Origin of the sequence: Paenibacillus sp. FSL P2-0136, assembly GCF_037975325.1 — a bacterium.
GTDB lineage: Bacteria > Bacillota > Bacilli > Paenibacillales > Paenibacillaceae > Paenibacillus_AQ > Paenibacillus_AQ silagei.
Window position 1 is genome coordinate 3,401,139 of record NZ_CP150244.1, and the last position, 115,343, is coordinate 3,516,481.

The 115,343-nt window shown below is 53.3% G+C and carries 86 protein-coding genes and 1 pseudogene (2 of these 87 cut by a window edge); 72 read left to right on the forward strand and 15 right to left on the reverse strand.

All coding sequences use genetic code 11. The features are described 5' to 3' along the window. The 7 genes from NYE26_RS14235 to NYE26_RS14265 form a co-directional block, all read left to right on the forward strand. Positions 1–1,382, forward strand: the 3' portion of a protein-coding gene (locus NYE26_RS14235) for a hypothetical protein (RefSeq protein ID WP_339256701.1). The gene continues 721 nt to the left of window position 1, outside the view; the window shows 1,382 of its 2,103 coding nt (coding positions 722–2,103); its start codon lies off the left edge, out of view; it ends in the stop codon at positions 1,380–1,382. A 91-nt stretch (positions 1,383–1,473) separates the two neighbouring features. Continuing rightward, entirely contained in the window at positions 1,474–2,406 is a 933-nt protein-coding gene (locus NYE26_RS14240; RefSeq protein ID WP_081751282.1) for a sugar ABC transporter permease, read from the forward strand. Between the two features lie 5 nt (positions 2,407–2,411). Beyond that, positions 2,412–3,296 (forward strand): carbohydrate ABC transporter permease, encoded by an 885-nt coding sequence (locus NYE26_RS14245; protein ID WP_339256704.1) that lies wholly within the window; start codon positions 2,412–2,414, stop codon positions 3,294–3,296. A gap of 139 nt (positions 3,297–3,435) precedes the next feature. Beyond that, positions 3,436–4,863, forward strand: a complete 1,428-nt coding sequence (locus tag NYE26_RS14250; RefSeq protein ID WP_339256706.1) for a hypothetical protein — start codon at positions 3,436–3,438, stop codon at positions 4,861–4,863. A gap of 79 nt (positions 4,864–4,942) precedes the next feature. After that, complete coding sequence (locus NYE26_RS14255; RefSeq protein ID WP_339256708.1) at positions 4,943–7,399, forward strand: alpha-L-rhamnosidase N-terminal domain-containing protein; 2,457 nt, start codon at positions 4,943–4,945, stop codon at positions 7,397–7,399. Between the two features lie 672 nt (positions 7,400–8,071). Beyond that, positions 8,072–9,067, forward strand: coding sequence for a hypothetical protein (locus NYE26_RS14260; protein WP_339256710.1), 996 nt, complete (start codon positions 8,072–8,074; stop codon positions 9,065–9,067). A gap of 272 nt (positions 9,068–9,339) precedes the next feature. Beyond that, positions 9,340–10,275, forward strand: coding sequence for a hypothetical protein (locus NYE26_RS14265; protein ID WP_339256712.1), 936 nt, complete (start codon positions 9,340–9,342; stop codon positions 10,273–10,275). Between the two features lie 153 nt (positions 10,276–10,428). On the opposite strand, the pseudogene NYE26_RS14270 reads toward NYE26_RS14265, so the two are convergent. The 3 genes and pseudogenes from NYE26_RS14270 to NYE26_RS14280 all read right to left on the reverse strand — a co-directional run. After that, a pseudogene (locus NYE26_RS14270) lies at positions 10,429–10,644 on the reverse strand (class I SAM-dependent methyltransferase); the annotation flags it as partial. Between the two features lie 20 nt (positions 10,645–10,664). Continuing rightward, positions 10,665–12,404 carry a sensor histidine kinase gene (locus NYE26_RS14275; protein WP_339256714.1) on the reverse strand — a complete coding sequence of 580 codons (1,740 nt, stop codon included), beginning with the start codon at positions 12,402–12,404 and terminating at the stop codon, positions 10,665–10,667. A 19-nt stretch (positions 12,405–12,423) separates the two neighbouring features. Further along, positions 12,424–13,668 (reverse strand): response regulator, encoded by a 1,245-nt coding sequence (locus tag NYE26_RS14280; RefSeq protein WP_339256715.1) that lies wholly within the window; start codon positions 13,666–13,668, stop codon positions 12,424–12,426. Between the two features lie 227 nt (positions 13,669–13,895). Between NYE26_RS14280 and NYE26_RS14285 the strand changes: the two genes are divergently transcribed. From NYE26_RS14285 to NYE26_RS14310, 6 genes are all read left to right on the forward strand, one after another. Then, positions 13,896–16,070 (forward strand): alpha-amylase family protein, encoded by a 2,175-nt coding sequence (locus tag NYE26_RS14285; RefSeq protein ID WP_339256717.1) that lies wholly within the window; start codon positions 13,896–13,898, stop codon positions 16,068–16,070. Between the two features lie 67 nt (positions 16,071–16,137). Next, a complete protein-coding gene (locus NYE26_RS14290; protein ID WP_339256719.1) occupies positions 16,138–18,303 on the forward strand; it encodes a GH92 family glycosyl hydrolase in 2,166 nt (721 codons plus the stop codon). Positions 18,304–18,516: 213 nt separating this feature from the next. Continuing rightward, the gene (locus NYE26_RS14295; RefSeq protein ID WP_339256721.1) at positions 18,517–19,623 is read left to right on the forward strand and encodes a hypothetical protein; all 1,107 of its coding nucleotides are present in this window, start codon (positions 18,517–18,519) and stop codon (positions 19,621–19,623) included. Between the two features lie 25 nt (positions 19,624–19,648). Next, on the forward strand, positions 19,649–24,607 hold the full coding sequence (locus tag NYE26_RS14300; protein WP_339256723.1) for an S-layer homology domain-containing protein: 4,959 nt from the start codon (positions 19,649–19,651) through the stop codon (positions 24,605–24,607). A 185-nt stretch (positions 24,608–24,792) separates the two neighbouring features. After that, entirely contained in the window at positions 24,793–25,167 is a 375-nt protein-coding gene (locus NYE26_RS14305; RefSeq protein WP_209870719.1) for a BlaI/MecI/CopY family transcriptional regulator, read from the forward strand. Continuing rightward, on the forward strand, positions 25,149–26,606 hold the full coding sequence (locus NYE26_RS14310; protein WP_339256726.1) for a M56 family metallopeptidase: 1,458 nt from the start codon (positions 25,149–25,151) through the stop codon (positions 26,604–26,606). The genes NYE26_RS14305 and NYE26_RS14310 overlap by 19 nt, the downstream gene beginning before the upstream one ends. Positions 26,607–26,695: 89 nt before the next feature. On the opposite strand, the gene NYE26_RS14315 is transcribed toward NYE26_RS14310, so the two are convergent. After that, entirely contained in the window at positions 26,696–27,844 is a 1,149-nt protein-coding gene (locus tag NYE26_RS14315) for an epoxide hydrolase family protein (RefSeq protein ID WP_339256728.1), read from the reverse strand. Between the two features lie 202 nt (positions 27,845–28,046). Between NYE26_RS14315 and NYE26_RS14320 the strand changes: the two genes are divergently transcribed. From NYE26_RS14320 to NYE26_RS14340, 5 genes are all read left to right on the forward strand, one after another. Next, the gene (locus NYE26_RS14320; protein WP_339256730.1) at positions 28,047–28,535 is read left to right on the forward strand and encodes a class I SAM-dependent methyltransferase; all 489 of its coding nucleotides are present in this window, start codon (positions 28,047–28,049) and stop codon (positions 28,533–28,535) included. Positions 28,536–28,966: 431 nt separating this feature from the next. Next, entirely contained in the window at positions 28,967–30,205 is a 1,239-nt protein-coding gene (locus NYE26_RS14325) for an FprA family A-type flavoprotein (protein ID WP_036726124.1), read from the forward strand. A gap of 16 nt (positions 30,206–30,221) precedes the next feature. Beyond that, positions 30,222–31,433 (forward strand): FAD-dependent oxidoreductase, encoded by a 1,212-nt coding sequence (locus tag NYE26_RS14330; RefSeq protein ID WP_339256732.1) that lies wholly within the window; start codon positions 30,222–30,224, stop codon positions 31,431–31,433. 31 nt (positions 31,434–31,464) lie between these two features. Further along, complete coding sequence (rd, locus tag NYE26_RS14335) at positions 31,465–31,647, forward strand: rubredoxin (protein WP_076075525.1); 183 nt, start codon at positions 31,465–31,467, stop codon at positions 31,645–31,647. Between the two features lie 40 nt (positions 31,648–31,687). After that, positions 31,688–32,398 (forward strand): Crp/Fnr family transcriptional regulator, encoded by a 711-nt coding sequence (locus NYE26_RS14340; protein WP_339256734.1) that lies wholly within the window; start codon positions 31,688–31,690, stop codon positions 32,396–32,398. Between the two features lie 50 nt (positions 32,399–32,448). Here NYE26_RS14340 and NYE26_RS14345 read toward each other — a convergent pair whose 3' ends face one another. Together NYE26_RS14345 and NYE26_RS14350 are read right to left on the reverse strand one after the other, a co-directional pair. Continuing rightward, positions 32,449–33,720, reverse strand: a complete 1,272-nt coding sequence (locus NYE26_RS14345; RefSeq protein ID WP_339256736.1) for a hypothetical protein — start codon at positions 33,718–33,720, stop codon at positions 32,449–32,451. Between the two features lie 20 nt (positions 33,721–33,740). Next, entirely contained in the window at positions 33,741–34,241 is a 501-nt protein-coding gene (locus tag NYE26_RS14350; protein WP_339256738.1) for a TetR/AcrR family transcriptional regulator, read from the reverse strand. 222 nt (positions 34,242–34,463) lie between these two features. Here NYE26_RS14350 and NYE26_RS14355 point away from each other — a divergent pair, with 222 nt between their 5' ends. From NYE26_RS14355 to NYE26_RS14390, 8 genes are all read left to right on the forward strand, one after another. Next, the gene (locus NYE26_RS14355; protein WP_339256740.1) at positions 34,464–35,153 is read left to right on the forward strand and encodes a response regulator transcription factor; all 690 of its coding nucleotides are present in this window, start codon (positions 34,464–34,466) and stop codon (positions 35,151–35,153) included. After that, a complete protein-coding gene (locus NYE26_RS14360; RefSeq protein WP_339256742.1) occupies positions 35,150–36,268 on the forward strand; it encodes a HAMP domain-containing sensor histidine kinase in 1,119 nt (372 codons plus the stop codon). Before NYE26_RS14355 ends, NYE26_RS14360 begins: the two co-directional genes overlap by 4 nt. 33 nt (positions 36,269–36,301) lie before the next feature. After that, positions 36,302–38,632: an ABC transporter permease gene (locus NYE26_RS14365; RefSeq protein WP_339256744.1), complete on the forward strand. Its 2,331-nt coding sequence runs from the start codon at positions 36,302–36,304 to the stop codon at positions 38,630–38,632. A 3-nt stretch (positions 38,633–38,635) separates the two neighbouring features. After that, the gene (locus NYE26_RS14370; protein ID WP_339256746.1) at positions 38,636–39,394 is read left to right on the forward strand and encodes an ABC transporter ATP-binding protein; all 759 of its coding nucleotides are present in this window, start codon (positions 38,636–38,638) and stop codon (positions 39,392–39,394) included. A gap of 119 nt (positions 39,395–39,513) precedes the next feature. Continuing rightward, complete coding sequence (locus tag NYE26_RS14375; RefSeq protein WP_339256748.1) at positions 39,514–40,605, forward strand: PRK06851 family protein; 1,092 nt, start codon at positions 39,514–39,516, stop codon at positions 40,603–40,605. Positions 40,606–40,806: 201 nt separating this feature from the next. Then, positions 40,807–41,253 (forward strand): endonuclease/exonuclease/phosphatase family protein, encoded by a 447-nt coding sequence (locus tag NYE26_RS14380; protein WP_339256750.1) that lies wholly within the window; start codon positions 40,807–40,809, stop codon positions 41,251–41,253. 14 nt (positions 41,254–41,267) lie between these two features. Beyond that, positions 41,268–41,576, forward strand: coding sequence for an endonuclease/exonuclease/phosphatase family protein (locus tag NYE26_RS14385; protein ID WP_339257481.1), 309 nt, complete (start codon positions 41,268–41,270; stop codon positions 41,574–41,576). A gap of 256 nt (positions 41,577–41,832) precedes the next feature. Continuing rightward, positions 41,833–42,735, forward strand: coding sequence for a glycerophosphodiester phosphodiesterase (locus NYE26_RS14390; RefSeq protein WP_339256752.1), 903 nt, complete (start codon positions 41,833–41,835; stop codon positions 42,733–42,735). A gap of 169 nt (positions 42,736–42,904) precedes the next feature. Here the strand turns inward: NYE26_RS14390 and NYE26_RS14395 are convergent, their stop codons facing one another. Continuing rightward, positions 42,905–44,083 carry a serine hydrolase domain-containing protein gene (locus NYE26_RS14395; protein ID WP_339256754.1) on the reverse strand — a complete coding sequence of 393 codons (1,179 nt, stop codon included), beginning with the start codon at positions 44,081–44,083 and terminating at the stop codon, positions 42,905–42,907. Between the two features lie 209 nt (positions 44,084–44,292). Between NYE26_RS14395 and NYE26_RS14400 the strand changes: the two genes are divergently transcribed. Further along, entirely contained in the window at positions 44,293–47,817 is a 3,525-nt protein-coding gene (locus tag NYE26_RS14400; protein WP_339256756.1) for a glycosyl hydrolase 53 family protein, read from the forward strand. 78 nt (positions 47,818–47,895) lie between these two features. Further along, positions 47,896–48,171, forward strand: a complete 276-nt coding sequence (locus tag NYE26_RS14405) for a hypothetical protein (protein WP_339256758.1) — start codon at positions 47,896–47,898, stop codon at positions 48,169–48,171. A 128-nt stretch (positions 48,172–48,299) separates the two neighbouring features. Here NYE26_RS14405 and NYE26_RS14410 read toward each other — a convergent pair whose 3' ends face one another. Beyond that, entirely contained in the window at positions 48,300–49,262 is a 963-nt protein-coding gene (locus NYE26_RS14410; protein ID WP_339256760.1) for an HTH domain-containing protein, read from the reverse strand. 97 nt (positions 49,263–49,359) lie between these two features. Here NYE26_RS14410 and NYE26_RS14415 point away from each other — a divergent pair, with 97 nt between their 5' ends. Next, on the forward strand, positions 49,360–49,845 hold the full coding sequence (locus tag NYE26_RS14415) for a GyrI-like domain-containing protein (RefSeq protein ID WP_339256762.1): 486 nt from the start codon (positions 49,360–49,362) through the stop codon (positions 49,843–49,845). Positions 49,846–49,869: 24 nt separating this feature from the next. Beyond that, entirely contained in the window at positions 49,870–50,334 is a 465-nt protein-coding gene (locus NYE26_RS14420) for a phage tail protein (protein ID WP_339256764.1), read from the forward strand. A gap of 124 nt (positions 50,335–50,458) precedes the next feature. On the opposite strand, the gene NYE26_RS14425 is transcribed toward NYE26_RS14420, so the two are convergent. Together NYE26_RS14425 and NYE26_RS14430 are read right to left on the reverse strand one after the other, a co-directional pair. Next, positions 50,459–51,709 carry an MFS transporter gene (locus NYE26_RS14425; protein WP_143803563.1) on the reverse strand — a complete coding sequence of 417 codons (1,251 nt, stop codon included), beginning with the start codon at positions 51,707–51,709 and terminating at the stop codon, positions 50,459–50,461. After that, positions 51,706–52,542, reverse strand: a complete 837-nt coding sequence (locus NYE26_RS14430; protein WP_339256767.1) for a helix-turn-helix domain-containing protein — start codon at positions 52,540–52,542, stop codon at positions 51,706–51,708. Before NYE26_RS14430 ends, NYE26_RS14425 begins: the two co-directional genes overlap by 4 nt. A gap of 242 nt (positions 52,543–52,784) precedes the next feature. Here NYE26_RS14430 and NYE26_RS14435 point away from each other — a divergent pair, with 242 nt between their 5' ends. Beyond that, positions 52,785–53,408, forward strand: a complete 624-nt coding sequence (locus tag NYE26_RS14435; RefSeq protein WP_339256769.1) for a lysozyme inhibitor LprI family protein — start codon at positions 52,785–52,787, stop codon at positions 53,406–53,408. Positions 53,409–53,841: 433 nt separating this feature from the next. Here the strand turns inward: NYE26_RS14435 and NYE26_RS14440 are convergent, their stop codons facing one another. After that, positions 53,842–54,741 (reverse strand): DUF1835 domain-containing protein, encoded by a 900-nt coding sequence (locus tag NYE26_RS14440; protein WP_339256771.1) that lies wholly within the window; start codon positions 54,739–54,741, stop codon positions 53,842–53,844. A 260-nt stretch (positions 54,742–55,001) separates the two neighbouring features. Here NYE26_RS14440 and NYE26_RS14445 point away from each other — a divergent pair, with 260 nt between their 5' ends. The 4 genes from NYE26_RS14445 to NYE26_RS14460 all read left to right on the forward strand — a co-directional run bounded on the left by NYE26_RS14445 (position 55,002) and on the right by NYE26_RS14460 (position 65,786). Continuing rightward, positions 55,002–61,397, forward strand: a complete 6,396-nt coding sequence (locus NYE26_RS14445; RefSeq protein ID WP_339256772.1) for a GDSL-type esterase/lipase family protein — start codon at positions 55,002–55,004, stop codon at positions 61,395–61,397. A 747-nt stretch (positions 61,398–62,144) separates the two neighbouring features. Continuing rightward, positions 62,145–63,416 carry a BNR-4 repeat-containing protein gene (locus NYE26_RS14450; RefSeq protein ID WP_339256774.1) on the forward strand — a complete coding sequence of 424 codons (1,272 nt, stop codon included), beginning with the start codon at positions 62,145–62,147 and terminating at the stop codon, positions 63,414–63,416. A 206-nt stretch (positions 63,417–63,622) separates the two neighbouring features. Continuing rightward, positions 63,623–64,396 carry an ABC transporter ATP-binding protein gene (locus NYE26_RS14455; RefSeq protein ID WP_339256776.1) on the forward strand — a complete coding sequence of 258 codons (774 nt, stop codon included), beginning with the start codon at positions 63,623–63,625 and terminating at the stop codon, positions 64,394–64,396. A gap of 133 nt (positions 64,397–64,529) precedes the next feature. Continuing rightward, the gene (locus NYE26_RS14460; protein WP_339256778.1) at positions 64,530–65,786 is read left to right on the forward strand and encodes a peptidase G2 autoproteolytic cleavage domain-containing protein; all 1,257 of its coding nucleotides are present in this window, start codon (positions 64,530–64,532) and stop codon (positions 65,784–65,786) included. A gap of 87 nt (positions 65,787–65,873) precedes the next feature. Here NYE26_RS14460 and NYE26_RS14465 read toward each other — a convergent pair whose 3' ends face one another. After that, positions 65,874–67,172, reverse strand: coding sequence for an alpha-glucosidase/alpha-galactosidase (locus tag NYE26_RS14465; protein ID WP_339256780.1), 1,299 nt, complete (start codon positions 67,170–67,172; stop codon positions 65,874–65,876). 181 nt (positions 67,173–67,353) lie between these two features. Here NYE26_RS14465 and NYE26_RS14470 point away from each other — a divergent pair, with 181 nt between their 5' ends. The 14 genes from NYE26_RS14470 (at position 67,354) to NYE26_RS14535 (ending at position 87,279) form a co-directional block, all read left to right on the forward strand. Next, the gene (locus NYE26_RS14470; RefSeq protein ID WP_339256781.1) at positions 67,354–68,217 is read left to right on the forward strand and encodes an AraC family transcriptional regulator; all 864 of its coding nucleotides are present in this window, start codon (positions 67,354–67,356) and stop codon (positions 68,215–68,217) included. Between the two features lie 28 nt (positions 68,218–68,245). Continuing rightward, positions 68,246–69,001: an AIR synthase related protein gene (locus NYE26_RS14475; RefSeq protein ID WP_339256782.1), complete on the forward strand. Its 756-nt coding sequence runs from the start codon at positions 68,246–68,248 to the stop codon at positions 68,999–69,001. 792 nt (positions 69,002–69,793) lie between these two features. After that, a complete protein-coding gene (locus NYE26_RS14480; RefSeq protein WP_339256783.1) occupies positions 69,794–70,765 on the forward strand; it encodes an NAD(P)/FAD-dependent oxidoreductase in 972 nt (323 codons plus the stop codon). 74 nt (positions 70,766–70,839) lie between these two features. Next, positions 70,840–72,264, forward strand: coding sequence for a spore germination protein (locus NYE26_RS14485; RefSeq protein WP_339256784.1), 1,425 nt, complete (start codon positions 70,840–70,842; stop codon positions 72,262–72,264). A 34-nt stretch (positions 72,265–72,298) separates the two neighbouring features. Further along, complete coding sequence (locus NYE26_RS14490; protein WP_339256786.1) at positions 72,299–73,402, forward strand: endospore germination permease; 1,104 nt, start codon at positions 72,299–72,301, stop codon at positions 73,400–73,402. An 18-nt stretch (positions 73,403–73,420) separates the two neighbouring features. After that, positions 73,421–74,599 (forward strand): Ger(x)C family spore germination protein, encoded by a 1,179-nt coding sequence (locus NYE26_RS14495; protein WP_339256788.1) that lies wholly within the window; start codon positions 73,421–73,423, stop codon positions 74,597–74,599. A gap of 47 nt (positions 74,600–74,646) precedes the next feature. Next, on the forward strand, positions 74,647–74,865 hold the full coding sequence (locus tag NYE26_RS14500) for a hypothetical protein (RefSeq protein ID WP_339256790.1): 219 nt from the start codon (positions 74,647–74,649) through the stop codon (positions 74,863–74,865). Between the two features lie 136 nt (positions 74,866–75,001). Next, positions 75,002–75,952 carry an ABC transporter permease subunit gene (locus NYE26_RS14505; RefSeq protein ID WP_339256792.1) on the forward strand — a complete coding sequence of 317 codons (951 nt, stop codon included), beginning with the start codon at positions 75,002–75,004 and terminating at the stop codon, positions 75,950–75,952. Then, on the forward strand, positions 75,946–76,851 hold the full coding sequence (locus NYE26_RS14510; protein WP_209870812.1) for a carbohydrate ABC transporter permease: 906 nt from the start codon (positions 75,946–75,948) through the stop codon (positions 76,849–76,851). Before NYE26_RS14505 ends, NYE26_RS14510 begins: the two co-directional genes overlap by 7 nt. Before the next feature lie 97 nt (positions 76,852–76,948). Then, positions 76,949–78,571, forward strand: coding sequence for an extracellular solute-binding protein (locus NYE26_RS14515; protein ID WP_051478145.1), 1,623 nt, complete (start codon positions 76,949–76,951; stop codon positions 78,569–78,571). Between the two features lie 103 nt (positions 78,572–78,674). Continuing rightward, positions 78,675–80,144 carry a response regulator gene (locus tag NYE26_RS14520; protein WP_339256795.1) on the forward strand — a complete coding sequence of 490 codons (1,470 nt, stop codon included), beginning with the start codon at positions 78,675–78,677 and terminating at the stop codon, positions 80,142–80,144. Continuing rightward, positions 80,141–81,964, forward strand: a complete 1,824-nt coding sequence (locus NYE26_RS14525) for a sensor histidine kinase (protein ID WP_339256797.1) — start codon at positions 80,141–80,143, stop codon at positions 81,962–81,964. Before NYE26_RS14520 ends, NYE26_RS14525 begins: the two co-directional genes overlap by 4 nt. A gap of 459 nt (positions 81,965–82,423) precedes the next feature. Next, positions 82,424–85,546 carry a family 43 glycosylhydrolase gene (locus NYE26_RS14530; RefSeq protein ID WP_339256798.1) on the forward strand — a complete coding sequence of 1,041 codons (3,123 nt, stop codon included), beginning with the start codon at positions 82,424–82,426 and terminating at the stop codon, positions 85,544–85,546. A gap of 20 nt (positions 85,547–85,566) precedes the next feature. Continuing rightward, a complete protein-coding gene (locus NYE26_RS14535) occupies positions 85,567–87,279 on the forward strand; it encodes a hypothetical protein (RefSeq protein WP_339256800.1) in 1,713 nt (570 codons plus the stop codon). A gap of 183 nt (positions 87,280–87,462) precedes the next feature. On the opposite strand, the gene NYE26_RS14540 is transcribed toward NYE26_RS14535, so the two are convergent. The 3 genes from NYE26_RS14540 to NYE26_RS14550 all read right to left on the reverse strand — a co-directional run bounded on the left by NYE26_RS14540 (position 87,463) and on the right by NYE26_RS14550 (position 90,400). Beyond that, a complete protein-coding gene (locus tag NYE26_RS14540) occupies positions 87,463–88,605 on the reverse strand; it encodes a choline esterase (protein WP_339257483.1) in 1,143 nt (380 codons plus the stop codon). 18 nt (positions 88,606–88,623) lie between these two features. Further along, complete coding sequence (locus NYE26_RS14545; RefSeq protein WP_339256802.1) at positions 88,624–89,283, reverse strand: TetR/AcrR family transcriptional regulator; 660 nt, start codon at positions 89,281–89,283, stop codon at positions 88,624–88,626. Positions 89,284–89,422: 139 nt separating this feature from the next. Continuing rightward, a complete protein-coding gene (locus tag NYE26_RS14550; RefSeq protein ID WP_339256804.1) occupies positions 89,423–90,400 on the reverse strand; it encodes a biotin--[acetyl-CoA-carboxylase] ligase in 978 nt (325 codons plus the stop codon). 226 nt (positions 90,401–90,626) lie between these two features. On the opposite strand from NYE26_RS14550, the gene NYE26_RS14555 reads away from it, so the two are divergent. The 23 genes from NYE26_RS14555 to NYE26_RS14665 all read left to right on the forward strand — a co-directional run. Beyond that, positions 90,627–91,178: a biotin transporter BioY gene (locus NYE26_RS14555; protein WP_209870832.1), complete on the forward strand. Its 552-nt coding sequence runs from the start codon at positions 90,627–90,629 to the stop codon at positions 91,176–91,178. A gap of 7 nt (positions 91,179–91,185) precedes the next feature. Then, entirely contained in the window at positions 91,186–92,676 is a 1,491-nt protein-coding gene (locus NYE26_RS14560) for an AMP-binding protein (RefSeq protein ID WP_339256807.1), read from the forward strand. Next, positions 92,673–93,515 carry an energy-coupling factor transporter ATPase gene (locus NYE26_RS14565; protein ID WP_339256809.1) on the forward strand — a complete coding sequence of 281 codons (843 nt, stop codon included), beginning with the start codon at positions 92,673–92,675 and terminating at the stop codon, positions 93,513–93,515. The genes NYE26_RS14560 and NYE26_RS14565 overlap by 4 nt, the downstream gene beginning before the upstream one ends. Then, positions 93,491–94,339 carry an ATP-binding cassette domain-containing protein gene (locus NYE26_RS14570; protein ID WP_339256811.1) on the forward strand — a complete coding sequence of 283 codons (849 nt, stop codon included), beginning with the start codon at positions 93,491–93,493 and terminating at the stop codon, positions 94,337–94,339. Before NYE26_RS14565 ends, NYE26_RS14570 begins: the two co-directional genes overlap by 25 nt. Positions 94,340–94,342: 3 nt before the next feature. Continuing rightward, positions 94,343–95,095: an energy-coupling factor transporter transmembrane protein EcfT gene (locus NYE26_RS14575; RefSeq protein ID WP_339256813.1), complete on the forward strand. Its 753-nt coding sequence runs from the start codon at positions 94,343–94,345 to the stop codon at positions 95,093–95,095. 11 nt (positions 95,096–95,106) lie between these two features. Then, positions 95,107–96,306, forward strand: coding sequence for a phosphoenolpyruvate hydrolase family protein (locus tag NYE26_RS14580; protein WP_339256815.1), 1,200 nt, complete (start codon positions 95,107–95,109; stop codon positions 96,304–96,306). A gap of 74 nt (positions 96,307–96,380) precedes the next feature. After that, a complete protein-coding gene (locus tag NYE26_RS14585) occupies positions 96,381–97,598 on the forward strand; it encodes a Tm-1-like ATP-binding domain-containing protein (RefSeq protein ID WP_339256817.1) in 1,218 nt (405 codons plus the stop codon). Positions 97,599–97,623: 25 nt separating this feature from the next. Continuing rightward, the gene (locus tag NYE26_RS14590) at positions 97,624–98,454 is read left to right on the forward strand and encodes a phosphoenolpyruvate hydrolase family protein (protein WP_036727015.1); all 831 of its coding nucleotides are present in this window, start codon (positions 97,624–97,626) and stop codon (positions 98,452–98,454) included. A 397-nt stretch (positions 98,455–98,851) separates the two neighbouring features. Continuing rightward, positions 98,852–100,270 carry a DKNYY domain-containing protein gene (locus NYE26_RS14595; protein WP_339256820.1) on the forward strand — a complete coding sequence of 473 codons (1,419 nt, stop codon included), beginning with the start codon at positions 98,852–98,854 and terminating at the stop codon, positions 100,268–100,270. Between the two features lie 159 nt (positions 100,271–100,429). Next, positions 100,430–101,812 (forward strand): NosD domain-containing protein, encoded by a 1,383-nt coding sequence (locus NYE26_RS14600; protein WP_339256822.1) that lies wholly within the window; start codon positions 100,430–100,432, stop codon positions 101,810–101,812. Continuing rightward, positions 101,809–102,357 carry a nitrous oxide reductase accessory protein NosL gene (locus NYE26_RS14605; protein ID WP_339256824.1) on the forward strand — a complete coding sequence of 183 codons (549 nt, stop codon included), beginning with the start codon at positions 101,809–101,811 and terminating at the stop codon, positions 102,355–102,357. The genes NYE26_RS14600 and NYE26_RS14605 overlap by 4 nt, the downstream gene beginning before the upstream one ends. Before the next feature lie 2 nt (positions 102,358–102,359). Then, a complete protein-coding gene (locus NYE26_RS14610) occupies positions 102,360–103,181 on the forward strand; it encodes an ABC transporter permease (protein WP_209870856.1) in 822 nt (273 codons plus the stop codon). Further along, on the forward strand, positions 103,174–103,893 hold the full coding sequence (locus NYE26_RS14615; RefSeq protein ID WP_339256826.1) for an ABC transporter ATP-binding protein: 720 nt from the start codon (positions 103,174–103,176) through the stop codon (positions 103,891–103,893). The genes NYE26_RS14610 and NYE26_RS14615 overlap by 8 nt, the downstream gene beginning before the upstream one ends. Beyond that, a complete protein-coding gene (locus NYE26_RS14620) occupies positions 103,890–104,414 on the forward strand; it encodes a redoxin domain-containing protein (protein WP_339256828.1) in 525 nt (174 codons plus the stop codon). The genes NYE26_RS14615 and NYE26_RS14620 overlap by 4 nt, the downstream gene beginning before the upstream one ends. A gap of 231 nt (positions 104,415–104,645) precedes the next feature. Further along, positions 104,646–105,968 carry a sugar ABC transporter substrate-binding protein gene (locus NYE26_RS14625; RefSeq protein ID WP_339256830.1) on the forward strand — a complete coding sequence of 441 codons (1,323 nt, stop codon included), beginning with the start codon at positions 104,646–104,648 and terminating at the stop codon, positions 105,966–105,968. Between the two features lie 85 nt (positions 105,969–106,053). Then, positions 106,054–106,935, forward strand: a complete 882-nt coding sequence (locus tag NYE26_RS14630; protein ID WP_036727002.1) for a sugar ABC transporter permease — start codon at positions 106,054–106,056, stop codon at positions 106,933–106,935. Continuing rightward, positions 106,935–107,753, forward strand: a complete 819-nt coding sequence (locus NYE26_RS14635; protein ID WP_081751222.1) for a carbohydrate ABC transporter permease — start codon at positions 106,935–106,937, stop codon at positions 107,751–107,753. The genes NYE26_RS14630 and NYE26_RS14635 overlap by 1 nt, the downstream gene beginning before the upstream one ends. An 18-nt stretch (positions 107,754–107,771) precedes the next feature. Then, on the forward strand, positions 107,772–109,484 hold the full coding sequence (locus tag NYE26_RS14640) for a beta-N-acetylglucosaminidase domain-containing protein (protein WP_339256833.1): 1,713 nt from the start codon (positions 107,772–107,774) through the stop codon (positions 109,482–109,484). After that, positions 109,477–111,006, forward strand: a complete 1,530-nt coding sequence (locus tag NYE26_RS14645; RefSeq protein WP_339256835.1) for a DUF4127 family protein — start codon at positions 109,477–109,479, stop codon at positions 111,004–111,006. Before NYE26_RS14640 ends, NYE26_RS14645 begins: the two co-directional genes overlap by 8 nt. 129 nt (positions 111,007–111,135) lie before the next feature. Beyond that, positions 111,136–111,843 carry an N-acetylmannosamine-6-phosphate 2-epimerase gene (locus NYE26_RS14650; RefSeq protein WP_339257485.1) on the forward strand — a complete coding sequence of 236 codons (708 nt, stop codon included), beginning with the start codon at positions 111,136–111,138 and terminating at the stop codon, positions 111,841–111,843. Then, positions 111,830–112,663: a MurR/RpiR family transcriptional regulator gene (locus NYE26_RS14655; RefSeq protein WP_209870869.1), complete on the forward strand. Its 834-nt coding sequence runs from the start codon at positions 111,830–111,832 to the stop codon at positions 112,661–112,663. Before NYE26_RS14650 ends, NYE26_RS14655 begins: the two co-directional genes overlap by 14 nt. 413 nt (positions 112,664–113,076) lie before the next feature. Beyond that, on the forward strand, positions 113,077–113,994 hold the full coding sequence (locus tag NYE26_RS14660) for an ROK family protein (protein WP_339256837.1): 918 nt from the start codon (positions 113,077–113,079) through the stop codon (positions 113,992–113,994). Positions 113,995–114,021: 27 nt separating this feature from the next. Further along, positions 114,022–115,343: the 5' portion of an FAD-dependent oxidoreductase gene (locus NYE26_RS14665; protein ID WP_339256839.1), read on the forward strand. 265 nt of this gene lie beyond the right edge of the window; only the first 1,322 of its 1,587 coding nucleotides appear in the window; the start codon lies at positions 114,022–114,024; its stop codon lies off the right edge, out of view.

Consider the following 115,343-nt stretch of genomic DNA (forward strand, 5'->3'; position numbering starts at 1 on the left):
ATAGCCTGGCTTCCTATATTCTCCCGCCTTATTGGAATCCGGCGAACGCCAAGAGGTATCCGCTGTTGTTCAATGGTTATTATGACGCCAATGAGAACACCTTCAGTACTGTGGGACCTTCATTTCTGGAGATCATAGGCAAGACGTTGGCCGGCACGGGACAAGGCGTGGTTGGCATTCTCTGGAACGGCGGAGGCTACATCGGAAGCCGCTCCCTGCAAGGCTCAATCTATGGAGGGATCGGGGCGGCAATTGCCAGCGCCCAGGACCGCTATGGCGGTGATGCAGACCAGGTAGTGGCTGTGGGAGGTTCGCGCGGCGGATTGACTGCACTGCTGGCCGGAGGCAACCCGCACCGGCTGCCTTACCGGGTACGTTACACACTGTGCTATGCACCGCCGCTCATCCTTAACGGACTTATCCGAGAGTTTGCGGAAGGCGCCTGTCCGCTGATCTGGCATGTAGCAGAGGTGGACACCGGTTACCGTGATATTTGGAAGCAAAATTGGCGGCATCCGGTGACAGGAAGCACAGCAATTGAGACTCTTCTGTGGACCCTTACAGGTGAAAGTGACCCCGGCCTTCTGAAGGAAACTGCCGGACTCGAATCCGGGTTCTTCCTGCAAGGGCTGAAGGCGAGCGGTACGAAGCTGCTGATCAATCACGGTACACATGATGCCTTCACTCTCAGCCGGTTCAGCTTTGCTTTTGCCGCATTGGTCCGAAGCTATGGCATTCCGCTGCGTCATGAGATTGGCTACCGCTTCGGCCATAACAACTGTACGGATCTCTACGAGCAGGCGGCCCTATGCCTGAAGGCTCTGCTGCAGGATCAGGAGCTTGACTTCACAGGAACGGTTCATTACCGCAGACGCAGTCCGGCTGCAGGAGAATGGGAACAGGCTGAACGGTTTATCCCGGCCCATCAGCCGGTTTTTCTGGAGGCGCCGAAGATTATACCCGCAGGCAGTCCGGTAGCTTGGACACTGTATGGAGAGCAAGGCATGGAATACCGGCTGGAGCTGGAGAGCCTGGATCAGCAGGCATGGGAACAGAACAAGCAGGTGATCCGTAACAAGCGCATCACGCTTGCGACCGGGAGATTGCCGGACAAGCGCCATCCCCTTGAAGTCTGCTCGTGGCAGGAGGGGATAAGCCCATCCACTGACGCGTTAAGTGCAGGTTATTATCTGTATGAGCTGTCCTACAGGCTGAGAGGTGAACTGGACTGGACTGAGGTCTCACCTTCCCGGGTGCCGCAGCCTGGTGTAGAGCCGCAGTCGGTTCTCCGCATTCTGGAGGAGCAGCCCAATCCGGCAAGCGAGGCCTTCCGCGCGGAAGCGGCTGTGCTGTGCATCAGCTCCGGGCTGTCTGAAGCCTGAGCAGGCAGCTTAACCGGTACAGAAGGTATACCAACTATAGAACGCCTGACCGGAGTGAATTACGGTTCCGGAAGGAAGGAAGGACAGGAGCATGATTGGAAGAATCAATGAAGCAAAGCCTTTTATCGCAAAGAAAAAGAACGGGAATCCTCTGCGGCGACTGCTCAGAGATTGGTCCTCCTGGATATTAATAGTGCCAACGGTGTTAGTCTTTTTCTTTTTTTCCTGGCAACCGCTCGTTAAGGGGATTGTGCTCTCTTTCTTCAACACCGAGGGTTATAATGCTGTAAGCTTTGCCGGATTGCAGAACTACAAGGATGTTATTCAGAATTCGGCATTTCAGCAGACACTGGTCAATTCATTTATGTATGTGATCTGGTCGCTGCTGATCGGCTTTGCCGTCCCGATTGTAGTCGCTGTTGTAATTAATGAACTCAGACACGGGAAGTCCTTTTTCCGCTTCTCCGTCTTTTTTCCCAGTATGGTTCCCGGTATTGCGGCTTCCATGTTATGGATGTTCCTGTTTGAGCCCGGGCAGGGCGGTTTGCTGAACAGTATGCTGAGTGCCTTGGGCTTCCCGGTACAGCAATGGCTCCAGGACCCGAAGATGACCATAATGCTGATCATATTCACCATCACCTGGCGGAACTTCGGAGGGACGGTGCTGCTCTATCTGGCAAGCCTTCAGAGTATCAATCATGATCTGTATGAAGCAGCTTCGATCGACGGTGCCAATGTATGGCGGCGCTTCAGAAGCATTACCCTTCCGCAAATTTCCAGCATGATCGGACTGATGATGATTCTGCAGATCAGCGGGGTATTTCAGATCTTCAATGAACCGCTGGTCATGACCGAGGGCGGACCGAATAATGCTTCCATGACGCTGATGCTGCAAAGCTATTATTATGCATTCCGCAGTTTCGAGGCAGGCCATTCCATGGCGCTGGGGGTTATTACTTTTCTTGTCCTGATGGTGCTTACCGTTATTTATTTCAGGCTGGATAAGAAATTGAACAGGGAGTAGAAGCCATGAAAACCAATGAAGCTTACGGCATTATCGGCAATATTGAATACAGATCACCCTGGGTGCGCCTGTTGTACTGGAGCTTGTTCCTTCTGATGATTGCGCTCGCCGTCGTCTGTATCCTGCCTCCAGTCTGGATCATGGTCTCAAGCCTTAAGGACATTAAGGAGTTCTATGCGATTCCGCCTACCTTAATTCCCCGTACTTTTAATCTCAGCAAGCTGTGGGAGACCTGGCAGGAGTTCAATTTCCTCAGTTACTATCTGAATACAGCTTACCTGGCTGCCGGTTCTGTGCTGTTCTGTCTCACCTTTAACGGGCTGGCCGGATATTTCTTCTCCAAGCTGAAGCCGCGCGGGAGCGCGCTGCTGTTCGTGCTGATTGTATGGACGATGATGGTTCCGAATACGGTGGGAATGGTGCCGCTGTTCAAGAACCTGATTGATTTCCCGCTGCTGCATGTGAATCTGACCAATACCTTCTGGCCGATGTGGTTCATGGCTGCCGTGAATCCGGTGGTAATACTGATCTTCAAGAACTTCTTCGACTCGATTCCCCAGGCGCTGCTGGAAGCGGCCAAGATCGACGGGGCGAGCACCATCGGTATCTTCATCCGGGTGATTCTTCCGCTCAGCGGCCCGGTTATGGCCACGATTACGATTCTTACGATGAATAGTGTATGGCAGGATTTCTTCTGGCCCTTCATGGTACTGAAGGATAAATCGACCTGGTCGGTCATTGTGGCCATCTATAATTTGAAAGCGACATTACCGCAGGACATTCAGTTTATTGCCCTGACGTTTGCCATCCTGCCGCCGATTCTGCTGTTTATTTTTTTCCAAAGGTACATTATGAACGGGCAAGCCTTCGGCGGCAGCATCAAAGGTTAATGTCACCCGATCACAAACCATTTCACAGTTTTGCCCCGTAGGGCGCTCTAAAGGGCGCATGGTAAGATGATTTCAGAATTAAAGAAAGCGCTTTACAAAATGCAGAATTGCTATAAGAATAATTCTAGGGGGAATTACATTGAGAATGGCACACACCAAGAAACTAACCGCAACACTGGCGCTCACACTGCTGCTTACTGCCGGACTGGCCGGCTGCGGCGGCTCCAATGAAGGGAAAACAGGCGGGAGCGGAAATGCAGCAGCCGGCAAACAGGTTACGATTAAGGTCAGTAACTGGCCGAAGCCGAATGAGGAAGCCAAGATCGCCCAGTATGAACAGCTCATGGCGAAGATGAAAACTAATTATCCGAACATTACAGTGGACAAGGATGAATGGGGCTACGACGTCAGCTCGTTCCTGCCCAAAGCTGCGAGCGGGCAGCTTCCAACGGTATATGAGACCTTTTTCACCGAGACAAGCAAAATCATCAAAGCTAATTACGCAGCGGATATCACGGACATGATGAAGAAGTATGGATATGACAAGGCCATTAACCCGGATCTTCTAAAAATGGTGACCAAGGACGGCAAGTATTACGGGATTCCGAAGGACGGCTATGTCATCGGCATGCTCTACAATGTGAATCTCTTCAAGGAAGCGGGCCTTCTGGATGATAAGGGGATTCCGAAGTTCCCCAAAACATATGAGGAGCTGGCGGAAACTGCGCAGATCATCAAGCAAAAGACCGGCAAAGCCGGAATGTTCCTGCCGACGAAGAGCGGCCAGGGCGGCTGGATGTTCATGAATATTGCCTGGGCTTACGGTGCGGAATTCGAGAAGCAGGTTGACGGCAAATGGCAGGCGGTATTCAATTCTCCCGAGGCGGCTGCGGCGCTGCAATATGTGAAGGATTTGAAATGGAAATACAATGTGCTGCCGGATAACAATCTGGTGGATGTGACCAATGACATGTTCCGTATGCTCGGCACCGATCAGGTTGCCATGAGCTTCGGCACCAACGACTGGCCTCCGGTCATCCAGCAGCAGACCAAGATGTCCAAGGACAATATTGCCATGTCAGCTCTGCCTGTAGGACCGATTGGACAACCTGTTACCCTGCTGGGGGGCGGCCTGTATATGTTCTCGCCGAATGTAACACCAGAGCAGATTGATGCCGGATTCAAATGGCTGAAGACCTACGGGTTCACACCAGAATCATCAGAGGAGGCTCTGACCGGCTGGGATATCGAGAAGAAGACACTCAGCGATCAGGGATTGATCGTCGGCCCTTACGGGCTGCGGATCTGGACCGATGAGAAGCGTATAGGTGAGGAACAGAAAATTCTCGACAAATACAACAACGTGAATCTGGACATGTTCCGTGATTATATGGACAACGGCAGCAAGGGGATGCGGGCGGAGGAACCCGTCAATGCCCAGGAATTGTATCAGAAGCTGGATGTCGTGCTGCAATCCGTGCTAACAGACAAGAATGCAGATCCGCAGAAGATCCTGGACAAGGCGGCTGAAGAATTCCAGCGGGATTATCTCGATAAGGTAAAATAAAACGCAGTCAAACACCGGCGCCGTCCTTCTGAAGGGCGGCGATGCCGTTTATATGAAGGTGAAGGGAGATAGGGATAACATGGCAGCAAAAGAATGGGGAGACTGGAGCGCCCGCTGGATCTGGCTGCAGGAAGATCAAGAAACTACGGATAGGGAAGCGCGGCATGAGCGGGTATATTTCCGCAGAGTGTTTGAGCTGCCAGCCGGTACCGGAAAGGCTTACAGTATGAATGTGGCCATTACCGCAGACAGCCGCTACAGGCTGTTCGTCAATGGGCAGCGTCAATGGGCCGGTCCTTGCAAGGGGCATGAACATGTACACTATTATGAGGAATACAGCCTGGAGGGTGTCCTGCAGCCGGGGATCAATGTAATTGCTGTTACAGTAGTTCATTATGCCGGGACTGCTCCCTTTGAAATGGGGGAAGACGGTCCTTTATCGGTATGGCGTTCAGAGCAAGGCGGTCTGCTTGTAGAAGCGGAGATTACAGCGGACGGGCAGCTTGTGCAGGAACTGCCTACAGATACCTCCTGGAAATGTATCCGGGATCACGGCTACCGGCTCCGCCCGTTTCCGATGATGCGCTGGATGGGCGGATTGGAGGAGACCGCAGGGGACACAGCACTCCGGGACTGGATGCTGCCGGAATATGATGACAGTGCCTGGAGTGCTGCCCGGGTGGTGCAGCCGGTAAGGGATGAATACGGTCAATTAACCCCCTGGCAGCTGGCCCGGCGTCCGGTTCCGCTGCTCTATGAGCAGGAACAATGCTTCCTGAAGCTGATGCGCAGCAGCTGCGGGGAGGGGGATGCCCTCTTCACGGCCGGGCATAGCCTGGAGCTGAAGAATGGAGCCGGATGCACTTCCTCTTCTATTGTAGTGCCTGCTCAAGGTGTACTTGTCCAGGCGGGAGAGCAGCTCTGGCTGGAGCTGGATGCAGCCGAGCTGACCACAGGTTATCTGCAGCTTAAGCTCCAGGGCGGAGGAGGCAGTCTCATTACACTCCAATACGCAGAATGCTATGAAGAAGAGACAGGGGATGAGGAAGTCCGCCGCAAAGCCGTCCGTGATGATATGAGGGAGCAGGTATTGCGGGGCGGTTACGACAGCTATCGGCCAGCCGGTTATGGTACAGAAGACCAGCCCGAAGGGTATGAGCCATTCTGGTTCCGTACCTTCCGTTATATGCGGCTGGAGGTTCATGCCGGAACCGAACCGCTGAGGATAACCGGAATCAGCTACAGGGAGACCGGATATCCGCTCCAGCTGCAAGGAAGTTTTCACTGCTCGGATGAACGTTATAACCGTCTCTGGGAGCTGAGTGTGCGGACGCTCAAACGCTGTATGCATGAGACCTATGAGGACACTCCCTATTATGAACAGCTGCAATACACAATGGATACCAGGCTGATGATGGAATTTACGTACCTGCTGTCAGGAGACGACAGGCTGGCCCGCAGGGCCATGAAGGACTACAGAGCTTCACAGCTGCCAAACGGGATGCTGCAAAGCCGCTATCCCTCAGTGCTGCCGCAGGTCATTCCGTCCTTCTCCCTGTACTGGATCGGAATGATTCATGACCACTACAGGGTCTTCAGGGATCTGACGCTGGTGAAGCATTACCGGACGGCCATGCTGTCCGTGCTGGACTGGTTCGATCAGCGCTTGACGCCGGAAGGACTGGTTGATCGGACTCCGCGCCAGTACTGGAATTATTACGACTGGGTAGAAGAATGGCCGCTTGGCGCTCCGGATTGCACGAATGAGGCACCTGCCACTCTGATGAGTCTAATGTATGCTTTTGCACTGGGACAAGCGGCCGAGCTGCTGGAAGCGAGCGGCTGGACACAGCTTGCCGCAGAACTGCTCCAGCGCAAGGCCGCAGTCAACGCTGCGGTATTGGATAACTGCCGCCAAGCGGACGGTCCGTTCTTCCGCGACAGCCCGGAGGCAGGACCAGAGGTGCAGCTCAGCCAGCACACGCAGGTCTGGGCAGTACTGGCTGGCACTGTGTCTGCTGCGGAGGGAGGGGCTCTGCTGCAAACGGTATTGACCGATACGCCGATGGCCAAGCTCTCGCTGCCGATGAGCTATTATCTGTTCCGTGCGCTGGAGCTAAGCGGAATGTATGACCGGTCTTTCGGGCTATGGGCACGCTGGATGAAGCAGCTGGAGCTGGGTCTGACCACACTTCCCGAGATCGACTCTGCGGACACCAGAAGCGACTGTCATGCCTGGAGCGCACTGCCGATTACTGAATTCACCAGAGGGATATTGGGGGTCCGTCAGGAAATAGATGGCATCATTTTGCAGCCTCATTGCGGAGAGCTACAATACGCCAGCGGAGCCGTAAGCACAGAACAGGGCCTTATCACCGTGAGCTGGGAGATAACTACAGAGGAAGGCGTCGAAGTGTTCCGCTTGGAAGCCGTCTGGACACCCGGCTCAGCCATTACTGTTATTCTGCCGAATGGAGAGGTTCAGAAGAGTGACACAGGCCGGATAGAGATCGACATTAGGGGCTTTAACTGCTAGTATAGCATCAGACTTTATACGGTAAATTGAATCAGTAAGCTCGAACCAGCTACTATTGTGTTCCGTTTTCCGATTACATTCGGCTTACGCGGCGCTCCCAGTCCAATTGTGTTCGGTTTTCCGATTACATTTGGCCTACGCAGCGCTCCCAGTCCAATTGTGATCGGTTTTTCGATTACATTTGGCCTACGCAGCGCTCCCAGTCCAATTGTGATCGGTTTTTCGATTACATTCGGCTTACGCGGTGCACCCAGTCCAATTGTGATCGGTTTTTCTTCGCTCCAGCATAATGAGCACGATTTTTCGCATACATCTGGCTCAATGACTTCACTCTTATAGTCCTTCAGGCCTCATCGCGCCCACTCCACCTTTTTAAATCTGACTCTGCATTAGTATATGGTCAGATTTAAACTAGTGGCAGGCTTAATTGTACTTCGTACAACTAGAACGCCTGATTTCAAACCAATTATTCGTTTAGATGTATTTCGTACATTTAAATTATCACTGTACCTTGATTCTCACACCTTCGGGCTGATTTAGTTGCACAGACTACAGGTATACGCTGCTCTTATGCCTTTTGGCTGGTTTTAATTGTACATTCTACAGCTATCGTTGAATTGGGTCTTATTTCAGCTTGATTTACTCTAACACCGGAAGGGGATGGGAAGCCCTATGTTCAGATCGTTCGGCCGCAACATCCGCCTGGTCCTGGTGTTGTTCATTACGGTCTATATCTCTGCTTCAAGCTTCATTCTGTACCGCAATATGGAGCACAGGAGCATGGATATGCTCAGGCAGCTGTCTGTCCAGTACACCGGCCAGCAGCATAAGAATACACTGCTGTTCATGAACTGGCTGGAAGAGACCTCCAAGCTGATTTCCAATAATCAGGTGGTGCAGCAAGCGCTGAAGAAACCAGCGTATGACGGGGCAATTTCCCCGATACTGGAAGGTATACGTTCTTCCAGCAGTGATATACTCGGCATTTACATTTGGGGTGAAGCAGGCGTGGCTTATTCTTCCAGCAATGTGTCGGGGCTGCTCCCGTTCACCGAGATTAAGAAGGACCCGGGAATGCAGCAATTCCTGGGAGATCGTGAGCAGACCTTACGCTGGACAGTCCTGAACCGCGAACAACTGATGAATGCGCCTACAGATCTGCGTGACCGTCTGCTGCTTGAAGTGAAAATTCAGGAAGCGGGAGGACGGGTCCTCGGTCTGCTCTCCCTTGAAGTGGAGATTGGCAAGCTGTACAGCTTCTACCTGTCAGACAAGAATTCGATCTACGGGGAGAATGAGGTCTACCTGCTGAAGGAAGACGGGAAGCTGCTGATGGCAGCGGACATGCCTCCGGTGCGCCTTCAGGAAATCGGAGCAGCGCTGGCCACACCGGGAAAGAGCAGCCTGAACGAAACGGACTTCATGGTGCGCGAAACAGCCGGTGGCCTAATTCTGCTCTACCCGCTGCCCGATTCGGCTGATCAGATTGTCACCTATATCTCTGCGGACGGCATGAAGGCAGAGCTCCAGGCGTTCAAATATATAATGCTGGCATTGAACATCGCAGTATTCATATTGTTCTGGCTGCTGATCTCTATGCTGAGCAGCAGTATTGTGAATCCGTTGAACCAGCTGTACCTGAAGATCAATTCAACGATGAAGGAGTAGGCGACACAAAAGAAATCCAGCATCGATCCAAGCACATGCAGTACGGCGAACCGTATCGCAAGTAGGGGCGAGTTTTTTGCTGACTTTTTCGTGCAGAAATTGCAAGGTATTCATTTTTTATTTCCGATAAAATAACCTTGAAGGGAGGGAATACGATGGATTGGTTGGACTAGGATGAATAAGCTTATTGCGTTTTTTCATCTTCCTCCATGTTTTCACGCGGTAAATGAAATGTAATTATTGTCTGCCAATTGAGGAAGGAGGATAAATTCATGTTTACCTATATAGGAAATGGTGCGTATTGTTATTCCAATTCCACTTCCATGCTTCTTGACACTGTCGGGGAAAGAATACCCGCGGAATCTATTGAAGTCTTGTCTGGCGTTGGACTTGGAGCGCTCTGGTTCAAAGAGGACAACATGGTATTCTTTTCGAACGGAGTTCCACATATCGGAGTAAGCAAGGCACTGGATATACTGGGATTCACCATTACCGAACATTCAAGCATAGATAGTTCAAATATTGAAGGAATACTTACAACTGCAATCAAACAACATCCAGTATTGCTAGGACCGTTGGATATGGGTTATTTAAGATATATGCCTAATCATAGTTATCTACATGGCTGCGATCATTATGTGCTGGCTTTTGGGATAGAGAATGGAGTGGTTAGACTCCATGACCCTGCAGGATATCCTTATGCAATGCTTCCAATGGAAGACTTGATAAAAGCAAGTAAAACAAGTCATCTTCAATACCGATTGTATCCACATGATATGACCTATCATTACTGGTGTGCCCCCAAACGAGTTAAGCACCCGAGTCATCAGGAAATATGCGTTGAGGCTATCCGGTATTTCAGACAAGTTTATAACGATATAGAAGGACAATACTCGGAACGTAACTGGTTAATAGGAAGTGATGCCATAGCAGAGTTAAAGAGATATATTCTGGGTGGCGATATTAACCCTAGTTTGGTGGGTCATTTGACACATTTTGCGTTTCAGGTAGGGGCAAGACGTGCATTGAACTTTAGCGAATTCTTCCGAGGTGAGAATGGTGGTTTAGCCGAAATTAAGCTGTTGCAGTCAGAAGTGTATGGCAGGTGCCACTCGCTGGCGGTAAACAGTGATTGGCTTATGATAGGTGAAGCTTTAAGTCATTTAGCAGAGCTAGAAATTAAGTTTCAAGAAGCTATATTCACCTAAAACCAGAGGCATTTAAATTTTGAGAATCATGACGATCTACAAAGATAGTTGGAAAATATCCTTTAAAAAAGAGCCATCCTTTGCGGGATGGCTCTTAAAACTCGCCCCTTCAGCTATCGTGGTGAACCTTAACGCTGGGGCAAGGTTTTCCCCTTACCGAATAGGTACTGCTAAAACAACATGCAACAATTGATTCACTTTAAGGTGTTTCGTGATGCAGCCGCTATCCTCTAATAAATCAATGAGCTTGGGGAATAGAATATAATCCTCCTGAATAGCGAGCAGCATTTGGTCACTCGTCAGATGATGCAGGGCAAAACTCGAAACAATAAAATCAAATTTCCCGTCAAGGTATGGTAATGCCAGGAAATTGCCGCACTGCCCTTATATCATTTAGACAACTCCTTCTTCAAGCGGATGGTCACGGTGGTGCCTTGCCCGGGAGTGCTGGAGATGCTGAGTCCGTATTGGGGACCATATTCCAGCTTAATCCGTTCGTCCACATTACGCAGACCGTATCCGCTCTGAAACAGCACATCCTCTTTGGCCTGGCTGAGTGTGGCCCCATTTGCGAATCCGACGCCGTCATCGGTCACCGTGAACCGGATCTCTTCCCCCAGGAGCTCGCCCTTAATCCAGATCCGGCCTGCGCCGCGCTTCTCGCTGATGCCATGTTTGATCGCATTCTCGGCAATAGGCTGGAGAATCAGCTTCAATATGCGGACGCCTTGCAGAGATTCATCCATCTGATATTCAACTCCGAACTTATCCGGGAACCGCATTTGTTCGACCGTCACGAAGCTCTGCACCAGACGGATTTCCTCTTCGACCGTGACGAACTTGTCCCCTTTATGCAGGCTGATCCGAAAAAAGGTAGCCAGGGAGGAAATCAGCCGTTCAATGTCCGGCTGCTTCTTCAGCCGGGCAATCCAGGCAATCGCATCCAAGGTGTTATATAGAAAATGAGGATTAATCTGCGATTGAAGCGCAGTTAGTTCGGCCTTGCGCTGCTTCTCCTTCTCCTCATCCTTCTCCAGCATCAATTGGCTGATCCGCTCCACCATTTGGTAATAGCTGTTCTCCAGTTGGCTAATCTCATCAACTTGTCCCCGCGGGTCATAGACAGCAGCCAGATCTTTTTTGCCAAAGAGCCCCAGCTTCTTCTTCAAATTCAGCAGCGGGCGGGTAATCTGCGCTGCCAGATAGAAGGACAGCAGTAGCAGTACAATGAAGGTTACACTGGCGAACAGGAGCGCATTGCGGTTGCCCTTGACGATTCCCGCGAACAGCTTGTGGCTGGAGATCACGCTGGTGAATTCCCAGCTGACCCCAAGGCTCGCCAGCCGGGGATTCAGCGGATAGGTCGCAATGATATAAGTGTTGCCATTCTCCGACCAGGTGCGGTAGCCTTCTTCCTTACCCGGACGAATCGGGGCGCTCTCCTCCAGATAATTGCCCAGCAGCCGTTTGTCCGGATGGGAAACAATCCGGTTGCCGGACGTCAGGAAGGAGTAGCCGATGCCTGTGAAGCTGGAGGAATACAGCGCCGCCAAGGCCGACTCTCTGACATAAATAATCACGACACCGATATTCTGCCCCGTATTGAAGTTGCGGAACTGCTGTCCGAAGGGAATGTAGGCATTGCCTTCGCCATCGCGTTTGATCTCACCGACCACAGGCATACTGCTCTCCTGAATACGCTTGATGAACAGGGCCTCGGGTACCTCCAGCATCTGCTGCTTGGTTTGGTAAGAATAGAGCACATTGTCATTGGTATGGATGATAACATTGCCTGCCAGGTCATTATCGGCCAGCATATCGTCAATAATGGTTCCAATCCGCAATTCCTTGTCTGCCGCCGGGAGGTGGTCATTATTGATGATCTGATAGATATCACTGTTCACCAGAAACCGCAGGAACAGCATCTGGATGTCATCGGCCATCAGCTCCACGCTCAGTCCAATCTGGCGCTGCGTCTGAACGACATGGCGGTACAAGTCTTTTTGCAGATAGGTATAGGAGTAGAAATTGAAAATAACCAGCATCAACACCAGATGCAGAGACAAGCCCGCTAACAGAACAATCACAATCCGGCCCTTGATCTTGAACCGCCGCAGCCGGGAATTCATCCATTTCTCCAAATTCGGCTTAACCATAGGTTTTCGCATATTCACTTGGCGGGATACCGGTCATTTTTTTGAAGATCTGGCTGAAATACTTGGAATCGGTAAAGCCGACCTGATTGCCCACCTCATAGACCCGGTACATCGGATTACGCAGCATACGCTTGGCTTCCTCGATGCGGTATTCCGTCAGACACTCGTAGAAGGTCTTATTCAGATCCTTGCGGAACAGATGCATCAGATGGGTCGGGCTCACGAATACCGCCGAAGCGACCCGCTCAACGGTAATATTCCCGGCATAATGCTCCCGGATAAAAGCGAGCGCTTCCCTGATTTCACGCCGGCAGCGCATTCCGGCCTCTTCCTCGGCATACAGCACGCGTTCAACACCAGTTAAGGCACGCTGTGCGGCAAGTACAGCCTGCCGGTACGAGTCTGCGATTCTGTGCCAATCTCCTTCAGGCTTGCCAATACCTATACTGAGCGGCTGCCCGAAGTGCTGCTGGCTCCATTCGGACAGCTGTTTGCCCAAGCTGCGGGCAGCATCACCGGCAGTGTTGATATCTCTGGTTCTGAGTACCATAACCCACTCCAGATGGCTGTCCCGGAAGAGGCAGAGCTGCTCCAAAGAATGCGCTTCCACGAAGTCCGCTGCGGCATCCTCCAGGGCTCCCGTTGCCTCGGCCGTCCGCTCCATGCCATTGTCGGGAGGGAAGGCGAGAGATAGAGGCATGACAGCCTCTCCAGGTGCGAGCTCAAGGTTCAACAGCTTCAGCTTACCGGCTACAAATGCCTCATCCTGCAATTGGCCGTGCAGCAGATCCTGCCAGAATTGCTTGGAGATCGAAGCGATTTCCCCGTTCAGCTGGGAGTACCGCTTGGAATGCAGCTTCTTCTCCAGAATTTTTGTGCCGACACAGCGTACCGTATCTGCGAGTTCTTCTATATTAATGGGCTTCAGTAAATAGGTGGAAGCGCCATAACGGAGAGCTGCCTGCGCATATTGAAATTCATCATAACCGCTAAGGACGACAATGCCCACCAGCATGTCCTGTTCGCGGATTTGCTCTATAAGCTCCAGACCATTCATGAACGGCATGCGGATATCCGTAATTATCACATCCGGGCGGTGCTGGAGGGCGAGCTCCAGGCCTTCTTCGCCATTGCTGGCTTCTCCAATGATCTCAACGCCATATACTGCCCAATCTATAGTTTGTGTGATGCCCATACGTACCAGGTATTCGTCATCGACTACAAGCGCTTTCAACATTAGCTTTCACCCCGTAGTAGTTTTCTGTGTCTTACAGTCAGTATAAACATGAATTGTCTTTTAGAGTAGCCGTAAATAATCAGGTAGTCAGGATCGCAAACCGTTTCACAGGATTCCATCCTAACTTTCGTAAAATACACTGTGATAGACTTTAAGCGTGAATAAGCAGTAAGCGCTTTTATAGATGAAAGACTATCGAAATTGAACGCTTCAGGAGGAGTTACGTCATGCAAGATCCATTTATTCCATTCGGGTTTCAATATTACCGTTCCCCAACCCCCTTCAAGGACCAATGGGAACAAGACCTCGGCAATATTGCCGGGCAGGGGTTCAATTGTGTGAAGTATTGGGTGCAGTGGCGGTCCAGTGTCTCCAGGGAAGGGACATTCGTGTTCGATGATATTCAGGAGCTGATGGACATAGCTCACCGGAAGGGGCTGAAGGTCATTTTGAATGTGATTTTCGACGTAGCTCCGGCCTGGTTCTACAGAAAATATCCGGATTCCAAAATGGTCACGGCCGACGGTTCCATTCTCGAGCCAAGAGCGATTAACTGCCGCCAGATTGGCGGAGCGCCCGGACCTTGCTATCATCATGCGCCAGCCGCTGCGGAGAAAGCACGCTTTCTGGAGGAGACCGTCAAGGCCTTCAAAGATCATCCGGCGCTTTGGGTCTGGGATTTGTGGAATGAGCCGGAGCTGACTACGGGGATTAAGCGTAAGCTGTCTTTTGACAACCAGGTCTGTTATTGCAAGCATTCGATTCCGGCATTTCATGACTGGCTGATCCATAAATATGGTTCTTTGGAAGCGCTCAACGAATCGTGGCAGCGGACTTACGGGGACTGGGAGGAAGTGGAGGCACCGCGGGGTCAAGGCGTCTTCAACGATCTGATAGATTGGCGGCTGTTCATGTCGGACACGCTGACGGAGGAGCTGCGGAGCCGGGTACAAGTGGTGAAGTCGCTGGATGTGCAGCATCCGGTTATGGCTCATACGGTACCGGCGCCAATCTTCAATATGATTACGGCCGGTTCGGATGACTTCAAGCTGGCAGAGCCCTGTGATCTGACAGGCAACAGCCTGGGGTCTTCGGCGTGGTCGGCTGATCTGCTGATCTCGGCTGCCAAGGGCAAACCGATTATTAACTCGGAAATTCACGCGCTGCCGGGCAATACAGCGATGAAGCCGCGCCAGCCGGATCTTCTGGAGATGAAACGGCATATTCTGACCCCGCTTGCCCGCGGCATCACCGGATATCTGTTCTGGCAATACAGGCCAGAGATATTGGGTCAGGAAGCTCCGGCCTGGGGCAGTGTCTATCTGGACGGCAGCGCTACGCCCTGGTACAAGGACATGGCACAGCTTAACAAGCTGGTACAGGACAACAAGCGGGAGCTGATGCTGGCCAAACGCCGCGGGGACGGGATTGCCATTCTGTTCAGCCCGGAGAATCAGATTGCCAACTTCGCAGCGCATGATCATCTGGATACCTACAACGACTCTATACAAGGCGCCCATAAGCTGCTGCATGAGCTTAATTATAAAGTAGAGTTCCTGCATGAGTCTGATGTTATTGAGGAGTCACTGAAGCCATACCGCTGCCTGTGGATGCCTTATCCGCTCTACCTGAGCCGCAACTTGTGCGCCATCCTGCGTGTGTGGGTGGAGAACGGCGGAATTCTGATCTCGGAATGCTCCTTCGGTGCTCTTCAGGCGGAGAATGGCTGTCACAGCTATAACGTTCCGGGATATGGATTCGATCAAGTGTTCGGCGTCCGCGAGACCTGGATTCACTCTGCCGAGAATCTGGATCACAGCTATCATCAGGTTGCCTTCGAATCCCGGACGGCGATTCCGCTGCGGAATGTGATGGGGCAAAGCGGGGAAGAAGAGCCTGCCGCTAGCGATCTGGCTCATGGCTCCTATTACAAATCGGATATCGGGCTGGAAGAACATGTGAAGGTGCTGGCCCAATTTACCGAAGACCTCATGCCTGCCTTAACCTGCGCCGATTACGGCACAGGACGCGCTGTATGGTTAGGCACTTTGCTTGCGGCTGCCTATTGGAAGGATGAGCATCCCGGTACGCTTCAGCTGGTACGGGATCTGCTGCAGCAGGAGCTGAAGCTGGAGACTTATGTGCAGGCAAGCGGTAAAGTCCGTGCGGATCTGTCCGAATGGGGCGAAGGAACGGACCGGGGCGCATTTCTATATGTGCACAATGAAGGGCAAGAAGAGACCACGACTGAAATTAAGCTGCGTGCTGTGTATACCTCAGCCGAACCCTGGTTCACCGGCGGCCACGCGGAAATTCGGCCGACGGACAGGAAGGAGCCTGCAACAACCCGCCTGACTGTACAGATGCAAGCCGGGGATATTCAGGTATTCCGCTTAACTTAGGGCGGCAGAGGTACTGCCAGATATTATAGAGCCGGCCGGTGCGATCCGGCTTAAGGAGTGTATTGGTATGAAGTTATTAGATTATGTGAATCCCCTGCAGGGAACAGAATCGGATTTCCGGTATTCCAACGGCAACACACTGCCGCTTACAGCGATGCCGTTCGGTATGGCAGCCTGGTGCCCGCAAACCTATGAAGCGGGCGGCACCTGGTTCTTCCATCCCCGTCACCGCCACCTGGAGGGCATCCGCCTGACTCATCAGCCCAGTCCCTGGATCGGGGACTATGGACATCTGACGCTGTTACCACAAAGCGGGCCGCTGCTGCTTAGCCCCGGCGCACGCTCCTCCTCCTTCAAACCGGAGGAAATGCAGGTATCCCCCCATTATTTCAGTGTACACTTGCAGCGTTACCGGACCCGGCTGGAGTTGACACCGACTGAACGCTGTGCCGCTCTGAGAATAACTTATGATGAGCCGCACCAGAGCAGGCTGATTATAGCGCCGCTGAAGGGGGAGTCACATCTTGTCTTCCAGCCGGAGACACGCAGAATTACCGGCTATACCAGAGGCCATACCGCCGGGGTACCCGATAACTTCGCCATGTATTTCGTCTTCCAGTTCGATACAGACCTGATCATGGAGGAGTCGGGCATCTTCAATGGAGATTATCAGCCGTTAGGGACGTATGAGGGAACCGGAGAACGGCTCGGTGCCTATGCAGGATTAGCCCTGCCGGAATCCGGCGTTGCAGGGGTCAAGTGCGGCACCTCCTTCATCAGCGGGGAGCAGGCTCTGCTGAATCTGGAACGGGAGATTGGTGAATGCAGCTTCGGGGAGACCTTAAGCACAGCAGAGGCAAGCTGGGAAGAACGGCTCAGCCGGATTACGGCAGAAAGCGCAGATGAAGAGAATCTCCGCACCTTTTACAGCTGCATGTACAGGGTCTGCCTGTTCCCCAGAACATGGCATGAATATAACGAGTATAGCGAACAGATTCATTACAGTCCATTTAACGGCAGCATTTGCCAAGGTCCCATGTATTCAGATATCGGTCTGTGGGATGTATACCGTACGAGCCTCCCGCTGTACAGCGTTCTGTTCCCAGCTTTGCTGGGCGAGATTATGCAGGCGTGGACGCTGGCTTATGAAGAGAACGGCTGGCTGCCGAAGTGGCTGTCTCCGGGTGAACGCAGTGCGATGCCCGGGACACTGATTGATGCTGCGGCGGCGGATGCCATCGTCAAGGGAATCGGGGGCTTCGATGCGGAGCTGCTGTATGAAGGCCTGCTGAAGCACGCAGACCATCCGGCTGCGGATGAGAGACTGGGCAGACGCGGACTTGAATTATATTTACAGTACGGCTATCTGCCTCATGACCGGTTCCAAGAAAGTGTAAGCAATACACTCGATTATGTGTACGGGGATTTCTGTATTGCCCAGATTGCCAGAACACTTGGCAAGATGGATGACTATGAGCGCTTCATGAGCCGTGCGCAGAATTACAAGCGGTTATTTGATCCGGAAGTCGGATTCATGAGAGGCCGTAACGAGGACGGGACCTGGCAAGAGGCCTTTGATCCTCTGCAATGGGGCGATCCCTTCTGTGAGGGCGGTGCCTGGCAGGGGAGCTGGGCGGTCCCCCATGACTTCCCGGGGCTGGCCGGACTGATGGGCGGAGAGCAGGCATTCGTCCGCAGGCTGGACCAGCTCATGGCTGAAGAGCCGGTATTCAAAGTGGGCTCCTATGGACAGGAAATCCATGAAATGTCGGAGATGGCTTCAGCCGGACTCGGGCAATTTGCCATCAGCAATCAGCCCAGCTTTCACATTCCTTATCTATTCTCCAGACTCGGGGCGTTGCCCACAACACAGTACTGGGTCCGCAAAACCATGTCCGGACAGTTCAACAGCAGGATGGACGGGTTGCCCGGCGATGAGGATAACGGCAGCCTGGGGGCCTGGTATATTTGGAGTGCCCTCGGCCTGTATCCGCTCAGTCCAGGAATTCCTGAGTACGTACTCGGCAGCCCCCTGTTTGACAAGATTACCATCCAGCTTGACAACGGGCGGCAATGGGTCATTGAAGCGGAGAATAATAGTCCCGCCAATGTATATAGTGCATCGGTTCACTGGAACGGTAAGCCATGGGAGCATCACTCCTTGCCGCATGACGAGATTATGAGAGGCGGAGTGTTAAGCTTCAATATGGTTCCGGGGCCTGCCCCGCTATAAGAACCAGTCAAGGCAGTCCGGATCTTCCAGGCTGCCTTTGTTCTACCTTATAGACCCTTCCAGCTAAGGAAGGAAGAACCAGACACTGCTGTCAAATCGTGAAATGGCAAACCATTTCGCAGGTTTCACTCCTGTCTTTTCACGAGCAATATGTCTAATATCGAAGGTGTTGAAAGCGCTTAACATCAATGCGGAGAGAGGAGAGATCAAGCAATGGCTCAAAGGTTTCATTCCAAAAGGAAAGTGCTCGCCACTGTTCTGGCTGCATTGATCGCCGGAAGCCTGATAATGATTGGAGCAATGAGCACGGCAACGCCCGATGAAGCAGCTCCGCTTCTGATCGTCAATGGTCAGGAGGCCACCACCGCTGAGTTCAACTGGCATCTTCAGCTGAACCGGGCGCTTACTGCCGATTACTTCATGCAGACTTATAATGCCGGTTATTCGGAGGACTTCTGGTTGACCGATTATTCCGGCGAGATTCCGCTGCAACGATGGATCAGGGACGCTCAGACTCAGCTGCTAACCAAGCAAGCAGAGCTGCAGCTTGCAGAGGAAGCTGGAGTGATATCAGACATCAGCTTTGAGGCATTCCTGATTGGAATGGAGCGCGAGAATATACGGCGGAGTCAGGCGGAAGTGAACAAGGAGGTGGTGTATGGTCCTAAGCATCTGGATGGACAGGCTTACTACAGCTATTACATGAGCAATCTTGAGGATGCAACGATTGATGCGATGCGCCGTAATGGCTCTATCGTCATCACTGCTGAACAGGAGAGACTGGAATATGAAGCCAATCTGGCTGCGAAATATTCCAAGCAGGGAACTATCCGTCTGGAATGGGTATCGCTGCCCTACGGACCGGAATCCGAATACAAAAATCAGAGCGGGGCCATGGACAGAATGAAAGACCTCCAGGCAGCAGTACTGGCCGGAACAGAATCGACAGGAACCGAACTTACCGGAACAACGCTCCGTGAACAGGCGGACAAGCTTGGGGTCTATGCCCGCGAGCTAACCGTTACCAGTACCTCACGGCGGACAGCAGCGCTGGAGAATCCAATGGTGTTACTTGCTGCGGAGCAGCTTGCACAGGGACAGATGAGTAGCTTGATTACGGAGAACGGGGCTGTCCACCTCCTGTACTGCCTGTCCGAAGCTGAGCCGGAAGCTCTGCCGTTCGATCAGGTAAAGGATAAGATTGCACAGGATCTGGCACAGCAGAAGTTCAGAGCTCTTGTGGATCATAAGCGGTCCGAAGTCGTCGTGGAATGGAATAACCAGATGGCTGAGGATCTGGCACAGCAGGCGATTCAATAACAATCTAAGGAGGAATTACGCAATAATGTTGAAAAAACTGATAATAACCATACTTGCGCTGGTGATGATCTGCACGGCGATGCTCCCCGCAATGGGTGTTTCTGCCCATACAGAAGAGACGGTGACCAATGAGTTCTCGGCCCTTCCGGCAGCGGAGTTACGCTCGGAGAATTGGGTGATTGACAGCAGTAATCCTCAGTTCTTCAGCGGAGATGCTGACAGAATGGTCAGAACCTCAATGGATGCCGGATATGCAGTCTATCCAATGACAGGCATCCAGTCGTTCTCGCTTCAAACGTATTATTTCTCCGGCTCAACCGCCGTAGTGAAGTTCTACGGATCAGCGGATGCGGCAGACTGGACAGAGCTTCCGGCCGTCAATGACAGCCCGGCGGCGACCGGTTCGGGCTGGTACGGAACCATGTATACACCGTCAGGAGCACTGCCGGATGGTGTTAATTACCTCAAAATTGAAGTCAGCGGCGATCTCGATACCTGGATGACGCAGCTCGGCAGCCTTAATCTCTCCAATGTATCCTTAGCTCCGATAACGTTGAACGATGAGCTGGACGATGTCTCACAGTTCTTCGCATACAGCGATAACTGGACCATGGATACGAGCAATCCCGATTATTTTGGCGGAGATGCTTCCCGGGCGGTAAGAACGGCCGAATCCGCTGAATTTATCGTATACCATCTGCATAACCTGCAGTCCTTCAAAGCCCGCCTGCATTCCTTTGCCGGCTCCAGCGGAAGCATCAGGTTCTATGGTTCAGCGGATGCCTCCGCCTGGGCGGAACTGCCCGCTGTTCAAGATGCTCCCCAGTCCACGGGTGACGGAGCTTGGACAGGAAGCAATTATACGCCTGCAGCGGTTATTCCACCAGGGATTCATTATCTGAAAATCGAACTAAGTGACGATTCCGCTCCCTGGCAGATGCAGCTAGGCTCGGTCTCCTTATCCAATAGAGTGCAGGGAGGCGGCGGTAGCAGTGGCGGAGACGGGGATTATTACGTCGATGCCCTTACAGGCAGCGACAGTAATGACGGGCGAACACCGGAGACTGCGTGGAAGACATTTAGCGTGGTCAATCAGACTACCTTTGAGGCCGGGGACCGGATTTTGCTGAAGAAGGGCGGCATCTGGAATGAACAATTATATCCCAAAGGCAGTGGAACGGACGAGAAACTGATCACTATCGGTGCATACGGCACCGGAAGCAAGCCGGTTATTAATGGCGGCGGTATGGCCGGCGGGGCCGTGTACTTACGCAATGCCTCGAATTGGATGATCAGGGATCTGGAGGTTACCAATTATGCCTCCGAGAGAGGGACGGTCTACCGCGAAGGTATTATGGTAGAGAACGCCAATGGAGGAATCTTAAGAAATATACACATTAAGGATAACTATGTGCATGATGTATCCAGCAGCTTCCGCTATCCTACCGTATCCGGGGCCGAAGGAGGTCCGCATGCGTTCGGCGGCATCTCCGTATATGTCGGAGGTACAACGGGTACAGACAAGTTCGACGGGGTATGGATCGAAGGCAACACGGTGGAACGGATTGGTCGTACCGGGATTGTGGTATGGGATCAGCGGTTCAACGGAACGGACTATGCTACGGTCAATGTCACCATCCGCGGGAATTATGTCAAGCAGGCGGACAGCGACGGCATTCTCACCTTTGGTGTGAATGGGGGATTGATTGAACATAACATTGCAGAGGAAGGAGGGAACTATTCCGAGGAAGGTGAATTTAACGGCTCCGCCGCGATCTGGCCGACCCGGGGCAGGAATAACGTTGTACAGTTCAATGAGTCCTTCAACACGAACAAGCCGGAAGGCGACGGTCAGGGCTTCAATCTGGATATTGATACCATAGACAGTGTGGTTCAATACAATTACAGCCATGGCAACAAAGGCGGATTCATGCTTTTCGTCGATGCGCGCTTGACTCCGGGGGTGCTGACAGGCTCCTCTAACAATGTGGTACGCTATAACATCAGCCAAAATGATCTGACTCATACCTTTAACTTCGCAGGCGGGGTTACGCCGGATACACAAATCTATAATAATACGGTCTATATCGGAGCAGGGCAGAACACCAGAATTATCGACCATGAATGGGATGACGGCGGCAATATCAACGCTCCCTATTCCTTCAGGAATAATCTAATCTACAACCTGGGACAAGGAGGGTATAATCTGCCGGGGGTGAACGGCACCTTCGATCATAATCTGCTGTATGGTAACCACCCTGCGAGCGAGCCGGAGAATGCTAATTCCATCACAGCGAATCCGCTGCTTGTCGCCCAAGGCAGCGGCGGCACCGGCTGGAATACGGTGGACGGCTACAAGCTGAGAGACCACTCGCCTGCACTCGGGGCTGGAGCTGTTATTGCAGACAATGGCGGACTGGATTACTGGGGCAATGCCGTGTCAGCGGAGGCTCCGCCGAACATCGGAGCGTATAACGGTCCGGGACTTGATCCGGCAACGCTGCCTGAAGCACCCATAGATGATCTGCGGCTGTATTATGAAGGCCTGAAGATTGTGCCGCATATTAAGGATGGAAGCAGCGGTGATCTATCGCTTCAGCTTCAATTCACGAATAGTTCCACCGCAGATCCTCTGGTCATTAAGAAGATTACCTGGACTGTAGGTGAAGGCAAAGATCAGATTAGCGGCAGCGAATCGCAGTTGTCCGGGATCGCACCGGGCAACAAATTCCCTTATTCCATTCCACTGCCGGGATTCGCTGAAGGCGTTAAGTATCCTCTGGAGCTGACGGTTGATCTGGAGGGTTACGAGGATGTCCACATTAAGCGGAATATAGATATTAACCGGATGCCGAATCAGTCGGATACAAGCAGTCCGGCGCTGATTGATCTTGCGGACGGAACGCCTCTACTGACGGGTTACAATGGTGTTGATGATCTCAGTGGAACTGCGCAGCTGCGCTGGGATAAAGACCAGTTATATTTGACAGCCGATATCCGTGATGATGTATTCACTCATAAGGCTTCCGGGATTAATCTCTGGCAGAATGACAGCATCCAGTTCAGCCTTGCTCCCGGTGTGCCAGGAGACAGCCAGTCCTGGTATGAATATGGGATCTCTCAGACGCCGGAGGGTCCGCAAATATACCGCTGGTTGTCCATGAAGGGGGCAGCCACCGGAGTGTTGACCACAGGAACGCTCAAGGTGACCAGAGATGAGCAGAATAAGGTAACCTCCTATGCCCTGGCACTGCCCTGGAGCGAAGTTAGCCCCGTCCGGCCAGCGGCGGGTGAAGTCTTAAGCTTCTCGATGCTGGTCAATGACAATGACGGAGCAGGCCGCAAGGGTTATATCGAATGGGGCTCAGGCATTGGCGGTGTGAAGGACCCGACTCTCTTCCGCACCTTTCAGCTGATGAATACCGGCAAGGGCGAAGAGCCGGAGCTGAGCAGCAATGCCGCTTTGAGCCGGTTGAGTATTGACGGTACAGATATTTCAGGGTTCGAGCAGGATAAGCTGAATTACACCATCAACCTTCCTTTTTCCAAGACTGAGGTGATTGTAACAGGGACGCCTGCTCATGCCCGGGCCACAGTGACAGTAACAGGCGGGAGCGGGCTTCAGGTAGGAGACAACAGGATTGATGTCAAAGTGACTGCTGCTGACGGAACTACTTCCAAGACTTACACCGTAAATGCGGTTCGGAGCGGGGACAACGCGGGGACGGATACGCCTGAACCTACGCCCGGCAGCAATAACGGCAACAATAACGGCAACAATAATAATAACAGCGGCGGAAGCAGTGAAGGTACTCCCGGCACAGTAGGTGGTGAGATCTTTACTCATTCACCGGGACTCCTTCAGGTACAAGCTGAACCGGGAGCCGATGGAATCATTCACGCACAGCTTCGGGACGGAGAGATCCGGCAAGCCATGGATGGTGTGCAGAGCGGAGTTCTGGTGCTTAAGCTGGCAGCAGAGAATGCTATGACCAAAGGAAGTGCTTTTCAACTACCGGTTAAAGAGCTGAAGGATCATGTAACATCGCTTACAGTACAAGCTGGCGGAGTGACCCTAACGATTCCCGTGGCTTCTCTGGTAGATAGTATTCCTGAGGATTCCCGGCAACTGGAACTTTCCGTTCATGTTGCAGATGCTTCACAGCAGCCAGCGGACATGAATAAGCATTGGACAACGTATTCCTTGCACCGGGTCTCTCTGACCGTAGACGGACAACAAATTGAAAGGTTAAGTCGCTCTGCCTCCATGAAGGTATCCGTTGCATACGACTTGAAGCCGGGAGAAGCGCAGCATCAAGCTATCGCCTATTCCATCACTGGTGGAGGGCAAACAGAAGTGGTTAAAAATTCTAAATATGTATCAGGAGCAGGCAGCGTTACGTTTACAACACCAAACTTTGGCCTCTATGGCACTGCCAATGCAGGGGTTCACTTCTCCGATACGGACTCTAGTAACTCCATCATCCTGGAGGCATTGGCTGCCCGTGGCCTGGTTCGCGGTACAGGGGAGGGCAAATATGAACCTGACCGGCAGATCACCAGGGCAGAATTCATTCAACTGCTGGTATCCGCACTGGAACTTCAAGGAGGGAATAACCAAGGGAAGTTCAAGGATGTCACTCCAGGTGCCTGGTACTACCAAGCCGTTACTACGGCTCAGGCTTTAGGTGTTGTTAACGGGCGGAGCGAGGACTTCTTCGGTGCAATGGAGCCGGTTACCCGCCAGGAGATCGCTGTTATGCTATTCCGCGCTATGCGTCTGAACGGACCGCAGCCGGAGGCTTCCAGCCCTGCCGCGTCCTTTACGGATCACAAGCAAATCGGAGCGTACGCTCTGGAAGCAGTTAACTATCTGCGGCAGACCGGTATCATCAAGGGCTATGGTGACGGTACTTACAAACCGCAGGGTTTGACCACGCGTGAAGAGGCTGCAGCGGTAATATACAGAATCATGGGATTGTGATTTCATACTAGTGGAGGCTGCCGGGATTTCCCGGCGGTCTTTTACTGCTTCAGTTCAATTTGATAATCTCTAGACGGATTGCAGCTATACATTTGACTAACCACTACATTCTGTAGTAGATTATAACTACTACGTAGTGTAGTAATAATGTTATGGACGCATAACAGACATATGAGGTGTTCACGGTGAACAAGATTCAGAAGCTATCGGATACAGAGTTAGAGTTAATGGAAGCCATTTGGGCGAGTACGCCGCCAGTTACTTCAACGGAGCTGCTGAACCTGTTCGCGCATAAGGGAAGGGACTGGAAGGCGCAGACGATATCTACCTTTTTGTCACGGTTAGTGGATAAGGGGTTTCTGACGGCTACCCGGCATGGGCGGCTGAACAAATATGTGCCCGGCATTTCGCCTGAGGACTATAAGCTGGTGGAAACTCAGCATGTCCTGGACGGGCTGTATCAGGGTTCGGTCAAGAATCTGATCTCTGCCATGTATGACGGCGACAAGCTGTCGGACCAGGATATTGACGAGCTGAAGCAATGGTTCTCGGAAAAGTAGGTGAGACGATGAAGACCTTACTCGATATTCTAATCCCGCTAACCGTTGCCGGCAGCGTAGTTACACTCAGCATTCAGGCACTGGGGAGGTTCTCGACCGGACATTTCCCGGCCCGATGGCGTTACGGACTCATTAAACTGTCCTTAGTCTTTTATTTGATCCCTATCGCTCTGATCCTGCCGTGGTTATCCCAACACCTAAGCGCACCGCGCGTAGCCACAAGTGTACAGAATCCCCAAAATGGGGGGCTAACCGGGTATGTAGCGGAATCTCTGCAGCCTGCTCTAGCCCTTTCCGCAAGTACCGCATATATCCTGTTAGGGATCTGGGCAACGGGAGCCATCATTTTTGCCGCCTGGCAAGGGTATGCGTACCGCAGGTTTACCAGAGTACTTAAGCGTACCCGTACCATGGTACCGGAGAATAGTGAGCCAGCCAAGATGCTAAGGAGCATCAAGGAGGAGCTTGGCCTCACATGTAACGTGAAGCTCGCGTACAGTTCTGTCGCACGCAGTCCTTTTCTGGCCGGTCTATGGAGACCGTCGATCTATTTGCCTATACAGAGTCATGCCAATCTGGATATGGAGATGGTCCTGCGCCATGAATTGGTTCATCTGAAGCGGAAGGATCTGTGGATCAAGGCTGCATTGCTATTCGTCCGTACCTTGCACTGGTACAATCCGCTGGTTCATACGGTCCGTCATGAGCTTCATACCTGGAGCGAGCTGACCTGTGACCAGGAGGTGGTGCAGGAGATGTCTCATGCCGACCGCAAACGTTACGGCGGGACCATACTGAATGTCATGGCAGGCCCAACCAGCCAACCCGGAGCGTTCTACGCCTCATTATCCGGTGACGGCAAACAATTACAAAGGAGATTAACCCATATGCTTAACGTCAAAAAACTAAACAGACAGACCCTCTTCCTATCGGTTACCGCAGCCCTGTTAATTGCAGGGATCGGCACCTCTACGGCGGCATTGGCCTCCAAGATGACACCGCAAGTAGTCGCCGACTCGGAGTATACTTCTTCTAATAATGCCGCTTCCGAGATTGCGGCTTCTACAGTGCCCGAAGGTAAAATAACCGAGCCAGCTAAAGGTTCTGGAACCCAGCCTGCCGAGAGCAGCACCATCCCCGCCCAAGAATATAAAGCAGGACAACTTGTTGCTGGGCCAGCTGAATCTGCTGATTCTGTAACGGTTCCCGCTGAGCAGTCTCCAGGATCTGCTCAAGCAGAGATAATTGCCCAGCCGCTGCCTGAGCTTGTAGCAGCCCCAGATGAAAGTGCTCCCGTAACGATGCCGAAAGCAAGCGCTGTCCAATCTGATTCCGGGCTTGCCCCTGCGCCGGTCCCTGCTCAGGAAGGGACTGTCACAGAGGCGCTTCCGGAGCTAGTGCCTGCTCCGGCAGAGATTGTTCCAGCACCAGCAAAGTAAACATCCTGCATTCAACCTGCCGTTATATAATCACAGCCAGGGGCAGCTTCCCAAGCGGAGGCTGCCCCTGTTTTTTTCACAAACACGTTCTAATCCCTGAAAGGTCTGAAGAATTCACGGATGTCATCCGCCAGCGGTCCCGGATCTTCCATAGCTGTGAAATGTCCGCCGCGGGGCATCGTGGTCCACCGTGTAATATTCAGATTGTGTTCAGCCCATGCTCTGGGCGGCAGACAGACATCCTCAGGGTATAGAGCTACAGCTGTTGGCACCTCAATCGGCCCCAGGAGCGGTAGAGTATGCGTATTCTCATAATACAGATTTGCAGAAGAGCCTGCCGTATTCGTAACCCAGTAGATCATAATATTCGTGAGCAATTCATCCTCACTGAAGCTCTGTCGCAGATCGCCCTTGCAATCACTCCATGCCCGGAATTTCTCGATGATCCAAGCCGCCAGACCCACAGGGGAGTCGGTAAGCCCGTAAGCAATCGTCTGCGGCTTCGTCGACTGAATCTGCATATATCCGCCTTCCTCGGCGATCCATTGTGAGGTGTTTTGGATATACAATTGCTCCTCTTCCGTCAGCCCCGACTTATCCTGCACCGCCAGCAGATTCTTGATCAGGCCGATGTCGGTAAGATGAATTCCGCTTAGCAGCTCAGGATGGTTGAAGGCCAGATACCGGGTCACACCGGAGCCGATATCTCCGCCTGCCGCAGCGAATTTGCTGTAACCCAGGTGTTCGGTCATTAATGTGGCCCATAGCCCGGCGATATGGGAATTGCTGATGCCCGTGCGCTTCAGTCCGTTCGAGAAGCCGAATCCGGGTACGGAAGGCACGATCACATCGAAGGCATCTTCAGGATTTCCGCCGTAGCTCGCCGGATCTGTAAGCATGGGAATAATCTTTTCGTAACGCAAGAAGCTGTCCGGCCATCCGTGAGTGAGGATCAGCGGGTGGGGATTAGGGCCTTGGCCGCGTTCATGCACAAAATGAATATCTAGCCCTTCCACCTTGCAGCGGTAATGCGCCAGCTTGTTCAGCTCCGCTTCCCGGGCCCGCCAATCGAACTGATCCCGCCAATAGGCAATAAGAGACTTCAAATATGTCTGATCTGTACCCCGGTCCCATTCAGATTCCTCGAACAATCCGGGCCAGCGGACATGCCCAAGTCTGTATTTCAGATCCTCCAGGACTTCATCGGCAACATGAATTTGATAACGTTCAACCGTCATTACAATCGCTCCTTAAGTGGAATAAATTCAGTACCAATGGGATAACTATATCACCTGGAGTAATGTTAGACATAGCAAGCTAATCAGGAATATATCTCATCGAAAGTGTGAAGCTGAATGCTTGAGAAGAAGCTGTTAGAGGAAAATACTCTTCACTGGAGAATTACTTTGTGGACGGAATCAAAGATTACGAGGTGAGGGAATGGATAGAATAACCAATATAAGAGTGGAAGAGAAGAAATATCATGATCAATGTTATGATACTTACGATTTATTCGAGCCAGGCTCCTGGCTGCACAAACCCGTTACTACAGTTATTAATCTTATTAATCAGTATAAGGATCAAGAATACATAAGCATACTGGATCTGGGAGCTGGTGTTGGCCGGAACAGCATTCCGATTGCTGAATCGATTAAGCCTAGGAATGGAAAAGTGGTATGTGTAGACCTGCTGGAATCAGCCATAGCGAAGCTGATGAGTTACAGTCAGCAGTTCGGTGTCGAAGAGCTGGACCCCATGTTTGAAGTAAATTTGTCTACTGAAAGAATGATCGAATTATTGAAAAGGCAGTTTGCCGGATGGGAGATAGAGCAGCTGATCGTAAAATCCTTAGCTTTTGAGATTAACAGAAACGGGCAGCCCGTCAAGCTAACCTCTGATTGTATAACCTTTGTTGCCAAGAAAAGCTGATCTTATAGAGATCGGCTTTTTTTGATAAGTTATGATAGCAAAAAGCAAAAAGAAGCGGAGGGGAAATTTGGAACTGGAGGAGCGGTAGCGTCCGCCTTTGTATTTGGATTTCTACCGCGAGGAGCGGTTTCAATCAGGAAATCCTAATACAACAGCGGCCGGAGGGCCAAATGTTCACCGCAGCGACGACCAAGCTTTGAGTTTTAATTTGAAGCAAGCAGTTGCTCAAATCCACTTAAATTAGATTTTTCCTCCCCGCCTGTGACCGCACGCACCCCTTTTTCTGCGGAATCGGCTACATTAAGAGTAGGCCAAACGAAAGCTTTCACAAACTTCCGGAATTTGATTTGAATCCTCCTTTTTAAGCAGCTGGCGTAATAGAATGAGGTTGCTGATAAGGATTATCAATCAAATATTGGAGGCTAATACAAATGAGTACACAAACCAGACAAATCGCCGAAGGCATCCACTGGGTAGGCAAAATAGACAATCGTGAAGTCCCGTTCCACCGCCTGATTCTCGCCAAAGGCACCACCTATAATTCCTATCTCCTCAAAACCGGCAAGCCGACCGTAATCGATACGGTGGATATGGAATTCGGCCGCGAATATGCCGAGTGTCTCGCCGGAATGATTGATCTTATGGATATTCACTACATCGTCATTAACCATACTGAGCCTGACCACTCCGGCGGACTGGCGGCACTGGCAGCACAGGCACTGAATGCTACGATTGTCTGCACCGAGATCGCTGTGCCCGAGCTGCAGGAGATGTATAAGCTGCACAGCCGCAACTTCCTGGTGGTGAAGGACGGGGACACGCTAGATATCGGCGGCAAAACCCTGCTGTTCAAAGAAACGCCGTACCTCCACACCGCAGAGACGATGATTACATACTGTGTGGAAGACAAGATCCTGTTCCCCTGCGATATTTTCAGTACGCATGTGGCAGCTGAGCATCTGTTCAGCGATGAAGCTGGCTTCGATATCACTGAAGATTACAAAGGCTATTATGCAGCGATTATCCACCCGCACAGAAGATATGTAAGAACGCTGCTGGAAGCCGTGAAGGATCTGGAGATCCGTATGATTGCCCCATCCCACGGGTTCCTGATCCGCGAGGACATTCCTAAGTTCATCGGGCTGTACGCTACAATGAGCCGGGAGACCACCCAGGGCAAGAAGGCTGTTATTGTCTATACCACCATCAAGAACAGCACGAAGAAGATGGCCGCGATCATTGAGAATTGCCTGAAGGAGAACAATATTGAGACAGAAGTCTGGAACGCAGATAAAAGCAGCACCGCAGACATCCTGCGCAGCATCGAATCAGCAGACGCCGTCTTCATCGGCAGCTCCACGAAGTATGCGGATATGATCGGGAACCTGGAGGAGGTGCTGAAGGGCATGCAGGAGATGAATCTGGAAGGTAAGCTGGCTACGGCATTCGGCTCCTACGGCTGGAGCGGAGAAGCGATCGAGGTCATTCAAGATTATCTGAACGGAACGAACATGACTGTACAGAGCACCTCCGAGGTTATCAAAACCACAGGCATGACCCATGTGGAGTTCCCCGTACGGGTAAGATTCTCCCCAAGAGAGCCTGAGAAGGTTCAGAAGATTAAGCATGCAACCGAATTTGTCTCGGATCTGCTGCTCAGTTCAATCTAGGGAGGAGGAAGCGAACATGACGAAGCATTACGTAATCGTTGGGGGCGGTGTAACCGCCGTCCATGCCGCCAAAGCGATCCGTGATCAGGACGCGGACTCGGAAATCTCGATCATCGGGGAAGAGAGCGGCCTGCCGTATAACCGGATCAAGCTGACCAAGGGCCTGTTCACCGACCTGCACAGCGAGAAGGTTCTGATTAAGAAGGAAAAATGGTACCGCGATAACCGCATCACCGTTCAGTCGTCCACCCGCATCGTGTCCATCCACCCGGAGCGCCAGGCGGTAGAGACAGAGAGCGGCCAGTGTGTGGAATACCATAAGCTGCTGCTCTGCATGGGAGCGAAGAACCGCGCATTAACCATTCAGGGTGCCGGACTTGCCAATGTACACAGCATCCGGGAGCTGGCTGACGCAGACCGGCTGAAGAACAGCCTTAAGGAAGGCAGCCGCGTAACCGTCATTGGCGGAGGGGTGCAGGGAATTGAGACCGCCTGGGCGCTTCACGAAGCAGGGTATAAGGTAACTGTGGTTGAATACGCACCTGCCCTGATGGGCAGACAGCTGGATAGCTACTCATCCAAGCGCCTGCAAGAAACCCTTGAACAATCCGGGGTGAAGGTGATTCTTCAAGCGGGTGTGACTTCCATAGAGGGGACAGAGGTTGTCACCGGGGTTACGCTGAATGACGGCACGAGCTTCCCGTGTGACCATGTGGTCTACTCCATTGGGATTGTTCCAAATACTGCTCTGGTAGACGGATCGGAGATTGAGGTCCGCAGCGGCATTATTGTGGATGAACATCTGCAGACGAGTGCTCCGAATATCTATGCAGCGGGTGACGTTGCCGAGTTCGGCGGGCTGGTGGAAGGATTGTGGGGCGGAGCGATGGAACAGGGCAGGATCGCAGGGAGCAATATGGCTGAAGCCCGGAGTGTATACCGCAGAGCGGTTCCGGTGACCTTGTTCAATGCGTTCGGGGTGTCCTTGTTCTCCATCGGCAACACCGATGAGCGGAATTGCGATGAGTCGGTATGCGGTGAAGAGAACGGGGCGTATACACGAATTTTTGTGAAGGATCATGTCATGGTCGGGGCGTTGTCCTGGCAGGGTGCTGCGGCTTCGCTGGCTTACAAGGCGGCTGTTGAGCAAGGCGTCCGGCTGAGCGGAAGTGCTGACGGCAAGAGCATCGAAGAGATTATAGCGGAAGCGCAGTCTGTTCTGAACTGATTAACTACTAAGAATATAGGAGATGAGTATGATGAAAAAGTATATCTGTACCCCTTGCGGCTACATCTACAACCCGGCGGTAGGCGATCCCGATGAGGATGTAGCTGCCGGAACAGCGTTCGAGGATCTGCCGGAAGATTGGGTCTGTCCGGTCTGCGGTGAGGACACCAGCCATTTCGTACCCGTTGAGGAAAAGAACACAATTGCTCATTAGTGGATTAAGGCTTCACATTTCACATTACAGGGGGAACGGTATGAAAGAGCATTCCTGCCAGTACGCCGCAGAACCTTGTACACGCAAGGTACCGATTTTTGCCGCGCTGACCGATGAGGATCTTACCCGGATCAGCGCGATGATTAAGCACCGCAAATTCACCAAGGGCCAGCCGCTAATTCTCGAAGGCGCGCCGTCCGATACGCTGTACATTATTCAGCAGGGACATGTGAAGTTATCCAAGATTACGCCCGAAGGAAAGGAACAGATTCTGCATATCCTGACGAACGGGGATTTCTTCGGGGAACTCAGTATCTTCAACAGCGACGAGCTTAGCAACTTCAGTGCGTATGCGCTGAAGGACACCAATATCTGCCTGCTGACCCGCAGCGATATGGAGCAGTTAATGACCGAGAACCCGGATATTTCGCTCCGGCTTCTCTCAAGCGTAACCAAACGCCTCGCCCACACCGAGAATCTGGCGCAGAGCCTGGCGACCAAGGACCCGGAAATCCGGATCGCTTATATGATCATGGAGCTGAGTGAGAAATACGGCAAGCCGCGCGGCGGACGTGTTCATATCGACCTGCCGCTGTCCCGCGAAGAGCTGGCCAGTTATGTCGGAGTGACCCGGGAGACGATCAGCAGGAAGTTCTCCCGATTTGAGGACTCCGGCCTGATCAAGCTGATCGGCAACAAGCAGATGGTAGTCATGGACCCGGCTGGTGTGGAGAAGTATATGGGCTTATAGACGATATATGAGCGGCATGTCTATCATTTCATGATGGGGATGCCGCTTGCTTAGTGATAAGATCTTAATTCCCGCATTACTGAATCAATGAAAGCCTTCTCCTCAGACAATTGGTCATTGCTTGCCACATGAAAAGAAATGGAGAGCCTGTTCCCAAAGGTAGAAATCCCGATAATACGTCTTGCATTAGGAACAAGAGGGGGCACGAAAGAAACCGCAGTCAAGCTATATATGCCCTGTTGTTTGTTCATATCAAGCGTAGTCAAGTTGGTGATGCTGATGCTCTTGGGTTTTCCTCCATAACCAAACAAGTTAGACACGGTGTGGGCCGCTTTGTTCGTGTAGCTACCATAGGCTGAGAAATAGGCAGCATCAATCAGTGTAGGGGATACTTCATTCATGAATTGAAGCAAGAAGAACTTCGCTTTATGATCGTCTAATTTCTTATAAATCCGTTGATGTACCTCTTGGGCGTTCACCCCAAAATTTTTGACGTTGTTATAGCGGTATCGGATCGATATTCCAGTGGCGTAATTGCCCATTCCCAGGTAGCCTTGTGGACGAATACTGACAGCCAGGCCAATGTCGGATTGGGCTTGTGCCGCTTTGGCGAAGGCGGTCGTCAGCAAGCTGTTTAGGGTAATCCCCTGTTGCTTTGCGGCTTGTTGCAAAGCGGATAACTGCGATTCATTAAGCTCCTCACAATAAATTTCGGTTGTCCGTTTACTCCAATAGCTCTTATGCAACTCCTGGTATTCAGCATGAGTAAACGGTTTTCCGGTGGTATGCCATTTGCGGTTAAGGCCGCGAAGAATGAAGCGCATCCATGGGTTGAGCTTGGCATGAGGGGGAACCGTATTAAGATCAAAAAGCTGCAGTGGCATGTAAGTCAAGTCATTCCCATTTAACGCATGTAGAACGTCATCCAGTAAATAGGAGACTGCCAGACCATCTCCTGCCAGATGATGCGCAAGGATCAGTAATTGAACCCCCCCCTGCTGCCGCTTAACAAAAAAACGGATCAGCTCACCGTTAGCCCAATCGAAAGCAATCGGTTCCTGTTCCTGCACAACCGCTTTCCAATCACAGTCAAACTGCTCCACACGGATCAGCGGCTGCTCCATTTTCTCATAAAAAGCCTGACCTTCCTCATCCAGTGTTATTTTGCAGCCTAGAATTTCATGATTAGATACTGCCGCAGCAAGAGCTGCCCCGAGAGCATGATCTGTCACATCCCCCTTAATGGTTCCAAGCATCGCAATGGTAATGCTGGGCGAGAATACATGAGTGCGTTCCTTTTGTATACGTATGCGTGTGTTCATCGACAGCCTTCCTCCTCAATTCATTGGTCAATTCTCTTAAAAGAATCATACGCCTTCACAATCAATTCTCTAATGGTGTTCCACGGCAATTGAAGTGTGTTGTAGGCCATCATCATAACAATGCCGTGAGCATAAATGATCATATTCAAGTCAATTCCAATTTCCTTAGGCATGAATGGCTGAGCAGCTTCTCCGTTCTCCCCGCAGGAGGCAAAAATAAGTTGAAAAAGATATTTTTCCGTACTTGCAAATTGGACATATCCCAGGATACACGACAACTCAGCGGGTAAATCCGCTTCCCCGTTCATGGAAATAAACTCCATCATCCATTCTTGGGCTTTGCGGGTGAGAGCAAGCTTGAGGCCATTCATGTCGGCGAAGGACTGATAGATCGGTTGTGTGGAACAGTTGAGCGCTTGGGCAAGCTTCCTAGCGGTAATCGAGTCATACCCCTCTTGACGTACCATTTCAAAGGCTTTTTCTACAATCTGAACAGCTGTGATTTGTTTTTTTGGCGGCATTTTACACCTCTTATTCAATAACGTAGTTATATAACAATGTTATCTTACAACTCAAGGAATATAATGTCAATACGGAAGATGAGTTTTGACCTAAACTCTATAAACTGCTTAAACAGCCGCGCTTCCTATGATAAATCTTAAGGCAATGTTAAGGTTACCCGTGTTTAACTGAAAGGTAGGGCCGCCATAATGGGCTTACAGCCCTGCAGGAGGAGAGGTGAAATGATGAACCAAACGATTCTGATTGTGGATGATGAGCAGGAGATCCGGGAGCTGTTGCGCCTGTATGTTGAAAAGGATGGATATACCGTGATCCAGGCCGGGAACGGAAGGGAAGCACTGAAGCAGGCTGCAGCTGCACGGGTTGATCTGGCGGTCATCGACATTATGATGCCGGAGCTTGATGGCTATCAGCTGATTAAGGGCTTGAGAGAGCACAGCAATCTGCCCATTATCGTTGTCAGTGCCAAGACAGAGAATCACGAGAAAATTCTGGGGCTTGACCTTGGTGCGGATGATTATGTGACTAAGCCATTTGACCCGCTTGAGGTGCTTGCCCGAATCAAAGCCCAATTACGCCGCTATAGCGGTGGTGCAGCGGATTCCGCAGCGGCGGTGCTGACGGCTGGGGAACTGTGTATGGATATTTCTGTTTGCAGTCTCCGCTTGGGCAGCGCCGCAATCCATCTTACCGCTACAGAATACAACATGATGAAGCTGTTCATGCAAAGTCCAGGACGCGTCTACACCAAACAGCAGCTGTATGAGGCGGCATGGCAGGAGACGGCTATCGTGGATGATAATACGGTGATGGTGGCCATCAGTAAGCTGCGCGCCAAGCTTCCCGGCGGCAGCGGGGTGTCCATTGGAACTGTGCGGGGATTAGGCTATCGGCTGGAGGTTCATCCATGAAGAACAAGCGCAGCTTCAGAAGAGTCATCATGCGCAGATTCATAGGCTACACCTTCGGCATTGCGCTGACGCTCCTGGTTCTGGAGCTATTATACGGTCTGTTGACATGGAAGAACGGGATGAACTTCGCGGAGCTGGCCTCTTCCCCGCTGGCCAAGGGAACGGAATCGCTTCAGATCACGCTGTCCGTGATCTGGATTCTTATTACAGCCGCCGTGTATTTTATCGGGATTGTCCTGTTCGGGCACGGGATCAACAGGAAGCTTATGGAGCCTGTAAGGAAGATGGAAGAAGGGTTCAGGGAGGTAACGTCCGGCCTTTTAGATACCAGGCTGGATTTTGAGACGGAAACGGAATTTGGAGAAATGCGGGATGCGTTCAACTATATGGCCCAAAGGCTGAAAAATGCCGAAGAACAGCGGATGAGCATGGAGAATGAGCGGATGCAGCTGTTCTCGCATATTGCCCATGATCTGAGAACTCCCATGACTACGATTTCCGGCTATGCAGGGGCATTGGCAGGCGGGTTGGTTGAGGAACCGGACAAACAGCGGGAATACCATCTGGCGATCCAAGCGAAATCGGGACAGATGAACCAATTGATTGACCAGCTGCTGGCCTACTCCAAGCTGGGTGCGCCTGAATACAAGTTGAAGCTGGCGAAGGTTGATCTTGTGGAACTGCTTCGCGTATCTTGCGCTGCTTTGTTTGGTGAAATCGAAAGCAAACGGATGAGCTTAGAACTGCAGTTACCGGACCAGCCCGTATTTTATATAGCAGACCCGCTGGAAATTAGCCGGGCTATCGGCAATCTCCTGACTAATGCAATCCGCCATAACCCGTCAGGCAGCCTGTTATTCGTAGGACTGACGGATGAGCCCAGCCGGATTACAATCCATATTGCCGATAATGGAGCAGCGATCCCGGCGGCCATCACCGGAAATCTCTTCGATCCGTTTGTCTCCGGCGACACTTCAAGAACCACCAGCAGTGGAACTGGGCTAGGACTGGCTATTGTGCACAAGGTGATGGAACAGCATTCCGGGGGAGTTAGCGTAATAGACGCAGTCTCACCCTATACCAAGGAGTTCGTCCTCATTTTCCCCAAAGGTTAAACCTGTAAGGTCACAAATACACGGAGGAGTGACATGTATCTAAAATTAATTAAAAATGATCTGCGCAAAAGCAAGCTGATTACCGGCACGATTATGGCGTTCATCCTCGTTGCCGCCATGCTAACCTCGCTCGCCGCATCGCTTACAGTGAATCTGTCCGGCGCAATTGATAACATGCTTCGATCGGCGAAGGCGCTCCATTTCATGCAGATGCATACAGGCAATGTTGATATGGACCAGTTGCGGCGCTTCGCAGACACGAATGGAAGTGTTGAGGAATATCAGGTGCAGGAGTTCCTAAATATTGAGGGTGCAGAGATAGTGATCGGGAACGATTCGCTTGCAGGAAGCATTCAGGACAATGGTCTTTCCGTACAGGGCAAGAAATTCGACTATCTGCTGGACTTAAACGGCGGGGTGATTCATCCGGCAGACGGTGAAATCTATGTCCCTGTCTATTACAGGCAGGAAGGGAACGCAGCACTAGGAGATACACTGACGATCCACGGTATTTCCTTCCACGTTGCCGGGTTTTTGCGGGATTCGACTATGAACGCGGCACTGGTAAGCTCCAAAAGGTTCCTGGTTAGCCAGACAGATTTCGAGAGGGTCCGTGAGTTCGGACAATTGGAGCACCTGATTGAATTCCGGCTGTCTGAGGGGGTTAACTATCCCGCTTTTGAGACAGCGTATCTGGATGCGGGTCTCCCAGCCAACGGCCCGCCTGCGATCACGTACAATCAGGTGAAGATGATTAACGGCATTACGGACGGCATTATGATTGCTGTGCTGGTGTTAATCGGCATGCTGGTCATTCTCGTGGCGTTCTTATGTATCCGCTTCACGCTATTGGCAACGGTCGAAGAGGATTACAAGGAAATAGGCGTACTGAAGGCCATCGGGATGCGGGTAACAAAGATCAAGAAACTGTACCTTGCGAAATACGGCGTAATTGCAGGTGTAGCTTGTATGCTGGGTTTTCTAGCTTCTCTGCCGCTCCAGATCCCTTTTATGCACAATATTCGTCTGTATATGGGTGATAGCGGGAGCCGGTTTCCCGGCTTGCTCAGCGGACTTGCGGGGGCGGCACTCATCTTCGCGGTGGTCATGCTCTATGTGAATGGTGTGCTGCGGCGCTTCCGTAACATCTCCCCTGCGCAGGCGGTGAGGTTCGGCGCATCGCAGGAATCCTCGAAACCGGGCAGAAGCTTCCGGCTGAGTCACAACAGGCTGTTCACCCGGAATATCTTTCTAGGTATCAAGGATGTGCTGTCCCGTAAGAAGCTGTATGTCACCATGACGATGGTGCTGGTCATCTCCTCATTCATTATGATTGTGCCTTATAATATCAGCAATACTATCTCTGCACCCGGGTTCATTACCAATATGGGTATGGGCATCAGCGATGTTAATATTGGAGTGCTGCGGACGCAGGTGGAGGATGTTCAGGGGAAGGCGGAGGAGGTTGCAGCTCGGCTGGATGAAGATAAGAACGTTGAGAAATATGCATTATTCACTAGCCGGATGCTAGAGAGAAGAACGGATGACGGAACGCCAGAGAAGCTGCGGGTGACCTTCGGGGACTATTCCGCTTTTCCGGTTACGTACTCCAAAGGCCGCGCACCGCAAGCGGAAGCGGAGATCGCCGTCTCGGTACTGAATGCGGAAGACCTTGAAATGAGTGTTGGGGATGAAATCGTTGTTATCGCTGACGGTACGGAAAAGCACCTGAAGGTGTGCGGAATTTACTCCGATGTCACGAATGGCGGGCGTACAGCTCAGGCTAATTTCAAGATGAATCACGGGGAAATTCTAAGCGCCTCAATTGCGGTTACGTTCCGTGACCGTCAGAGTGTGCAGGCGGCCATATCACAGTACCGGGAACAATTCCCCTTTGCCAAAATTACCGGGATCGACGAGACCATCGGGCAGATGCTTGGTCCTATGCGCAAGGCTATACAAAAGGCATCCATCGTCGCAACTCTGGCAACCGTCCTGCTCGTCCTGCTGGTAACAACGCTATTCATGAAGTTACTGGTGGCGAAGGACCGTTATTCCATTGCCATCTTGAAATCCATAGGCTTAACTAGCAGGGATATTCGCAGACAATATCTTACACGCTCCGTTACCGTGCTGGGGATGGGTGTCATCACCGGTACGCTATTGGCAAATACGCTCGGAGAGCTTGCCGGTGTGGCGATCGTGTCGTCCTTCGGCGCGTCAGCCTTCCATTTCGAGGTAAATCCGTGGTTTGTCTATCTTTTTTCGCCCCTGCTGATTGCAGGCTGTGTCGTTGCAGCTACCAGGTTAGGCAGTTCCGGCATCCAGGCTTTGCAAATTTCCGGGCATATCAAGGAGGATTAGCAGATGAACAGCATCATTACAGGTACCCATATTGTGAAAACTTACGGTAAGGGTGCAGAGCAAGCCATGGCATTGAATGGAGTAGACGTAGATATAACAGAAGGTGAATTTGTTGCCGTAATGGGGCCCTCAGGCTCAGGCAAAACCACACTGCTGTTCGCACTCAGCGGCATGGATGAGATTACTGAGGGAACCGTGAAATTTGGCGATACTGAACTAGCCGGGCTCCGGGAAAATGCGCTTGCTGATCTTCGCCGGACCCGCATGGGCTTTATTTTTCAACAGCCCACGATGCTGAGGAACCTGAATCTGCTGGATAATATCATGCTTCCCGCCGTGCAGGACGGCAAGAGGAATACAGTGGAACTCGTGCAAAAAGCGAGAGACCTAATGATCCAGACAGGCATTGCCGGGCTGGAAAACAGGGATACTACTGAGGTATCTGGCGGGCAGCTCCAGCGGGCCGGGATCTGCCGCGCACTAATCAATACACCGGAGATTCTGTTTGCCGATGAGCCAACTGGTGCGCTGAACTCGAAGACTGCAGAGGAAATCATGAAGCTGCTGGCAGGCATCAACCAAGGGGGCACAGCCATCATGCTTGTGACCCATGATGCGAAAGTCGCCGCCAGGGCGGACAGGGTTCTTTTTACGAGGGACGGGAATATCGTTTCCGAACTGATACTGCCAAAGTTCAGCGGCGGGGAGCTGGAAGCGAGAGGGGAGAAGGTGCTTGCCCGGATGGCGGCTGCGGGCATTTAGTTTCAGCATCTTCACGTGGAATGGACGGAATTTCCGCCGCTGCTGGAACCTTACAAATACCTGACGCATATTGTATGGTTATAAGCCTATCAGGCTGCAACGGGAAAGGAAGTGGGTGTATGGCTGCGGGGATATTAAGATATTTTGCAGACGGCAATACGGCTCTTGGCTTCTACAGTTTGTTCGAATCGAATCTTCAAGGGCTCCGGCGAATATTCATCTTGAAAGGCGGTCCCGGTACCGGCAAATCCTCGCTGATGAGAGCAATCGGTACGGAATGGGCGGAGCGGGGATACGATATTGAGCTGATCCATTGTTCATCCGATAAGGATTCCATTGACGGGGTCATTATTCCGGCGCTTGGCGCGGGCATTGTTGACGGGACTGCGCCACATGTGATCGAACCCAAGGCTTCCGGAGCGGCTCGGGAATATGTGAACCTGGGCGAAGCGTGGGACTCGGCAGCACTTACCAGCCAAAGGGAGAGCTTTGAGGAGATCAATCAGAAGGTTGCTGGTGCCTATGCGGCGGCGTACAGCAGATTTGCGGTGGCTCTGAACATTCATGACAAATGGGAAAAGATGTACTTCGAGCATATGGACTTCGGCCAAGCGGATCAATTAACGGCCCGGATGCTGGAACAGTTGTTTGGCGAAGCGCAGCTTCAGAGGCATGCTGATGTGAAGCACCGGTTTTTGGGCGCAGCAACGCCGGCAGGATCGGTTGACTTTGTACCTAATTTGACCGAAGGGCTATCCAGACGCTTCTTCCTCAAAGGCCGGGCCGGAACAGGCAAATCAACCATACTCCGCAAAATCGCCGCCGAGGCGGAGAAGAGGGGCTTTGATACGGAAATCTATCATTGCGGATTCGATCCCCACAGTCTGGATATGGTTATTGTGCGTGAGCTTGATTTTGCGGTCTTTGACAGCACCAGCCCGCATGAATATTATCCGGAGCGGGAAGGAGACGTAATCATCGATACGTATGAAGCTGTTATTACACCGGGAACGGATGAGCGCCTCGCCGGACCGCTAGAGGAAATAAGCGCACAATATAAGGCCACAATGAAAACGGCAATAGCCGCTCTGGCAGAGGCCAAGGTGCACCGGGATGAATTAAAGGAAATTTATATCGCCACAATGGATTTTGGCATGGTGGATGCGGCCAGGAACCGGATTTCCGCTGAACTGGCAAGTATGCTGGCTTAGCACTTACAATGATCCGAACCAGCTTTGGGGCTTACTCGGCGGAGGTACTTGCCATCCGTAGAGTAAGCCCCAAGGCTTATTAAGGGTGCGGTGCCTTTTGCCCGGAATACGCGGTTGCGCAGCGTCCAGAAGAATTATAGACTTCAATATGTAACAGTGTGAGAAATTATAACGACTACAATTATGGAGGAGAGAACAGCGATGAGTACTTACGAAATGGCTTCCTTTAATATCCGTCTGGATATTCCGTCAGACGAAGAGAACGGCTGGGCGTACCGCAAGGAGCATATGCTGCGCCTAATTAGGCATTACCGCTGGGACGTGTTCGGTCTGCAGGAGGCGCGGGGCAATCAGCTGAGGGATCTGGCGGCACTTGAGGATTATGAGGTGGAAGGCATCAGCCGTGATCATGATCCTGAGAGTGAACACTGTCCGGTCTTTTATAACAAGTCGGTATTCACCAAGGAAGCCGGAGGCACCTTCTGGCTGTCGGAGACGCCGGAGGTTCCGTCCAAGTCCTGGGGCTCTGATTACAACCGGATCTGCACCTGGGTGAGGCTGCAGGACACAAGAAACGGGAATAGGATTCACTTTGTGAATACCCATCTGGACCATATCAGTGAGGAGGCCAGATACCGCGGTCGCTGAAGATTCTGGACTGGATTCGTAATCAGGGCGGGAATCTGCCGGTTGTACTGACAGGGGATTTCAATGCTATACCGGACGAACGATGCTACCGGGAGATTACAGCGCAGCTGACCGATACCCGCAGAGCGGTTGATGCCCATTATGGCCCCTGGGGGACATTCACCGGTTTCCGCTACGATATTCCGTGGGATGAGCTTGAGGAGATCGATTATATTTTTACGGACAAGCAGGTGAAGGTACTGAAGACCCGGACGGTAACCGACAGCTTCGACCGGAAATACCCTTCGGATCATTATCCTGTTACAGCAACTCTGGAAATCTAATGAGGCGAAACTCAGCGCAGTGACTCGGGGGCTTGCAGAGTCAGTCCCCGTAACACAAAGAAACTGGACCTCAAGAAGGCTGGTTTCTTTGCGTTACATGGAGATATGGGGGCAGTGGATTGTTTAGGCGATAAATGTCTGATACGATAGATAAGCTTCATGATGGAAGCCCAAACACTCTGAGGAGTCACGGCTAGCCCATTCTGAATAGAGTATCTTATTATTACACACAAATGGGGACAACAGCATGATGAGGATGTTCAGACATAAGGGTTATTTTATCGGATTTCACATTGTATTGTGTATTTCCTTGTTCTCCACACTGTACGCGTATTCTCCGCTCATCCGGGTGAAGGTGAAGGAGATGATCGAGCCGGTGGACAAAGTCTATACGATTGCCCATCGCGGCGCGTCCGGGTATGCTCCTGAGAACACGATACCGGCCTTCGAGCTGGCGCGTGAGATGGGTGCCGACTCCATTGAGCTCGATATTCATTTGACCAAGGACCTGATTCCTGTTGTGATACATGACGAGACGGTTAACCGTACCACGAGCGGCAAAGGTTTTGTGAAAAATATGACCCTGGAGCAGATTAAACAGCTCGATGCAGGCTCATGGTTCAATCAGGACTACCCGATGTTCGCCAGAGATCTATACACAGGGCTTACCGTCCCAACGCTTGAAGAAGTATTCGAGACATTCGGCAAGGACATCAACTATATGGTCGAAATCAAGGAGCCTGCATCGAAGTTCGGGATCGAAGCGATCCTGAATGATACGATATTGAAATATGATCTCGCCAAAAGGGTGTCCGTTCACTCCTTCAGCGCAGCCAGTCTGCGGCAGCTTCATGCGATTAACCCGGATATTCCGCTATACCAGCTGGTATGGAATGATTATGCGGCTACGAGGGTGACTCAGTCCTATCTGGATACCGTGAAGACCTATGCCGTAGGCATCAGCCCGAATTTCCAGGGAATCAGCGCAGCTTATGTAGCTCAGGTGAAGAGGGCGGGGCTCAAGATCATCCCATACACAGTGAACTATCAGCTCAACATGGATAAAGCCTACTCCTGGGGAGTAGACGGAGTGCATACGAATTATCCCGACCGCTTCCTTGAGGTGATTGCCGCCAACAGGGCAAATGCCAAATGGTAGGAGTGGATCTCTCACATTTAGTTGGAAAAACAGTATATTAAGCGCCCTTTTTCCAACTGTTCCCTGGAGAGGGATGTTCTGTTCATGAGCAGGTGGAGAAAATCCATCTGTTTCTGGAAGCACCTAATTCCAGCTTCTCAAATTTAGTGAATCCATACAGCTTCGTCGCTTAAAATGCGCTTAGCACGATATTCCGCAGCTTGCGCGTAATGGGCAGGGTACCGGAGTCCTTTCTCTGGATCATGAACAGGATGGTCAGGCGTTCCAGCGGACAATTGGCAAAATAAGCTCCCAGCCAGCCGTCCCAGCCGTATTCTCCCAGGCTGCCGAGCCCTCCGGCTTGACCCGGATCGGTCAGGATGCGCATCTGATTGCCGTAGCTGTAGCCTTGCAGCGAATGCCACGGATTGAAGCCTTGTTGCTGCGGGCTGGTCAAGCTGGCCGAGGTCATAAACTGAACGGTGCGGGGCTTCAGCAGCTGCACCCCGTTCAAGCTGCCCTGATTCATCAGCATGGTGGTGAATTTGGCAGCATCCTCAATCGTCGAGACCAGTCCGGCCCCGCCTGCTTCATAAGCCGCCTCCCGGTCCATATGATGATTAACGCCCAGAGGACTCTCCGAAAAGGGTATCAATCCGCCTTCACCATCATCCTGGTAGACAGAGGCCAGCCGCTCTCTCTTGTCTTCGGGCAGCCAAAAGCCGGTATCGCTCATTTGCAACGGACCGAAGATCTCCTGCTGCAGGAATTCGCCGTACCGCATGCCGCTGACGACTTCAACTAATGCACCTAGAACATCCGCAGAGGTTCCATACTGCCAGGAGGTTCCCGGCTCGAAGGCCAGCGGGCCTTCTCCCAATCTGTTGGCGAATTCCAGTGTGCTCATCGGGTTGGTGCCAAGCAGGCGTCTGTTCAGTTCCTGGTACAGCGCCTCCGTATACTGACCCGCCAGGTCGTCGGCTCCGCCGTAGACCAGACCGGAGGTCATGTTCAGCAGGTCGTTAATATCAACCTCACGAGTTACGGGCACAAGCTCGCCGTTCTTTCCCACCTTCTGATTTTTAAATCCAGGTATGTACTGGCTGACCGGATCGAACAGGTCAATCTCCCCGCGCTCCAGGAGCAGCATAACGGCTGCGGCAGTAACCGGCTTCGTCATCGAGTAGAGGCGGAAGATCGAATCTCTGGACATTTTGCGTCCAGCTTCAATATCGGCATAGCCGTCTTCGTGATACCAGCTTTCTTGTCCGTCCTCAATCACCATGAAGTTCGCACCGGCGATTTCCTTATTGGCAATGCTTGCGCTCAGCGCTTTGGTGATTAGACGGGTAGTGTTTGAATCCAGCATCTCTAGGTCTCCTTTGGTATGATTCGTTATCTATATTCCAGGGTGAATAGCATTTCACATAGAGAATATTATACGTCTTTCAGAGTGAAATGTAAGCGCATTTCAGTGAAAAAATTGAATAAGTATAGTTTTTCGTTGCTTCGCTTAATTTAATGTTACCTTCCTGGTCATCTATACTAACGGAGAGACTAATACAGGGAGGGAATATTTTGAAAAAGAGAACAAGATGGCTTGCGGCGGTTCTTACTTTTACAATGCTAATCATGTCGCTGACTGCACTTGGATTACCGGCACAAGCTGGAGCGGTTCCTATTCCGCAATCCTTCGCCAAGGGCGCAGATGTCAGCTGGCTGCCGCAAATGGAAGCTGAGGGCTACAAATTCTATAACGATCAGGGAGACGAGGAGGACCTGCTCCAGATTCTAAAAGATCACGGAATCGATTCGATACGCCTCCGGGCTTTTGTCAATCCATCCGATGATCCGATCAACGGCCATAACAGCACTGAAGAGATGGTTATGCTGGCCTCCCGTGTAAGCGCTCTCGGATTCAGGGTGATGGTCGATCTGCACTACAGTGATTCCTGGGCCGATCCCGGGAAGCAGGTTACTCCGGCCGCCTGGGCCAGTGATAATCTGGAGCAGCTCAAAGCACATGTCTCGGACTACACCACAGAGGTGATGCAAGCGCTGAAGACTGCGGGGGTAACCCCCGAGTGGGTGCAGATTGGCAATGAGATTAATAACGGGATGATGCATCCACTGGGCAGCTATAGCAATACGGCGAATCTGGTGGAATTGATCCAGGCGGGATCACATGCGGCCAAGGCTGTTTTTCCTGAGACCAAAATCATTATTCATAGAGCCAACGGGGCAGACACCGGTGTAGATCCGTTCTATGCAGGTCTGGTCGAGGCGGGTCTTAAGGACAGTGATTATGACATTATCGGGTTATCTTATTACCCGGATTCTATCTACACTTCTTCTATTAATGAACTATCCTCCAACATGAATCTTCTGGCTGCAAAATATGGCAAGGAGGTCATGGTCGTCGAGGTTGGCGGCGATGTGAGCAAGAACGTGGATAATGTATACAACATGCTAGTTGCTGTGCAGGATGGCGTGAAGGCTGTACCTGGAGGCCAGGGAACAGGTGTGTTCTATTGGGCACCCGAGGGCGTCTACTTCGGCTATGGGCTGTCTGCCTGGAACCCGGACGGGAAGCCTTCCTTCGCGATGGATGCTTTTATCGACGGTGCTTCGGCAATCAACCGGGTACCCGTTCAGTCGGTAAAAGTAGAGAAGCAGACCGCTATCCTAGAAGTAGGCGGAACCGGCAGCGTTAAGGCAACGATCAGCCCGGGGAATGCAACCTACAAGGGGCTGACCTTCACCAGCTCTGATGAAGCCATCGTCAAGGTGGACAAGTATAAAGGGACGATCTCCGGGCTTGCTGCCGGGACCTCTACCGTAACAGCGGTTACGTATGACGGCGGATTTACAGATTCAACGGAGATCACAGTCTCGCCAAGCACAAGCTTCATTCAGAATCCAGGCTTCGAGGACGGGCTGAATGGTTGGACCGTAAGCGGCGATAGCGCGGCGGTCAATGTGGAGTCGGATGCCCATTCCGGTTCGGCTGCACTGCACTACTGGAGCTCAGGGGCTGCGGAATTCCAAATCTCCCAGACGGTCACCGGACTTGAAAATGGTACCTATCAGCTATCCGCTTGGGTTTCGGGCGGGGGCGGGGAAGAGACGGCTGAGATTTTTGCGGGCGATCAGAAGCAGCAGTTCATCAACACAGGCTGGCAGCAATGGAGTAATCCAACCATCGATACCATTGAAGTTACAGATGGAACGCTGACACTAGGCGTTAATCTGAAATACGCTGGAGACAAATGGGGGAATATTGATGATTTCAAGCTGGTCAAAAAAGCCGGAGCCGTCAGCACCAATAATCTCACGGTGAACGGCGCTAAGTCCGACTGGTATCTGAGCGGCACCAAGCCCGCTACCTTCGGAGACAGCAATGCTTCAGGCGGCTTCGATTACGGGGATGACAAGCCGATTAACTTCAACCTTACTCATGAAATGACCGGACTGGAGCCCGGAACCTATACCCTCCAGGCCAAAATCTTTGGGGACAAGGGTGAACCTTCTCCCGGTTCGGTAATGTATGTGATCTCCGAGGGGCAGACGTATTCGGTGCCGGTTACCTATTCAGGCAGCGCCTGGCTGAAGCCCCGGACTCTGACGCTAAAGCATGTGCACATTGGGGAAGACGGCAACGCATCGCTAGGCTTCAAAGTCCTCACAGACTCGGATAATCATTACGGCTATCTGCAAGAGGTGACCTTCGTGCGCAATAGCACAACTACACCTGAGGTTCCAAGTGAACCAAGCGAACCCAGCGAACCCAATGAACCAAGTGAACCTGTAACACCTCCGGTAACAGAGCCGGTGACACCTCCGGTAACAGAGCCAGTAACGCCTCCGGCAACGGAGCCGGTGACAAGTCCGGAAGCCAGCCCGGTACCAAGCCCGACTACGGCACCAGGAACGGGCTCCGGTTCAGGCTGGACAGCTACGCTGGCAACAGCACAAGCTTCAGCTGCACCACAAGCTACGCCACAGCCGGAGATTCTGACTGTAACTGAGCCGAAGGTGAATGCCCAGAACCAGATTGTGATTCCAATGGCTGAAGGGCAGAGCGAAGTAAGAATTCCCGCTGACGCTGCGGCTCTTAAGGGAATAGCCGCTCTGAAGGTGGAAGGCAAGACAGTGGCTGTAGAGATTCCAGGCAAGGTTCTTGAGCAGCTTCAAGCGTTGGCAGGACAGCAGCAGAAGGGCTCGATGATGTCTATCCTGCTTGAGCCAAGCTCCACAGAGCAGAAGACAGCCTGGATACTTCAGGCTAATAAGAAGAGTGAAGCTGAACTGAGAACAGCCGGAGAAATGTTCAATCTCAGGCTGTCTGTGCTGAATCAGCAGGGAGTTAAGACTCCGCTGGTCTCGTTCACGGAACCAGTCAGTCTTCGCCTGAAGCTTCAAGCGAACGGCAATCCGAAGCTCGCAGGTGTGTATGCCACGGCAGATGATGGAACGCTCGAATATGCAGGCGGAACCACAGAACAGTCCGTATTGACTTCACAGGTACGGCAATCCGGCAATTATGCTGTACTGGAGTATGACAAGAGCTTTGCAGATGTGACTCCGGCGGATTGGGCCTACTCAGTGATAAAAGAGATGGCTGCCAAGCATATTATCGAGGGCGACCGGGAAGGACACTTCGCTCCGAAGAGAGAAGTGACCCGGGCCGAATTCGTTACGATGCTTGTCCGTGCCCTTGGGCTGAAGGCGGAAGGCCTGCGTTCGTTCGCTGACGTAGACAGCAGCAAGTGGTATTCGGGCGATGTGGCCGCCGCTTTTGCAGCCGGAATCGTCAAAGGGGACTCTACCGGCAAGTTCGCCCCCGAGTCGCGTATTTCGCGGCAAGAGATGGCAACGCTGCTTGTGAGAGCCTACGAGCTGCGCTCTGGAAGCAAGGCTCCGGCAGGTTCCTTGCCTGCTTTTGCCGATGCCGCCAAGATTGACAGCTGGGCTAAGGACGCCGTGAGTGCCGCCGGTTCACTGGGCTTCATCACGGGGACTCCGGACGGATTCTTCAAGCCCCAGGCCAATGCGACGCGCGCAGAGTGTGCGAAGGTATTGAGTTTGCTGCTTAATCTGTAAGCCGGAGCAAAAGAGTATAAGCATAGTAGAGTAGAGCAGCGATTCTCCTGGTTAGGGGGCGCTGCTCTTTTTACTGGTATGGGAAAGTTCGATTACGAAGGAGCCGGGCCGCATGTAGGCGAAGAACCGATCACATTGGGACGCGGGAAGGCGAACGGAGGAAATGTAGGTGAAAAACCGATCACATTGGGCAGCAGCAAGGCGAACGGGCGAAATGTAGTCGAAAAACCGAACACATTGGGGCGAGGGAGGGCGAACGTGCCAAATATAGTCGGAAAACCGAACATATTGGGTCACGGAAAGGCGAGCGGGCTAGATGTAATCGAAAAACCGATCACAATGAGCAGCAAGTAGGCGAACGGGCGAAATATAGTCGGAAAACCGATCACATTGGGCAGCAGGAAGGCGAACGGGCTCCATGTAGTCGGAAAACCGATTACAATGGGTCGCGGCGAACGCAACAGTAGGGGGCCGTGCGCTTCCTAAGTACAAAAAAGATCTACTCTAGCTTGCAGCTCCTCCCCTACTTCATCCGGAACTTCCTTCATCGTAAGGTCATCGCCCAGGAATAACAGCCAATTCGTGACTTCCTTCAGCTCCTCCTTGCGGTTCACCTCGATTTCCATTTTCAGGATAGCGGTAGTTTGGTAGGGGTCAGTATAGGACAGCGTCACCCTGAACGGGTGATATTTCCGGTATTGGGCAATGGCCCGGGGACCGAGCTCCAGGACAAGGTTGTTCTTCACTTGCTGCTTGCTCAGCTTCTCTTTAATTTTTTTCGCGCTTGGCCTGTTGGAGCCCGGGTAGGGGATGACATCAGTTAGCTGATCAACCGGGATGATCCGTTTCCTGGAGGCGTCCAGGTCGAAGCACTCGATGAGCCACAGGCTTTTCTGCTGATAGAGACGTAAAAGATACACAGCATAAGAGATAGCCTTCTGGTCTTCCCGGCAGGTGATGAACAGATAGCGGTCCGCCAGCAGGAGCCGGATCAGCTTGTCCAGCATAGGGTGGGGGAGATCGGACAGGTCCAGCAGATCAGGATTGCCCGGGTGGGTGCCCTCGAACAGCAGGATCTGATTGAGTAGCACAAGCTCCTCCTGCTGATTCTCCGAGATGAGCCCCAGTAATTTCTCCGTCAGCGACTGGCGGCTCTTGAGATAAGGAAGCTGGCCGTTTCTTGTCGCCATGAAGGCAATGAACAGCGCTTTGACCTCATTATCCGTGAACCGGACCACCGGAAGAAGAGAGTTACGCATAACGGAATACCCGCCATCCCGGCCCACCTCTGCAACCAGCGGCATTCCGAGCGCCTCAATCTCCCGGATATCCCGCTGGGCGGTCGAACGCGAAATATTGAATTCCCGCATGATTTCCGTCAGGGTAAAATGGGCACGATTGTTAATGTACCGCATGATGATGTTGATCCGTTCTACTTTTTTCATCGCGGCTCCTAAACAGGTTCATTTTTTGACATGGTTCAAGGTTATCATATACATAGCAGGTGAGGAACACAAATATGAATAAAGGCGGGATATAACAATGGCAGGGTATACTATTGAAGAGAAAGACAGCTTTATGGTGATTGGTCTGGGCGTTGATCTTAAGAGTGATTACACGGATTATGCCGGGATTTATAAGGAGAAGATGGATTTTTGGCAGGCGGTTAGTGAAGATGGCAGGCTCGACTTGTTAAAAGGGATTGCGGCGAATGACTATGTGTTTGTGGTGAACGAAGCGGTGAACGGCAAGATGATGCATTATGCCGGGGTAATGGCAGGTGCAGCCGCACAGATTCCGCAGGAAGCCCGGGTGATTCAATTCCCGAAGGGGGAATACCTCGTAGTGCCAGGAGAAGGAGCGACAACTGAGGAATTAAGCACTACCGTGACGGGCTTGGCCTTCGGACAAGCTTTGCCGCAAGCAGAAGGATACGCCTACGTGGGCGGGCCGAATACGGCTGTGGAGATGGGCAGCCGGGACGGCTCGCTGTATGGCGAAATGTGGATTCCTGTAGTCAGAAATTAAAAATGTAATGGAGGATAAGCAACTATGCCATATACAGTGGATTTCAAAGAAGTGTCTGTGCAAGGCCTGGAGTCATCGCCTGTTGCTGAAGCGCTGGCGGGATTACGTGCGAATGAGGCGCGTTATTTCATGAACAAGTATAAGCATGAATTCACAGTCGTTCCGGCCAGTGAAAGCCAGGAAACGCTGGATTACGTGAACGGGATTCTGAGCAAGGAGCGGGGCCTTGAGTTTGCTGCCAAGCCACTCCAAACCTCGCAATTTCAGGTTGAGAACATTCGGTTCGCCTACGTTTTCTATGAGGATGGTCTTGCGCTTAACGTAATGTACACGGTGGATGATCCCAAGAAGCGGGCGGTTGGGTTCAAACTCTCGGAGGGGATGGAGATTCCGAAGGAGCTGACGGACAAGTTCAAGTTCGCGCGGCAGAAGTCGAAGCTGGCCGGAATAATACGGGGATCGTTTTTTGTGATTAAGGGAGAGTATTAATAAAAATCCCCACAAAGTGTAGTTAAGCTTCGGAGTCTATTCAGAACCTTTGCGGGGGCCCAAAAACCATATACATTCTTGAACGGCCATAAGGGGCTGCCAATCTGGCAGCCCCTTGTATCGTTCAAATCTCCTCCGCTGTATACGTCTTCTGGGTGCGGAGGACCGGGAAGAACCGGTACATCCAGAGCACGGTAATAATCAGGGTGCCAACTCCGCCGATCACGGTTGCAGGTACGGCCCCGACCAGCCCGGCCATCGTGCCGGACTCGAATTCGCCAAGCTGGTTCGAGGTGCCGATGAATAACGAATTCACTGCGTTGACCCGGCCCTGCATCTCCTGCGGCGTATTAACCTGCACCAGTGTCGAGCGGATAACGACACTCACGACATCCGAGCCGCCGATCAGAACGAGCGCGAACAAGGACAGCCAGAAGCTGTGGGAGATGCCGAACAGCATCGTGGCCAGGGCGAAAACGACCAGCGAGGCGAATAGCATCCGGCCGATGGCCCGTTCCACCGAATAGCGGGTCAGGATGAGTGAGACGATGATCGCACCTACCGCCGGGGCGGAGCGCAGCAGGCCAAGACCGAGCGAGCCGGTCTTCAGAATATCCTCGGCGAAGATCGGCAGCAATGCCGTGGCCCCGCCAAGAAGTACAGCGAACAAGTCCAGCGAGATTGTACCCAGGATAATCTTGCGGGCGAAGACAAACCGCAGGCCGCTGAGGAAGGTGTCCATGCTGACCGCGTCCAGCTTCTTGACGAAATGAACAGTCTTGACGAAGAAGATCAGCACCGTAGATACCAGCAGGGCGGCAAGCGAGGCGATATAGGCGGCAGCCGTACCCCAGACTACGAGAACACCCCCGAGGGACGGGCCGACGATCATCGCCGTCTGCATAGCAGACGCGGACCAGGCCGCTGCTTTCGGGAGCTGCTCCCGATCCACAATGTCCGGCACCAGCGCAGCCGAGGCCGGACTCTCGAAGGTACGGCACGCGCCAAGGACTGCTGCGGCTGCCAGCAGGTGGACAGCGCTGAGCCAGCCTTCAATGCTGCCGAGGACAAGCAGCAGCACGATGAGGCACTCTGTAAGCTGGCACAGGAACACAATGGTTCGGCGGTCATAGCGGTCTGCCGTCTGTCCGGCAGGCAATGTCAGCAGCAGCATGGGCAGGAATTGGGCCAGCCCGACCAGTCCAAGCTGGTAGGCGCTGCCGGTCAGCGCATACATCTGCCAGCCAATCGCCACCGACAGCATCTGAAAGGCACTGGTGGAGAAGATCCGCGCGATCCATAGGCGCAGGAATGAGCGGTTATGCAGTACAGACGAGCGTGGAGTATTCGCATTCGATGTATTCAGTGTATTCAATGGGTGTCATCCTCCAAGCGATTAGAATCGGGTTCAGATTCGGGGGCCGGCTTCCGCCCGCGCATCTCCGGGTGTTCCTGGAATATTAAGGCGTAATTCTTGCCGTAACGCGCCTCCAGCTCAGCGGCGAAATCCTGCTCTATGCGCATCATCACGACATCGTGATAATAAGACGTCTGAAGCACATCCAGCACAGCCGGATGGTTGCTCTCCAGCGCCGAAGCCTGCGAATGGCGGGTGAAGCTGCCCAGAAGCGAGGTCTCTTTATCCAGCAGGAGCGAGAAGTTCCGGGCGGCCTTCGGCCCGCCTGCCGGTACGCTATGCACAATGACACGCGACAGCGCTGTAGGTATGTCACCTATCACCATCAGGTGGACGGCAATGCCCCGTTCTTCGGCGGCAAGCAGTGTGTCTTCTATCCGGTGCAGATCCTCCGCCCAGATATCTGCCAGAATCTCTGCGCTGGCATTGGCAGCAAGCCGCTTTACCGCCAGATCCACCTGAGCATCTCCCTTCCAGTTGCTGAAGAAGGGCGGTACAGCAGGCAGGTGGCCCAATTCGTTCTCCAGTAGGTGGGCGGTGCGCTCAAATTCCGCCTGAAGCAGCTTAACGACCTGCCGGACCGGAATGGCAGCGAAGGTCACCGGCTCGCCTTCGACTGTCCGGCAGACTCCTTTATCGACCAGACTGCGCAGCGCGGCGTATACATTGGACCGGGACACGGACACCTGCTTGGCGACCTCATAGCCCGAGGAGGGCGGCTGGCCGTGCAGCGCCAGGTAGCAACGGGCTTCCAGATCGGATAAGCCGAGCTTGCGTAATGCTTCAATCATGGGTGAACCGCCTTTCTGTGAGTGTGTAATGCTTTGTTGTAGTTTGTTGTATGTAGAAGTATTTCAAAATACTACTCCGATCTCAAAGTGCTGTCAAGCAGCAATTCGCGTCCGTCCGTAGCACTGAGCGTCTCACAAAAATGATTACAGTCGGGTGAAATCAGGTAATAACTCTCAAGACGGCTTTAAAAGCCGATATGCAAGAGAGTCTCGACTATAAACCAATGACAGGATGAGGACTTATGCGAAAAGCAATTCTGACTACCATGCTCATCTCCAGTCTGTTAATGGCTGGCTGCGGCAATAACGGGGCGGCAAATGGCGGTACGGCGGCTACTCCAGAGACCGGACAAGCAGCGACGGCAAGCCCTGAGGTTACACCCGAGGTCACGCCGGAACCGGCAGCTGAGGCTACCGCAGTGCCTGCACCGGAAGCTACAGCACAGGCACCAGCGCACACGGCGGCACCAGAAGCCACGCCGAAGGCCAGTGCGGCGGCGGGGGATTCGCAGCGGCAGACTTATTTTGACAAGCTGGATAAGATTGAAGAGGGCCTTAGCGATCTGAAGGCAATGTCAGACAGCGGGGTCATGACTGATATGAAGGAAGCCGCTTCCAAGGAGCATGAGCGCTGGGACAAGGCGTTGAATGAAATCTACCAGGCGCTAAAAGTGCAGCTTCCCGAAGCCGATATGGCGAAACTGAAAGAGGAACAACTAAACTGGATCAAGGAACGCGATAAAGCAGCAGAGGAAGCGGCTGCCAAGTATAAAGGCGGAACGATGGAGGGGCTGGAGTACGCGGCGACCTTGGCTTCCGTGACGAAGGAACGTTGTTATAAGCTGGTGGAGTTGTATATGAAGTAATCAAAGAGCGCAGCGATTCTCCATTGGGGAGGTCCGCTGCGCTGTTTTTTTGACCATTTTCGTGACTGTACAGAACCTGTGAATTAGGTAATCATACTACAAGAGCATCCGCACAAAAGGAGTTAGTAGATAGTTAGGAGCAGAAATTGGGTGATAAGTGTATTCGGTGCAATTAAAAACAGTAAAAAGGAAGGAGTTTCTCTTCTAACTGTAGTCTATACAACTAAAACTGCCCGAAAGGGTGAGAACCGAGTTTTAGAGGTGTTTTAGATGTACGGAATACAGCTAAATGGATTTTCGGCGGTACATCAGGCGATATAGTTGTACGTAATGCAGTTAAGCCTAGTACTTCCGCATACACCTTAATCAGGGCACGATAAACCTTACGCAAGTGACTGGGTACATCTGTTTTCACTAGCTTAAATCCATTAACTTAATCAACCTGTGCCCGCCTAAGCAAGAATTGATTCAAATCCCCTGAATATCCTCTGGACACCAAAACACCCTGGTTAACCAATGCCTGCATTCTACTGAGTATAAATGAAGTGCCCAAGAACTGACGTGAGACTTCGAACACGCGAATAAAGACACTCCCTGCACTAACAAATCCCTTCCTGACCTGATTGCGCTCTTGCTCCACTTCCAGTTCAGTAACGGACCTCAGAATTATCTCATCCAACGCGCTTTCATCACAGCTAATAATGGCGGCATCTTTCCACAGACGCAGCATTTGATTTTCCTCCGCAAGCCTGAGCCAATCCGATTCGTATCTCCTTCTCTGATCAGATGCAAGCGGGATGCCTTGACTATATTTTTTCACGATAAGCAAGTAACTCTCACGATCGATTGCGCCACTATAAAAGGGTACGAAACCATCTGAGCCATGAATCCCTGCTGATTGATATAGCTCAGTCACATTAACTATATGCACCGGCTGTATGCGATCCCGCAACACATGCAATAAGAAACGCAGGCCGGTCTGGTCATGCGCATTATCCGCCACCCATATGACGATGCTGGCATGGTGCGGGATGCTCTTCACAGTCTGTACCATGTGGACAAGCTGATTCTCTTGGTTGTGATGCTGACTAAGGCTGTAATTCTCATCACGTTCCATCATCCATAGCTGCCTGTTCTGCATTCCGGTTATGGTGTCCAAGCCTGATAAGGGCCCAATTGAGAATGATTCATTAAAAGCCAGGACTTGGTTTGTCTCACGTATGCCGAGGGCACTGAGCGTTACTTTTAAGGAACCTGCATCCGACATGCCGAAAAGAATATGTACATATTCTTGATTCATTCGTTCATTTGAAACTCCGTGTGCCTTTGCCATAAACACTCTCCTAACCAAACATATTCACCATGATACCACATATTGGAGTCTTGCTTGCCCCTCATAAAAGTCGATTCTAGGCTGAAAGTGCTTTTTTTTGAGCAGAACGGATCCCTATTATTTGTTACGCTCCATATGAATGTTACCAGGAAAGGAGGCGGGAGCGCTCAAGCTCAAGCTGGAAGACAACTAGGAGAGCATCTGCACAAGTTTCCCCTGATTTCTAAATTGATTTTAGAATAATAGGAGGAGTTAAGCCCATGATTAGAAAAAAGAGGTCTGTTCAGAAATCATTGCTCACATTCTTATTATCCTGTCTGCTGGTCTTACCGCTTGCTCTCCCGCCCGCACCGGCACATGCAGCTGCTACCGGAAATCTTCCTGCCAGGCAGGCAGAATATCTGGACCGTGGCTTGGTGGCGGTTCTGACCGATGGCGGCGTCTTTGTGAGCTGGAGGTACTTGAATACGGATTCAGATGAAATCGCTTACAATGTCTATAAAAACGGGATCAAGGTGAACCCGGCTCCGATCGTAGACTCTACCAACTATGTGGATACGACGGGTGCGGACAGCTCGCAATATCAGATTTCTACGATTGTTGCCGGGAAGGAGGAAATGCAGCCGGAGCGGGCGGCAGTGTGGCATAACTCTTATCTGCCGATTCCGCTGGATAAGCCTGCTGATGGCCGGACCAAAGACGGGGGGACGTATTCCTATTATGCCGGAGATGCCTCTGTCGGGGATCTGGACGGGGACGGGGAATATGAGATCGTTTTCTTGTGGAGTCCCAGCAATTCTAAGGATAATTCACAAGCCGGCTATACCGGGAACGTCTACATCGATGCGGTCAAAATGGACGGCACCAAGCTGTGGCGCATTGATCTTGGCGTGAACATCCGGGCCGGGGCGCACTATACGCAGCTGATGGTGTATGACCTGGACGGCAACGGCAAAGCCGAGGTCGTGGTCAAAACGGCAGACGGCACCAAAGACGGTCAAGGTACAGTCATCGGTGACGGCACCAAGGATTACCGCAATGACGGCGGATATATCCTGGACGGGCTGGAGTATCTGACGCTGTTCGACGGCCAGACCGGCGCTGCGGTGTCCACCGTTGACTATGATCCGCCAAGGGGTAATGTCAGCTCGTGGGGAGACGGATACGGCAACCGCGTAGACCGTTTCCTGGCCGGGATTGCATACCTGGACGGCGTGAAGCCGAGCGTATTAATGGCCCGTGGCTATTATACAAGAACAACACTTACCGCCTACGACTACACGAATGGCGCATTGGTGAAGCGCTGGAACTTTGACACGAACGAAGCTGGCGCACAATATGAAGCACAGGGTAATCACAACCTCAGTGTACTGGATGCAGACGGTGACGGCCGGGATGAGATCATGTACGGTGCGCTGGCGATTGACGATGACGGCACACTGCTCTACAGCACCGGGCTTGGTCATGGAGATGCGATGCATGCCGGGAAGCTTGATCCGAACCGGGAAGGGTATCAGGTTGTCAGTGTGCATGAGCATAAGGATGCTGCTTACGGACTGGAGATGCGCGATGCCGCTACAGGAGAGATCCTCTGGGGACAATTCACCGGCAAAGATACCGGGCGGGGAATGTCAGCAGATATCGATCCGGAGCATCCCGGTTATGAGTCTTGGGCATCCACGATTGTGAATGGTCAGATGGACCCGTTATCCCGCGGCTATGCAGCGGACGGTGAGGTGATTTATGAACAGAATGAAGTGCCGCGAAGTGCGAATTTTGCGATCTGGTGGGACGGGGATCTTCAGCGGGAGCTGTTCGACCACGACTGGAACAACACTACCGCGCAAGGCATTCCGCTGATTTATAAGTGGGATTACCGCAATAAGCAGCTGAAGGAGATTCTCCGGGCAGCCGGTTCATTGACCAATAATCATACCAAAGGCAACCCGGCCCTTCAGGCGGATCTCCTGGGCGATTGGCGCGAGGAGCTGCTGCTGCGCAGCGAAGACAGCACGGAGTTCCGGCTCTATACCACCACGATTCCAACCACCTACAGAATTCCGACGCTTATGCAAGATCCGGTGTACCGGCTGGGAATAGCCTGGCAGAATGTAGCGTACAACCAGCCGCCGCACACAGGCTTCTATCTCGGGACGGAGGCCACTGCATTCCCTAAAGCGAATCTGGCACTGACCGGCGCGCCGCAACCGCTGGAGCAGCTCTACCACTTCGGGTTCGGTACGGAGCCGCCAGCAGGAACAACTTCTGTGCAGGCTACCCCTTACACGGAGGGAACGGGATATGGTTTCGAGAGCATAAGCGGAATCACCTTGGGCGCGAGCCACGCTTCCCTGCCGGAGAACACCAAGTTTGCGGTGGACCTGCCGGATGCCAATTACAAGGTGACGCTCAAGCTGGGCAGCGAAGACAGAGACTCAAGTGTAGGTGTCAAATCTGAATTTGTGCAAAAGCTGGCGCTCACTCAAATCCGTGCCGGCACACCACTGCTCTACTCCTATGACATTGCAGTGGTGGACGGCCAGTTAGAGTTTATTTTCTCCGGCACGGCGGCCGATGTGCAGGAGATCAAGATTGAGAAGTACCCGCAGAAGACTCCGGGAACCGGAACAACCATCTATATGGCTGGTGACTCGACGATGCAGTCCTACAGCGGAATGCAGGCTCCGCAGGAAGGCTGGGGCCAGCAATTCGGCAGCTACTTCAGCAGCGGAGTAACGATCCAAAATGATGCTATCGGCGGCAGAAGCAGCAAGTCGTTCATGGTGGACGGCCGTCTGGATAGTATCCTGCAGCGGATCAGACCGGGCGATTATTTCTTCATCTCCTTCGGCCACAACGATGCCAGCGCGGGTATTCCTGACCGTTATGCTTCTCCGGCAGATTATGCAGCGTACTTGACCCGCTACGTGAACGGAGCGAAGCAGCGCGGGGCCACTCCGGTTCTGTTAACGCCGGTAGGACGCATGGACTTCAATACGGTCACTCAGGAATTCAACGTAAGCTTTCCGGAATATGTGAAGGCGGCAAAAGAAACAGCGGCTGCGCTGAACGTGCCCCTGATCGATCTGAGCCAGCTCAGCATTGCGGAGTATAACCGTGTCGGCCTGACCGCTACGGAGAAGCTTTTCCTGTATGCCAATCCTGGCGAATACCCGAAATACCCGAACGGGGTCAGCGATAATACCCATTTCAGCACGTATGGCGCACAGGTCATTGCCGGTCTGGTGGCGGGCGCAGTGAAGGAGATGAACCTCAGCATATCCCCGTTCGTGATTGATCCTGGTATTACCGAGCCGGAGCCAGAGCCGGAGGTGCAGCAATATGCGGAGGACTTCGAGGGTGACCCGGCCGCAGCACAATATTCGATGGTGAATGCTACGGGCACTGCCGGAACTATGGCGGGGACGGTTACAGAGGAGAACGGGAACAAGGTATTGTCTGTAACGGGTTCCGGCTCCGGCAACCGCGCCAAGGTATTCCGCCTGTTCGATGCGGTGAACGGCGACATTGTGAACGTCGATTTCAACTGGCATTCCGGCAATGTGGGCGCTGTCCCGTCGGAGGGGCATTTAAGTCTGCAGGATGCGAATGAGAATCTGATTTTCACCTTGTTCACCAAGACTGGAGCGGCAAGCCCGAATACGAACATTCATTATTTCACCGGCCCGTACACACCAGACTATGGTACCGGCACCACTGCCATTCCAGGGGGCGGAACCGCTACGACTATTCCCAAGAATCAGTGGGTGAATGTCAAGCTGAAGATTGATTTTGCCGGAAAAACCCTTGATCTCACCTTAACAAGTCTCGCTAACCCAAGTGTCACCCAGACGATCCGCGATATTCCGCTGAGTCCGGGAGTCTATGACAATAACGTCAGGGGCTTGCGGTTCCTGGGTACGCGAAAAGGAGGAGGAGGCACGCTGAATTGGACCACCCAGATTGACAACGTGAAGATTGAGGGTACGAAGCTTCCGGTGGCGGCAGGCGATATGACGGCATTGATTGCGCTGCATCAGGAAGTGAAGGCTATCGATCTCACATCCTACACGGAAGCTTCTGTAGCTGTAGTGCATAGAGCCTTGAACGCTGCCGAGGCGCTAATCGGGACAACAGCCTCGCAGGCGAAAATCGATCATGCTGTGAATATGCTTAAGGTTGCGCGTGATTCCCTGACCAGGGAGGCTGCGGGTGATGTAAGCACATACTCATTTGATTTTGGCTCCGGCAGCGCAGCAGACGGCTATACGAAGGTGGATGCCAAACGGGCCTACGTGGAAGGGAACGCATACGGGTTCGCCGACACCGCGCTGGTCCAGGACGAGAACCGGGGAACCGGCAACCCGCTGACAGAGGACTTCACCCGTGTAAACGGGACCTCTTTCGTAGTGGAGATGAAGCCGGCGAATTACCGGGTAACGACGACCATCGGGGATGCGCAAGAAGTGACCCAGACCGGTGTTACGGTGGAGCAAATGAACAAACTCCCGGTCACCACCATCCCCTCAGGCCAATTCAAGGAAGTCACGTATGATATCGCCCTGATCGATGGCGTATTTAACTTCAGCTTCTCCGGCAGTACGCCAAAGATCAACGCGCTGAAGATTGTGCGGCTGCCAGAGCAGGGGGCGGCTGATAAGCCAACGCTCTATCTGGCGAGTGATTCCACGGTTGCCAATTATGCAGAAAGCTACCGTCCGCAGGCGGGGTGGGGAGAGACGCTGGGCCGTTATTTTGACACAGAGAAAATCAGCATTGATAACAGGGCAGTCGGCGGACTAAGCAGCAAAACCTTTCTGAACGGCGGATATCTAAACGATATTCTGCTAGGCATTCATGAAGGGGATTATCTGTTCATGCAGTGGTCGCATAATGATTCCACACCTTCCCGCCCGGAACGGTATCTTACTCCGGAGCAGTTCAAGGTGTATCTGAAGGATTACATTAACGGCGCTGTGCAGAGAGATGCGGTACCCGTGCTGGTTACACCTGTCAACCGGAGGGATTTCAGTGGTGAAGTGCTGAACAAAAGCTTCCCGGCATACGTACAGGCGATGAAAGAAACGGCACAGGAGACGGGCACGCTGCTGATTGATTTGAATCAAGCGAGCTGGGAATATTTTCAGGAACTGGGCACAGAGGGCACCAAATCCATCTTCATGTGGACGGGAACCACGGAGGACAACACCCATCTGCAGATGAACGGTGCGATTAAGGTATCGGAGCTGGTAGCGGGGCTGGTGAAGGAGCTGAATATTCCGTTGTCCGCCTTAGTTACTCTGGAAGGAGAGCAAACGGATCAGACCCCGCCGCATACGTCTGCGGCAGTGAAGGGGGCTGAGCAGAACGGCTGGTACACATCGGCGGCGGAAGTGACATTCACCGCGAGCGATGAGCAGTCCGGGATTGACCAGACGTATTTCAAGGTGAACGGCGGGGAGCTTCAGACCGGCAGCATGCTGACGATAAGTGAGGAGGGCAAGCATACCCTGACCTATTGGAGTGTGGATAAAGCGGGTAATAAGGAGACCGAGCAGACACTGGTAGTAGCGGTTGACCTCTCGCCTCCGGCGGTAATTATTCAGGGAGAGGCACAGTATACGATTGACCAGCAGGTCGAGATTAGCTATACGGCTTCCGATTCGGTGTCCGGTGTTGCGGAACCAAGCGGCGAGTTGCTGAATACACCTGCGTATACACTTGAACCCGGTCTGCATAAAATAACGGCCACCGTCAGTGACCTTGCTGGCCGTGAGACAAGTGTGGATTTCAGCTATAGTATTTACGCTACGTTTGCGAGTCTGGCTGAATTGACCCGTGCCTTCGCGGGTGAATCGGCAGACCCGGGTGCAGCGGCGCTTGCAGAGCAGCTCGCCAGTAAGTTAATGCTGGCGGAGCAAGCGGCGGGGGCGCGTGAAGGGGTGAAGGCCAGAACGCTGCTTGCAGCATACAGCCAGGAGGTCAGCACTGGGGCCGCTGCGGCTTTTACAGTGGAACAAGGGAATGTGCTAACGAGATGGGCTGCCTGGATCAGCCAGGGAATACCGCTCGCGGACGGCGCTCCAGGTATGCCGGTGCTGTCCGATAATAACGGGCATGATACGGGGCTGCGGGATGGCGATTATGCGATTACGATGAATCTCTGGTGGGGCAATAATGGCACCGGCTTCAAGCTCTATGAGAATGGCGAAAAGATTGAAGAAGGCGCTCTGACAGACCAGTCACCGTCCGCCCAGTCCGTGCAGATCGAAATTGCCGGCAGACCGAACGGGACTTACGTCTATACGCTGGAGCTCAGCAATCTGCATGGATCGGTAACGAGCGCACCCTTGACGGTGACGGTCACCGATGCCTCTCCTGGGCAAGCGGTATTATCTAATGATAACTGGGACGGGGACGGCAGCTATGCGGTGATGATGAATCTGTGGTGGGGGACGAATGCAACGGAATACCGGCTGTACGAGAATGGAGTATTGGTTGATACACAGACTCTACAGGCGCATACCCCGGATGCCCAATCCGCAGTCACTGCAATCTCCGGCAAAACCCCCGGAACCTATGAATACGAAGCCGTCTTGCGCAACGCAGCAGGCGAGACCAGATCTGCGAAGATGACAGTGACTGTAGGGAAGTGAGCGGCTGGCTGAAGACCGGATGATGCGCTTGTTCGTGCGAGATTAACTGGAAAAGCCCGGGAAACCGGGCTTTTTGTGCTGCAAGAGATGCATCTCATGGCTTGGGCTGAATGGGGATGGAGGAGAGGCGGGAGGAGCATTAGTGCCCCTGAATTAAGCGAAAGTAGGCGGCAATCGAAAATGAAGAGCAAAAGTGCACCTGAATCCAGCGAATGCGGGCCGGACGGGGCAAATATAGTGCACTAGTGCCCCCGAATGTACCGGATACGAGCAAAACGAGCAAATAAGGAGCACTAGTGCACCTCCCTACGAAGGATGCCGCTAAAAGTAGGCGAAGAGTAAAAGAGAGTGATCATTCATGCAATTTGGTGCAGCTATTACAATAAAAGCTCTCAGTTACAGCAATCTTGCAATAGTACAGTAACAATCCTTTCAGCAGCATGCTATTCTTGGGCCAGCAACAGCAACAGCAACACTAGCAACTTGCGTACATTAGCACATGTCACACACTAGGACCAGGCATACGAACACCAGGATAGTTGCTGGAACGGGGAGGCGGGACCGGAGATATATGTATGCGTTTACACTTAGGTGGTTTTGTGTTCGTCGGTAATTTTGTATTCGTCTTTTTCTTTTGTGTTCGTTTCTCTTCAATAACATTCCATTCAGTAGGCAGGTAATGCGTTCACATGGCTACCCGGTATCTATTTATGTATGTAAGACCAAGAATTAAGGGAGGCGTAATCGTTGAAGCAGATCAAACAATGGATGCTTACTCTTATGATGACGTTGCTGCTGACTGTAGTGCCAGCGGGGGCGGGGAGCGCGGCGGCTGTGCTGGAGGAGGTGCCTTTTCCGATGGATTCCAGCAATCAGGCGGGATGGTGGTCCCCTCTTGCCACTTACGGGCTTGGTTATGAGTATGCTTATATGGCTTATAACGCCCCGGGATCGATCCCCGGCAAGCATACGGTAGCTATTGCAAGAAGAGACAACGACGGGATATGGAGCAAGCTTCCGCTCATGGATGGGACAACCCCGGCGGAATATGTGGATGATCTCGGGCACAACCAGCCTTCTACAGCCAGAGACGGGAGCGGGCGGTTCCACGTTTTCGCTTCCATGCACAGCAATCCCTGGCACTACTACCGCTCAGATACCGTGGGCGGGATTCCGCAGAATCACTCGGACGAGCTGCCCGCAGGCATGACGGTAACCTATCCCGTAGTCACGACCGCTCCGAATGGAGATCTGTATTTGCTGGTGCGCATTGACAAAGACCCGGCCGGCAAAAGAGAGGCTGTTCTGCTCCGCTGGAACAATGCCGACTCCGTATGGACTCAGGTCAAGACCATTGCAGCGCATTTGAATCGGTCGGTCTATCCGGATGATCTGGTCTTCGACGCAAACGGCGATCTGCATATCTTGTTCGAATGGGCGTACTTCGCCGCTAGTCCGCTGCGCCACCAGTTGTCCTATATGAAGTATAGCCCGTCCACGGGCGTATTCAGCAAAGCGGACGGAACTCCGGTCACAGCGCCTGTCTCCCTGACTACGGCGGATATTGTGCAGCCTATGGCTCCAAGCGAAGCCTATGTGCAAAGCGGCAGTGACCCCGGCGGTCCGGGCGTACAGAGTGCCAAGATGACGCTTGATGCAGCGGGACGTCCGGTGATCGCTTACCGTTACCGTGAGGAGGGCAGCACTAGCTTTGCTGTGAAGCAGGCCACTTACGGTGCAGGGGGCTGGAACCTGCAGACCGTATATAACGCTGCTCACACCAACGCGGCCATTGATGTGACCTGGACGGGTACAACATCCAGAATCTATTATGTCAAAAGCAGCGGTACTGACCGTGCATTCATGGCAGTGAATACCGGCGGAGGCTGGACAGAGAGCTCGCTTGCACCGGGTATCCCGGTGGAAAGGCTGGCGGTAGACCGCTGCCCGAAGGGCATTGACATCTTGTACTTGGTAGATGTAACGAACCTGAAGCTTTACTATGGGCGAAATAACTAGGCTGGCCAAATTGATCACCGCACAACTATACTATCCACTTAATGAAAGGCCCGGACATTCGCCCGGGTTCTTTCATTTGCAGTTTGCCCGGAATGGGCATCATTTCCAGGATGTAAGTCCGGGCAGGTCTAACAAGCGCAGAATACATTGAGCTGCTATAATGTTTCATTAGAAGATTATTACGAAGCAAGGGGGAGCACTGGAACATGATTATATCGCTTGAAAATGTATCCTGGCGGCGTGAGCAGACGATGATTCTGCAGGAGATGAATTGGCAGGTGCATAAGGGACAGCACTGGTGCATTGTCGGTCTGAACGGCTCAGGCAAGACGACCATGCTGAACGTTGTGAACGGCTATATCTGGCCAACGAAGGGACAAGTAGAGGTGCTGGACCACCGCTTCGGCGATGTAGACCTTAGAGAGCTGCGCAAGCGTATCGGCTGGGTCAGCACCTCTTTGCAGCAGAAGCTGTACGGCCATCAGACGGCGCTGAACATCATTTTGAGCGGCAAGTTCGCCACAATCGGACTGTACGACAAGACGGAAGAAGAGGACCTGAAGCAGGCAGAGGAGCTGCTGGAATTCCTGGATTGCTCGGCCCTGGCCGCACGCACTTATGATACCTTGTCACAGGGACAACGCCAGAAGATTCTCATCGCACGGGCACTCATTGCAAATCCCGAGCTGCTCATCCTGGACGAGCCGTGTACGGGACTGGATATTTTTGCGCGGGAGCAGCTGCTGCAGATGATCGAAAAGATCACGAAACAGGAAGGCGGCCCCACCTTGCTGTATGTGACCCATCATATCGAAGAGATTACACCCTGCTTCACGCATACCCTGCTGGTTAAAAAAGGTGAAATCTATAAAGCTGACGAGACCGCAGAATGCCTGAAGTCCGAGGTGCTCAGCGAATTCTTCGATACTCCGGTTGAGGTGCAGGAGCACCATAACCGGAGATGGCTGACTTTGGGCTAATATAAGAGGCGTTCCGGGGAAGCTATGACAAATAATATTTTGTACCCGGGAGACATGCCGTGTCCATTCCATCAAGTCCGTAATATTGTGTAGGGCAGGACCATAAAAACCACAATATTAGGAGGAATGGCTTATGGCAGATGAAGGATGCAATCAAACCGCTTCCGGATCTTGCTCACATGCAGAGGGGAACTCCACGACCGCAAGCGGGTTTGCTTCTCACGCTGAGGGGTACCAGACCACAGCCAACGCTTCTGCGGCTCATGCTGAAGGGTACCAGACCCTTGCAGTTCTGGACACGGCCCATGCCGAAGGGAATGGTTCGCTTGCATCAGGACCGGCCTCACATGCGGAAGGCTACAGGACCTTTGCAATCAATGACGCTGCCCACGCTGAGGGAGGTTTAACTACTGCTTCCGGAACTCAATCTCACGCTGAGGGTGCTCAAACGGTTGCTTCGGGTGTAGCTTCACATGCGGAAGGCAATCAGAGCACTGCAAGTGGAGAATATTCCCACTCAGAAGGCTACCTGACTGTAGCTGCTGGTTCTGCTGCTCATGCAGAAGGCTTCTCAACACTGGCAAATGGGTTTATTTCTCATGCTGAAGGTTCCTTCACTGAGGCCAATGGAAACTTTTCTCATGCTGAAGGTTCAGGTACAATTGCAGGTGCTCAGAACTCTCATGCTGAAGGGAACAGTACAGTTGTTCTGCCAGAACACACTGATGCTCATATTATGGGTACTTATGGTGAAACACTGTTTCCTGCTTCTTGGCATTTAGCCAATGGTAATCCGGCCGCCCCTGACCTGGCTGCTGTGCTTCAGGGTTCTACAGGAAATTTATATCTTCAAGGCACTGTAATATCTCCTGGGGCAGACTATGCCGAAATGTTTGAGACGGTGGATGGATTGCCGATAGAGCCTGGATATTTTGTAACCACGGATGGAGAGCGGGTCAGAAAAGCAACCCCGTCAGATCAATATATCTTGGGCGTGGTCAGTGCAAGTCCTTCTGTGCTTGGTGATGCAAGTCCTTTGAACTGGAAAGGCAAATACGAAAGGGATGAATGGGGCAGGGTTAGATATGAAGACCGGGAAGTGAGGGCTGTGACAGACAGCAAAGGTAATGTTATGGCACCTGCATATACTGTGAGCACGGCTGTTGTTAATCCCCAATTCGCCCCTTCCCAAAAGTATGTATCGCGGATCGATCGTGCAGAATGGGTGGCTGTAGGAACCATGGGCAAGCTTCTGGTCCGGGATGACGGAACCTGCCAGGTGAACGGATATTGTCTGCCTGGTGAGAATGGAGTGGCAACCGCTTCTGTTGAAGGCTACCGCGTTCTTGCCAGAACAGCACCGGATCAAATCCGAATTTATGTGAAATAGAGACGATTCAGCAAGCGGGCGCGGCTCAAAAATATAAAGCAGCGATCCTCCTGTTAACGGAGGATCGCTGCTTTTGTTGTAAAGAGTTTATTGATACTTCGGCAACCAGTCACCATGGGCAGCGATCAGGTCATCGCACATGCTCACAATATCGTCCATCGAGAGTTCGGCGGCGGTATGCGGGTCCAGCATGGCGGCGTGATAGATATGCTCCTTTTTGCGAGTCATAGCGGCTTCTATGGTCAGGAGCTGGGTGTTGATGTTGGTCCGGTTCAGCGCTGCGCACTGCGGCGGCAGATCGCCCACGAAGGTTGGCGTTACGCCGCTTCTGTCTACCAGACAAGGCACCTCGACACAGGCTTCACGCGGCAGATTGGTGATCAGGCCCGTGTTCATCACATTGCCGCCGATCTTGAACGGTACATCCGTCTCCATGGCTTCCAGGATGTAAGAGGCATACTCATGGGAACGCTCATGCGTCAGATCCTGGTTGTTCACCAGATCTCCGCGCATCTGCTCCCACCCCTTAATCTGTTCCACGCAGCGGCGCGGATATTCGTCCAGCGGAATCTGGAAGCGTTCGATCAGCTCCGGGTAGTTCCGCTTGATGAAGTACGGATGATACTCGGCGTTATGTTCAGAAGATTCCGTAATATAGTAGCCGAATTTCAGCATCATCTCATAGCGGACCATATCATAATGCGGCTCAAGCTGCTTCTCGGCCGCGCGCCGTTTGATCTCCGGGTACAGATCCTCGCCGTCTTTGGTGACTTCAAGCAGCCAGGCCATGTGGTTGATGCCGGCAATTTTGGCTTGAACGCCTGTCTTGTCGATGCCGAGGTGGTCGAACAATCCGGGAATACATTGCTGTACGCTGTGACACAGGCCGATTGTATTCACGCCGCCGTAGGTATTCATGACATTCGTCAGAACGGCCATCGGGTTCGTATAATTCAGGAACAGCGCATCCGGGCACACCTCGCGGATATCGGCCGCGAAGTCCAGCATTACCGGAATGGTCCGCAGGTTGCGGAAGATCCCGCCAATGCCTACGGTGTCAGCGATCGTCTGGCGCAGGCCGTATTTCTTGGGAATCTCAAAATCCGTAATCGTACAAGGATCGTACCCTCCGACCTGAATGGCGTTCACCACATATTTGGCACCGCGCAGCGCTTCCTTGCGGTCGGTATAGGTAGTTACGGTACACGTGCTGCCACTGCTTTTCTTCAGATTCTGGAGCATACTCGCTGAGTCATTTAAGCGCTGAAGATCGATATCGAATAATGCAAGCTCGAAGCCCTGAAGGGCAGGTGTAGCCATGATATCGCCGAGGACATTCTTCGCGAAGACGGTACTTCCGGCACCGATAAATGTAACTTTAGACATAAGTGATAAGCCTCCTATAAGATGCGTGAAAAGCCTTCTGTCATACAGCCGCTTGCGGATGAAACTGACAGAAATGTGCTGGAACAGAAGCTTTTTGCGCTGATTTCTACTATAATCACTATAGAATAGAAGCGCTGCGCGGGCTATGGAGAAAGACAAGATACATATGGAGGAATGTTGCATGGACCCGGAGCATTATGAATTCACCCTGGGCATCAACCTGACGCCGGAGGAGCAGGAGCTATCCGTGCTGTTCAGCGGGGAAGGGAGGCCGCATCCCGGCCACACTGTTGGGCCGTCCGTACATGATTTCTACCTGATCCATACCGTTCTTGCGGGCAGCGGCCGGTTCGAGACCGAAACGTTCTCGGCGGAGTGCAAGGCGGGCGACACCTTCGTGATTATCCCCGGCATGTTATTCAGCTACAAGGCGGATACGGACCACCCGTGGCATTATGCCTGGGTTGCCTTGCAGGGCATCGGCGTACTGGATCAGCTTCGGGCAGTAGGGATTACCAGGGAACGGCCCTTCGCCCATTCCGGCAATGTCCCGGAACTGCATAGCCTGTATACCGGCATCCGGCAATCCTTCAAGCAATCCGCATATCCACGGCTGGAGAGCCTGGAGGCTTCCGGCTGGGTGCGGCTGCTGCTTCACCGCTTCGGGCGGGACAATCTGGATCAATTGCCGCCGCATCCGTCTGAAATGCCGGAGATGATCGACCGGCAGATCGACCAGGCGATCCGTTGGATTACGCTGCAATTCCACCAGCAGCTCAGCATTGATCACATCGCGTCTTCGCTCGGCTATCACCGGGTTCATCTATCCAAGGCCTTCAAGCAGCGGACCGGGATGTCACCCAAGCAATATCTGCTCAAAATAAGGATGGACAAGGCCAAAGAGCTGCTCGCAAGCCCGCTGACCATCGAACAAGTAGCCTCTTCGGTCGGCTTCAATGACGCCCTGTATTTCTCTAAGCAATTCCGCAAAGCTACGGGCATGCCGCCGAGTGAATACCGGGCCGCACTTAGGAACGGGAATTAGAAAGGGACAAGCCGCAGGGGGAGAAAAAATGATGATGAAACCGCAAGTTCAGCGAATCCGTGATCTGACCATAGTACGAAGAGGGGGAGGCCGGGTGCTGGTCATCGGCTGCGATTCCAGCGCCAGCATCGGGAATAAGCCGATGGATGCGGTGCAGACACCCCCGGCTGTCGCAGGCTATTATGCTGCCAGAGTTGCAGTAATGGAGGTGCTGTCTGTGGGGGCGGAGATCATAACGGTCATCGACACCCTGGCGGTAGAGAAGGAGCCTACAGGGAATGAAATTATCCGGGGCATCCACAGGCTGCTTCAGGAAGCCGGACTGACTGCCGCCCATCTGAACGGCAGCACCGAGGATAATTTCGTGACCTGCCAGACCGGTATCGGTATTACCGTGATAGGGGAGGCGGATGAGACGCAGCTGAAGCTGGGATGTTCAAGTACAGGAGACTGCATCGTGATGCTGGGCGAACCGCTGGTCGGAAGCGCTGTTCTGGAGCAGGAAGCAAGCCTGTGTACCCTCCGGCAGCTTCAGCTTCTGGCAGGCGCGCCGGAGGTCCATGACATTCATCCGGTCGGCTCGAAGGGGGCCGGGTATGAAGCGGAGCTACTCGCGGAGTTGAACGGCTGCGGCTTCCAGCCGGTGCCTGGAATAGAGGATAAGCTGCAGGCATCCGGGGGGCCGGCGACAGCGGTGATTTTTGCGGCAGAGGAACGTAGGATTAGCGACCTTCAGTCCAGAGTAGGAGGTAAAATGGAGATTATCGGTTATTTGCAGCCTTGACTGGCCTGTGTAAGATCCATACAAGTGCGAATCAAGGCGGCTTGGATTAAGGCAAATCTGCCTTGCCAGCAAACAAATGGATAAACGTATCTTAATTTCCCTCTTTCTGCGAAATGTCCTGAAGCAAGTGGAAAAATAGCAACTGCTGCTTACGGATTAGGCCGTTTCAGGTAACGAGTGATTATTTAAGTGCCATTTTTCCAATTGTTTCCCCAGCATGGCCCATACGTTCCTCAGGAAGTGGAGAAAATCCAACTAAATGCGCTCCCGCAAACATACACATCCCAGTCTCATCCGCTATCCAAGCGCAATGGGCACTGCCAGCCCCTTGCAGACAGGGAGTGGTATGAGCTGGAGAATGTACAATCTTTCTATCAATTTTTCAATCAGCATAAGCATCTGTTTCAATAAGGCTTAATAAGCGCCAGGAAGCGCCACAATTGACATCATTCAAATTCAAAGTTATTATAGACACACATAGTCCTTAATAAGGGCGATGCTGATGTACATTGCAGATTGGCGATGTAGATTGGACGATGCAGGTTGGTCGACGCAGATGTTCATTACAGATTGACAGTACAGATTGACAGTACAGATTGACATTACAGATTGGCAGTACAGATTGGTCGATGCAGTTGTGCAATACAGATTGGCGACGCAGGTGAGCGATGGAGATGCGGTGTCTATTTTTTTGCAATATTCACGGACTACAGAAGTCTCTAATGTCCGCAAATCAACCTGCCGCCATACCAGACACCAACCACTCAAACCAACCACAGGGAGGAATTACAAATGACTAATCTGGAAAATAATGATGCCGCAAATGTAGTTAATACAGATGCAGCAAATGCAGCAAATGCAGACGCAGTAATTATCGGCGGTGGCCCAGCCGGGCTGAATGCTGCGCTGATGCTGGGCCGTGCACGCAAACGGACGATTGTGATTGATGCCGGGCAGCCGCGTAATGCGGTCACCCGGGAAGCGCACGGCTTTCTGACCCGGGACGGGATCGCTCCGTTCGAACTCCGGCGGATTGCCATAGAACAGCTAGGCGCTTATCCATCCGTTTCACACATTGAAGATACAGTAGTGTCCATTACCGGGGAGGATGGGGCCTTCCTGCTGGAGACCGCTTCAGGGCTTAAGCTGACCAGCAAGAAGCTGCTGTTCGCCGCAGGCATGAAGGACCGCAGGCTGGACATTCCGGGGCTGGCCAAGGTCTACGGGAAGAGCGCCTTTGTCTGTCCGTACTGCGATGGCTGGGAATTAAGAGATCAGCCGCTGGTAATCATCAGCAGAGGAGCAGCACTCATGCATCTGGCTCCGTTGTTATATGGGTGGACTAAGCAATTTGCGGTCTGCACAAATGGACCCGATGAGCTGACAGAAGCAGAACGCGAAGAATTGCGTGCCCACGCTATTCCGTTATTCGATACTCCTATTCGCGAGATTGCATCAGAGGAAGGCATGGTTAAGCATGTGAAGCTTATGGATGGAACAGAAATTCCGTGTACCGGAATATTCTTCCGGCCCGAGCTGGCTCCGGGAACGGATCTGCCGCATTCCCTGGGCTGCCGGATATCTGAGCAGGGTATCCTTGAAGTCGGCGAGTCCGGCCAGACCAGCGTGCCCGGGATCTACGCCGCCGGGGATGCCGCCACCATGATGCATCAATCCATCGCTGCTGCCGCATCGGGCGCGCTGGCTGCTGCTGCGGTGAATGGCGAATTGAACCGGGAAGTCTGGAAGGCCGGGCTTGCATAAATTTTCCCCCAATAGCACAGGATAACATCACTATGAATATGAAATTCAAAGGATAGCGCAGGGAGGGAGTACGGATGAATACTGCATCGGAAGCAGAACAGGAGACCCAGCTGACCCGGCGGCTGGCAGAGAATGAACAGGTGCTGCGCGGAGTGTTTGCGGGCTGTGAGGATGTGGTGTTCCATTCGTTCCAGACGATTCATCGTACTTCTGCGCTCTGTGTGTACTGTACAGGATTATGTGATACGGAGCGGCTGGAGCAGCAATTGCTGGCCCCGCTGGAGCAGACTGGTCTTGCAGTTGAACCGGCAGTGGAAGGGTCTGCTGAGGTTCCGGTCGCCTCGATTCACCAGATTAGAACCGTAGGACAAGCCGTAACAGCGATCCTGGACGGTGAAGCTGTGCTTTTGCTGGATGGCCTGGCTTCGGGTAAGGGCTATCCTCTATACAAGGTGCCCACCCGGACTCCCGAAGAACCGGCGGCTGAATCCACTGTGCGCGGTGCCCGTGACGGCTTCACGGAAGCTCTGGCTACGAATCAGTCTCTATTGCGTATGCGGCTTAAAACGCCAGCATTGAAGCTGCACTCTAACACTATTGGAGAGTACAGCCATACGAAGGTCACCCTCGCTTATGTGGAAGGAATCATTCAGCCGGGACTGGTCACTGAAGTCAAAAAACGGCTAAGCCGCCTGAATATCAAGGATGTGCTGGAGAGCCAGTATATTGAGCAGGGCATCATTGACCAGCCCTTTTCACCGTTTCCGCAGATGATTGCCACGGAACGCCCGGATGTGGTGGTCTCCAATCTGCTGGAGGGCCGGTTCGCGCTCTTGATTGACGGGACTCCCTTCAGTCTGATTGCCCCGGTCAATATGTTCTCCATGCTGCAATCCCCGGAGGATTACTACGAGAACATTTACATGAGTATTTTTGTCCGCTGGCTCAGATATATCTTCTATGCTCTGTCGCTCCTGCTCCCCTCGGCTTACGTCGCCATCACCACCTTCCATCAGGAGATGATACCTACCGTACTGCTGCTGAGTATCGCGCGGGCGAGAGAGGAGATTCCTTTTCCGGCCCTGGTGGAAGCGCTCATTATGGAGATAGCCTTCGAGGCGCTGCGGGAGGCCGGCGTCCGGCTGCCGAAGCAGATAGGTTCCGCTGTCAGTATCGTGGGCGCACTAATCATAGGCCAGGCTGCCACCACTGCGGGAATTGTCTCTGCACCGATGATCATTATCGTGGCTATCACGGGCATTGCTTCCTTCATGGTTCCGCGTTATTCCGCCAGTATCGCAACCCGTCTGCTGCGGTTCCCCATGATGATTCTGGCAGGTACGATGGGGCTAATCGGCGTCATGCTCGGCATCATCCTGGTGGTCATTCATCTTAGCAGTCTGCGTTCGTTCGGCAGGCTCTATCTGTCACCGGCAGCTCCGACATTCAGCAAGGGCTTGAAGGATGTATTGTGGATCTCGCAGCCGCGGAGCAAATGACGGCAGCCGGACTTCACCAGAGAAGGGGATTCTTATGTTGACTGACAAAGGGAAAATATCTGTTACCCAGCTGGCCTTCCTTGTTTTCCCCTCGATTCTTGCCACCGCTATCCTGTCTGTCCCCGGGATCACTATGCATTATGCAGGACATGATATGTGGTTATCGCCCATCCTGGGCTCGCTGATTGGAGTAACGGTTATAGGGATCTCGCTTGGACTGAACCGGCTTTATCCCGGCAAGACTATTATGCAGTCCAGTCTGCTGATCGCCGGGTGGCTGCCGGGCAAGGTGATCGGGCTGGGTTTTCTGCTCTTTCTGCCCCATTTGAACGGCCTGATTATTCTGGAATACGGCGAGTTCATTGTGAATAATGCTCTTCCCAAGACGCCGCTGCTTGTCATTATGGGGACGATGGTTGCGGTCTGCGCGATTAATGTAAGGCAGGGCATAGAGGTGGTCAGCCGGACCGCCCAGGTGTTCGTTACGCTCCTGGTGGTGATGCTCTGCCTGATCTTTGTGCTCCTGACCGGAGAACTCCGGCCTGCCGAGCTGCTTCCGTTCATGGAGAACGGATTCGTTCCTATCGTCAAAGGTGCGGTGGCTCCGGCGGCATGGTTCAGTGAATATACTGTGCTGGCCTTTCTGCTGCCCTACATCAACAGCAAGAAACATCTGGGCCGGACGATGCTCGTTTCGCTTGTCGTAACGACACTGGCGATGACGGTGACCAATCTGTTCTGCCTGCTGCTGATGGGTGATTTGACGGACAGCTTTGCTTTTCCGGTGATGATTGCTGCACGTTACATTACGATTGCCGATTTCTTGCAGCATATTGAGGCGCTCATTATTGCGATCTGGATCTTCGGGATCTTTGTCAAAATCTCTGTCTTTCTCTACATCTTCGCCACCTCAGCCGCTGAATGGTTCGGGCTGGACGATTATAAACCGCTGGTGATTCCGCTCGCCTTCGTAAGCATGTTGTTCTCTTACTGGGTAGTGACGGGCGCTGCGGGCGCGGCTGCGCTTATCAGTGCTTCGGCTAACATATATACAATGATGTTCCTGGTGGGGCTTCCCGCCGCAATCTATGGACTGGCTCTGCTGAAGAAGGGGCTGAAGCTTCTGAGCAAGGGATGATGATAAGGAGGGAGGGCCATGCGGGGCTGCAGAGTCATGATTATGCTGCTGCTGAGCAGTATACTGCTCAGCGGATGCTGGGACCGGACGGAGATCAATGACCTGGCCATCGTGCTCGCCACCGGCGTGGATTATAAAGACGGCCAGGCACAATTGACGGCCCAGATCTTCATTCCGCGCAAAGGAAGCGGCGGCTCGGAGAGCGGCGGGGCAGGCGAAAGCGCAAGCGGAGTCACCATGACCCGCACTGCTGAAGGAGTGAACATTGCGGAAGCCTTGAACCGGCTACAGCGGAAGGTCGCCCGCCATATGTTCTGGGGCCAATGTGAGGTGATTGTGATCAGTGAAGAGGCAGGGAAACAGGGGCTGCGCGAATTTGTTGATTTCTTCCTCCGTTATCCGCAGTTCCGCGAACACGCGTATATCTTCTCCAGTAAGGATTCCGCCAAGGATATTCTTGCCCTGCTGGACCCGCTGGAACGCAGCTCCTCCGAATCCCTCCGGGAAATGGCAAATATGAACCTCGGCACGCGTGTGACCCTGCTGGATTTGTCCCAATCCATTCAGGGAGCCAGCGGTTCGGCCATCCTAACCCGTATCCTGATTGCTCCCCCGGAACCGAACGATGGACCGAATGCGACGACCCCCTCACTCAAGGGGTTAAGCCTGTATAAGCACGGCCGTTATTCCCTCACTGTAAAAGAACCGGTAAGCCTCGGAGTACTGCTCATGATTAATGAGCTTAATAATATTATCATGCCGGTTACTCTGGAAGGGGAGAAGGGGGCCTTCTCGATCCTGTCCAAACAAATCACCACCATGCTGAAGCCAAGCATCGTCAACGGGGAATGGATGATGAAGGTCCGGATTGTGGCGAGTGGAGAGGTCGTTCTGAATACAACTGATGCCAATCTGACTGATCCGTCGAAGGTGATGGCGCTGAAGAAGGCTTGGGAGAAGCGGCTTAAGGAAGCTGCCGATCAGGCACTCCGTATGTCCCAAAAGGAGCAGAAGACCGACTTTTACAGATTCGCCGATTCCTTCCGCAAACATTACCCGCAAGAGTGGAAGGCAAAGAAGGAACAGTGGGAGACTATGTACCCCGAGCTGCAGGTGGAGGTCTCCGTCAAGACGAGTATTACTGGTAACGGAAGATCAACCGGGCCCCAAGGCATACCAGAGCAATCGGCCAACTGACGGAAGGTACGCCTGAATTCCAGCAACCATAGAAGGATGGGGGAAGCATGAAAATAGCAATGATCCTATCAATTCTGCTGCTGTCCTGCGGGATCATTATTTTTGAATTCCGGGGCAGTAAGGACAAGAAAGCCAGAAAGGTGATTGCAGGCATTACGTTTGCTGCGGCGGGTCTTACCATTCTTCTGTTATTTCAACCAGGCCTGCCGGGTCCCACCGAGCTGGTGAAGCTGTTGTTCGGCAGAATCGATCTGATTATGAAATGAAGCTTAAGGCAGTCCCTCCGGGGCTGTCTTTTAAGTTATTACCAAATTCATTTAAGCGATTACATTTTCTTATCTCCCGGGGTAGCTATAATGAAGAACAAGAGAGCTCCTTAATACAGCCGGAGGGATGGGAGAAATGAAAGCGGTTTTAAACAATCAGAAAGATCAAATCGGACTCACGCCAAGACACACCTTTTGGCTCAGGATCAGGAGAGATGCCCTACTCTACATCCTTTTGCTGCTGCCACTCCTGTACATTGCCATTTTTAAATATGCACCGATTTACGGCTTGATTATGGCCTTTCAGGACTACAATATTTTTCAGGGGACGAGTGGAAGCGAATGGGTCGGACTGGATGTGTTCCGGTTTATTTTTCAGCAGGACAGCTTCTACCGTGCCCTCAAAAATACGCTGGTCCTGAATGTGCTGGATCTGGTGGCGGGCTTCCCGGCCCCGATTATCCTGGCGATTCTGCTTAACGAGGTCCGCATGGCAAGGTTCAAGAAATTAACGCAGACGATTCTCTATCTGCCTCACTTCATGTCCTGGGTAATTATCGGCGGGATTGTCTATCTGATGTTCTCTAACAGCGGGATGGTGAATCTATTCCTGGATAGCCTGGGACTGTCGAAAATTGAATTTCTGTCGCAGAAGACCCCTTGGCTGGTCACCTATATTACTGTGGGGGTATGGCAGAACATCGGGTGGGGGACGATTATTTATCTCGCGGCGATTACCGGTATCAACAAGGAGCTGTATGAAGCGTCCGATATGGACGGCTGCAGCAGACTCCGCAAAATGTGGCATATTACACTGCCGGGCATTAAATCTACGATTAACATTCTGCTGATTCTTCAGATTGGCCGAATGGTATCGATCGGGTTCGACCGCCCGTTTGTAATGGGGAATTCACTGGTCAGCGAATATTCCGATGTCATCAGCACCTTCGTGTACAGAGTGGGCATCAGCTCGGGAGACTTCTCCCAGGCAACGGCCGTCGGGCTATTCCAGTCTGTGGTAGGTCTGACCCTGCTGATCGGTGCCAACTATATTGCGAAGAAATTGGGTGAGGATGGGATATGGTGAGAGCGGCAAGTACGATACGAGCAGGGCGGATTGGCCGGAAAACAAGTGTGGCAGATATTGCGATTATAGTCTTTATAGTGGCTTTGTCGTTCACCTGCATTGTCCCGTTTTTATATATGATAGCGCTATCATTCAGCTCCAACGAAGCGATTATCTCGCAAAAGGTTAGCTTATGGCCGGTAGACTTCACTGTAGAGACGTATAAGACGATTCTGAGCGATGCCGATATGCTGTATACGCTGGGCTATAGTATTGTCCTGACCATTTTTTACACGGTGGTGTGTATGTTCCTGACGATCTGTGCGGCGTACCCGTTAACGAAAAAGCGGCTGTGGGGGAGAAACTTCCTGTTGTCCGCTCTGGTCTTCACGATGTATTTCAGCGGCGGTCTGATTCCTTCCTATATCCTGATCAAGAACCTGGGGATGATGGATACGATATGGAGTCTGGTGCTGCCGGGCGCGATGAGTGTATTTAATCTGATTATCCTGAAAACCTTCTTCAGCTCCCTTCCGGAGAGTCTGGAGGAATCGGCGTCCATCGACGGGTGCTCGGATCTGGGAATTCTTCTCCGGATTGTCCTGCCCCTCTCGCTGCCTTCGATTGCCACCTTAAGCCTCTTCTATGCCGTAGACCGGTGGAACGGTTTCCAGGATGCGTTATTTTATATTACCAAAAAAGAGCTCTATCCCATGCAGCTCAAGCTGTATCAGATCATCTCAGCCAACCAGCAGCTGGACAGTCAGCAAGGCGGCGAGGGTAGTGTCGGCTCGTTCATCGTGCCAGAGTCGCTGAAGGCCGCAAGCGTCATGTTCACCACGATTCCGATTCTGCTGATCTACCCCAAGCTGCAGAAGTATTTCGTAGACGGTGTAATGACGGGCGCGATAAAGGGCTGAGGCGGGTATACTCTGCGGAAGGGGGGAGGCCAGACTGGGGGAAGTTGAAGCTGCCTGGGCAAGAAAGCTATAATCTGGATTACTATCATGATAAGAGATGAAAGGGTGGTATACCGTGAAGACAGGCATTAAGAAAATATCGGCCGTTCTGTGCAGCACCGTGCTGCTGGCCGGCGTTGCAGCGGGCTGCGGCGGCAATGATAAAGAGAGCAAAGAGACAGCCGCGCCGGAGTCGTCTAATGCAGCAAAATCTCCTTCTGATCCTCCTGCAAAGCTGACGGTGGAGGTGTTCGACAGAGGGGTTCAGGGCCAGCCGGATCTGAATAATAATTTCTGGACGAAATATGTGAATGAGCATTTCGGCAAGCCGAATAACGCCATTGTGGAATATGTACCGGTTCCCCGGTCCCAGGAGGTTGATAAGCTGAACGTATTAATGGCTGCGGGCCAGGCTCCGGACATCTCGTTCACCTATGACGGGACACTGGTGACCCGCTTTGCCAAAAGTGACGGCCTCTACACGCTCGACGAGCTGCTGGAGAGCCACGGCCAGCAATTAAAGGCTTATCTCGGGGAGAACGTTCTCGCTTACGGCAAATATAACGACAAGCAGGTATCCATCCCGGGCAAGCGCACCCTGCTGGCCTGGAACGGGATGTTCATCCGTAAGGATTGGCTCGACAAGCTCGGGATGCCGCTTCCGACCAATAGAGATGAGTTATACAATACGCTGGTGGCCTTCCGCGACAAGAACCCGGGCAACGTGAACGGCGTCATTCCCTGGGCAACGGCGGCAGCCGGCATGAACTACACCTTCGGCAACCTCGTTCAATCCTTCTGGGGCCAGATGTCAGAGGAGGAATTCGTCACCACGCCGAACTGGCTGAAGCCGGGCAACAAAGATGCCTACAAATGGCTGAATAAGCTGTATAATGAGAAGCTGATCAGCCCCGATTTTGCCCTGGACAAAACCACCAAGCAAGCGGATGCCGATGTCACCAACGGCAAGGTCGGCTTCTATGCCGCCAACTGGGATTATCCGATGACCCAGAAAATCCGTGAACCACTGAAGCAAAACTCGCCGGATGCCCACTATGTTCCGGTGGATACCTTCAAAAATGCCGAAGGCAAATACCTCAAAGAGGTATATAATGAGAACGGAATCTTCTCCTTCATTCCTAAAAGCAGCAAAAACGCGGAGCTGGCGGTCAAATATCTGAACTGGATGGCGGACCCGGAGGTGATGTTCTTCCTGCAGTTCGGTGAAGAAGGCGTTCACCATACGCTGAAAGACGGCATTCCGCAAGGGATATCACAGACCGGCGAGAAAATGCAGATGAGTAATTTGAACATGGATTATACGATGATTGTTAACGGCGCTGAGCTGGGTGACACCGAAAAGAACGTCAAAACCTATGCCGCAGCCCTGGCCTCCGGGGATAAGCAATATGAGGAACTCGCTATGGAATCGTACAAAATTAACACAACAGACGGCTATTCATCCTTCTATTACGGGGTACCGAACGAATCCAACATCAAATACGGCAAGACGCTGGGCGATATGAACAAGCAGATGATTGACCGGTTGATCGTGGCCAAGGAGTCCGAATTCGACGCCTTGTACGATAAGCTGGTCAAAGAATACATGGATGCCGGCGGTAAAGCGGTTCAGGAAGAGAATGTGAAGAACTACAGGGAAGTCACAGCGAATAAGAAGTAACACCTGAAATACGGATAAACCACCGGCTGTTCATTGGCCTGGTTTATCCGCATTTCCTTTGTGTAACCACATCAGAAGAATCCACAGTCTCAGGAGGATATCCATGTACAAGGTCATTATTGTAGATGATGAGTCGTGGGCGATTAGAGGGATCAGCAATGCCTTTGACTGGGAGCAGTATGGCTTTGAAATCTCGGGACAGTTCACAAGTGCATATCAGGCGTGGGAAGCCATCGCCTTGCAGGAGCCGGATCTGGTGGTCACGGATATCCGGATGCCGGAGATTTCCGGGCTCGATCTGATGAAGCGGGCCAAAGCGCAAGGCATAGACTCGGAATTCGTCATTATAAGCGGGTATGCGGAATTTGAATACGCCCAGGAAGCGCTGCGCTACGGGGCTTTGGATTACTTCCTGAAGCCGCTGGATGTGGATATGACCGATACGTTCCTGGCGAAGCTCGCCCTGCACTTCTCCCGGCGAAGTGCGGCGCGCAATCATCTTCTATTGGATACGCTTACCTCGGCAGATGAAGATGAGATCAGGCGCTGCCTTCCTGCCGGCATGAGTGCAGGCGGCTGCCGGGTGCTTGCTGTCCATTATGAGGCAGACCGGCCGGAGCTCGGCGAATTGCTGAAGCTGGACGGGCAGCCGGTTCATGTGCTGGAGGTAGAGAACGGAGCAAGCACCCTGCTGGCGGTTCTGATCACAGAGCAGGAGAGTGAGCTGGAAGGAATCACGGATGAATGGCCTGCGGCCGCAGGCAGTCCAGGGCTTCCTGTGGTGGGGATCAGCAGCATCGGCAGCGGGCTTAAGCAGATCAGCAAGCTGATCAAGGAAGCAGAGCTGGCGGCCTCCCGGGTATTCGTGGATGATGCTTCCGGCGCATTTCACTATTATAATCCCAAGCTGCCTCTGGTGAAGCCCTGTATAGATGAGCTGCACTCTATAGTTCATGGTAATCAATATGACAGCATCGAGACATACATCCTGGGCTTGCAGGAATACTTCAGGCTTCATGAGCTGGGAATGATTGAGGTGGTCTACTTATGGAATCAGGCCGTCGGACTTCTGACGAGCGCTTATTCGGAAGAACTCAGAGACATGGAGCTGGAGTTCCTGAATTATGCCGAGCTGAAGGAGCGGTTCGAGAATCTGGAGTCGCTGTGCAGCTTCCTGCATGACGTTCTTACCGTGCTCCGGCAAGGGAATAGCCGTGCTTTGCAGGAAGGGGATATTCTCTCCTGCTTCAACCGGATGGTCGCCTATATCGACCGGAATTATGAGCAGAAGCTGTATTTGAAGGAGCTGTCGGTCCAATTTTTCATCAATCAGGTGTATTGCTGTCAATTGTTCAAGAAGAATCTGGGCAAAACCTTCTCTGAATACGTGGCTGAGCTGAGGATCAGGAAAGCCCGCGGGCTTTTGCAGCAGACAGACCTGTCTATTGAGAGCATTGCCATCCAGTCCGGTTATGTAGATTACTATTATTTCAATAAGGTGTTCAAGAAGCACTGCGGGATGACGCCCGCCAAATTCAGAAAAAGGGAAAGTGAACGGAGCAACAGGCCATGAAGACCGGCAAGGTGAAATTGAAGCATCAGCTATGGCTGTTCATCGTGTGCTCCATCCTGATCTTCATGGTCATGGAGTTCTACTTCTTCTACAGCTTCTCGAATCTGACACAGAAGCGGGCGGTCACCTACAGCAACAAGATGATTGAGCAGACCCGCCGCAAGATTGATTCGGTGTTCAATGATATCCGGATCAGCACCGGCTTTGCGGTCAACAGCAAGCTGATTCAGGAATTCACCATCGCCGATGATGATTACAAAAGGGCGTTCGACAGCGCTCCCTATGCCCTGGATCTGATGGAATATATGCGGTCCTTCAATTCGTATGTGAACGGCATCATGATCAATGACCTCCAGGGAAGACGCCTCTCCAGCGAGGATTCTGCAAGCGGTGATATTTTTTATATTAACCTGTATGAGACCTTTATCCGCCCGTACAAGAACGATCCTGCGCTTCGGCAGAAGGGGAAGTTCACCGCCATTCTGAAGGATGACCGGACAGGGACAGATCAGTTCTTCTATATTGCTCCCATTGTGGAGTCGATCGGCGGCGTCCATTTCTCACAGATTACGGGTTACTGCATGGTGATGGTCAATATGGACAAAATGCAGGGACTGGTCGCGAATACGGAATTAACGCAGAACTCCACCTTGTATATTCTGAATAACCGGGACGAGGTGGTTGCCTCCACCAATTCCTATGCGCGGGGCAATGTGATCAAAGATGTGCTGTCTATGGACAAGAACCAATTGCTTAACGGGGTAAAAGCAACGATCGGCGGCAAGGAGGTTCTCGTTCAGGTTAAGGGGCTGGAGCAGGCTGACGGGTGGCGTGTGGTCAGTATGATCCCGGTGCAGGAACTGACGGCCGACATGATTCCCATGCGGAAGGTTAGCATTATGGTCGGCCTTGGTATTATTGTGAGTATGATTATTACAGGCAGCTTCTTCTTACACAATCTGATGCGTCCCCTGATGGGATTGGTCATGGATATGAAGAAGGTGGCAGGGCGGGACAGAGGCTTCCGGATCAAAGTCCGGTTCACCAACGAGGTGGGCCTGCTGGCCCAGGATATTAACCGGATGATGGATGAGATGGACGAAATGACGCGGGAGATGTTCAATACCCAGGCCAGACTATACGAATCCGAGCTGAGCCAGAAGCAGGCGGAGTTCTCTGCCCTGCAGAGCCAGATTAATCCCCACTTCCTGTATAATACGCTGAATTGTATCAGCAGCATCGGACTGGAGTATGGAAGCCGGGAGATTGCGCAAATTACGTACTGCATGTCCAAGATCTTCCGCTATAGCATCAAGAAGGATGATCTTGTGCAGATCCGTGAAGAGGTAGACTGCATACAAGCTTACATGAAGATCATCCTGATCCGCTACGAGAATAAATTCTCCTTGTCGCTCGATGTGGAGGAGAGCTTGCTGGAGCTGCAGACCCCTAAGATGATCCTCCAGCCCATTGTGGAGAATTCGGTCTATCACGGGCTGGAACGGATGGATCAGGGTGGAAGCCTTCAGATTACCGGGAGCCTGGATGCGCGCGGAGATGTGTGCTTCTGTATTACGGATACCGGTAGGGGAATGGAGCCGGAGGAACTGGCCGCCCTTCAGGCCAAGCTTGGCCTGGAGCATAAGGAGCTTGCCCTGACCGGGCAATCGGCGCAGGGCATCGGGCTGTTGAATATTCATAACCGGCTCCGCCATCTGTTCGGAGAAGGCTACGGACTTACCGTTGACAGCCGATTGGGCTACGGGACAACCGTGAACGTGAAAATCCCGAAGCTGCCGGGAGGAGTTAATAGTATATGAGTTTGGACAGGGTACCTCCGTTTAGCGGGAGGTGCCCTGTTTGGCTACATGGGGGAGGGCAGGCTTCAGGATGATTCAGGCGGGAAGGGAAGAGTGATGATTAAGGTTGGAGGGGGAACAGTTGGATTTAGTCCACCTGCTGATGGAGATACGGCCCACCTGAGCGCAGCAGGTGGATAAACAACACTTACTCAAGCGCTATTTACTTAAAGTACCTGAATCCGTGAGCAGCAGTTGCTCTTTTTCCACTTGTTCCCCTGCAATCGCCAGAAGTCGAGAAATTAAGCTGCGTTTATCCGATTGTTTGGTTACTGACCTGGCTCGTTGACGCACTGAAATTATTTTCTACTAAAACGGTTACAAAAACAATTTAAGATAGTCCATTTTTTTAAGCGGCCCTGGAGGGTATTATGAGTACGCTAGCCGGAGTCATCATTCGAACGAGAAGGAGATGAAAAAATGAAAGCGGTTAATTTTGCCCGGAAAGAACAGAAGTGGTCCAGAACAAGCGTCAAAGCTCTGCTGCTCAGCCTCGCGGTCCTGCTCATGCTACCTCAGTGGGGAGGGAGAGCTGCGGCGGAAGAGTCGGGGACGTCTCTACCAGAGCCGGTAGTGGCTGCACAAGGAGGAACGAATGTGACGAATTTCTACAATGTCATCATGCAGACCGGGGCCGATCCCTGGGTATACAAGCACACGGACGGCTATTATTACAACACCTTTGTTAATGCCAGTGGAGTGATGGTCCGCAGGTCGAAGACGATTACCGGTATTGAAGCAGGCGAGCGGAGTCTGGCTTGGTCGCCAGTTAAGGGAACCATGTACAGCTCCAACGTGTGGGCGCCGGAGATGCATTATCTCAAAGACACGGACGGCCAGTACAAATGGTATATCTACGTTGCAGCCGATAACGGAACCAACGCTAACCACCGTATGTATGTGATGGAGAATGCGAATGCAGATCCGATGACCGGAAGCTGGACCTTCAAAGGCAAGATTACCGATGCCACGGACCGCTGGGCGATTGACGGCACTGTGCTGACGATCGGTGACCAGCACTACTTCATCTGGTCCGGCTGGGAGGACACCGATGGCAGCTTTCAGAATCTGTATATCGCCAGAATGAGCAATCCGTGGACGATCAGCTCGCAGCGAGTGCTCCTGTCCACACCGGAGTATGACTGGGAGACCTCACCCGGCCGGATTAATGAAGGCCCTCAGATTACTATCAAGGGGAACAAGATCAATCTGGTCTACTCCGCCAATGGGAGCTGGACAGACAGCTATAGTCTCGGCTTGATCACCGCCAGCACCAGTGCCGATCTGATGAATCCCGCTTCCTGGACCAAGCGTAATCAGCCGATCTTCTCCAGCGCGAACGGTATCTATGGCCCGGGCCATCACAGTATCGTGACCTCACCGGACGGCAGCGAGGACTGGATCATCTACCATTCCGCCCGCTGGCCGGGCTCAGGCTGGACACGCAATGTCCGAGCACAGAAGTTCTCCTGGAACGCAGATAATACGCCGAACCTCGGAGAGCCCGTTAATCCGAACAGTCCGATAGCAATCCCATCAGGCGAGCCAGCCCGGATTCGTTATCAAGCTGAAGAAGCTCTGCTTGTAAAAGATCCCGCTGGCACTTCATCCCCAGCGGTCCGGCGCGAAAGCTCCGCCTCCGGCGGGATGAAAATTACCAACCTCGCGAACGCCTACGACTACGCCCAGTTCAACGTCAACGTGCCGGAAGCGGGCTTCTATGTGATGTCCGTGCGCAACAGCAACGGCTCGGCGAATGCGGGGGATGCCTCCCATATCCTGTCGGTCAACGGCGGGCCCGGAGCGTCGATGAATATTGTCTATTCCGGCGCGAACCGCTGGGGAGCCTCCACGGCGAAAATCTATCTTCAGCAGGGAGACAACGTTCTCCGCTTCACCAAGGGGAATAATCTGGCCGACATCGACAGCCTGGATCTATCCCGGCTGAATACATCGGAGCTGCTGTTCGGGACTCCCGGATATACGCTTGGTCTTAACGAGACCCGCAGTCTGCCCCTTTATACAGTAACAGGAACTACCTATGCTGCTGTCACGGCAGGTGTGGTCCTGACCTCGTCCGATACGAACGTAGCCGTGATTCAAGCAGGGAATCAGGTGAAGGCCGCCGGGGCAGGAAGTGCAACGATTACCGCCACCTATAACGGCAAAACTGCTGCCGTTGCAGTTAACGTCAAGGCTGAACCGAAAACAGTACAGTCCTTGGCGCTCACTGGGCCGGAGCCTGTGCTGATCAGCGGCCAGATCAGCTCACCGTTGCGGGCAACAACATATTACAACAATTATGAAGTTCAGGATGTAACAGGAAGTGCGCAGTACACCAGCAGCAATCCAGGCGTGGCAGTCATCGACCCGGCTACCCATACGGTAAATGCCGTTCAACCGGGCACGGCGCTAATTATTGCCTCATACGGGGGCAAGCAAACCACTCACCGTATAACAGTCATCGCCGCTTCCGATGCCGTTCAGGTCACTTCAACAGTGAAGACACCTTCAGGCGTGGTTCCCGTGCTTCCGGGCGTTGTAAATGCCGTCTACCACAACCAGACGGTTCAGGCCCAGGTGACCGGCAGCGAGACGGCAGGACTGGACTTCAGCACCATTGGCACGGTTCAGATTCCTGTGACGCTCAAGATCAGCGGCCAGGAGTTCTCCTCCACTATCTCTGTAGAGGTTGTACCTGGTTATGGTCTGGATGAGATCGTAAGTCAGCTGCGCAGCAAGCTGGCAAATAACTCTTATCCGCTTGGAAACGGGGCAGGCAATTATAGTGCAGCCAAGTATGCGGACTTCGTTGCCGCTGTGGATCAAGCGGAGACGCTGGCCGGCAATGCGGAGCTGACGGAGGCGCAGTTCAATGCAGAACTGAATGCGCTGGCTAATGCGGAAGCCGCCCTGCTGAATTCGCTGAATACCACGCAGAACGGCATAACTTATAAGGCGTACCGGGATTTCTCCGGCGATACAGCAGGCAAATATCCTTACGGCATTACTGCGCAGGATTTGACGAATGGCGCTACGGCTGTAGTCCAGGAAGAAGCCGGCAACAAATTTCTGCGGCTGACCACGACCGCGGTATCAGGCAAAGCCAACCTGTTCCTGCCTTATCTTGGGGAGGTTAGTGCTGCGGGGAATCAGCGCATTGTCATAGAGTACCGCGTCCGGTTAAACAGCAGCTTCCAGTATGCCAACGGCGCCATGGTAAGAAATGATAGCGGTACAAGCAACTATTCGATGGTTACAGCGTTCGATTCCGGTAAAATCCTTGTGCAAAATGGCGGTTCCAACAAGGTCAAGGTGAGAGACTTCTCGCTGGGCACATGGTACGCCATCAAAATGGTTGCGAACTGGGATGCCAAAACGTACAGCGTATATATCAATAATGAATCTGTTCCGGCTGCTACGGATTTCGCCTTCCGCCACACTGGCGGCAGCACTCTGACCGGACAACTGTTCGGTGTTGACGGCTACGCGAATGCGTCCATCGACTTCGACGATTTCAAGGTTAGGGTTACCGGAGATTAACCAGCGGAGGGATAGACAACATGTCAAGTCAGGTCTACGAAAAGTTCACGCCGTTACACAACGCCAAGCTCGTTCTGGGGTATCTGACCTCTATGGTGGATGAGCAGGAAGACAATCTGCCCTACTGGCTGATACTGCCGCATAAGAAGCCTGCCGAGGCTGCCCATTGCCGGGTGGACGATGCGGAGCTGGTCGGCTCTTGGTATGAGGCCATCGATGCGGTACGCAAAATGCTGAAGACAGAGGAAGGCGCTGCGGTGCAGCAATCCTTTTACCGTCATCTCATGAAGTCCTGGGGGGAGCACGGCCTCCGCTTTCATGAGCCTTATCCGTGGACGCATACGAATCATAGTTCTTTTCATGAAATGGGCTATATTCTTCCCGCGCTGAACCGGATGCTGGAGAATGATCCCGGGGATGAGGAGGCGGAGAGCAGAGCGGCCGGGCTGGTGAGGGGAATGCGCTCCCTGGTGATCGAGCGGAAGGTTCGAACGTTCTGGTCGGGGGATTATGAGGAGCAGGAGCCGCTGTACGAATTCCCCAATGATGTGTACCTGAAGGACGGCGGCTTCGAGCTGTCCAGGCATACCGGGCGGGGGGAGCAGGCGATCCGCAATGCCATTGTCCTGCATTCTCTGGTGCGCAGATATGAAATTGCCGGAGATGAGGCCGCGCTTGATCTGGCAACGGGCATTGCTAACCATCTGCTCGGACCTTCGCGATATTTCAATTACAGGATGGAATTCTTCGGCCATGTCCATTCGGCAGGCTGGGTGGCCTCCGGGCTGGTACGTCTGGGCCGGGTAACAGGCAAGGAGCGGTATATTACCGCAGGTAAAGGAATCTATGATTATATCCGCAGCCTGTCCTCCTCCTTCGGCTGGGTGCCGGAATATGCCCAGTGGCATCCGCCGCATGAGGAGCATTGCGAGACCTGCTGCATCAAGGATATGATCGAATGTGCGAATGAGCTGATTCTGGCCGGGTATGAGGAATATTGGGAAGATATGACCTTGTTTGCGCGGAACCAGCTGGTGGAGAATCAGCTTAAGGTATCTTCCTACGTAGTCACAGACAACACCCGGCCTGACGAAGCAGGCATAACCTACAGGGAGATTGATAAAAGAATGATCGGGGGCTTCACCGGAGGCTCGCTCGTCAATTCCATGTCATTATCCAAGTTCCGCTCGATTGCGGGCTGTTGTGTCGGCATGGCTCCGGTAGCCCTGGAAATTGTATGGAACCGGGCGGTGGAATTCCAGAATGGAACGGTATTCGTCAACATGCCGGTGGATAAAGAGACGGACGAGGCTGCCGTCACCATGAGCTATCCCGACCGGGGCTATATGTCCATTACAGCCAAGCAGCCATGCGATGTTGCGGTAAGGGTCTATGACTGGATGGGTCAGAACCCCAGCATGAAGATTAACGGAGCCTTTTGCACACCTGAGAGGGAAGGGATTATGCTTGTTATCCGCAATGTTGGAGCAGGCGACACTCTGGAACTGGAGCATCCAATGGAAACGCTGACTGTGAAGGAGATCGTGCGCGGTGAGGAATACAAGGTATCCTGGAGAGGCTGTGATGTCGTGGATATCTCTCCCCGGGGAGAGCATTTGAGACTATATCAGCGGGATCTGCGCATCCCGAAAGTGTATCCCACCCCGGAAGATGTTCACTTCACCGGAGCGGCGAATTACGGGCCTACCCAGCAGGCGCAGGGGAGCAAGTGATTTTAGCACTGGAGCATTCATAAGCCGTAATTAAAGCATAAGCCATAGATAAGCCGCAATTGAAAAACCGCACCGCGCAGACATTGCTTGCGGGGTGCGGTTTTTTGGCGTTTTAGACAGAATATGGACTTCGGCGCCGGGTAGATATTTCTCTGTTGCCGGTGAAAATTGAAACTGTAAGGCTCACTTATTATTGGTCTTCCTGACCAAGTCCACGCCATCGTAAGCCAGACTTTCCACACTTGCCGCCTTCTGCCGGAGGTAATGATCCAAAAAGGTCTTCGTATAGTCTGTAACCAGATTTCGCATCTCCATCGCATCCCGTTCGCCTCTAAGGTCCTCATTAATACCAGTAAACACGATGTCACAATAATCTAAATGCGCAACCCGGTCAACAGAGAAATAATAGGTTTCTCTGCTATTGTTAGCGCCAATGACCGCATTCATGTTGTAGTTGGGTTCACGATACAGCAGCAGGAAGGGCGTATTAAGATCGCTATCGAGGAGACCGAATGCACCGCTATCCAAGCCAATCCCGCAGGTAAACCGGTCGTCGTCCCGGCAGACCATCGCCGTCGTAAGCCCACCATAAGAATGTCCGACGATGCCCATGCCGGTGTCAACAAGCAGTCTGCCTTTAAAGATAGAATCCAGCTCTCCAGTGTCCAGCTTGTACAGAACATCGGCTACAAAACGCACATCTTCTGCCTGTAACTCACTAAACTCTGTTAACTTGGCAAGTACCGGGAGTGCAAGCACGCTACGGCACATCTGAACGGCAGCTTCATCGTCAGGCCGCATCTCCATCTTACCAGCCAGCGCCAGCATCTCCGGATCTTCAGACAACGCTATGATAGCATCGGAGAAGTCCTTGGATACATTAAACAGACGCCCGTCTGTACGCTTGTACATCGTGCTATTCGGATGGCCGATGCTTACCACAACATATCCCATACTGGCCAAGTCTGTACAGAGCACTGTGCCCCATTCCGGAGAGCCGCCCCCGCCGCAAACATAGAATAACACCGGATAGCGCTGCTCCTTCGCGGAGAGAGCAAGTTCTTCGTAACACCGGGTCTTGAACTCTATGGAGAAAAAATCGCTCGTAACATACCCGGTGACGAGCGGCTGATCCTTTAACATCCCGTAGACTTCAGGAAACATGTATGCTGATGTAGCTTTACCTTCGCTGCTGTCAGACGGATAGAATACGAACGCTGTCAGTTCTCTTGTGGAATGGTCCGAAGCCGTGTACTCCAGATCCATCTGAGTCCGGCCAACCGTATAGCTGCCAACAGGTGCAGGAAAAACCTCGTAAGTTCTCATATGCTTGTTCATACACTTCTACTCCTTTGCTTTTTTAATATCGCTAACCAGCTCGGAATATTTATGATCTTCAAGCAGACCATGACCCATAAAGTCAGCAAAGTATTTGCTAAGCTTATGCTGCATCTGAGAATCCTTAATCCCGAATTCCCTATAAAACATGACTAAATTAAACTGCATAGATTCAAACATAAATGAAATCAGGTCATCGTCAATATCAGGCCGGAGATATCCGTCAACCCTCAGCCGCCGTATAATGTCCTTAATCAAGGGGAAGGACTCGCCCTTTAGCACATTCATATATACTTTAAGTAAAATATCCTCGGGAATGTATAAAAAAGTCTCAGTCAGTTTGATTTCAAGCTCATTCAGCGGCTCGGTCACCGTACCACTCACGTTACCAAATAAGCCGGTAAGGAAAGACCGGAACAGGGAATCTTCAGTACTGTTATTAAAATACGCAGCTCTTTTCCGGGTTACATTACGTATTAAGTGACAATACAGGTCATCTTTGTCTTCAAAATACCGGTAGAAGGTTCCGGGGTGCATAGACAAGCTATCCAGAACCATCTTCATTGATATATCCTCGTAAAGATGATCCACAAAAAGCTGCATAGCCCTGTTCGATATTTCCTCGCGCCTGGCTTCATCCAATCGAAAGAACGTATTTTTTGGCATCGTTTCCTCCTTTAATACGTGGTGTGAACTCATTCACACTATATCGATAATCAATTCACATGTCAAATATCCGAGCCGGAACAACGGCACAAAAAAACCACAACCCGCAAGTAACTCTCGCGAATTGTGGTTTTTGGCGTTAGAGCAGAATCCGAACCTCGCCGCTCGACAGATATTCCTCACCGCCATTCGGATACCGGACCTTCAGGCGGCAGTCGTTGTCGATATCAACGGCGGTTGCCGCTTGCTCTTGATGCTCCTTAACAACCATGACCGTCTCACCCAGCGACATCATGCGCTGCCGGTATTCGGGCAGAAACAGCCGTTCCTTAAGCTGCTCATAATAGCCCATGAAGCGGTTCAGCACTTCGGCTGTAAGCCGGTTCCGCAAATCCCCTTCGGGATTGCCGGCCTGATAGATAGAGGTTGCAATCTCAGACAGTCCGGCGGGGAAGCCCGCTGCGGGCAGCGCCACATTGATCCCGATCCCGAGTACGGCATAATCCAGCCACTCATTCTCCAGGGACAGGGAAGCCTCGGTGAGGATTCCGCACACCTTTTTACCGTTCATGAATACGTCATTCACCCATTTGATCTGCGTGCTGAGGCCGGACACACTCTCGATCGCCAGAGCGACCGCAACGGCAGCAGAGGTAGTCAGAAGCGTAGCATCTGCCGCCGACAGCCGGGGTCGCAGCAGAATGCTCATATAGATGCCCGTCCCCGCAGGGGAAAAGAAAGGCCGGCCTTTCCGGCCCCGCCCGGCAGTCTGCTCCTCCGAGAGGATGACTTTGCCTTCCGCTTCACCGCCGGAAGCCAGCGCCTTCACCAGCTCGTTCGTGGAAGCCACGCTCTTGAAAACTTCAAGCCGCAGCGTTTGCCCCCTGGCATCCAGGTATTTGGCGACCGCTGCGGCGGACAGAATGTCCGTCTGCGGGGACAGGGAGTATCCCTTATTGGTGACGGCCTGAATGGAATAGCCGTCACTCTGCAGCGCTTTGATGGCCTTCCACACTGCGCTGCGCGTCACGGATAACCGCCCGGCGATGTCCTCGCCGGAGAAGTATTCACCCTTATTGCTATCCAGTAAGGCCAGGATATGTTCTTTAACTGTCATGCCTATAACCCTCCACAAGTCTAACGTTCCGATCTCATCTCTTTAAATATATTAACATGCTTAGGATCATTAGAAAAATCAGGTATACTCACATCATCATTGTGAACCTATTAATAATTTATGGTTTACAATGGAGGCGTCCTCCACTATAATTCAGCTTGTTGGCTGGACTCCTTGACCGGAAGGCCGCCCAATTCCTGTATCTTATCTTGTGGAGGTTATTGAATTGAGAATCAAAGAGTTGGTCTATGCGGCCTTATTCGCCGCGCTTATCGCGGTGCTGGGCTTGGTTCCGCCCGTATCGCTAGGCATTATTCCTGTACCTGTCACTGCCCAGACGCTTGGCGTCATGCTGGCCGGCTGTTTTCTGGGCTGGCGGACAGGTGCACTCAGCCTGATCATTTTTCTTATCCTTATCGCTTTAGGCTTACCGGTATTACCAGGCGGACGCGGCGGGCTGGCCATACTCGTTGGACCGACAGCAGGCTATCTGTTCAGCTGGCCGCTGGCCGCCGGGCTGATCGGCTGGTTCGCTGAAGCGGTCTGGCCGAAGCTCCGGGCCTGGAAGCTGTTCGCCGTTAATCTGATCTTTGGCGTTCTGCTCGTTAATCTAATCGGCGCTTCGACCATGGCCTGGATTACGAATACTCCGCTCTGGACCGGACTTGCCGGGTCTGCGGCTTTTCTGCCTGGAGATCTAATCAAGGCTCTGCTGGCCGCTGTCATCACCATGCAGCTCCGGGCGTTCAGTCCGGTTGAGGAGAAGAGGGGGGCGTGAGATTCCGGTGAATCTGGCAGAACACATTCTGGAACGTGTCGCACTCGTCCCTCACCGTATTGCAATTTCAGATGGACACGAAGACTGTACCTATGAGCAGCTCACGAAGCGGGTTCAACAGGTTGCCAGCGGTCTGCGGCAGGGCGGACACACGAATCAGACCGTTGCGCTTCTCTCCGGTAACCGCATGGAATTCGCCGAATTTGTCCTGGGTGCTATCTATGCAGGCTGCACTCCCGTGCTGCTGGACCCGAAATGGTCTCTAGCAGAGCTGGAGCAGGTCATCCGGCAATGCGATCCCGGGCTAATTGTAAGTGAAGTATGCTTCGCAGCTGATCTGACTGGTCGTTACAGCGGAATTCCCCAGCTATATTTCGGCAGGAAACAGGTCTCCGGCAGCTATGAGGCTTGGGTAGCAGGCTTCGGGCCGGAGGCTGAAGCCGCAGATAGCCCTGAATTGCTGTTCATAGGGTATACCTCTGGCACCACAGGTATCCCGAAGGGGTATATGCGGACCCATCAGTCGTGGTTCAGCAGCTTGGAGGCTACAGTGAAGGCGTTCAGCCTGAACCGGATGCAGCATGTGCTTGCGCCCGGGCCGTTCGTGCATTCGCTGTCGCTGTTCGCCCTGCTGCAATCCCTGTACAGCAGAGCCACGTTCCATCTCCTTCCGGAATTCGATGCAGAGCGCGTGCTCACCCTGTGCTGCCGCGTACCGGATATGATTCTGTTCGTTGTGCCCGCCATGACCGAGGCGTTATTGCGCCAAGCGGAGTCAAGCAACGCCGAGGTGTCCATCCAGGCCTTGATTAGCTCCGGCGGCAAGTGGCCTGTGTCTTCTATACCTAAGTGCCGCGAGAGGTTCAACGGGGTTAGGCTCTATGAGTATTACGGCTCCTCTGAAGCCAGCTACATCAGCTATCTGGAGCTTACTGGAGCGGAGCCGCAGGACTCTCTGGGCCAGCCGTTCAGTGGTGTAGAGCTATTGATCTGCGATGAACAGTTCCGCGGGGTTCCTCAAGGCACAGTGGGGGAGCTATACATCCGCAGCGATATGATCTTCTCCGGATATCATCTCCTGCCGGAAGAGACGGCGCGGGTATTCCGGGACGGCTGGCTGCGCACAGGGGATTACGTATATCAGGACCGGCAGATGCATCTGCGCCTGGCCGGACGCGCGGGCAGTATGATCAAGAGCGGGGGGCTCAAGGTGTTCCCGGAAGAAGTGGAAGCGGTGCTGCTTCGCCATCCGAATATCCGGGAGGCGATGGTGTTCGGCATACCGGATGAACGTTGGGGGGAGCAGGTAACGTTACTGATACAGTGGCAGGGTCAGGAACGGCTTACGCTCGATGAGATCAGGAAGTATTGCCGCCCCTATCTGGCCAGCTACAAGCTGCCTAAGAAGTTGTTTAACGTAGAGGGATTCAGCTACACTGGTTCCGGCAAAATCGCCCGCCAGCTCATGAAGAGCCGCGCGGTAGAGGGGTTGACATGAAGAAGGCCGTGCAGGAAGAAGTTTCGCCCATACTCGTTTTTGACCAGGTCGATTTTGCTTACCGGAGAGGGCAGCCGGTTCTCCGTCAGCTCAGCTTTGACATACGCCAAGGCGAATTCGTTGCCATCATCGGCGCGAATGGCAGCGGCAAATCCACCATCGCCAAGCTAATGAACGGATTGCTGCTGCCAAGAGCCGGAGAGGTGAGGCTGGGAGCGCTGAGTACCTCGAAGCGCCAGAATCTCGTAAGCATCCGCGAGCAGGCCGGACTGGTCTTCCAGAATCCTGACGATCAGTTCATTACGGCTTCCGTGCTGGATGAGGTGGTCTTCGGGCTGGAGAATCTGCGAGTCCCGAGAACCGCAATGCTCAGCCGGGCAACCCGTGCACTGCAAGCCGTTCATATGGAAGACTATATGGACGCTGCTCCACATCAGCTGTCGGGCGGGCAGAAGCAGCGGGTTGCTGTGGCGGCCGTTCTGGCAATGGAGCCCTCCATCCTAATCCTGGATGAAGCCACCTCCATGCTTGATTCGCAGGGCAGGCAGGACCTTCTTCAGGTGATGCATGCGCTTCACCGGCAAGGGCAGACGATCATCCACATTACCCATCATATGGATGAGATACTGCCTTCTGACCGTGTGCTGCTGCTTAGCCGGGGAGAGCTGGCTTTTGACGGGACGCCCTCCGGCTTGTTCAGCAGTGTAAGCATGACGGAGCATCAGCTTGCGCCTCCTTTTGCCGTAAGATTATTTCAGGCGCTCGGGCTGGACGCTCCGCTGCAAGCAGAATGGAAGGAGACGATCAGAACCTTATGGTCTACGCATTGCAGGATGTAAGTGTGAAGATGAACGGGCGGGACATTCTTGAGTCGGTAAGCTGCACGCTTCAGGAGGGCAAATGGATTTCGGTTATCGGAAAGTCAGGGGCCGGCAAATCCACGCTCGCCAAAGTATTCAAGGGTCTGCTGCCGATCTCTAATGGCGAATATACGTACCGTCAGCAGCCGTTGCCAAGCGATCCGCAAGGCAGGCTGAAAGCTGTTCCGCACATCGGCTATGTCTTTCAGTATCCGGAGCAGCAGCTATTTGCGGCAACGGTGAATCAGGAGCTGGCTTTTGCGCTTACCATGAAGGGCGAATCCCGGTCGAACGTGGAGCAAGCGATCCGGCAGGTTATGGAGCAGTTGGGCTTACCCGCAGCGCTGCTTCAGCAGCATCCCTTACAGCTAAGTGGCGGACTTAAGCGGCTGGTGGCTATCGCTTCTGTGCTGATGGCCGGGCCGGAGCTGCTTATTCTGGATGAACCGACCGCAGGACTTGATCCCGGGAACAAGAACGACTTGCTCAGAAGGCTAAAAAAGTGGCAGGAGGAGAACAAGCGGACCGTGCTGTTCCTGTCGCATCAGCTGGAGGATGTTGCCGAATACTCGGATGAGGTGATGGTTATGGCGCAGGGCCGGTTGTTAGGACATTGGGAGGTCAACGAACTGTTCCTTAAGCTTGCGGAGTGCATGGAGCAAGCGGGTCTGCCTGTACCGGAACCGATTCAGCTTTTGAGAATCATCGAGGAATGTTCTGGAGAGAAGCACCAGCCTGCAAGCTGCAGGGAAGCGGAGATTTTCCGAATGGTGAATGCTATCTGGCAGGCAAAGGGTCTCTGAGCGATGACGGATAAAATTGTACTCGGGCAGTATGTCCCCTCAGACTCTGTCATCCACCGGCTTGATCCGCGAACCAAGCTGCTCATCCTTGTAGCCTTCACAATTGGCAGTATGCATCTCCAGGCTATTACCGGATACATTGCTGCGACAGTTCTGGCGGGAGGACAGCTCCTCTTGTCCAGAGTTCCGTTTCGAATGCTCTTACGGGCATTGCGGCCGATTCTATTCATCCTGCTGCTGCCAATGCTCTATCATCTCCTGTTCAACCAGGAAGGACTCAGGAATGAGCTCTTCGCACTCTGGCGGATTCTGCTCCTGGTCTCGCTTGCTCTCATCCTGACATTAACGACGAAACCGCTCGATCTGGCCAAAGGTCTGGAACAGCTGTGCAAGCCGTTATCCCGTCTGGGCGTTCCGGTAGAATCGCTGGCCTTGACGGTCATGCTGGCTATTCGTTTTATCCCCACCATTACCCAGGAGCTGGACCGCATTCTTGTAGCACAACAGGCCAGAGGGTATGATATCAAGGATACCAAAGGCCTTAACCGGATACAGGCTTACATCCAATTAGTGATTCCGCTGCTCGTCACCACCCTTGCGCGGGCGGAGCAGCTGGCGATGACGATTGAGGCAAGGGCTTACGGGAACGGGAAGGGACGGACTTCCTATCGGGTGCTGAAATATGCACGGATGGATTATGCAGCCGGCGGGATCATGCTTGCGTATGTTCTGCTGGGAATTCTGCTGGAGAGATGAGGAGATAGAGCTTGAACAGAACAGCCATACTGGAGCGGCTTCAGTCAGAGCTGCGCGAAGGCAACCATATTATTGGTGTCTCGACAGGTACGGGAATTACAGCCAAGGTTGCCGCTGACAGCGGAGCAGACTTCATTCTAATGCTGAACTCCGGCAAGTTCCGGCAGATGGGGAGAAGCTCGCTGGCGGGGTTCCTGCCCTTCTGCAACAGTAATGAAATGGTGATGGATTTTGCCTCGAAGGAGATTGTACCGCTGGTTAGAGACACTCCGGTGCTGTTCGGGCTGAATGCGAATGATCCGACGAGAGAAATGTCCCTGTATATAGAAGAGATTAAGGCCAGAGGCTTCGCGGGAGTGAATAATTATCCGACGGTCGGCCTGATCGACGGGGTGTTCAGAGAGGCACTGGAGGAGGACGGTATCAGCTATGACAGGGAGGTTGAGGCTATACGTCTGGCTCATCAGCAGGAGCTGTTCACGGTGGCCTTCGTCTTCGACGAAGCCCAGGCGGTCCAGATGGCTGAAGCGGGGGCAGATGTGATCTGTGTACATCTCGGCCTGACTGAAGGCGGATTGCTGGGGGCACGGAAGGTGGTCTCTCTGGAAGCTGCCAAGACGAAGGCGCTGCGTATTCTCACTGCCTGCGGAGAGGTTAAGCCTGAAGTCATTAAGATGATCTACGGCGGTCCGGTTAAGACTCCGGTTGACGTCCAGTATATGTACAGCAGCAACACGCAGATTATGGGCTACATTGGCGGCTCTGCCTTTGAACGGATTCCCTCCGAGCAGTCGATTACAGCCATAACCCGCGATTTCAAGCGCCTGGGCAAGCTGGATGAGGATGATCTCATGGTTAAGATGCTCAGCGGCATCACCCGGCATTACGATTACGTAGAATTCGTCAAAGAGTATGTCGCCCAGAACTACAGCGAGGAAGTAGTGTTCGCGGATCTGGCCAAGGTGGCGCATGTGTCACGCAGTTATCTGAGCAGCTTGTTTAAAAAGGAGGTAGGGTGCAGCTTCCAGAACTATCTGGTCGGCTTCCGTATGCAAAAGGCTGCCATCCTGCTCCAGGCCCCGCATCTGCAATTATCCGAGGTGTCCGCAATGGTCGGCTACCCCGACTATGCCCAGTTCAGCAGAATGTTCAAAAAGCTGATGGGCAGCTCGCCCAAGCAGTACAAATCTAACCTAAACACAAAAACATAGAACATAAAAGCGTTTTCATCCATAAAAATGCCCGGTATGATGAATCTATGATTCGTATACGAGGAGGCCACAGAATGAAGACGATCGCCATAGCTGGAACGTTTGATACGAAGGGTGAGGAGTATCTGTACATCAAGCAGCTTGCAGAGGAGCTGGGCCTCAGAGCCCTGATGATCCATACCGGTGTATTCGAGCCAGCCTTTCAACCCGATGTGTCTAACCGGGAGGTCGCATCCGCCGCAGGTGTGGAGCTGGACGAGCTTGCCGCGAAGAAGGACCGGGCGTTAGCTACAGAGTTCTTGTCCAAGGGGCTGGAGAAGCTTGTTCCCCGGTTATACCAGGAGGGCAAATTTGACGGCATCATATCCTTCGGGGGCACCGGCGGAACTTCACTGGTTGCCCCTGCCATGAGAGCCTTGCCGATCGGCGTACCGAAGGTGCTGGTATCCACGGTTGCCTCCGGAAATACCGCCCCCTATGTCGGGACCAGCGATATTATGATGATTCCGTCTGTCGTGGATGTCTCAGGCCTCAATTCGATCTCGACGAGAATATTCAGCAATGCGATGTTTGCCATCGCGGGCATGCTCATGTTCGAAGCAGACTATGAACCGGAGAAAAAGCCGCTGGTCGCAGCCACCATGTTCGGAGTGACCACACCTTGTGTGACTGAAGCGCGCAAATATCTGGAGGAGCGCGGCTACGAGGTACTGGTATTCCATGCTACCGGAATCGGCGGACAATCGATGGAGGCGCTGATCGAAGCGGGCTTCATTGAAGGGGTGCTGGACTTAACCACCACCGAATGGGCAGATGAACTGATCGGCGGCGTCTTGAACGCAGGACCGCACCGCCTGGAGGCCGCAGGCCGCAACCGCATTCCGCAGGTCGTCTCGGTGGGGGCCCTGGACATGTGCAACTTCGGCCCGGCGGATACCGTACCGGAGAAGTTCAAGGATCGCAAATTCTATCATCATAATCCTACAGTCACCCTGATGCGGACGACCGTGGAAGAGAATGAACAGCTCGGCAGGAAGCTCGCCGAGAAGCTCAATATGGCAACGGAGAGTACAGTGCTTATGCTGCCGCTTGGCGGTATTTCGGCGATTGATGTGGAGGGTCAGCCCTTCTACGGCCCTGAAGAGGACCGGATGCTGTTCGATACCCTGCGCCGGCAGGTGGACCGCTCAAGGGTTGAATTGATTGAAATGGACGAGGCGATCAACGATCCGGCCTTTGCCGGGGCAGCAGCCCAGAAGCTGATTGATCTCATGCAGGCCGCGAAGGTCTGAATCCCACAATAAGGAGGAGCTACTAATGAATAAGCAGACCAGAGCTGAGATTATGGACAGATTCAAGCAAGAGGTGAAGGCGGGCAAGATTCTCCTCGGTGTCGGGGCAGGCACGGGGATTACCGCCAAGAGCAGTGAGGCAGGCGGAGCGGATATGCTGATTGTGTACAATTCCGGGCGTTACAGAATGGCAGGACGCGGTTCACTGGCAGGCTTGCTGTCGTATGGGGACGCCAATCAGATTGTAGTGGAGATGGGCTCGGAGGTGCTGCCTGTCGTCAAGGATACGCCCGTTCTGGCAGGGGTATGCGGCACCGACCCGTTCCGGGTGATGGAGGTATTCCTGAAGCAGCTGAAGGAGCAGGGCTTCAGCGGTGTGCAGAATTTCCCTACCGTGGGTCTGATCGATGGCGTCTTCCGCCAGAATCTGGAGGAGACCGGGATGGGCTACGGCCTGGAGGTTGAAATGATCCGCATCGCCCATGAGCTGGATATGCTGACGACCCCGTATGTGTTCGACCCTGAACAGGCACGGGCCATGGCAGAGGCGGGTGCAGATATTCTGGTCGCCCACATGGGCCTCACCACCAAGGGCACGATTGGTGCTGTAACCGCGTTGACCCTGGACGATTGTGTGGAGCGTATTGAAGCAATTATCGAAGCCGGACGGGCCGTCAACCCGGAGATTATGATTATCTGCCACGGCGGCCCGATTGCCGAGCCGGAGGATGCGGCTTATGTCATTCAGCGGACGAAGGGCATCCATGGATTCTTCGGCGCTTCAAGCATCGAGCGCTTCGCCGCAGAGCAGGGAATTACCCGCCAGACCGAGTCGTTCAAAGCGATTGGGCAATAAGCAAGAGGATAGAATCAGTGACCACAGCCCGGCTTCCGCCGGTTGTGGTCTTTTTTTATTTTCTGCGGAGAAGGTGTGTGTGAGGGAGCCATCTCCATGCTCCGTAGTCCGTAACATTTTAGAGAAATCCTGCAAAATATACAACAATGCTGGCCAATAGAAGCCCCTTACGCTTAAATCCTGCATGAAATGCAACAAAGTCAGCGTTAAGTTGCAATAAACACCGGAATTCCTGCAAATAATGCAACAATGTAGCGTAACCCATAACATTTTTAGAGAAATCCTGCAAAATGTGCAACAATGCGATCCACACCATATGTAGAATGGATGTGGTTAATTATAGAAGGGACTACTGTTGTATGATAGTCAAAACGAAAGGATAAGGAGTGGATGATATATGACCAATAGTTTGTTCATAACCAAAGATGTACATGTTCTGCTGAAGCAGGAAGCAGGAGACGCTCTGCTGCTTAAGGGCGGCATTACCAGTGAGGGCTTCGCGGTCATTCATGCCTTTCATCGCGGCTGGCTACCATTCGGGTATCTGCAGGATGTCCGGGGGGTATGGTGGTTTGACGGACGTAAGAATAAAGTCACCTTAGTCAGCGGGGACACCAGTGCCTTCCGAGTTCTGGATAATGACTATGGACTGGATACGCTGCATGTCTATTTGGAGGACAAGCAGATCCCGGGAGCAGACCCTGAGACCTTTAAGCTTCTGGAGGGCTCACCGTATTTCGCTAAAGACAAGCACCGTCTGTATGTGAAGAACGTTGACCGGTTTCATACCTGGGAGGATATCGATGTGGAGACAGCGGTGGCTCATATGGACTATTGCATGGACAAGGACCATGTGTTGCATCTGTATCAATCCTTATCCTATGCCAACGGCAGCAAATCCGGGCTGGCCTCCCAGCTGATGGATGCTTATCCGAGTGTGTACGGCTGGTGGCATGCCAGCTATGACAAGCCAGAGGCCGGAGCCAATCAGATTCAGGGAAATTGGTTCAAGACAGACCGGGCCGTCTTCTACGTTTCCGAGAGCGATGCTGCCGGAAGGACAGGGACGCACCAGGTCTTCAATCTGGTGAGAGGGGCAGATCCGGTAACGTTTAAGGTGCTGGATGACGAGTATGGACAAGATGCGCAAGGAGTCTACTGTGCCTGGAGGCGGGCCCGGGAAGCGGACGTACTGACCTTCGAGGCCCTCGGGGGCCTGTTCGGAAGGGATGCGCAGAACGTCTTCTATAACGGATATCGGGTTGCCGGAGCAGACCCGGCCAGCTTCACTGTATTGACGGGAGCAGGCAGCCAGGGGCTGTCCAAAGACAAGCGCCAGGTCTATCACGCCGCGTTCGGACGGACCTTCCAGCCGTTCGGTCACCCGGATTATATTCTGGAGCCGCTACCCGGAGCCGATCCGGAGAGCTTCACAGTCTTATCGGAGAATGGAAGCTGGGCGGTTGACCGGGAGAGGGTGTACCAGTGGGGAGATCCGGCCAGGAAGCTGGACCGCGACAGCTTCGTCTATCTGTTCGACCACGGCCCGGAGAGCTGGGCGGCAGACAAGTACGGACTGTACAATGCCAACGGCCGCCGCACGGTAAAGGGGATAGACGGGGAAAGCTTCCGTATGCTGAATTCATTCTGGGGCAAGGATGATCATAAGGTGTTCTGCTTCAGGACAGGAGGCGTGCAGCGCGCTGCGGACGCGGTTACCTTCCGGGTGACAGACAATGACGGTGGTGCAGAAGACGCCCGATTCATCTATACAGTTACGGATAACAATACGATTAAGAAGACGAAGAAGAAATGATCGGTCAAGACACTTAATCACATTTTAGACACATTTTTTGTCCGGGATAGCTAAAATGGGCTATGGTCAGCAGATCTCCTTTTACCTACAATGGGAGCGTTATCATTACACGGCTATAAGGCTTGAATCGGGTACATTACTACGTCGAGGGAGTGAACAATGCTAATCTCACAAGGCTTTCGTCCATCCCGTAGCACCAAAGTAAGAGCTGTACTGCTGGCAGGCTTGTTCATGATATGCCTGTTCTTCTGCTCCTTCAATCATGGCACCGTTGTAAGCGCAGATACCAGCACCGGAGTCCTTCCGCTCCAGCCCATCATCGATTCAGCCAGTGAGGGAGATCTCATCACCCTGGCTCCGGGAACGTATTCGGGACCGGTTCGGCTGGATAAGCGAGTGACGATTAACGGTAACGGTGAGGCGATTCTGCTGCATACGGCTAAGGATGAACAGGCGGCAGTGCTGATCGCGGCAGACGGTGTCAGACTTGAGAACCTGAAGATTCAGCAGAATAACGACGGGGAAGCGGCGGCTGTTCGCGTTGAAGCGGATAGGGTCACCTTGAAGGGGCTGGAGATTCATTCAGCAGGGTACGGAATACTGCTGCGTGAAGCCGATAGCGGGGTGATCTCGGATAATATAATAAGCTGGTTCATCCCCACAGGAGAAGTACCGGGAACGAGAGGCAACGGGATCGATCTCTATAACTCTCACGGCGCTGTGATCCGGGGCAACGACATCGCTTATCTGCGGGATGGCATCTATCTGGAGAACAGCCGCAATACGGTGGTGGACCAGAACAAGCTTACTTATCTGCGGTACGGGGTCCACTGCATGTATATCAATGGCTCGAAGGTCACTAACAACACCGGTGAATACAACATTACCGGCGCGATGGTGATGGGCGTAACCGATGTGGTGGTGTCGGGGAACTCTTTCCGCAAGCAGAGCCGGAATGTGCATTCACAGGGAATTCTGCTCTACGATGTACGGAATTCGGAGATTATGAACAACCGGGTGGAAGGCAACCGGGTGGGGATTTACATGCAGCAGTCCTCGGATAACAAGCTGCAGCAGAATCTGGTGCTCCGCAACTATATAGGCGTGCAGTTCGAGAATGCAGAGGGCAACCGCTTTGAGCGTAACGGGTTTGTGGCAAACGTCATTGAGGCCCAGGCCACAGGCAGCAGGGACAATGAGATGAACGGGAATTACTGGGACGCCTTTGGCGGACTGGATCTCACGGGGGATGGGGTCAGCGACCTGAAGTATGCGATCAACCCCTTCTATCAGCAATTGGTGTCGGGGAATGCAGCGTATCAGCTGTTTTTCCAGTCACCGGGGATGACCTTCCTGAGCGATATGTACACCGGCGGTTCGGCAGGGTGGTCCACCGATTCAGCGCCGCTCATGCAGCTTGAGGCAGGTACGGTTAGCCCGGATCAGGCGGCAGGGGGACAGGGCACGGTCATGGTAGCGGGCTGGCTGCTGCTGTTCCTATCCGTAATTACAATCATATACTTGGGGGTACTGCGATTATGAAACGATGGAGTCTGGTCTTGATGGTAGCAATGAGTCTGGTGATCCTCGCGGCCTGCGGACAGAAGAAATACGAGCCGGTAGCGATTAATGAAGACACCGATATCTGTGTGGTCTGCAATATGCAGGTCAAGGATGATGCTTTCGCCACTCAGCTAACGACCAAGGACGGCAAGAATTACAAGTTCGACGATATCGGCTGTATGAATGAGTGGAAGAAGAGCAACGGCACGGAGCAGATCGGCATGGATTATGTCCGCGACTATAACGACAAGAGCTGGGTTGAATTCAGCAAGGCGAGCTATGTGTATGACGCTTCTCTGCGTACGCCGATGGCTTATGGAGTGATCAGCTTCAAGGACAAGGCGGCAGCAGAAGCATTCGTGAAGGAGCAGGCGCTAGGCACTGTGCTGACTGCCGGAGAGCTGGCCTCCCATGAATGGAAGCAGAACAAGGATATGATGAACATGGACATGCAGAGCGGGGAAGGTCATATGGAGGAGCATAGCTCAGAGGAAGGCACGCATTCCGAAGAGACGGATATGTGAGTATGGCTGACATCCTGCATATTGCCCGCAGAGAGCTTAAGATCGGCTTCCGCAACCCGTGGGCCTATTCTTTCCTGGCCTTGTTCTGTACCTTCAGTCTCGGGCTGCTGCTGATCCATGTGAATAACGCGGTCGAAGGCTATACTGCGGTTACGGGCTCCATGCTGAGCCTGATTCTGTATCTGTTGCCGCTGATGACGTTATTTCTGGGCTCCTTCTCACTGACCTCGGAACGGGAAGACGGAAGCTGGCAGCTGTTATCCACCTATCCCATTGGAACCTTATCATTTGTCCTGGGAAAATATACCGGGCTAGCCGCTGTCCTGCTGACGATTGTAGCGTTTGGTTACGGGCTGATGGGGCTGCTCAGCGGCCTGCTCGGAATGGCTTTTGCGGCGGATACTTACTTCCTGTTCCTGGCCTTCTCGGCAGGTCTGGTCCTGTTGTTCCTGACCCTTGCCCTCATCATCGGCTCGTTATCCCGCAACCGCTGGCAGGCCTTGACGATCTCTGTAGCGGTCTGGTTCTTCGCGGTGATCGGCTGGCCGACATTCCTGATCGCAGGCCTAGGGCTGCTCCCGTATCTCTGGATCAAGCCAGCGCTGATTGTGCTGACGATGCTTAATCCGGCTGAGCTGGTGCGCCTGTTCGTGGTGGTGAAGCTGGGCGGAGGGTCGGTTCTGGGACCGGAATATTATCAGTGGGTGGAATGGATTAGCCGTCCGGGCGGCAGCCTGCTGTTCCTCGGGGTCTGCGCTGCCTGGGTGCTGCTGTCCATCTTAGCGGTATATTGGATCTGGGAGAGGGGGCGTTCCCGTGGATAATCCGCTAATTCAGGTGAAAGAGATTACCAAGGTCATCGGGCGGCAAACACTGGTCGAAGAGATCAGCTTCCAGGTTCCAGGCGGCAGCATACTTGCCCTGTGCGGCGGGAATGGGGCCGGCAAAAGCACGGTGCTGCGGATGGTAGCTGGCATTCTACAGCCGACTTTAGGCGAAATTACGGTAAACGGGCTGAAGTGGAAGCAATCCCGCAAGCGCTTTTCCATGCAGATCGGCTATATGCCGGATGATTATCAGTTCAGCCACGGGCTGTCTGCGGAAGAGCTGCTGAATTTCTGGGCGGCACTGCGCCGGATTCCCAGACGCAAACAGCGGGTAGAGGAGGTGCTGGCTCTAGTCGGACTTGCGGATAAGCGCAACAGCCTGGTAACCACCTTCTCCAAGGGGATGCGCCAGCGCGTCCTGTTCGCGCAAGCGCTGCTGGCGAAGCCGCCGCTCCTGATTATGGATGAGCCGACTAACGGGCTGGACCCGTTCTGGATGAACGAATTCGCGAAGCTGCTGCAGGGTATCCGGGAAGAGGGGCATACGGTCCTCTTTTCCACCCACCAGCTGGAGATTGCGGATCGGGTGTCCGATCAGATTGTCTTCTTGAATCAGGGCAAGCATGTGGGGTCAGGCACTACGGCAGAGATCCGTACAGAGTTCGGTTCGCTGTACGCCGCCTTTCACCATAGTCTGGGGCTGGGATGAAGCTGCGCCGGATCGTTACTCTGCTGATTATTGCCGCTGCCTGTGCTGCCGGAATCGGGGTTTATCTTCAGCAGTCCAGCCAACCTCCGGCCGGGAGAATGACCGCAGGTGCTTCGGCTCCGGCGTTCGAAGCGGTAACCTTGCAGGGGGAGAAGGTGCGCCTCAGCGAATATAAGGGCCGGGTCGTGCTGCTTAACTTCTGGGCGACTTGGTGCAAGCCCTGTATGCGGGAAATGCCGCTGTTAAATGAACTAAGCCAATCCGCAGAGCTTTCAGTCGAGACCTTGTTCGTGAACGCAGGAGAATCCAAGGGGACAGTATCGGAGTATATGGCGGAGCAGCAATTCTCTTTTCCCGTCATTATCGATGTTACCGGAAGGATATCTGCCTCGTATAGCGTCAATGCACTGCCGTCAACTTATATCATCAATAAGGAGGGCGAGATAAGCAAAATCGTGGTTGGAGAGATCGGGGATCTCGATACGCTCAAGCAATGGCTGGCTGAGGCTGGAGCTGAATGAGGGGATATTCTATGCACAGCCTCCGCCTGCCGGGAAGATGCTTCCGGTGCAGGCGGAGGCTGTTTTGCGGGCGAAAAAAGAAAAATTATTTCTTTTTTAAATTTATTTTAGGAAAAATACTTCATTTAATTAAAATTTCTGATATACTCATTGCAAAGAGGGAGCAATAAGTCAGGAAGCCTGACGCGGGAAGGGCGCTCACCTTACACTTAATCTGAGGGGGAATGTGGTGTGGGAACTAACAGAAAGGGCTTCACAGTATCGCTGCTGCTGACCATGTCTATGCTGCTTGCGGCTTGCGGAGGAAATGGCAATACGAAGGGGACACCGGCTGCCGGAAGCACCGGAGAACCCGGCACGGGCGCTGAAGCTACGGCAGCGGCGGAGCCGGTGAAGCTTGAATTCTGGACGATTGCACTTCAGCCAACGTTCAATGATTACTTCAATAATCTGATCACCCAGTATGAGGGCAGCCACCCCGGAGTGACGGTGGAGTGGAAGGACTATCCCTATGATGCCATCTCGCAGCGGCTGTTAACCAGTACAGCGAGCGGTAAGAGTCCCGATGTCGTGAATCTGAACACCGAGTTCGCCAGCCAGTTAGGCAGTAAGGGAGCGCTGTTGAATCTGAGCGAGTATCTGACGGATGAGCAGGCGAAGAGTTATTTCGAGGGGATTTATAATTCTACAGTATTCGACGGCAAGGCTTATGCACTTCCCTGGTACACTGGCACAGAAGTGCTGTTCATGAACAAGAAGCTGGTGGAAAAAGCCGGCCTCGACCCGGCGAACCCGCCGCAGACCCGCGAGGAGCTGGTGGAGTGGGCGCGTCAGGTTCATGAGAAGACCGGAGCAGCCGGGTATGCCCAGCAACTGGTCTCCAAGCTGTTTCCGATCGACGGAATCCAGATCCTGAATGAAGACAAGACGGCCGCGGCCTTCAATACGCCGGAAGCCGAAGCGATGATCGCCCAGATGCGCGATCTGATGAAGGAAGGGGTAGTGCTGAAGGAGGACGCTGATTTCAGTAAGCAGATTCAGTATTTCTCCGGTGAGCAGGTAGCCTTCCAGTTGTCCGGCCCAACATTCATTAACTTCATCAAGACCTCCGCGCCGGATGTCTACAAGAACACCATTGCAGTCCCGCTGCCGACAGGCAAGGCGAACCTGCGTCTCTCTAATTCGATGAATCTGGTCGTGCCGCAGAAGTCGAAGAACCCGCAGCAGGCGGTGGAATTCGCTGCCTTCCTTACGAATGCCGAGAACCAGACAGCCTTCTCCAAGGTCGCCAACACGCTGCCGTCAAGCAAGGCTTCGATTCAGGACCCGTTCTTCACCGACTCTGACGGCTCTCTGGAAGCTGAAGCGAAGGTGGCTTCCTCGCAGAGTCTGGATAAGGCTACCGATTACATGGTCGGCGTTCCAAGCGCCGCAGATATCAACTCTGCGCTGGCGCGGGGATTGCAGGAGATTCTGATGAACGGTGCGGATATCAAGGAGACGCTGAACAAGGTGGAGAAGGAAGTCAATACTATTATCAGTCAGGGTTCCTAAGCTGCTGAAGCATAGCCGATAAGGGGGAGTTTCTCCCCCAATGGATATATTTTGAGGGTATTTGAAGGAGTGGGAGGTGTAGAGGGTGTACAAGGGGTTTCGGTCTGAATCTTTTACCGCATGGGCGTTTATGGCGCCGGGGCTGCTGTTTCTGGCGGTGTTTACCTTTTGGCCGATTATTTACGGTATACCGCTCTCGTTGACAGATTATTCTGTCATTACAGAGACGAATTATGTAGGTCTGGAGAACTTCACCCGGGCCTTCCAGGATCATAATTTCCTGATTTCACTGTGGAATTCACTGGTATATGTGCTGATTGTGCCGGTGATCCAGATCATTTCGATCTTAATGGCAATTCTGGTCAACAGCCGGATTCCTGGAGTCAAAATGTTCCGGGCCGCCTATTATATACCGGTCGTGACCTCTATGGTTGCGGTGGCGCTGATCTGGAGCTGGCTGCTCGGCAATAACGGAGTGGTCAATTACCTGCTGCTGAAGGCAGGGATTATCAGTGAGCAGGTCTCCTGGCTATCGACGAGCAGCACGGCGCTGTATGTTCTAATGTTCATTACGATGTGGAAGGGCCTCGGCTATTACATGATGCTCTATCTGGCCGGGCTTCAAGGCATTCCTGCAGATCTGTATGAGGCCGCAAGGGTGGATGGTGCAGGGCCGCTGCGGCTGATTGTACATGTGACGCTGCCGCTGCTGCGCCCGCATATTCTGTTCTGCACGCTGATCTCGGTGATGGGCGCGATCCGGGTGTTCGATGAGGTCTACATTCTGACCAAGGGCGGACCGGGGACGTCCACACTGACCTCAAGCGTCTATATTTTTCAAAAAGGGCTGGAGCAGTTCAACTTCGGCTATGCCTCGGCGCTCGGGCTGATCGTCAGTGTGATGGTGGGAGCGCTTAGTGTACTCGTATTCAGACTGAACCGGAAAGGCGGGGTGAATTCCTATTGATGCCGCGTAGCTTGCGTGTTCTAATCACTTATCTGCTGCTGATCCTGCTCGCCCTGTTCATGATGGGGCCGTTCCTGTGGCTGCTCAGTGTCTCGCTGATGCCAGGGCGCAACGTGTTTGCGAACCCGCCGGCCATTCTGCCCACCTTCATTGCGTTCGATAACTATGTGCAGGTGTGGAACTTCATGAATTTTCCGCGATACATTCTGAATACGGTCATCATCACGCTGCTGGGAGTCGTGTTCAACATTATTCTATCCTGTCTGACGGCTTATCCGCTGGCGGCCTTCCGGTTCAAGGGCCGGAACCTGGTCTTCACGCTGCTGATCTCGACCATGATTATTCCGTCAGCAACCGCTATGATTGTGCATTATCTGACGATTCAGGCTTTTCAGCTGGGCAATACGTTCTTCGGCGTTGTTCTTCCGGCAGCGGTGTCCGTGTTCAATATCTTCCTGATGCGGCAGACGTTCCTGGGTATTCCGGCAGATATCCGGGATTCGGGTAAAATGGACGGAGCCTCAGAGCTGCGCATCTTCATTCAACTGGTCATGCCGCTCGTCAAGCCGGGGATTGCGGTGATTGGATTACTGGAGGTCATGGCGTTCTGGAACAACTTCCTGTGGCCGATTGTCGTCCTGGAGGACCCGGAGAAGTATCCGCTCGCTGCGGCGCTTACGTATCTGAACGGGCAATTCTCCTATAACTTCGGCTGGATTGCCGCCGGAACCATGATCTCGGTGCTGCCGATCATCCTCGTGTTCCTGTTCACGCAGAAGTATTATATGGAAGGGATTGCCGGCGCGATAAAAGGCTAACTAAGGAGGCATAACTCAATGGGAATTTCGTTACGGGACTGCCAATATCTGTTCCGCGACTATTATACGCAAGGGAAAGAGCTGGTGGTAGAGGGCCCGCAGCTGCGCTGTGAGCTGGCCTCGCGGTATGCGATGAATCAGGATGTAAACGGGCTACTTGCTGAAGGCGGAGACATCGTAATTCTGGAACCGGCCGGACCGGGCGTAGCCACCGCTGATAAAGGCAATGCGCAGCTGATGCTGGAGTATGACGGCGGGCTTGCTGCGGATGGATACCGGCTGGTGATTGGAGAGGATGCGAAGCTTGTTGTCGCTGCGTCTAACCGTCGGGGGCTGAAGTACGGGCTGGATGCGCTGAAAATGCTCCTGACCGTGGAGGAGGATTGCTGCCGCCTGCCGGTGGTTACGGTGGAGGATGAGCCTTCTTTTCCGGTGCGGGGCATTATTGAAGGCTTCTATGGCGTGCCATGGAGCTTCGCGGACCGGATGGATTCGGTCAGTTATATGAGCGGGCACCGGATGAACGCCTTCATGTACGCGCCGAAGGATGATCTCTATCACCGGAAGCTATGGCGTGAGCCGTACCCGGACGATGTGTTCACCAGAATTCATGACCTTAAGCAGGAATGCGACAAGCATCTGGTGGATTTCTACTATTGTATTAGCCCGGGCAATGATCTGGAATTCCGCAGCCAAGGCGACTTCGCGAAGCTGGAGGAGAAGCTTGGGGCCATGATCGCGATTGGAGTGCGGCATTTCGCACTGCTGATGGATGACATAGATTATGTGCTCCAAGGCGACAACAAGCAGTTCCTGGAGCGTTCCGGGACCGCCCATGCCTATGTGACGAACCGGGTCTATGATTACCTAGCCGGTTGTCTGCCGCACTTCACCCTGGCTATGTGTCCATCGGAATACTGGTCGTATTGGAATACGGAGTACAAGAAGGATATCCGGGAGCAGCTTCATCCTGCTGTCAAAGTGTTCTGGACCGGCTATTTCGTCTTCGCCCCGGAGATTGGCCGGGGGCATGCGGAGGATAATTACAGTTTTTACGGGCATGAGCTGTGGCTATGGGACAATATTCCGGTGAATGACTGCGATAAGGACCGGCTGTTCCTCGATCCGGTGCGCGGGCGCAGCTCCCGGCTCGGCAATTACGGGCATACAGCGGTCGTTGCCAATCCGATGAATCAGTGGGAATGCTCCAAGATCACGCTTAACACGATGGCCCATTATATGTGGAACAGCGAGCGTTATATGCCGGAGCTGTCCTGGGAGCTGTCTGTGCGTGAATTCGCCGGGGAGCTGGCGGAGGACATGATGTTCTTCTGCCGCCAGAATCTGAACAGCCGCCTGTATTCCGGCGGCTACCCGGAGCTGGACGATGCGCTGGCAGAGCGCGATCTGGAGCGGCTGGACGCTTATTTCAGCCGGCTGGAGCAGACGGCCGTGCGGCTTGGCGGCTTAGAGAATGCCAAGTTTATCGAAGAGGCAGGGCCTTGGCTGCGCCGGGCCATCGGAGATGCTGTACTGTGGCGTGCTGTGCGCAGACAACTGGAGGACCCGCTGAATCCGCAGGCACAGGCGGAGGTGCTCCAGCGGCTCGAGACCTGCCGCAGCTACGGGGTGCGGCTCGGCAGTGATCCGGCTGTGCGTGCGGCTGAGGCGCTGGGGATCGAGCTGCCGGAAATGGAGAAGGAGACAAAGGAGGAGGACCAGCATGTCTAAGCACCATAAGCTGATTCTGGTTCCGCTGGATGAGCGGCCCTGCAATTATGAATTCCCTTATCTGCTGGCTCAGGGAACAGATTATAGGGTAGAGCGTCCGCCCGCCGGGATTATGGGGCTGAAGAAACGCCCTGGAGATGTTGAACAGCTATGGTCCTGGTTCGAGGCTGCCTGCGAAGGGGCAGATGGGGCGGTGGTCGCACTGGATACGCTGCTCTACGGCGGCATTATTCCCTCGCGGCTGCACCAGCTGGAGCTTGAAGTGCTGGCTGCGCGCCTGGAGCGGCTGCGGGAGATCCGGCGGCGTTATCCGCAGCTTAAGCTGTATGCGTTCCAGCTGATTATGCGCTGTCCGCAGTATTCTCTATCAGACGAGGAACCGGATTATTATGCCGACTGGGGCCGGGAGATTTTCCGCAAGGGCTTCATCGGCCACCGGCTGGAGCTGGGAATCGCCACCGATGAGGAGATTCGTGAGCTGGCGGATATTGATCACCGGCTTCCAGCCGAGGTGCTGCAGGATTATCTCGGCCGCCGGGCGATAAATATTGAAGCGAACAAGCAGGCGCTGGAGCTGGTCCGGGACGGGGTGATCGACTTCATGATTGTTCCGCAGGATGATTCGGCGCCATATGGGCATACCGCCAAGGACCAGGAGAAGGTGCGGGCACGGATCACGGCGCTTGATCTGGAGCTTAAGGTCTATATGTATCCGGGAGCAGATGAGGTAGGCTGCACGCTGCTCGCCCGGATGCTGAACAAGGCCGAAGGACGGAGGCCGATGATCTATCCCCGCTTGTCCGCTGTGCAGGGGGCATTCGTGACGCCGCTGTTCGAGGACCGCTTTTTCTATGAAACGCTGAAATATCAGATCCTGGCCGCCGGGGGGCTGATCGCATCCAGTGCTGCCGAGGCAGACCTGGTTCTGCTGGTCAGCACGCCGGGTGAGACGATGGAGGAGGCGGTGTCGCAGAAGCATGCTTTTCACAGTTATGACGTATACCGGAACCTGATGGAACTTGTAGAGTACGGGGACTACCTTCTGCTGAGCAAGGAGATGCCGGTGGCTGTTGCGGACGTAGGCTATGCCAACGGCGGTGATCAGAAGCTGGTTAAGATGCTGCGGCAGAAGAACCTCCTGTTCGATCTGGCCGGATATGCCGCCTGGAATACCAGCTCCAATTCGCTTGGGACCGTAATCTCGCAGGCTATGATCTATCTGATCTACGGACGTACACAAGGGCATCTCGATTTCCTGGCGCTCCGCTATGCCGAGGATGTATGCTATTGTTCAGTAGTGCGCGGAGAGCTTAGTGAGGGGCCAGTGCAGGAGATGGGCTATGGGAAATACGAACTGGACGGACCGCGCGGCCGCGTAGCTGCCCATGTACAGGAACGGCTGAGTGAGGAGCTGGCTGTACGGATCGACAGTCAAGCGGGAAGGGTTAAGATTACCGATTGCTATATGCCTTGGAACCGGATGTTCGAGGTGGGCTTAACTGTGCAGTATGAGCCATCGTGAGGGCAGGGCTGATGATATAAAATTAATTTGAAAAAATACAGATAGGGAAGAGTGACGGGGAAATTTGGGAGCTGTAGGAGCGGTAGCAAGTTCAATTTATATATAATATAAGGAGAGAGGGTGGGGACCCTGAGCAAAAATATACTGGAAAGCCTGCATCTGGGGCTGATTGTATCCTGCCAGGCGCTGCCTGACGAGCCGCTGCACGGGCCGGAGATTATGGCCCGGATGGCGGTGGCGGCAGCGGAAGGCGGGGCCATCGCCATCCGGGCGAACGGGGCGGCAGATGTGCGGGCGATCAAGCAGGCAGTTGCGCTGCCGGTGATCGGCATCGTGAAGCGCAATTACCCGGATTCGGACGTCTATATTACCCCTACGCTTAGAGAGACTGAGGAGCTGCTGGAAGCGGGGGCGGATATTATAGCCTTTGACGGGACCCGGCAGACCCGGCCGGGGAATTGTACGCTGGAGCAGATCATAGACCTGCTCACGGCAAGCCCGGCGGCTTCCATGGCGGATATCTCCACTCTGGAGGAAGCGCTATACGCTGAGTCGCTTGGAGTCAGCTGCGTCTCGACCACCTTGTCGGGATATACACCGTATTCCCGCCAGCAGGAAGGGCCGAATCTGGAGTTGCTGGAGCAGGCTGCACAGCGGCTGAAGATTCCGGTCATTGCCGAAGGCCGGATCAGCCAGCCCGCCCAAGTGGAGGCAGCGCTGGACCTGGGGGCCTATGCGGTGGTGGTAGGCTCCGCAATTACCCGGCCGCAGCTGATCACCCGGCCGTTCGCAGCAGCGGCGAGAAAAGTGAGGATGAACCGTAATGGAAATGAATGACCGGATCAACACGTATTACCCGTCCATGACTAAGTCGGAACAAAAGGTAGCCCGGTGTGTGCTTGAGCATCCGGATAATCTGATCTATCTGTCTGTGACTGAGCTGGCCGATTTCGCCGGAACGGGCGAGACCACGGTAATGCGCTTCTGCCGCAAAATCGGCTTCAAGGGCTATCAGGATTTCAAGCTGATGCTGGCCCAGGGCCTGCCGAAGCGGCAGACTCTGGCGGACGGCGAGCAGGGGGCAGGCGGAGGCGATTACGCCGACCATCTGTATGCCTTAATGGTTGGTGTATTGCAATCCAGCCTGGGCATGCTGGACCGGGAGCAGCTGCAGCAGGCGGTAGACGCTCTGGATCAGGCCCGGTATGTCCAGTTCTTCGGCGTAGGCTCATCCGGGATCACAGCACTGGACGCCAAGAACCGCTTCCTGCGGATCGGGCGGCGTGTCGAAGCCAATTCCGACAGCCATATTCAGTCGATGATGGCAGTGACGATGGGGGCGGGCGATGTGGCATTTGGCATCAGTGTATCAGGCAGCACACTAGATACGAATGACATGCTGATGAAGGCCAAGCAGAACGGGGCAAAAGTCATTGCCATGACTAACTATGCCAAGTCCCCTATTGCTTCCATTGCCGACATTGTACTGCTGACAGCCGGGAAGGAATCCCCGCTGGAAGGCGGCTCCGTAGGGGCTAAGGTCTCCCAGCTGTTCATTATCGACCTGCTCTGCCAGGGGCTGGAGCAGCTCCATGCCGAAGAGACCAAGCGGATGAAGGAGCTCACCGCGCGGGCGGTCATTGACCGGATTTATTAGGATTCGGGGAATGAAGCGATGGTACGTGATGTACCGTGTAACGGTAGGGGATTGGCGGGGGCTGATGTGCTGGTGCGAGGGCAAGTGGGCAGAATGTATGCGGAAAACTGTATACATTGGGTGAGCGCGGGTGTTCGTGGGCAAATGTATGTGGAAAACAGCATACAATTTGCTGGTGCGAGGGCAGACGGGCGAATGTATGTGGAAAACAGCATATAATTTGCTGGTGCGAGGGCAGACGGGCGAATGTATGTGGAAAACAGCATATAATTTGCTGCTTCGAGGGCAGACGGGCCAATGTATGTGAAAAACAGTATACATTGTACGAACGCGAGTGTGCGTGGGCGAATGTATGCGAAAAACAGCATACAATCTGCAATGTGCTAGCGCAAAGAGTAGTGGAGGTGATGCGAATGCGGCAAGTCATAGGTGTGGACATCGGGGGGACAGGCATCAAGGGGCTTGTGACCGATGAAGCGGGGACGATTCTCGCGGAAGCCGGGCGAGACACGGAGGCCCGGCTGGGCCGGGAGGTTATTCTCGGCCAACTCCACAGCCTGGTGGAGGAACTACTGGCCAGCCATCCTGCGGTGGAAGCGCTGGGGATTGGCTCGGCGGGCAGGGTGAATGCGGATACGGGCGAGGTGGTCTACGCCACCGATAATCTGCCCGGCTGGCAGGGGATGCAGCTTACGCAGTGGGCAACGGCTGCGTTCGGGCGGCCTGCGGCGGCCGATAACGATGCCAACGCGGCGCTGCTGGGCGAAGCCTGGCTGGGCGCGGGACGCGGCAGGGCGAGCCTGGTCATGCTGACCCTGGGTACCGGGGTCGGCGGGGCTAATCTGGCGGAAGGCCGGCTGCTGCGCGGAGCCGCCTGGAGCGGTGGCGACTGGGGGCACAGCGTGCTGGTGCCGGGAGGTCGCCCTTGTAATTGCGGCAAGCGCGGCTGCGCGGAGCAATATGTGTCCGGCCAGGCGCTGCTGCGGCTGGCACTGGAGGAGACCGGCCGGGCGTATGCGCACGGGCGGGAGATTATGGCGGCGGCGGAGCAGGGCGACGCGTCAGCGCTGGCGGTGCTGGAGCGCTTCACAGCGGATCTTGCGCTGGTGACAGCTAACATAGGGGCGGCGGTAGACCCCGAGCTGATTATTATCGGCGGCGGCGTCATTCAGAGCCGCGCGGTCTGGTGGCCGCTGCTGGCCGGGAAGGCAGGCGGAGAGTTGGCCGGCCGGATCGTGCCAGCGGAGCTGGGCAACCGGGCAGGCTGCTTCGGCGCAGCCCGGCTGGCTCTGGAACGGCTGCGCCGGGACGAAGGCGAAAGACAGATCTAACTGCTGCGGCAGGGAGGAGACAGAGAGATGGCTGGTGAACAGGAGAAGCGTTCGGATGTAGTAATTATCGGCGGCGGACTTGGAGGAACGGCGGCGGCGCTGGCCGCCGCCAAGGCAGGACTGCGCGTGCTTGTGACAGAGGAGACGGACTGGCTGGGCGGGCAATTGACCTCCCAGGCCGTGCCGCCGGATGAGCACCGCTGGATTGAGGAATCGGGCAGTACCGCGTCTTACCGGGAGTTCCGCAGCAGAGTCAGGGAGTATTACAGGCGGAATTATCCGCTTACGGAAGCTGCCAGGAGTAACCCTATACTGAATCCCGGTAACGGTTGGGTCAGCCGGCTGGCACATGAGCCCAAGGTGGCACTTGCTGTTCTGCAGGAGATGCTGGCCCCATATGTGAACACCGGGCGGATCGAGGTGCTCTATCATACGGTGCCAGTCGCGGCCGATACCGAAGGCGATTATGTTACTGGAGTTACCGTCCGGCAGGGAACGGGCGGTGACCTGATCAGGCTGCGGGGAGCCTACTATCTGGATGCCACAGAGTGCGGCGATCTGCTTCCGCTGGCCGGAGTGGAGCATGTCAGCGGCGCTGAAGCCCGCAGCGAGACAGGGGAGCCGCACGCCCTGGAGGCCCAGGACCCGCTCGACATGCAGTCGATTACCCACGTGGCGGCGGTGGACTATGTGCCGGGTGGAGACTATACGATTCCGCGTCCAAGAGATTATGATTACTGGCGCGAATATGTCCCCTCGTTCTCGCAGTATCCGATCTTAAGCTGGTTCGCTTCAGATGCAGACGATACTAGCAAGCTGAAGCAGTTCACAATGTTCCCGAATGAGCAGGGGATTGTCTCCCTGTGGGATTACCGGCGGATCGTAGACCCGGCCATCTGGACGGAGCCGCTGAATGACGGCGAAGTCACTCTGCTGAACTGGGCACTGAACGATTACTATGCCGGGTCAATTATCGGCGTATCGCCGGAGGAACGGGAGCGGCACCTGGAGGGGGCGAGACAGCTTACCCTCTCACTCGTGTATTGGCTCCAGACCGAAGCGCCCCGCATGGACGGCGGGCAGGGCTACCCGGGCGTGCGCCTGCGCGGAGATGTGCTCGGCACAGAAGACGGGCTGGCCAAGGCCCCTTATATCCGGGAATCCCGGCGCATCCGCGGATTGTATACGATAGCAGAGCAGGATGTGAGCAAGGAGCTGCGCGGCCCGGCCGGGCCTAAGCGTTATGAGGATAGCGTAGGGGTAGGCAGCTATCATCTGGATCTTCATCCCACGACAGTGAGCCAGCGTACCTTTTATATCCCGAACCATCCTTATGAGATTCCTCTCGG

Bases quoted from the DNA above. Each gene is read 5' to 3' on its own strand.
- NYE26_RS14240 (WP_081751282.1), top strand. From the start codon at position 1,474: ATGATTGGAAGAATCAATGAAGCAAAGCCTTTTATCGCAAAGAAAAAG.
- NYE26_RS14245 (WP_339256704.1), top strand. From the start codon at position 2,412: ATGAAAACCAATGAAGCTTACGGCATTATCGGCAATATTGAATACAGA.
- NYE26_RS14255 (WP_339256708.1), top strand. From the start codon at position 4,943: ATGGCAGCAAAAGAATGGGGAGACTGGAGCGCCCGCTGGATCTGGCTG.
- NYE26_RS14260 (WP_339256710.1), top strand. From the start codon at position 8,072: ATGTTCAGATCGTTCGGCCGCAACATCCGCCTGGTCCTGGTGTTGTTC.
- NYE26_RS14265 (WP_339256712.1), top strand. From the start codon at position 9,340: ATGTTTACCTATATAGGAAATGGTGCGTATTGTTATTCCAATTCCACT.
- NYE26_RS14275 (WP_339256714.1), bottom strand. From the start codon at position 12,404: ATGAATTCCCGGCTGCGGCGGTTCAAGATCAAGGGCCGGATTGTGATT.
- NYE26_RS14280 (WP_339256715.1), bottom strand. From the start codon at position 13,668: ATGTTGAAAGCGCTTGTAGTCGATGACGAATACCTGGTACGTATGGGC.
- NYE26_RS14285 (WP_339256717.1), top strand. From the start codon at position 13,896: ATGCAAGATCCATTTATTCCATTCGGGTTTCAATATTACCGTTCCCCA.
- NYE26_RS14290 (WP_339256719.1), top strand. From the start codon at position 16,138: ATGAAGTTATTAGATTATGTGAATCCCCTGCAGGGAACAGAATCGGAT.
- NYE26_RS14295 (WP_339256721.1), top strand. From the start codon at position 18,517: ATGGCTCAAAGGTTTCATTCCAAAAGGAAAGTGCTCGCCACTGTTCTG.
- NYE26_RS14300 (WP_339256723.1), top strand. From the start codon at position 19,649: ATGTTGAAAAAACTGATAATAACCATACTTGCGCTGGTGATGATCTGC.
- NYE26_RS14310 (WP_339256726.1), top strand. From the start codon at position 25,149: ATGGTTCTCGGAAAAGTAGGTGAGACGATGAAGACCTTACTCGATATT.
- NYE26_RS14315 (WP_339256728.1), bottom strand. From the start codon at position 27,844: ATGACGGTTGAACGTTATCAAATTCATGTTGCCGATGAAGTCCTGGAG.
- NYE26_RS14320 (WP_339256730.1), top strand. From the start codon at position 28,047: ATGGATAGAATAACCAATATAAGAGTGGAAGAGAAGAAATATCATGAT.
- NYE26_RS14325 (WP_036726124.1), top strand. From the start codon at position 28,967: ATGAGTACACAAACCAGACAAATCGCCGAAGGCATCCACTGGGTAGGC.
- NYE26_RS14330 (WP_339256732.1), top strand. From the start codon at position 30,222: ATGACGAAGCATTACGTAATCGTTGGGGGCGGTGTAACCGCCGTCCAT.
- rd (WP_076075525.1), top strand. From the start codon at position 31,465: ATGAAAAAGTATATCTGTACCCCTTGCGGCTACATCTACAACCCGGCG.
- NYE26_RS14340 (WP_339256734.1), top strand. From the start codon at position 31,688: ATGAAAGAGCATTCCTGCCAGTACGCCGCAGAACCTTGTACACGCAAG.
- NYE26_RS14345 (WP_339256736.1), bottom strand. From the start codon at position 33,720: ATGAACACACGCATACGTATACAAAAGGAACGCACTCATGTATTCTCG.
- NYE26_RS14350 (WP_339256738.1), bottom strand. From the start codon at position 34,241: ATGCCGCCAAAAAAACAAATCACAGCTGTTCAGATTGTAGAAAAAGCC.
- NYE26_RS14355 (WP_339256740.1), top strand. From the start codon at position 34,464: ATGATGAACCAAACGATTCTGATTGTGGATGATGAGCAGGAGATCCGG.
- NYE26_RS14360 (WP_339256742.1), top strand. From the start codon at position 35,150: ATGAAGAACAAGCGCAGCTTCAGAAGAGTCATCATGCGCAGATTCATA.
- NYE26_RS14365 (WP_339256744.1), top strand. From the start codon at position 36,302: ATGTATCTAAAATTAATTAAAAATGATCTGCGCAAAAGCAAGCTGATT.
- NYE26_RS14370 (WP_339256746.1), top strand. From the start codon at position 38,636: ATGAACAGCATCATTACAGGTACCCATATTGTGAAAACTTACGGTAAG.
- NYE26_RS14375 (WP_339256748.1), top strand. From the start codon at position 39,514: ATGGCTGCGGGGATATTAAGATATTTTGCAGACGGCAATACGGCTCTT.
- NYE26_RS14380 (WP_339256750.1), top strand. From the start codon at position 40,807: ATGAGTACTTACGAAATGGCTTCCTTTAATATCCGTCTGGATATTCCG.
- NYE26_RS14390 (WP_339256752.1), top strand. From the start codon at position 41,833: ATGTTCAGACATAAGGGTTATTTTATCGGATTTCACATTGTATTGTGT.
- NYE26_RS14395 (WP_339256754.1), bottom strand. From the start codon at position 44,083: ATGCTGGATTCAAACACTACCCGTCTAATCACCAAAGCGCTGAGCGCA.
- NYE26_RS14405 (WP_339256758.1), top strand. From the start codon at position 47,896: ATGGGAAAGTTCGATTACGAAGGAGCCGGGCCGCATGTAGGCGAAGAA.
- NYE26_RS14410 (WP_339256760.1), bottom strand. From the start codon at position 49,262: ATGAAAAAAGTAGAACGGATCAACATCATCATGCGGTACATTAACAAT.
- NYE26_RS14415 (WP_339256762.1), top strand. From the start codon at position 49,360: ATGGCAGGGTATACTATTGAAGAGAAAGACAGCTTTATGGTGATTGGT.
- NYE26_RS14420 (WP_339256764.1), top strand. From the start codon at position 49,870: ATGCCATATACAGTGGATTTCAAAGAAGTGTCTGTGCAAGGCCTGGAG.
- NYE26_RS14430 (WP_339256767.1), bottom strand. From the start codon at position 52,542: ATGATTGAAGCATTACGCAAGCTCGGCTTATCCGATCTGGAAGCCCGT.
- NYE26_RS14435 (WP_339256769.1), top strand. From the start codon at position 52,785: ATGCGAAAAGCAATTCTGACTACCATGCTCATCTCCAGTCTGTTAATG.
- NYE26_RS14440 (WP_339256771.1), bottom strand. From the start codon at position 54,741: ATGGCAAAGGCACACGGAGTTTCAAATGAACGAATGAATCAAGAATAT.
- NYE26_RS14445 (WP_339256772.1), top strand. From the start codon at position 55,002: ATGATTAGAAAAAAGAGGTCTGTTCAGAAATCATTGCTCACATTCTTA.
- NYE26_RS14455 (WP_339256776.1), top strand. From the start codon at position 63,623: ATGATTATATCGCTTGAAAATGTATCCTGGCGGCGTGAGCAGACGATG.
- NYE26_RS14460 (WP_339256778.1), top strand. From the start codon at position 64,530: ATGGCAGATGAAGGATGCAATCAAACCGCTTCCGGATCTTGCTCACAT.
- NYE26_RS14465 (WP_339256780.1), bottom strand. From the start codon at position 67,172: ATGTCTAAAGTTACATTTATCGGTGCCGGAAGTACCGTCTTCGCGAAG.
- NYE26_RS14470 (WP_339256781.1), top strand. From the start codon at position 67,354: ATGGACCCGGAGCATTATGAATTCACCCTGGGCATCAACCTGACGCCG.
- NYE26_RS14475 (WP_339256782.1), top strand. From the start codon at position 68,246: ATGATGATGAAACCGCAAGTTCAGCGAATCCGTGATCTGACCATAGTA.
- NYE26_RS14480 (WP_339256783.1), top strand. From the start codon at position 69,794: ATGACTAATCTGGAAAATAATGATGCCGCAAATGTAGTTAATACAGAT.
- NYE26_RS14485 (WP_339256784.1), top strand. From the start codon at position 70,840: ATGAATACTGCATCGGAAGCAGAACAGGAGACCCAGCTGACCCGGCGG.
- NYE26_RS14490 (WP_339256786.1), top strand. From the start codon at position 72,299: ATGTTGACTGACAAAGGGAAAATATCTGTTACCCAGCTGGCCTTCCTT.
- NYE26_RS14495 (WP_339256788.1), top strand. From the start codon at position 73,421: ATGCGGGGCTGCAGAGTCATGATTATGCTGCTGCTGAGCAGTATACTG.
- NYE26_RS14500 (WP_339256790.1), top strand. From the start codon at position 74,647: ATGAAAATAGCAATGATCCTATCAATTCTGCTGCTGTCCTGCGGGATC.
- NYE26_RS14505 (WP_339256792.1), top strand. From the start codon at position 75,002: ATGAAAGCGGTTTTAAACAATCAGAAAGATCAAATCGGACTCACGCCA.
- NYE26_RS14510 (WP_209870812.1), top strand. From the start codon at position 75,946: ATGGTGAGAGCGGCAAGTACGATACGAGCAGGGCGGATTGGCCGGAAA.
- NYE26_RS14515 (WP_051478145.1), top strand. From the start codon at position 76,949: ATGAAAGGGTGGTATACCGTGAAGACAGGCATTAAGAAAATATCGGCC.
- NYE26_RS14520 (WP_339256795.1), top strand. From the start codon at position 78,675: ATGTACAAGGTCATTATTGTAGATGATGAGTCGTGGGCGATTAGAGGG.
- NYE26_RS14525 (WP_339256797.1), top strand. From the start codon at position 80,141: ATGAAGACCGGCAAGGTGAAATTGAAGCATCAGCTATGGCTGTTCATC.
- NYE26_RS14530 (WP_339256798.1), top strand. From the start codon at position 82,424: ATGAAAGCGGTTAATTTTGCCCGGAAAGAACAGAAGTGGTCCAGAACA.
- NYE26_RS14535 (WP_339256800.1), top strand. From the start codon at position 85,567: ATGTCAAGTCAGGTCTACGAAAAGTTCACGCCGTTACACAACGCCAAG.
- NYE26_RS14540 (WP_339257483.1), bottom strand. From the start codon at position 88,605: ATGAGAACTTACGAGGTTTTTCCTGCACCTGTTGGCAGCTATACGGTT.
- NYE26_RS14545 (WP_339256802.1), bottom strand. From the start codon at position 89,283: ATGCCAAAAAATACGTTCTTTCGATTGGATGAAGCCAGGCGCGAGGAA.
- NYE26_RS14550 (WP_339256804.1), bottom strand. From the start codon at position 90,400: ATGACAGTTAAAGAACATATCCTGGCCTTACTGGATAGCAATAAGGGT.
- NYE26_RS14565 (WP_339256809.1), top strand. From the start codon at position 92,673: ATGAAGAAGGCCGTGCAGGAAGAAGTTTCGCCCATACTCGTTTTTGAC.
- NYE26_RS14570 (WP_339256811.1), top strand. From the start codon at position 93,491: ATGGTCTACGCATTGCAGGATGTAAGTGTGAAGATGAACGGGCGGGAC.
- NYE26_RS14575 (WP_339256813.1), top strand. From the start codon at position 94,343: ATGACGGATAAAATTGTACTCGGGCAGTATGTCCCCTCAGACTCTGTC.
- NYE26_RS14585 (WP_339256817.1), top strand. From the start codon at position 96,381: ATGAAGACGATCGCCATAGCTGGAACGTTTGATACGAAGGGTGAGGAG.
- NYE26_RS14590 (WP_036727015.1), top strand. From the start codon at position 97,624: ATGAATAAGCAGACCAGAGCTGAGATTATGGACAGATTCAAGCAAGAG.
- NYE26_RS14595 (WP_339256820.1), top strand. From the start codon at position 98,852: ATGACCAATAGTTTGTTCATAACCAAAGATGTACATGTTCTGCTGAAG.
- NYE26_RS14600 (WP_339256822.1), top strand. From the start codon at position 100,430: ATGCTAATCTCACAAGGCTTTCGTCCATCCCGTAGCACCAAAGTAAGA.
- NYE26_RS14605 (WP_339256824.1), top strand. From the start codon at position 101,809: ATGAAACGATGGAGTCTGGTCTTGATGGTAGCAATGAGTCTGGTGATC.
- NYE26_RS14610 (WP_209870856.1), top strand. From the start codon at position 102,360: ATGGCTGACATCCTGCATATTGCCCGCAGAGAGCTTAAGATCGGCTTC.
- NYE26_RS14620 (WP_339256828.1), top strand. From the start codon at position 103,890: ATGAAGCTGCGCCGGATCGTTACTCTGCTGATTATTGCCGCTGCCTGT.
- NYE26_RS14635 (WP_081751222.1), top strand. From the start codon at position 106,935: ATGCCGCGTAGCTTGCGTGTTCTAATCACTTATCTGCTGCTGATCCTG.
- NYE26_RS14640 (WP_339256833.1), top strand. From the start codon at position 107,772: ATGGGAATTTCGTTACGGGACTGCCAATATCTGTTCCGCGACTATTAT.
- NYE26_RS14645 (WP_339256835.1), top strand. From the start codon at position 109,477: ATGTCTAAGCACCATAAGCTGATTCTGGTTCCGCTGGATGAGCGGCCC.
- NYE26_RS14655 (WP_209870869.1), top strand. From the start codon at position 111,830: ATGGAAATGAATGACCGGATCAACACGTATTACCCGTCCATGACTAAG.
- NYE26_RS14660 (WP_339256837.1), top strand. From the start codon at position 113,077: ATGCGGCAAGTCATAGGTGTGGACATCGGGGGGACAGGCATCAAGGGG.